The 113,115-nt window shown below is 72.2% G+C and carries 105 protein-coding genes and 2 pseudogenes (2 of these 107 only partly in view); 54 read left to right on the top strand and 53 right to left on the bottom strand.

The features are described from left to right. The 5 genes from ACFZDL_RS18405 to ACFZDL_RS18385 all read left to right on the top strand — a co-directional run. A protein-coding gene (locus ACFZDL_RS18405; RefSeq protein ID WP_353588459.1) for an MMPL family transporter crosses the window boundary here: on the top strand, positions 1–135 show its 3' portion. Its footprint begins 2,076 nt before the window's first position; the window shows 135 of its 2,211 coding nt (coding positions 2,077–2,211); its start codon lies beyond the left edge, outside the window; it ends in the stop codon at positions 133–135. 5 nt (positions 136–140) lie between these two features. Beyond that, positions 141–1,349, top strand: a complete 1,209-nt coding sequence (locus ACFZDL_RS18400) for a sensor histidine kinase (protein WP_353588461.1) — start codon at positions 141–143, stop codon at positions 1,347–1,349. Further along, the gene (locus ACFZDL_RS18395) at positions 1,346–1,984 is read left to right on the top strand and encodes a response regulator transcription factor (RefSeq protein ID WP_353588462.1); all 639 of its coding nucleotides are present in this window, start codon (positions 1,346–1,348) and stop codon (positions 1,982–1,984) included. Before ACFZDL_RS18400 ends, ACFZDL_RS18395 begins: the two co-directional genes overlap by 4 nt. Before the next feature lie 80 nt (positions 1,985–2,064). Continuing rightward, complete coding sequence (locus tag ACFZDL_RS18390) at positions 2,065–4,428, top strand: tetratricopeptide repeat protein (RefSeq protein ID WP_353588464.1); 2,364 nt, start codon at positions 2,065–2,067, stop codon at positions 4,426–4,428. Between the two features lie 115 nt (positions 4,429–4,543). Next, positions 4,544–5,521, top strand: coding sequence for an alpha/beta fold hydrolase (locus tag ACFZDL_RS18385; protein WP_353588466.1), 978 nt, complete (start codon positions 4,544–4,546; stop codon positions 5,519–5,521). Between the two features lie 94 nt (positions 5,522–5,615). Here the strand turns inward: ACFZDL_RS18385 and ACFZDL_RS18380 are convergent, their stop codons facing one another. Beyond that, on the bottom strand, positions 5,616–6,968 hold the full coding sequence (locus tag ACFZDL_RS18380) for a M64 family metallopeptidase (protein ID WP_353588468.1): 1,353 nt from the start codon (positions 6,966–6,968) through the stop codon (positions 5,616–5,618). 407 nt (positions 6,969–7,375) lie between these two features. Between ACFZDL_RS18380 and ACFZDL_RS18375 the strand changes: the two genes are divergently transcribed. The 4 genes from ACFZDL_RS18375 (at position 7,376) to ACFZDL_RS18360 (ending at position 12,420) form a co-directional block, all read left to right on the top strand. Continuing rightward, positions 7,376–8,797: a tetratricopeptide repeat protein gene (locus ACFZDL_RS18375; protein ID WP_353588470.1), complete on the top strand. Its 1,422-nt coding sequence runs from the start codon at positions 7,376–7,378 to the stop codon at positions 8,795–8,797. A gap of 273 nt (positions 8,798–9,070) precedes the next feature. Then, the gene (locus tag ACFZDL_RS18370) at positions 9,071–9,757 is read left to right on the top strand and encodes a response regulator transcription factor (protein ID WP_353588471.1); all 687 of its coding nucleotides are present in this window, start codon (positions 9,071–9,073) and stop codon (positions 9,755–9,757) included. After that, complete coding sequence (locus ACFZDL_RS18365; protein ID WP_353588473.1) at positions 9,754–10,965, top strand: histidine kinase; 1,212 nt, start codon at positions 9,754–9,756, stop codon at positions 10,963–10,965. The genes ACFZDL_RS18370 and ACFZDL_RS18365 overlap by 4 nt, the downstream gene beginning before the upstream one ends. Positions 10,966–11,094: 129 nt before the next feature. Next, positions 11,095–12,420: a hypothetical protein gene (locus ACFZDL_RS18360; protein ID WP_353588475.1), complete on the top strand. Its 1,326-nt coding sequence runs from the start codon at positions 11,095–11,097 to the stop codon at positions 12,418–12,420. A gap of 136 nt (positions 12,421–12,556) precedes the next feature. Here ACFZDL_RS18360 and ACFZDL_RS18355 read toward each other — a convergent pair whose 3' ends face one another. After that, complete coding sequence (locus ACFZDL_RS18355) at positions 12,557–12,916, bottom strand: STAS domain-containing protein (protein WP_353588946.1); 360 nt, start codon at positions 12,914–12,916, stop codon at positions 12,557–12,559. Between the two features lie 326 nt (positions 12,917–13,242). Between ACFZDL_RS18355 and ACFZDL_RS18350 the strand changes: the two genes are divergently transcribed. Beyond that, a complete protein-coding gene (locus tag ACFZDL_RS18350; protein WP_353588476.1) occupies positions 13,243–13,866 on the top strand; it encodes a sigma-70 family RNA polymerase sigma factor in 624 nt (207 codons plus the stop codon). Next, complete coding sequence (locus ACFZDL_RS18345) at positions 13,863–15,263, top strand: maleylpyruvate isomerase N-terminal domain-containing protein (protein WP_353588478.1); 1,401 nt, start codon at positions 13,863–13,865, stop codon at positions 15,261–15,263. The genes ACFZDL_RS18350 and ACFZDL_RS18345 overlap by 4 nt, the downstream gene beginning before the upstream one ends. Positions 15,264–15,282: 19 nt before the next feature. On the opposite strand, the gene purU is transcribed toward ACFZDL_RS18345, so the two are convergent. Beyond that, positions 15,283–16,155 (bottom strand): formyltetrahydrofolate deformylase, encoded by an 873-nt coding sequence (gene purU / locus ACFZDL_RS18340; protein WP_353588480.1) that lies wholly within the window; start codon positions 16,153–16,155, stop codon positions 15,283–15,285. Positions 16,156–16,187: 32 nt separating this feature from the next. Next, positions 16,188–16,634, bottom strand: coding sequence for a hypothetical protein (locus ACFZDL_RS18335; protein ID WP_353588482.1), 447 nt, complete (start codon positions 16,632–16,634; stop codon positions 16,188–16,190). A gap of 171 nt (positions 16,635–16,805) precedes the next feature. Between ACFZDL_RS18335 and ACFZDL_RS18330 the strand changes: the two genes are divergently transcribed. After that, positions 16,806–18,107: an ABC transporter substrate-binding protein gene (locus tag ACFZDL_RS18330; protein WP_353588484.1), complete on the top strand. Its 1,302-nt coding sequence runs from the start codon at positions 16,806–16,808 to the stop codon at positions 18,105–18,107. Between the two features lie 102 nt (positions 18,108–18,209). On the opposite strand, the gene ACFZDL_RS18325 is transcribed toward ACFZDL_RS18330, so the two are convergent. Beyond that, on the bottom strand, positions 18,210–20,096 hold the full coding sequence (locus ACFZDL_RS18325; RefSeq protein WP_353588486.1) for a hypothetical protein: 1,887 nt from the start codon (positions 20,094–20,096) through the stop codon (positions 18,210–18,212). A gap of 109 nt (positions 20,097–20,205) precedes the next feature. Then, positions 20,206–21,597, bottom strand: a complete 1,392-nt coding sequence (locus tag ACFZDL_RS18320) for a transcriptional regulator (RefSeq protein WP_353588488.1) — start codon at positions 21,595–21,597, stop codon at positions 20,206–20,208. A gap of 388 nt (positions 21,598–21,985) precedes the next feature. Here ACFZDL_RS18320 and ACFZDL_RS18315 point away from each other — a divergent pair, with 388 nt between their 5' ends. From ACFZDL_RS18315 to ACFZDL_RS18305, 3 genes are all read left to right on the top strand, one after another. Further along, positions 21,986–22,666: a bifunctional DNA primase/polymerase gene (locus ACFZDL_RS18315; protein ID WP_353588490.1), complete on the top strand. Its 681-nt coding sequence runs from the start codon at positions 21,986–21,988 to the stop codon at positions 22,664–22,666. Between the two features lie 136 nt (positions 22,667–22,802). Next, complete coding sequence (locus tag ACFZDL_RS18310) at positions 22,803–23,600, top strand: ABC transporter ATP-binding protein (RefSeq protein ID WP_353588492.1); 798 nt, start codon at positions 22,803–22,805, stop codon at positions 23,598–23,600. Continuing rightward, complete coding sequence (locus ACFZDL_RS18305) at positions 23,597–25,201, top strand: transporter (RefSeq protein WP_353588494.1); 1,605 nt, start codon at positions 23,597–23,599, stop codon at positions 25,199–25,201. The genes ACFZDL_RS18310 and ACFZDL_RS18305 overlap by 4 nt, the downstream gene beginning before the upstream one ends. A gap of 11 nt (positions 25,202–25,212) precedes the next feature. On the opposite strand, the gene ACFZDL_RS18300 is transcribed toward ACFZDL_RS18305, so the two are convergent. Further along, the gene (locus ACFZDL_RS18300; RefSeq protein ID WP_353588496.1) at positions 25,213–25,641 is read right to left on the bottom strand and encodes an ATP-binding protein; all 429 of its coding nucleotides are present in this window, start codon (positions 25,639–25,641) and stop codon (positions 25,213–25,215) included. A 157-nt stretch (positions 25,642–25,798) separates the two neighbouring features. Here ACFZDL_RS18300 and ACFZDL_RS18295 point away from each other — a divergent pair, with 157 nt between their 5' ends. The 3 genes from ACFZDL_RS18295 to ACFZDL_RS18285 are packed head-to-tail and all read left to right on the top strand — an operon-like array spanning position 25,799 to position 27,084. Then, entirely contained in the window at positions 25,799–26,653 is an 855-nt protein-coding gene (locus ACFZDL_RS18295) for a helix-turn-helix transcriptional regulator (protein WP_353588498.1), read from the top strand. Between the two features lie 11 nt (positions 26,654–26,664). Next, the gene (locus ACFZDL_RS18290) at positions 26,665–26,862 is read left to right on the top strand and encodes a DUF397 domain-containing protein (protein ID WP_353588499.1); all 198 of its coding nucleotides are present in this window, start codon (positions 26,665–26,667) and stop codon (positions 26,860–26,862) included. Positions 26,863–26,886: 24 nt separating this feature from the next. Beyond that, positions 26,887–27,084: a DUF397 domain-containing protein gene (locus ACFZDL_RS18285; protein ID WP_353588501.1), complete on the top strand. Its 198-nt coding sequence runs from the start codon at positions 26,887–26,889 to the stop codon at positions 27,082–27,084. A 7-nt stretch (positions 27,085–27,091) separates the two neighbouring features. On the opposite strand, the gene ACFZDL_RS18280 is transcribed toward ACFZDL_RS18285, so the two are convergent. Beyond that, positions 27,092–27,382, bottom strand: a complete 291-nt coding sequence (locus tag ACFZDL_RS18280) for an SH3 domain-containing protein (protein ID WP_391191631.1) — start codon at positions 27,380–27,382, stop codon at positions 27,092–27,094. 554 nt (positions 27,383–27,936) lie between these two features. Between ACFZDL_RS18280 and ACFZDL_RS18275 the strand changes: the two genes are divergently transcribed. Then, positions 27,937–28,581: a hypothetical protein gene (locus tag ACFZDL_RS18275; RefSeq protein WP_353588505.1), complete on the top strand. Its 645-nt coding sequence runs from the start codon at positions 27,937–27,939 to the stop codon at positions 28,579–28,581. A 129-nt stretch (positions 28,582–28,710) separates the two neighbouring features. Here the strand turns inward: ACFZDL_RS18275 and ACFZDL_RS18270 are convergent, their stop codons facing one another. The 3 genes from ACFZDL_RS18270 to ACFZDL_RS18260 form a co-directional block, all read right to left on the bottom strand. Next, positions 28,711–29,202, bottom strand: coding sequence for a GNAT family N-acetyltransferase (locus ACFZDL_RS18270; RefSeq protein ID WP_353588507.1), 492 nt, complete (start codon positions 29,200–29,202; stop codon positions 28,711–28,713). 85 nt (positions 29,203–29,287) lie between these two features. Then, positions 29,288–29,935 carry a response regulator transcription factor gene (locus ACFZDL_RS18265; protein WP_353588509.1) on the bottom strand — a complete coding sequence of 216 codons (648 nt, stop codon included), beginning with the start codon at positions 29,933–29,935 and terminating at the stop codon, positions 29,288–29,290. Continuing rightward, positions 29,920–31,170 carry a sensor histidine kinase gene (locus ACFZDL_RS18260; RefSeq protein ID WP_353588948.1) on the bottom strand — a complete coding sequence of 417 codons (1,251 nt, stop codon included), beginning with the start codon at positions 31,168–31,170 and terminating at the stop codon, positions 29,920–29,922. The genes ACFZDL_RS18265 and ACFZDL_RS18260 overlap by 16 nt, the downstream gene beginning before the upstream one ends. Positions 31,171–31,406: 236 nt before the next feature. Here ACFZDL_RS18260 and ACFZDL_RS18255 point away from each other — a divergent pair, with 236 nt between their 5' ends. Together ACFZDL_RS18255 and ACFZDL_RS18250 are read left to right on the top strand one after the other, a co-directional pair. Continuing rightward, positions 31,407–31,826, top strand: a complete 420-nt coding sequence (locus ACFZDL_RS18255; protein ID WP_353588511.1) for a hypothetical protein — start codon at positions 31,407–31,409, stop codon at positions 31,824–31,826. Between the two features lie 75 nt (positions 31,827–31,901). Beyond that, entirely contained in the window at positions 31,902–32,198 is a 297-nt protein-coding gene (locus ACFZDL_RS18250; protein WP_353588513.1) for a hypothetical protein, read from the top strand. Between the two features lie 3 nt (positions 32,199–32,201). On the opposite strand, the pseudogene ACFZDL_RS18245 reads toward ACFZDL_RS18250, so the two are convergent. The 3 genes and pseudogenes from ACFZDL_RS18245 to ACFZDL_RS18235 all read right to left on the bottom strand — a co-directional run. Next, positions 32,202–32,551: pseudogene (locus ACFZDL_RS18245) on the bottom strand (TetR-like C-terminal domain-containing protein); the annotation flags it as partial. Positions 32,552–32,773: 222 nt separating this feature from the next. After that, positions 32,774–33,643 (bottom strand): alpha/beta hydrolase, encoded by an 870-nt coding sequence (locus tag ACFZDL_RS18240; RefSeq protein ID WP_353588950.1) that lies wholly within the window; start codon positions 33,641–33,643, stop codon positions 32,774–32,776. A 668-nt stretch (positions 33,644–34,311) separates the two neighbouring features. Next, complete coding sequence (locus tag ACFZDL_RS18235) at positions 34,312–35,004, bottom strand: metal-dependent transcriptional regulator (RefSeq protein WP_353588515.1); 693 nt, start codon at positions 35,002–35,004, stop codon at positions 34,312–34,314. A 224-nt stretch (positions 35,005–35,228) separates the two neighbouring features. Here ACFZDL_RS18235 and ACFZDL_RS18230 point away from each other — a divergent pair, with 224 nt between their 5' ends. Next, positions 35,229–35,984 (top strand): SIS domain-containing protein, encoded by a 756-nt coding sequence (locus ACFZDL_RS18230; protein WP_353588516.1) that lies wholly within the window; start codon positions 35,229–35,231, stop codon positions 35,982–35,984. Between the two features lie 31 nt (positions 35,985–36,015). Here the strand turns inward: ACFZDL_RS18230 and ACFZDL_RS18225 are convergent, their stop codons facing one another. Then, on the bottom strand, positions 36,016–37,530 hold the full coding sequence (locus ACFZDL_RS18225; RefSeq protein ID WP_391191505.1) for a PAS domain-containing protein: 1,515 nt from the start codon (positions 37,528–37,530) through the stop codon (positions 36,016–36,018). 418 nt (positions 37,531–37,948) lie between these two features. Then, positions 37,949–38,647: a pyridoxamine 5'-phosphate oxidase gene (gene pdxH, locus ACFZDL_RS18220; protein ID WP_353588519.1), complete on the bottom strand. Its 699-nt coding sequence runs from the start codon at positions 38,645–38,647 to the stop codon at positions 37,949–37,951. A gap of 286 nt (positions 38,648–38,933) precedes the next feature. Between pdxH and ACFZDL_RS18215 the strand changes: the two genes are divergently transcribed. After that, entirely contained in the window at positions 38,934–40,034 is a 1,101-nt protein-coding gene (locus ACFZDL_RS18215) for a citrate synthase 2 (protein WP_353588521.1), read from the top strand. 13 nt (positions 40,035–40,047) lie between these two features. On the opposite strand, the gene ACFZDL_RS18210 is transcribed toward ACFZDL_RS18215, so the two are convergent. From ACFZDL_RS18210 to ACFZDL_RS18160, 11 genes and pseudogenes are all read right to left on the bottom strand, one after another. Continuing rightward, entirely contained in the window at positions 40,048–40,698 is a 651-nt protein-coding gene (locus tag ACFZDL_RS18210; RefSeq protein ID WP_353588523.1) for a TetR/AcrR family transcriptional regulator, read from the bottom strand. Continuing rightward, positions 40,695–41,513, bottom strand: a complete 819-nt coding sequence (locus ACFZDL_RS18205) for an enoyl-CoA hydratase family protein (protein WP_353588525.1) — start codon at positions 41,511–41,513, stop codon at positions 40,695–40,697. Before ACFZDL_RS18205 ends, ACFZDL_RS18210 begins: the two co-directional genes overlap by 4 nt. After that, positions 41,510–43,096 (bottom strand): 4-coumarate--CoA ligase family protein, encoded by a 1,587-nt coding sequence (locus ACFZDL_RS18200; RefSeq protein WP_353588527.1) that lies wholly within the window; start codon positions 43,094–43,096, stop codon positions 41,510–41,512. The genes ACFZDL_RS18205 and ACFZDL_RS18200 overlap by 4 nt, the downstream gene beginning before the upstream one ends. An 82-nt stretch (positions 43,097–43,178) precedes the next feature. After that, positions 43,179–44,330 (bottom strand): acyl-CoA dehydrogenase family protein, encoded by a 1,152-nt coding sequence (locus ACFZDL_RS18195; RefSeq protein WP_353588529.1) that lies wholly within the window; start codon positions 44,328–44,330, stop codon positions 43,179–43,181. A gap of 59 nt (positions 44,331–44,389) precedes the next feature. Beyond that, a complete protein-coding gene (locus ACFZDL_RS18190; protein ID WP_353588531.1) occupies positions 44,390–46,342 on the bottom strand; it encodes a biotin carboxylase N-terminal domain-containing protein in 1,953 nt (650 codons plus the stop codon). Positions 46,343–46,359: 17 nt separating this feature from the next. Continuing rightward, positions 46,360–47,958 carry a carboxyl transferase domain-containing protein gene (locus tag ACFZDL_RS18185; protein ID WP_353588533.1) on the bottom strand — a complete coding sequence of 533 codons (1,599 nt, stop codon included), beginning with the start codon at positions 47,956–47,958 and terminating at the stop codon, positions 46,360–46,362. Next, the gene (locus ACFZDL_RS18180) at positions 47,955–49,655 is read right to left on the bottom strand and encodes an acyclic terpene utilization AtuA family protein (RefSeq protein WP_353588535.1); all 1,701 of its coding nucleotides are present in this window, start codon (positions 49,653–49,655) and stop codon (positions 47,955–47,957) included. The genes ACFZDL_RS18185 and ACFZDL_RS18180 overlap by 4 nt, the downstream gene beginning before the upstream one ends. 194 nt (positions 49,656–49,849) lie before the next feature. Continuing rightward, positions 49,850–50,650 (bottom strand): annotated as a pseudogene (locus tag ACFZDL_RS18175) (TIGR03084 family metal-binding protein); the annotation flags it as partial. A gap of 159 nt (positions 50,651–50,809) precedes the next feature. Next, positions 50,810–51,100, bottom strand: coding sequence for a hypothetical protein (locus ACFZDL_RS18170; RefSeq protein ID WP_353588539.1), 291 nt, complete (start codon positions 51,098–51,100; stop codon positions 50,810–50,812). A 636-nt stretch (positions 51,101–51,736) separates the two neighbouring features. Then, positions 51,737–51,895, bottom strand: coding sequence for a hypothetical protein (locus ACFZDL_RS18165; protein WP_353588541.1), 159 nt, complete (start codon positions 51,893–51,895; stop codon positions 51,737–51,739). A 12-nt stretch (positions 51,896–51,907) separates the two neighbouring features. Next, positions 51,908–52,165: a hypothetical protein gene (locus ACFZDL_RS18160; protein WP_353588543.1), complete on the bottom strand. Its 258-nt coding sequence runs from the start codon at positions 52,163–52,165 to the stop codon at positions 51,908–51,910. 355 nt (positions 52,166–52,520) lie between these two features. Between ACFZDL_RS18160 and ACFZDL_RS18155 the strand changes: the two genes are divergently transcribed. Together ACFZDL_RS18155 and ACFZDL_RS18150 are read left to right on the top strand one after the other, a co-directional pair. Then, positions 52,521–53,888: a helix-turn-helix transcriptional regulator gene (locus ACFZDL_RS18155; protein ID WP_353588545.1), complete on the top strand. Its 1,368-nt coding sequence runs from the start codon at positions 52,521–52,523 to the stop codon at positions 53,886–53,888. A 3-nt stretch (positions 53,889–53,891) separates the two neighbouring features. Beyond that, positions 53,892–54,593 carry an SDR family oxidoreductase gene (locus ACFZDL_RS18150; RefSeq protein ID WP_353588547.1) on the top strand — a complete coding sequence of 234 codons (702 nt, stop codon included), beginning with the start codon at positions 53,892–53,894 and terminating at the stop codon, positions 54,591–54,593. 49 nt (positions 54,594–54,642) lie between these two features. On the opposite strand, the gene ACFZDL_RS18145 is transcribed toward ACFZDL_RS18150, so the two are convergent. After that, positions 54,643–56,070 (bottom strand): MFS transporter, encoded by a 1,428-nt coding sequence (locus ACFZDL_RS18145; RefSeq protein ID WP_353588952.1) that lies wholly within the window; start codon positions 56,068–56,070, stop codon positions 54,643–54,645. Positions 56,071–56,172: 102 nt separating this feature from the next. Here ACFZDL_RS18145 and ACFZDL_RS18140 point away from each other — a divergent pair, with 102 nt between their 5' ends. Further along, a complete protein-coding gene (locus ACFZDL_RS18140; RefSeq protein ID WP_353588549.1) occupies positions 56,173–56,451 on the top strand; it encodes a glutaredoxin domain-containing protein in 279 nt (92 codons plus the stop codon). Positions 56,452–56,687: 236 nt separating this feature from the next. After that, the gene (locus ACFZDL_RS18135; protein ID WP_353588551.1) at positions 56,688–57,692 is read left to right on the top strand and encodes a 2-hydroxyacid dehydrogenase; all 1,005 of its coding nucleotides are present in this window, start codon (positions 56,688–56,690) and stop codon (positions 57,690–57,692) included. Between the two features lie 80 nt (positions 57,693–57,772). On the opposite strand, the gene ACFZDL_RS18130 is transcribed toward ACFZDL_RS18135, so the two are convergent. Beyond that, positions 57,773–58,207, bottom strand: coding sequence for an Lrp/AsnC family transcriptional regulator (locus ACFZDL_RS18130; protein WP_353588553.1), 435 nt, complete (start codon positions 58,205–58,207; stop codon positions 57,773–57,775). Positions 58,208–58,304: 97 nt separating this feature from the next. Here ACFZDL_RS18130 and ACFZDL_RS18125 point away from each other — a divergent pair, with 97 nt between their 5' ends. Beyond that, the gene (locus tag ACFZDL_RS18125; RefSeq protein WP_353588555.1) at positions 58,305–59,228 is read left to right on the top strand and encodes an SMP-30/gluconolactonase/LRE family protein; all 924 of its coding nucleotides are present in this window, start codon (positions 58,305–58,307) and stop codon (positions 59,226–59,228) included. A 31-nt stretch (positions 59,229–59,259) separates the two neighbouring features. On the opposite strand, the gene ACFZDL_RS18120 is transcribed toward ACFZDL_RS18125, so the two are convergent. Then, on the bottom strand, positions 59,260–62,100 hold the full coding sequence (locus ACFZDL_RS18120; RefSeq protein ID WP_353588557.1) for an FAD-binding and (Fe-S)-binding domain-containing protein: 2,841 nt from the start codon (positions 62,098–62,100) through the stop codon (positions 59,260–59,262). 331 nt (positions 62,101–62,431) lie between these two features. On the opposite strand from ACFZDL_RS18120, the gene serC reads away from it, so the two are divergent. Further along, positions 62,432–63,550 carry a phosphoserine transaminase gene (serC, locus tag ACFZDL_RS18115; protein ID WP_353588561.1) on the top strand — a complete coding sequence of 373 codons (1,119 nt, stop codon included), beginning with the start codon at positions 62,432–62,434 and terminating at the stop codon, positions 63,548–63,550. A gap of 71 nt (positions 63,551–63,621) precedes the next feature. Here the strand turns inward: serC and ACFZDL_RS18110 are convergent, their stop codons facing one another. Beyond that, positions 63,622–64,356, bottom strand: a complete 735-nt coding sequence (locus tag ACFZDL_RS18110; protein WP_353588563.1) for an NIPSNAP family protein — start codon at positions 64,354–64,356, stop codon at positions 63,622–63,624. Between the two features lie 132 nt (positions 64,357–64,488). Here ACFZDL_RS18110 and ACFZDL_RS18105 point away from each other — a divergent pair, with 132 nt between their 5' ends. Beyond that, on the top strand, positions 64,489–65,466 hold the full coding sequence (locus tag ACFZDL_RS18105) for a WYL domain-containing protein (RefSeq protein ID WP_353588565.1): 978 nt from the start codon (positions 64,489–64,491) through the stop codon (positions 65,464–65,466). Positions 65,467–65,481: 15 nt separating this feature from the next. Here the strand turns inward: ACFZDL_RS18105 and ACFZDL_RS18100 are convergent, their stop codons facing one another. Both ACFZDL_RS18100 and ACFZDL_RS18095 read right to left on the bottom strand, forming a co-directional pair. Then, positions 65,482–66,324 carry an ABC transporter permease gene (locus tag ACFZDL_RS18100; protein WP_353588566.1) on the bottom strand — a complete coding sequence of 281 codons (843 nt, stop codon included), beginning with the start codon at positions 66,322–66,324 and terminating at the stop codon, positions 65,482–65,484. Continuing rightward, complete coding sequence (locus ACFZDL_RS18095) at positions 66,321–67,412, bottom strand: ATP-binding cassette domain-containing protein (protein ID WP_353588568.1); 1,092 nt, start codon at positions 67,410–67,412, stop codon at positions 66,321–66,323. Before ACFZDL_RS18095 ends, ACFZDL_RS18100 begins: the two co-directional genes overlap by 4 nt. Positions 67,413–67,534: 122 nt before the next feature. Here ACFZDL_RS18095 and ACFZDL_RS18090 point away from each other — a divergent pair, with 122 nt between their 5' ends. Continuing rightward, entirely contained in the window at positions 67,535–68,314 is a 780-nt protein-coding gene (locus tag ACFZDL_RS18090) for a TetR/AcrR family transcriptional regulator (RefSeq protein WP_353588570.1), read from the top strand. 17 nt (positions 68,315–68,331) lie between these two features. Here the strand turns inward: ACFZDL_RS18090 and ACFZDL_RS18085 are convergent, their stop codons facing one another. After that, a complete protein-coding gene (locus tag ACFZDL_RS18085) occupies positions 68,332–69,336 on the bottom strand; it encodes a hypothetical protein (RefSeq protein WP_353588572.1) in 1,005 nt (334 codons plus the stop codon). A 270-nt stretch (positions 69,337–69,606) separates the two neighbouring features. Here ACFZDL_RS18085 and ACFZDL_RS18080 point away from each other — a divergent pair, with 270 nt between their 5' ends. The 3 genes from ACFZDL_RS18080 (at position 69,607) to ACFZDL_RS18070 (ending at position 71,827) form a co-directional block, all read left to right on the top strand. After that, entirely contained in the window at positions 69,607–70,137 is a 531-nt protein-coding gene (locus ACFZDL_RS18080; protein ID WP_353588574.1) for a hypothetical protein, read from the top strand. A 165-nt stretch (positions 70,138–70,302) separates the two neighbouring features. Continuing rightward, the gene (locus tag ACFZDL_RS18075; protein WP_353588576.1) at positions 70,303–70,776 is read left to right on the top strand and encodes a hypothetical protein; all 474 of its coding nucleotides are present in this window, start codon (positions 70,303–70,305) and stop codon (positions 70,774–70,776) included. Between the two features lie 55 nt (positions 70,777–70,831). Continuing rightward, a complete protein-coding gene (locus tag ACFZDL_RS18070) occupies positions 70,832–71,827 on the top strand; it encodes an aldo/keto reductase (protein ID WP_353588578.1) in 996 nt (331 codons plus the stop codon). A 176-nt stretch (positions 71,828–72,003) separates the two neighbouring features. On the opposite strand, the gene thpR is transcribed toward ACFZDL_RS18070, so the two are convergent. The 4 genes from thpR to ACFZDL_RS18050 form a co-directional block, all read right to left on the bottom strand. Next, complete coding sequence (gene thpR / locus ACFZDL_RS18065) at positions 72,004–72,567, bottom strand: RNA 2',3'-cyclic phosphodiesterase (RefSeq protein WP_353588580.1); 564 nt, start codon at positions 72,565–72,567, stop codon at positions 72,004–72,006. A 61-nt stretch (positions 72,568–72,628) separates the two neighbouring features. After that, positions 72,629–74,023, bottom strand: coding sequence for an MFS transporter (locus tag ACFZDL_RS18060; protein WP_353588581.1), 1,395 nt, complete (start codon positions 74,021–74,023; stop codon positions 72,629–72,631). Positions 74,024–74,054: 31 nt separating this feature from the next. Beyond that, positions 74,055–74,498 (bottom strand): MarR family transcriptional regulator, encoded by a 444-nt coding sequence (locus ACFZDL_RS18055; RefSeq protein ID WP_353588583.1) that lies wholly within the window; start codon positions 74,496–74,498, stop codon positions 74,055–74,057. Between the two features lie 132 nt (positions 74,499–74,630). Next, positions 74,631–76,097: an NCS2 family permease gene (locus ACFZDL_RS18050; RefSeq protein WP_353588585.1), complete on the bottom strand. Its 1,467-nt coding sequence runs from the start codon at positions 76,095–76,097 to the stop codon at positions 74,631–74,633. Between the two features lie 195 nt (positions 76,098–76,292). Between ACFZDL_RS18050 and ACFZDL_RS18045 the strand changes: the two genes are divergently transcribed. Continuing rightward, the gene (locus tag ACFZDL_RS18045; RefSeq protein ID WP_353588587.1) at positions 76,293–76,541 is read left to right on the top strand and encodes a DUF2530 domain-containing protein; all 249 of its coding nucleotides are present in this window, start codon (positions 76,293–76,295) and stop codon (positions 76,539–76,541) included. 78 nt (positions 76,542–76,619) lie between these two features. Here ACFZDL_RS18045 and ACFZDL_RS18040 read toward each other — a convergent pair whose 3' ends face one another. Then, positions 76,620–77,390 (bottom strand): calcium-binding protein, encoded by a 771-nt coding sequence (locus ACFZDL_RS18040; RefSeq protein ID WP_353588954.1) that lies wholly within the window; start codon positions 77,388–77,390, stop codon positions 76,620–76,622. Positions 77,391–77,567: 177 nt separating this feature from the next. Between ACFZDL_RS18040 and ACFZDL_RS18035 the strand changes: the two genes are divergently transcribed. After that, positions 77,568–78,386, top strand: a complete 819-nt coding sequence (locus tag ACFZDL_RS18035) for an SAM-dependent methyltransferase (RefSeq protein WP_353588589.1) — start codon at positions 77,568–77,570, stop codon at positions 78,384–78,386. 55 nt (positions 78,387–78,441) lie between these two features. On the opposite strand, the gene ACFZDL_RS18030 is transcribed toward ACFZDL_RS18035, so the two are convergent. Both ACFZDL_RS18030 and ACFZDL_RS18025 read right to left on the bottom strand, forming a co-directional pair. Then, on the bottom strand, positions 78,442–81,804 hold the full coding sequence (locus tag ACFZDL_RS18030) for a sacsin N-terminal ATP-binding-like domain-containing protein (RefSeq protein WP_353588956.1): 3,363 nt from the start codon (positions 81,802–81,804) through the stop codon (positions 78,442–78,444). Between the two features lie 355 nt (positions 81,805–82,159). After that, complete coding sequence (locus ACFZDL_RS18025; protein ID WP_353588591.1) at positions 82,160–83,071, bottom strand: DUF3027 domain-containing protein; 912 nt, start codon at positions 83,069–83,071, stop codon at positions 82,160–82,162. Between the two features lie 404 nt (positions 83,072–83,475). On the opposite strand from ACFZDL_RS18025, the gene ACFZDL_RS18020 reads away from it, so the two are divergent. The 4 genes from ACFZDL_RS18020 to ACFZDL_RS18005 all read left to right on the top strand — a co-directional run bounded on the left by ACFZDL_RS18020 (position 83,476) and on the right by ACFZDL_RS18005 (position 87,283). Then, the gene (locus ACFZDL_RS18020; protein ID WP_353588593.1) at positions 83,476–84,987 is read left to right on the top strand and encodes an MFS transporter; all 1,512 of its coding nucleotides are present in this window, start codon (positions 83,476–83,478) and stop codon (positions 84,985–84,987) included. 26 nt (positions 84,988–85,013) lie between these two features. Continuing rightward, positions 85,014–85,526 carry a hypothetical protein gene (locus ACFZDL_RS18015; protein WP_353588595.1) on the top strand — a complete coding sequence of 171 codons (513 nt, stop codon included), beginning with the start codon at positions 85,014–85,016 and terminating at the stop codon, positions 85,524–85,526. Positions 85,527–85,622: 96 nt separating this feature from the next. After that, a complete protein-coding gene (locus tag ACFZDL_RS18010) occupies positions 85,623–86,384 on the top strand; it encodes a futalosine hydrolase (protein WP_353588597.1) in 762 nt (253 codons plus the stop codon). Continuing rightward, the gene (locus ACFZDL_RS18005) at positions 86,381–87,283 is read left to right on the top strand and encodes a 1,4-dihydroxy-6-naphthoate synthase (RefSeq protein WP_353588599.1); all 903 of its coding nucleotides are present in this window, start codon (positions 86,381–86,383) and stop codon (positions 87,281–87,283) included. Before ACFZDL_RS18010 ends, ACFZDL_RS18005 begins: the two co-directional genes overlap by 4 nt. Here the strand turns inward: ACFZDL_RS18005 and ACFZDL_RS18000 are convergent. Beyond that, positions 87,280–87,663 (bottom strand): cold-shock protein, encoded by a 384-nt coding sequence (locus ACFZDL_RS18000; RefSeq protein ID WP_030828368.1) that lies wholly within the window; start codon positions 87,661–87,663, stop codon positions 87,280–87,282. The genes ACFZDL_RS18005 and ACFZDL_RS18000 overlap by 4 nt on opposite strands. A 182-nt stretch (positions 87,664–87,845) precedes the next feature. On the opposite strand from ACFZDL_RS18000, the gene ACFZDL_RS17995 reads away from it, so the two are divergent. Continuing rightward, a complete protein-coding gene (locus ACFZDL_RS17995) occupies positions 87,846–88,121 on the top strand; it encodes a hypothetical protein (protein ID WP_353588601.1) in 276 nt (91 codons plus the stop codon). An 18-nt stretch (positions 88,122–88,139) separates the two neighbouring features. Here ACFZDL_RS17995 and ACFZDL_RS17990 read toward each other — a convergent pair whose 3' ends face one another. The 3 genes from ACFZDL_RS17990 to ACFZDL_RS17980 all read right to left on the bottom strand — a co-directional run bounded on the left by ACFZDL_RS17990 (position 88,140) and on the right by ACFZDL_RS17980 (position 91,879). Continuing rightward, positions 88,140–88,802, bottom strand: coding sequence for an HAD family hydrolase (locus ACFZDL_RS17990; RefSeq protein ID WP_353588603.1), 663 nt, complete (start codon positions 88,800–88,802; stop codon positions 88,140–88,142). Between the two features lie 97 nt (positions 88,803–88,899). Then, entirely contained in the window at positions 88,900–90,150 is a 1,251-nt protein-coding gene (locus ACFZDL_RS17985; RefSeq protein WP_353588605.1) for a hypothetical protein, read from the bottom strand. Positions 90,151–90,241: 91 nt separating this feature from the next. Next, positions 90,242–91,879: an IS200/IS605 family accessory protein TnpB-related protein gene (locus ACFZDL_RS17980; protein WP_353588607.1), complete on the bottom strand. Its 1,638-nt coding sequence runs from the start codon at positions 91,877–91,879 to the stop codon at positions 90,242–90,244. Between the two features lie 205 nt (positions 91,880–92,084). Here ACFZDL_RS17980 and ACFZDL_RS17975 point away from each other — a divergent pair, with 205 nt between their 5' ends. Next, positions 92,085–94,910 (top strand): helicase C-terminal domain-containing protein, encoded by a 2,826-nt coding sequence (locus ACFZDL_RS17975; protein ID WP_353588609.1) that lies wholly within the window; start codon positions 92,085–92,087, stop codon positions 94,908–94,910. 23 nt (positions 94,911–94,933) lie between these two features. Here ACFZDL_RS17975 and ACFZDL_RS17970 read toward each other — a convergent pair whose 3' ends face one another. Next, positions 94,934–95,512: a Uma2 family endonuclease gene (locus ACFZDL_RS17970; RefSeq protein WP_353588611.1), complete on the bottom strand. Its 579-nt coding sequence runs from the start codon at positions 95,510–95,512 to the stop codon at positions 94,934–94,936. A 142-nt stretch (positions 95,513–95,654) separates the two neighbouring features. Here ACFZDL_RS17970 and ACFZDL_RS17965 point away from each other — a divergent pair, with 142 nt between their 5' ends. Beyond that, complete coding sequence (locus ACFZDL_RS17965) at positions 95,655–97,304, top strand: DNA repair helicase XPB (RefSeq protein ID WP_353588613.1); 1,650 nt, start codon at positions 95,655–95,657, stop codon at positions 97,302–97,304. Between the two features lie 28 nt (positions 97,305–97,332). On the opposite strand, the gene ACFZDL_RS17960 is transcribed toward ACFZDL_RS17965, so the two are convergent. Further along, positions 97,333–97,911: a WHG domain-containing protein gene (locus ACFZDL_RS17960; protein WP_353588616.1), complete on the bottom strand. Its 579-nt coding sequence runs from the start codon at positions 97,909–97,911 to the stop codon at positions 97,333–97,335. A 255-nt stretch (positions 97,912–98,166) separates the two neighbouring features. On the opposite strand from ACFZDL_RS17960, the gene ACFZDL_RS17955 reads away from it, so the two are divergent. Next, the gene (locus ACFZDL_RS17955; protein ID WP_353588619.1) at positions 98,167–100,224 is read left to right on the top strand and encodes an ATP-binding domain-containing protein; all 2,058 of its coding nucleotides are present in this window, start codon (positions 98,167–98,169) and stop codon (positions 100,222–100,224) included. An 8-nt stretch (positions 100,225–100,232) separates the two neighbouring features. Here the strand turns inward: ACFZDL_RS17955 and ACFZDL_RS17950 are convergent, their stop codons facing one another. Next, positions 100,233–100,601 carry a helix-turn-helix domain-containing protein gene (locus tag ACFZDL_RS17950; RefSeq protein WP_353588958.1) on the bottom strand — a complete coding sequence of 123 codons (369 nt, stop codon included), beginning with the start codon at positions 100,599–100,601 and terminating at the stop codon, positions 100,233–100,235. Between the two features lie 79 nt (positions 100,602–100,680). Between ACFZDL_RS17950 and ACFZDL_RS17945 the strand changes: the two genes are divergently transcribed. Then, complete coding sequence (locus ACFZDL_RS17945; RefSeq protein ID WP_353588621.1) at positions 100,681–101,949, top strand: MFS transporter; 1,269 nt, start codon at positions 100,681–100,683, stop codon at positions 101,947–101,949. Between the two features lie 121 nt (positions 101,950–102,070). Here ACFZDL_RS17945 and ACFZDL_RS17940 read toward each other — a convergent pair whose 3' ends face one another. The 4 genes from ACFZDL_RS17940 to ACFZDL_RS17925 form a co-directional block, all read right to left on the bottom strand. Beyond that, complete coding sequence (locus tag ACFZDL_RS17940) at positions 102,071–102,973, bottom strand: carbon-nitrogen hydrolase family protein (protein WP_353588623.1); 903 nt, start codon at positions 102,971–102,973, stop codon at positions 102,071–102,073. Positions 102,974–103,339: 366 nt separating this feature from the next. Then, positions 103,340–103,747: a hypothetical protein gene (locus tag ACFZDL_RS17935; RefSeq protein ID WP_353588625.1), complete on the bottom strand. Its 408-nt coding sequence runs from the start codon at positions 103,745–103,747 to the stop codon at positions 103,340–103,342. 290 nt (positions 103,748–104,037) lie between these two features. Further along, complete coding sequence (locus ACFZDL_RS17930) at positions 104,038–104,451, bottom strand: hypothetical protein (protein WP_353588627.1); 414 nt, start codon at positions 104,449–104,451, stop codon at positions 104,038–104,040. Positions 104,452–104,783: 332 nt separating this feature from the next. Beyond that, complete coding sequence (locus tag ACFZDL_RS17925; protein ID WP_353588629.1) at positions 104,784–105,503, bottom strand: copper homeostasis protein CutC; 720 nt, start codon at positions 105,501–105,503, stop codon at positions 104,784–104,786. Positions 105,504–105,561: 58 nt separating this feature from the next. Between ACFZDL_RS17925 and ACFZDL_RS17920 the strand changes: the two genes are divergently transcribed. Beyond that, on the top strand, positions 105,562–106,227 hold the full coding sequence (locus ACFZDL_RS17920; RefSeq protein ID WP_353588631.1) for a hypothetical protein: 666 nt from the start codon (positions 105,562–105,564) through the stop codon (positions 106,225–106,227). Between the two features lie 42 nt (positions 106,228–106,269). Here the strand turns inward: ACFZDL_RS17920 and ACFZDL_RS17915 are convergent, their stop codons facing one another. Continuing rightward, on the bottom strand, positions 106,270–106,890 hold the full coding sequence (locus ACFZDL_RS17915) for a TetR/AcrR family transcriptional regulator (RefSeq protein ID WP_353588633.1): 621 nt from the start codon (positions 106,888–106,890) through the stop codon (positions 106,270–106,272). A 258-nt stretch (positions 106,891–107,148) separates the two neighbouring features. On the opposite strand from ACFZDL_RS17915, the gene ACFZDL_RS17910 reads away from it, so the two are divergent. From ACFZDL_RS17910 to murQ, 8 genes are all read left to right on the top strand, one after another. Continuing rightward, the gene (locus ACFZDL_RS17910) at positions 107,149–107,514 is read left to right on the top strand and encodes a DUF998 domain-containing protein (protein ID WP_391191478.1); all 366 of its coding nucleotides are present in this window, start codon (positions 107,149–107,151) and stop codon (positions 107,512–107,514) included. A 54-nt stretch (positions 107,515–107,568) separates the two neighbouring features. Beyond that, positions 107,569–107,781, top strand: coding sequence for a DUF4287 domain-containing protein (locus ACFZDL_RS17905; RefSeq protein ID WP_353588635.1), 213 nt, complete (start codon positions 107,569–107,571; stop codon positions 107,779–107,781). Positions 107,782–107,891: 110 nt separating this feature from the next. Beyond that, positions 107,892–108,626 (top strand): phosphatase PAP2 family protein, encoded by a 735-nt coding sequence (locus ACFZDL_RS17900; RefSeq protein ID WP_353588637.1) that lies wholly within the window; start codon positions 107,892–107,894, stop codon positions 108,624–108,626. A 254-nt stretch (positions 108,627–108,880) separates the two neighbouring features. Further along, complete coding sequence (locus ACFZDL_RS17895; RefSeq protein ID WP_353588639.1) at positions 108,881–109,396, top strand: N-acetyltransferase; 516 nt, start codon at positions 108,881–108,883, stop codon at positions 109,394–109,396. 218 nt (positions 109,397–109,614) lie between these two features. Then, entirely contained in the window at positions 109,615–110,811 is a 1,197-nt protein-coding gene (locus tag ACFZDL_RS17890) for a Cmx/CmrA family chloramphenicol efflux MFS transporter (protein ID WP_353588960.1), read from the top strand. A gap of 63 nt (positions 110,812–110,874) precedes the next feature. After that, complete coding sequence (locus ACFZDL_RS17885; RefSeq protein ID WP_353588641.1) at positions 110,875–111,228, top strand: hypothetical protein; 354 nt, start codon at positions 110,875–110,877, stop codon at positions 111,226–111,228. A 53-nt stretch (positions 111,229–111,281) separates the two neighbouring features. Next, positions 111,282–112,211 carry a MurR/RpiR family transcriptional regulator gene (locus tag ACFZDL_RS17880; protein WP_353588643.1) on the top strand — a complete coding sequence of 310 codons (930 nt, stop codon included), beginning with the start codon at positions 111,282–111,284 and terminating at the stop codon, positions 112,209–112,211. Between the two features lie 94 nt (positions 112,212–112,305). Beyond that, positions 112,306–113,115 carry the 5' portion of an N-acetylmuramic acid 6-phosphate etherase gene (gene murQ / locus ACFZDL_RS17875; RefSeq protein ID WP_353588645.1) on the top strand. It continues 126 nt past the right edge of the window, so the window shows 810 of its 936 coding nt (coding positions 1–810); it begins with the start codon at positions 112,306–112,308; its stop codon lies off the right edge, out of view.

Below are 113,115 nucleotides of genomic sequence, written 5' to 3'. Positions count from 1 at the left end.
GTGCGGATCATGGTCCTGCCCTCGGCCCTGCTCCTGCTCGGCGAGGCGACCTGGTGGCCGTCGCGGCCAAAGGGGAAGGCCGCGCCCGTACCGGGGCCCGCGGCCCAGGGGCAGCCGGTGGTCGACGTACGTTGATCGGTATGACTGCTCTTGCCGGGCCCTCCGCCGACGCCTTCTGGACCGCGTCGCTGCGCCGCTGGAACGCGGTGTGCTGGGTGCTGTTCGCCGCGATGGCCGTCGGGCTCGCCACGATGGACCGGCCCGGCGGGAGCAGGTACGGGGCGCTCGCGCTGCTGGGCTGCGTGGTGCTGTGCTACGCGCTCCTCGACCGCTTCCCCGGCAATCCCGTCGTACGGCCGCACGTCTATCTGTCCGTGCTGGTGCTCGCCCTCGGCGGGCTGGCGTATCTGCGCAGCAGCTACGCGGCGCTGTTCATGGTGACGCTGCCGCACTACTGGATGTTCGGGCGGACCCCCAGGGCCTCCATGGGGTTCCTGGGCCTTGCGACCGCCGCGACGCTGGCGGGGAGCTGGTCCCGGCAGGGCTGGTCGCTGGAGTTCTTCAGCGAGACGGTGGTGTCCACCCTGATCGTCGTGGCCGTGGGGGTGCTGATCGGGCTGTGGGCCCACTCGGTGGTCGCCCAGAGCACCGAACGGGCCCGGCTGATCGTCGAGTTGGAGCGGACCCAGGCGGAGCTGTCCGAGGCGCACCAGCGTCAGGGCGCGGCCGACGAGAGAGAGCGGATGGCACGGGACATCCACGACACCCTCGCGCAGGGGTTCGCGTCGATCGTCGTGCTCGCGGAGGCGGCCCGGGCCGGTCTCGCCGCCGATCCGGCGCGCAGCGCCCAGCAGCTGCGCTCGATCGAGTCGACGGCGCGCGAGAACCTGGCCGAGGCGCGGGAGCTGGTGGGCTCGGCGCAGCGGCAGGACGGTTCGCAGGCCGGCTCCGTGGCGCAGACGCTGCGCCGCATCCTCGACCGCTTCGCGGAGGACACGGGCCTCACGGTGGCCGCCGACCTGGCGGACGTCGGCTGCGACCAGCAGACCCGGATCGCGCTGCTGCGCTGCACCCAGGAGTCCCTGGCCAACGTCCGCAAACACGCGCGGGCGTCCACGGTCGGGGTGATCCTGGCCCGCCGGCCGTACGGGGTGGAGCTGGAGGTCACCGACGACGGCACCGGTTTCGTCCCGGAGGAGTCGGCGGGCTTCGGGCTCGACGGGATGCGGAAACGCCTGGCGGAACTGGGCGGCCGGCTGACGGTCACCAGCTCGGTCGGCGACGGCACGCGGATCCTGGCGATGATTCCGCTGGAGACGCAGAGTGAAGCGCGCGAGGGGATCGGATGACCTGCGAACAAGTCCGGGTGATCGTGGTGGACGACCACACCGTGATGCGGGCGGGCGTGGTCGCCCTGCTCACCGGTGAGGACGGCATCGAGATCGTCGGGGAGGCGGGGGACGGCAGGGCGGCCCTCGAACTCGTCGAGCGGTACGACCCCGATGTCGCGCTCGTCGACCTGCGGATGCCGGTGCTCGACGGGGTGGGGGCGACCGCCGAGATCGTCGCCCGGCACCCGCGCACCCGGGTCCTGATCCTGACGACGTACGACACCGACCAGGACATCGAGCGCGGCGTGGAGGCCGGCGCCATCGGCTATCTCCTCAAGGACACCACCCGCGAACAGCTCGCCGACGCGATCCGTTCGGCGTCGCGCGGCGAGACCGTCCTCGCGCCCCGGGTGGCCGAGAAGCTGATCGCGCGCATGCGCCGCCCGGTCCAGGACCCGCTGACCGCACGCGAGACCGACGTACTCAACGCGGTGGCCGACGGCCTGACCAACGCCGAGATCGGCAGACGCCTCGTCATCACGGAGGCCACGGTCAAGACCCATCTCCTGCGCCTGTTCGCCAAGCTCGACGTGAACGACCGGACGCGCGCGGTGGTGGTCGCCCTGGAGCGGGGGCTGCTGCGGCGGCCCTAGGCCCTGTCCGCCGGGCGGGCTGTCGGACCCTTCTGTGACCATGGACCGGATTCCCCAAGTCCCCTGCTGTGGAAGGCCAGATGTCCACCGATCTGTACGGCATCCGTGTCCTCGACGTCGCGCCCGACGAGTCGCGCGTGCGGTTCCGCGTCTTCGTCGTGTACTACGACACCGGAAGCCGGACCCACGCGCCGCTGCCCGACGATCCGAGCTTCTTCTTCTCGCTGCTGTGGGAGGCGGCGCAGCGCCTGCCGATCGCCTCGCTCCACCCGCTGCGGATGGTCCCCGTCGACGAGATCCTGGACTCCGAGTGGGTCGCCGCCCACACCCACCGGTTCGTCCGGCGGGTCGAGCGGATCGCCACCCGCAACCACCCCGTGGCCGAGGCGGATTGGCAGCGCCTCCACGACTTCTACTACGAGCGTGACGGCCGCTGGAAGGACGAGGACCTGCTCGCGCAGGCCGACTACGACGTCGAGGTCACCGACGCGCGCTGGCTGGGGTCGCTGAGCGCCGGCCACGGCTGGGCGAGCACCTTCTACGCGATCACGGCCGACCAGGTGCTGGAGGAGGACGCCCCCACGGTGCTGGACCTGCGGCGTCCCGCGGTGACACTCGACCCGTTCCCTGACGAGGACAGCGACGAGGGCACCCCCAGCGACCTGGCCTTCTCGGACGACGGACGGTATCTCGCGGTCACCAGCCAGGCGTGCGAACTGGTGGTGTTCCGGACCGACGACTGGAGCGAGCACGTCCGCGTCCCCTTCAGCGCCCTGTGGGGGCAGGACATCCAGTGGGTGCCCGGCACCCACCAGATCACCAAGCGCGTCCGATGGGGCGGCGGCGATATGGACGACGACGCCGCGACCCGCGCCTACGACGTCGACAGCGGCGCCGAGGTGGACGTCCCTCCGCAGCCCCGAGAGGTCCGCTCGCGCACCGGCCGCTACCGGGCCGACGTCGGCTTCGGCCGCTACCGCGCCGACGGCGGCTACGGCGGCTTCACCGGTTACGGCGCCTGGGTCGACGTACTGTGCTCGTCCGGCGCATCGCCCCGTCGACTGCACCTTCCGAGGGGGAAGGCGCGGGCCGGAAGCGTCTCCTTCACCGGCGACGAGACCCGGATGTTCGTCGGCCAGGGGAGCGATGTGCACATCCTGGATCCGGAGACCGGCCGCGTCCTCACCACGCTCACCGGAATCCGGTCCGACGCGATCGTCCGGCCGGACGGGGCCTATCTGGTGGCCGGCGGCGGGAAGGGCCCGTCCGCCGACGAGTTCGAGGCGGACGAGCGGATCGATCTGTGGCGGGTCCGTGACGGCGCGCTGCTCATGCGGTGCCGGACCGGCGGCGAGTCCCTCCCCGCCCTGGCCTGGTCTCCGGACGGCAGCATGCTCGCGGTCTCCGTCATCACCGGCTCCCAGGGGTACGGAGGCGAGTTCCGGATCTACCGCGCCGGGGCGCCCGTCGAGCCCCCGGAAGAGGTGCGTCTCACGGTCGGGGAACTGCGCGAGCTCGCCAAGGACGCCCGGGGCACGGACGACGCCCTCTTCCTGTACGACCAGCTGATCGAGCGCGAAGAGGACCCCGCGGCCGTCGGCATGGCGTACCGGAAGAAGGCCGACCTGCTGCTGGAGCGGCGGCGCGACCCGCGCGGCGCCGCCGAGGCGTACCGGCGGGCGATCGAGACCGGCGGGGCGACGAACGCCATGCGTGCCGCCTACTCCCTCGCCTCGGTGCTGAACGGCCTGCATGACTTCGACGGTGCCGTGGAGGCCGCCCGGACGGCCCACCGCATCGCCGCCGGGCGCGATCTGAGCCAGAAGAAGAACCGGACGTCGCTGGCCGAGATGGTGATGCGCCTCGCCGATGTGCTGCGCACGCGCGGCGGCGACGGCGACTACGAGGAAGCCCGCGCCGCCTATCAGCAGGCCCTGGACCTCGGTGTCAAAGAGCCCGCCCGGGCGATTGTCGGCCTCGGCTGGACGGCACTCAACCAGGGCGACGAGGAGACCGCCGAGTCGTATCTGCTGCGCGCGGTGGAGCCGGCCGGAAGCGAACTCACCACGCGGGGCTACGCCGCCATGCTGCTGGGCCGTATCGCCAAGGAGCGCCGCGATCTGCCCGCCGCCCTGAAGTGGTACCAGAAGGCGTTCAAGGCCGACAGCATCCACCGGCCGCTGGCCACCGGCCATCTCGGCGAGCTGCACTACTGGCTGGGCGACCGCGACGGCGCCCGCACCTGGTACGAGCGGCTGCTGAAGGCCACTCAGGAGCCCGAGCTGGTCGCGGAGGGCGCCTTCAGGCTCGGTGAGATGGCCGCCGAGGACGGCGACGGCGGGCGTGCGCGCGAGTTCCTGGAGCGGGCCGCCGCGACCGGAAGCGCGGAGTTCGCCGAGCGGGCCCGGGAGCTGCTGCGCGGGCTGCCGGCGGACAAGCCCTGACGGGTGGGGGCGTTCCCTACGGTTGTGGGGGTGTCAGGGAGGGACATTGACCGCCTTGTGCCGTCTGCGCACGATAGGAGGTTCCTTCTCACTCGCTCCCCCGCGGAGGTTCCTGATGCGATTACGCCCATGGGCCACCGGCCTCGCGGCGGTTCTGCTGGCGCTGGCCCTGTTCCCCGGGGCCGCGGCGGCGGACGCCGATCCCGGTCCGCCCCTGGAGACCCCGGTGGCCGAGCTCGCCAAGGGCCTGCACTGCCAGACGGGCCAGACGGATGCCGACAAGCCGACCGTGCTGTTCATTCCCGGCACCGGATTCAAGGGCGACGAGCCCTACGCCTGGAACTACATGGCCGAGCTGAAGAAGAGCGGCTATCCGTCCTGTTGGGTGGACTACCCTGGCCGCGGCCTGCGGGACATGCAGGAGTCCGTCGAGTACGTGGTGTACGCGACGCGCGCGGTCCACGAGCGCACCGGCCGCAAGGTCGATCTGGTCGGGCACAGCCAAGGCGGCCTCCTGGCGGCCTGGGCGCTGCGCTTCTGGCCGGACCTCGCGACCGAGGTCGATGACATGGTGACCCTGGGTTCCCCGTTCCAGGGCACGAGCATCGGCAGTTCCTGCTTGCCCCTCACCCAGATCACGGGCTGCCCGGCCGCGTCCCTGCAGTTCGCCCGCGGCTCGAACTGGACGAAGGCGCTCACCGCGCACGGCACGCCCATGCCCGCGGGCCCCTCGTACACCGCGGTCCACTCGCTGGCCGACGAGTCCGTGGTGGTCGACGGAGCGCCCTCGGTCCTGCCGGGCGCCCGGAACATCGGGGTCCAGGACATCTGCCCCGGGCGGCAGTGGCCCAGCCATATGGGCCTGGTCGTCGACCTGGTGTCCTACGAGCTCGCCGCCGACGCGATCGGCCACCCCGGCACCGCCGACCCCGCCAGGATCGACCGCGCGGACTGCGCCACCCTGCTCATGCCCCTCAACACCGCGGAGGCCGTCGAGACCCTGCCGAGCCTGCTGAGCCTGCCGCTCGACGTCCTGGTCCACAGCATGCCGTGGGTGCGCGAGGAGCCCCCGCTGCGGCCCTACGCGCGCTGACCGGGCAGAAGCAGGGCAGAAGCAGGGAGAAAAAGAAGCCGCCCCGCGGCGGGGGTCCACGGGGCGGCAGCTGGGGGGTGGCGGCGGTGTGCGGCTAGGCGGCGACCTTCCAGGTCCGGGAGTCGGTCAGCAGCTTGCGCAGGGCGGGGTCCTTGACCGCCTTGGTGTTGTCCGTGGCCTTGGCCGTGATGGTGTGCGCACGGCCGTCGGCGGTGATGCCGAGGGAGGCCGGGGTGACCGAGCTCTTGCCGCGCGCGGCGGTCACCTCGGCGCCGTCCACGGACCAGGTGACCGACGCGGAGGCCGGGAAGGTGACCTTGATGGTCGCGTCGCGCTTGAGGGCGGTGGCCGTGCCGGTGGTGCTGCCGAGCACACTGGCGTGCTGGTAGAAGCCCGCGATCATCGCCTCCCGGCCGGGGAGGCTGAACTCCCGGCCGAGGGTGCGCATGATCGAGTTCTCGGTGGGGCGGTTGATGCCCTTGGGGTAGTAGCGCCCGCCCTCGTACGCGCCGACCGTGCCCCCGTCGGGCGAGGTCTGGCCGATCCAGCGGTACCACTTCTTCTGCTGAGCGGTCAGCTGGGCGGCGGTCAGCTTGGTGGCGTTGGACTCCGTGGGCTCGGCGCCGGTGTAGGTGCCGTAGTCGTCGTAGAAGTACTCGTCGGCCAGCTTGCCGAGGGAGTGTCCGGTCTCGTGGACGGCCACCTGGTCGGAGTCGGCGTGGTCGGAGGAGGCGGTGGCGATGCCGTCGTAGCCGACCTGGGAGGTGAGGGTGTAGCCCGCGCCGCCGTACTTGGTGGAGTTGGAGAGCACGACGACCAGATCGGCGTCCGGGGCCTTGGCGGCGTACGACTCGACCTTGTCGGTGTCGACGCACAGCAGCCGCTCGATGTCGTCACACCAGAAGTACGACTTCAGCGCGGTGTCCTTGACGACGTCCTTGCCCGGGTCGCCGGAGACACCGGACTGGTTGGAGACCGCGTCCACCGACCAGACGTTGAACAGCTCCTTGTAGGAGGCGTACGGCTCGACGGCCGACATCTGCTCCCACTTGGACCGCAGATCGGTGTGGAAGTCGCCCTGCTGGGCGGCGGTGTAGCCGTCCCCGATGAAGACGACGTCGAGCTTGTCGGCCACCGGTCCGGTCTGGATGACCGCGCTGACGTCGCCGTCGGCCGCCGTCTCGGAGGCGGACAGGGCGCGGTCCGCGCGGGCGATGCGGTCGGGGGTGGCGGCCGGGACCTCGGTGTGGCGGGGATGGCCGCCGGGGCGGGTGAAGTACTCCACCTCGTGGGTGAGCCCGGCGCCCTGGGCCGCCGTGGTGCGGGTGGGGGGCGGCGGCGGGGCCGGGCTGGCCGCGGCCGTGGCGGCCAGGGTTGCCGTCAGAACAAAACCGCCGGCGACGGCTGCGGTGCGTATGGAGAAACGTCTGGGCAGACGTCTGCGCACGGTCGGTACCCCCCGAACTCAACTTCGTAAGCAGCCAGTTAAGCACGATTAAGTCGCCGCTCAACCTAGGGGCTCGAGGCACGATTCGGCAATGGGGATTAGGGAAGTCGCTAGTAATCGTCAGCAGTTGTCAGTAGTCACTGCCGTCCCGCCGACCCCGGTCCACAGTGTGTCAGATGGCGTCTCACCACGTGTTTTCAGGGCGCGCCCGCGTTCCGGTCCGCGCCGGGAGCCGTATCGTCCGACGGTACGTCGAAGGGGTGATCGGGGAAGCGGGGGTCCGGGCCGGCGGACACTCACCGCCTCCCGCTCGGCCGGTCCATGATCCATCATCTCGACATGTTTCAATCCTCGCGTAAATGGACTTAGCTCGGCGATTAATCAGCCGCCGAGGAGAAGAGGGCAGGGTGGGCGAGAGAAGCGCCGAGGACGTACGGACGGCCGACGGAGCCGCGGAGATCGGGCGCCGGGTGCTCCGGCTGCGTACGGAACGCGGGCTCACCCAGCGGCAGCTGGCCGAGCCCGCCTACACCGCCGCGTACGTCTCCACGCTGGAGTCCGGGAAGGTACGCCCCTCCGAAGCCGCGCTGCGCCATCTCGCCGCACGCCTCGGCGTCAGCTACGAGGAGCTGACCACGGGCCGCGACCCGCGCGACGCGGTCCGGCTGCGGGCCGGGCTCACCGACGCCCGCAAGGCGCTGGCCACCGGCGACGCGAAGGACGCGGCCGCGCTGTTCGAGGAGCTGATGGCCGAGGCGGAACGGCTCGGCTTCCGGGACGAGCGGGCCACGGCCCTGGTGGGGCTCGGCGACTGCGCACAGGAGACCGGCGAACTCGCCGCGGCGCGCGCCCACTACGAGGCGGCGGAACAGCTGCTGGCCGACGAGCCGCTGCCCCGGCGGGTCCCGGCGATCCGCGGCCGGGCCGTGGCCCACTTCCTCTCGGGCGAACTGCGCTACTCCTGCTACCTCCTGGAGAGCGCCATCGACGAGCTCAACGCCTCGGGCCTGCACGACCCGGGCGCCCTGCTGCTGCTCTACACCGCCTCGATCGCACCGTACATGGACATGGGGGCGCACGCCCGCGCCGCACGCTCCGCCGAGTTGGCGCTCGCGCTGGCCCCCAGCGTGGACGACCCGGGGCTGATCGCCCGGCTGCACCGCGGCGTGGCCCGCACCCTCATCGCCGAGGGCCGCACCGCCGAGGCGGACGCCTCGCTGGCCAAGGCGCAGGAGCTGTACGAGCAGCTGCGCATCCACACCGACCTGGCCCACTGCCACTGGATGCGCGGCTACGTCCACGCCCAGGACGGCAATCTGGAACGGGCGGAGCGCGAACTGTGCATCGCCCGGGACATGCTGGCGTCCAAGCGGGCCACGCTGTACGTGGTGCAGGTGGAGGTGGAGCTGGCGGATGTGCTGCGGCGGCGCGGGCGGACGGCGGAGGCCGAGGCGCTGCTGCTGCCGCTGCTGAAGCGGTCCACGGGGGATGGTGAAGCCGAAGCCGCGGGGGACGGTGGCGCGGCCTCCGGGCTCACCGCCGAAGCCGGCGCGGTGCACGCGGGCGGGGCGCACCGGCTGCTCGGCCTGATCGCGGAGGAGCGGGGCGACACGGCGACGGCCGAGGAGCACTACCGCGCGGCCCTGTCCCTGCTGGAGCGGACGGGCGCGGCCGGTGACCTGGCCGATCTGTGCCGGCTGCTGGGCGATCTGCTGCGGCGGGCCGGCCGCGCCGAGGCGGCGATGGACGCGTACCGCAGGGGCCTGGGCCACCGCGCGGCCCCCGGCACCACCACCCTGGGCCCCGCCCCGGCGGAGCCACCGGTGTGAGCCCGTCCGGGCCGGCCGGTCTCTCCCAGCGGTAGCCGGGGGAGAACCGAGCCACAAAAAAACCGGCCGCCGCGTGTGGGGGCCGCGGCGGCCTGGGACCACTGTGCCCCGCGACGCGCGGGCGGGGCATCCGCCCCTGGTCTCCCCCCACCCCCTCCGACCGGCGGGGGTGCTCCCCCCAACGGGCGGAGGTAGCCACTCCACTTTGTACCGCGCATGCGGCAGGCTGTCCGGGCAATGAGCATGACAGCCAAGGGGGAGGGAGAGCGGCCAGTGATCCGTGTGGCTGTGGTGGACGACGAGGCGCTCGTACGGTCGGGGCTGCGGCTGATCCTGGGCACCGCCCCGGACATCGAGGTGGTCGCGGAGTGCTCCGGCGCCGAGGCGGTGGCGGCGGTGGAAAGCAGCGCGGCCGACGTGGTCCTCCTGGACATCCGGATGCCCGACGTGGACGGGCTGACCGTGCTCGGACGGCTGCTGGAGGCGGACCGCGCCCCCGCCGTCGCCATGCTGACCACCTTCGACGCGCAGGAGTACGTCACCGCCGCGCTGCGCGCCGGAGCGGCCGGGTTTCTGCTCAAGGACACCGATCCGGAACAGCTGGTCGGGGCCGTACGGACACTCGCACAAGGCGGCAGTGTGCTGGACCCGGGCGTCACCCGGGCCGTGATCGGCGGCTATCTGGCCGCCGAGGCGGAGGCCACCGCCTCGGCGGCGGTCGAGGCGCTGACGCCGCGTGAGCGGGAGGTGCTGGCGCTGCTCGGGGAGGGGCTGGCCAATCCGCAGATCGCGGAGCGGATGGGCCTGGCGCCCAGCACCGTCAAGGACCATGTGCGGGCGGTGCTGGCCAAGTTGGGCAGCGTCAACCGGGTGCAGGCGGCCATCGTGGCCGACCGGGCGGGACTGCTGGCGAGCGGTCCGCCGGCAGGGAGGGCCGGGGCGCCCGGAGGGCCGCGATGACCGCCCGGGTACCGCCCTGGGCGTCGTCGGTCGTCCCCATGGCCCTCGCGGTGGCCGACGCGCTGCTGGTCAACGGCGTGACGCCGGGCCTGGAGCTGGACGTGTCACTGGTCGCCGCCGCCGCGCTGCTGCTGCGCCGGCGGCTGCCGCTGACGGTGTTCCTGGCCACGCTGCCGGGCATCCTCATCGGCTACGTCTGGTTCGCGCCCATGATCGCGCTGTACACCGTGGCCGCGCGCCGCCCCGACCGCCGGCTGCTGGCGGTCTCGGCGCTGCTGCTGGCCGCCGCGCACTTCGTACCGTGGCCGGTCTCGGACTTCGAGCCGACCGCGTACCGGGAGAACACCCTGACCCTGATCGACGCGTCCGTGACCTCCGTCGCCCCCATCGCGCTGGGCCTGCTGGTGCGCACCCGCGGCGAACTGGCCGCCCGTATCGAGGACCTGACACACAGCCGCCGCCACGCCGACGAGCTGCTGGCCCAGCAGGTGCTGAGCACCGAACGGGCCCGCCTCGCCCGGGAGATGCACGACGTCGTCGCCCACCAGGTCAGCCTGATCAGCCTGCAGGCCGGAGCGGTGCAGATCAGCGCGGAGGACACCCAGGCGCGGGAGAGCGCCCGCACGATCCGCGAGCTGTCGGTGCGCACCCTGGACGAGCTGCGTCACATGGTCGGCGTGCTGCGCGCGGCGGGCGGGGACCTGGAAGAGCTCACCCCGCAGCCGTGCCTGGCCGATCTGCCGCGGCTGATCGAGCTGAGCGCGCTGGACGTGGACTACGAGGCCGACTACGGGGAGGGTGTGCTGGAGGACCCGGGGCAGTCGGAGGCGGTCGAGCGGGCGGTGTTCCGCATCGTGCAGGAGGCGCTGACCAACGTGCGCAAGCACGCGCCGGGAGCGCGGGTACGGGTCCGGGTCAGCGAGGTCGGCGGGGTCGGGGAGGCCGGTGCCGCCGGCGCGGAAGGCGACGGGAAGGGCGTACGGGAGCTGAGGGTCGAGGTGCGCAACGGGGCCCCCGACGCGACGGCCACCGCGCCCGGCCTGCCGGGCGGCGGCCACGGCCTGATCGGCCTGCGCGAACGCGCCCAGCTCCTCGGCGGCACCCTGGAGGCACACCCCCTGCCCGACGGCGGCTTCGCCGTCCGCGCCCGCCTCCCCGGAGTCCGGCCCGCGTCCCGCAATCCTGATAACGCACCGCCGTTGCGCTGATGCGCAGGAGGGCCGGAAGGCGGGATGCGTTCCGTGCACATGAACTCGTAGTTGATAGCTTGTCACCGACCGAACAGGTGGCTGCGGGAGCGAGATGGTGGTGCCGCATCCGCCGCAGAAGGGGGACGGTTGAACCTGAGGATCGCGAAGGCCGCGCCTGCGGTGCTGATGGCCTGCGTACTGACAGCCTGCAGCAGCAACTCCAGTGAGGGAAAAGGGACTGACCACCCGAGCCACACGAGCGAGAACCAGTCTTCCAGCAAGGTCACGCGGATCAGCGTTCCCTCCACGTACGACAACTCCCGGGGCTGGCAAGAACGCGTCACGCCCGGCGGCTTGGACGGCGTCGTACCGCTGACCACCGCACCCCGCAGTCACCTTGTGGTGTACCTCGACAGCACCGGCACGGAATACGTCATCAAGGCTCGGGACGAGAAGACAGGGAAACTCCGCTGGCGCAGCAGACCATGGGCACCGCCTGTCCCGGAGGAGGGCCTGACGGAGACAGGGGACGCTCCGCCACCACAGCTGGCGGTCGTCACCGACGGAGATGCCGAGTATGTCGTGGCCTACGCCTACGGGGAGAAACAAAAAGACGAGCTGAGTCCGGTGCGCGAGGTCGTCGAGGTTGTCTCCTATCGCGCTGACTCCTCGGGACAAGCCGTGGCCCCGCTGAGGACCACCGACGTGACCGTTTCCGGCGAGCCAGATCGCATCAATGCTGATGGATTGGGAGTGGTGGTCACGGAGTACGACCGGGTATCCACCGTCGACATCACCACCGGGCAGACCCACGAGTACAAATCCTGCGACATGTGCGGGAAACAGGGCTATGCGTTCGCGATGGTGGACAAGGGTCTGGTCGTCAGCTCACCCGCCACCGGATACGAAGTGCTCGGTGCCTGGGACGGGGATGACACCGTTCCGGATGGCTACCGGGACGGCTACGGAAACGCCATTGCCGTCACCGAGGACTACGTGATCGGCACATGGGACCACCTCGACGGTGACCACCCCGCGCGATGGGTCGTCCACGACGCCCGCTCAGGCGAAGTCGTCGTCGATATGCCGTGCTCTCCCCCTGATGGCACAGGGACGGCCAACCCCACCTTCCACACCCCATCGGTCTCCGCGAACGGGCGTTACCTCGTCGTCGGTACGGGCGCCTTCGACCTCAAGAGCAAGAAGGGGTACTGCTTTGAAGGCACAGACGAGCGCAATCCCATCGAGCTCTCGACGGTCGACGACGACGGCGTCGCCTACGGCGTGTCCGTTCCCACCGACGGCAGCGAGCCGAACCCCCGGGTCCAGGTGCCGCTGAAGACGGCGATACCCAAAATCGCCCCCGACGGTGCGACCATGCCGGCCGCGAACTCCGCGGAGTACGGTTACTTCATCGTCCCCACCGGCAGCGGAAAGCTCACTCTTGGGCTCATCGCATACCCCCACCGCTGAACCGGACAGCCCAGCCTGAACCAGACACCACTCATGCGACAGCCTCGCGCGGGGCACATCCGTACGGCTCGACGGGCCACGTGCTGGACTCCATCGCCCGTGCGATCACATGGGTGAGTGCACTTCTGGGGCCAGGTCAGGCGCTCAGCGGGTCCACGGCCGTTTCGGTCGCGGCGGTCAGGTCGGGGTAGACGTCGAACAGCCGCCGCACGCCCAGGGCCGCGAGCACCCGGTGGACATGGGAGCCGTGGGCCTCGCCCTGCGGGGGCAGGATCAGCCGCAGCCGGCCGGAACAGGACCGCATCAGCCGCCGCGCCGCTATGAGGACGCCGACCCCGCTGGAGTCGCAGAAGCGGACCTCCTCGAGGTCGAGCACCAGCCAGTGGCGGCCCTCGGCCACCGCGTCGTGGACGTGCTGCCGGACCGCGGGGGAGGTCACCAGGTCCATCTCTCCCGAGACCTGGAGAACGACCCACTCCCCCCGCCGGTCCTCCATCACCTTCAACGTCACGCGCCCGAAGCCCTTCGCTCGCCCGCTAACCGGAATTGCCTGTTCCCCAGCGGCTGCCCGCCCGATGCCCCACCAAACTCCCCCCGGCACAAGCCAGAGATGATGACCTTATGCCGTGCGGAAGCGTTTCGTCGCGGGATTCCTGCGCAAAGTGACGGGCCCAATACCATCCGCAGCCTCACCGTGCCGCACTTTGCCGCATGGGGGCGTGTTGTGCCACCCCCCGCACTACATTCGATATGACGGTGGCATCGGACCCGGCGGCCCGGAGCCGACGCCCGGACGACTCGAGCACGAGGAATGGGGGCCGTATGACGAACGACGCACCGCCCCGCTGGGATCGCAGGATGCAGCAGCGCCTGGCGCGCGGCGAGGCCGCCGCGCTGGGCGAGTTGTACGACCGCTTTGCCTCCCTCGTCCACAATCTGGCGCACCGCGTCCTCGACGACGAGGAGGCCGCCGACCGCGTCACCCGCGAAGTGTTCGGCTACGCCTGGGAGAACCCGGACGCGTACGACCCCAAGCAGGGCACACTGCGCTCCTGGATCGCCACGCTCGCCCACCGCCAGGCGGTGCACCGGCTCCGCGAGGCCGAGGCGCGGGCCGCCGCGGACCCGGCCGCGGACGGCTCCCTCGGGGACGACCCCGCCGGAAGCGGGGCGCGGCGCACCCAGGAGGACATCGAGGAGAAGATCCGCGAAGCCTCCGTGGCCGCCCGCGCCGACTACATCGTCACGTCCATGCCCGCCCCGCTGCGCGCCGCGCTCGAACTGGCCTACTTCGACCGCCGCGACTACCGCCAGGCCGCGGCCGAGCTCGGCGTGACGGAGGACGAGGCCAGGCGCCGGCTGCGCCTGGGCCTGCAGCTGCTGTCCACGGCCAACGTCCCACCCCCGGACGCGGTTCCGCCCCCCGGCTACGGACGGGCGCTGTGAACGGCCCCAGTGACGGCATCGGCGGCACCGGCGGGCCGGGGCGCGGCGACGAGCCGCCGCTTGGGCCCGAGCCCGCCGAGTCACCGCGCATACCCCCGCCGCGCCCGGCCGCCGAGGACAGCGGCCACTGGCCCGCCCAGTGGCACCCGGTGCCCGACCCGGTGTCCAGCCCGGTGCCCGACCCGGTGCCCGACCCGGCGCCCGACCCGGTGTCCAGCCCGGTGCCCGACCCGGTGTCCGGCCCGGCGCCCGATACGCCCGACCCGGGGCCCCTTGACCCGCCGGCCCTCTCCCACGCGGTGCTGAAGTCGCTGCTGGGCGCCTGGGCCCTGGCCGCGTGCCCGCCCGAGGAGACCGCCGCCGTGGAGGCGCACCTCAACCACTGCACCCCGTGCGCCGAGGAGGCCCTGCGGCTGCGCGAGGCCGTCGGCCTGCTGCACACCGAGCAGAGCCTGGACCTCGACCCGCTGCTGCGCTCCCGCGTGCTGGCGGGCTGTCTGGGCCGCCGCCCGGCCCGGATACCGGTCCCCGACTGGGCCGGGGTGTACGACGCGGAGGCCGCCCGGCTGGACGCGCTGCTGCGCGACATGGGCGAGGCGGAGTGGCGGGCGCCGGTGCGGCTCAGATGGTTCGACGGTCAGCGGCTGGTGGGGCGGGACACCACCGTCGCCGGGGTGATAGGCCACCTGATGGTGGTCGACGGCATCCTCGCCGCGTCCCTCGGGCTGCCCGATCCGCTCGGCGCCCAAGCGCCGGGCTCCCCGGCGGACCGTACGGAGGCGTACTGGCGCGGCGGGCCCGCGCCCGGGCCCGGGGCCGCGGGGGAGCCGGGGGCGGTGCGTGAGCCGTGGCGGGAGCAGGGCCACGCGCTGGTGCGGACCGTGGCCCTCGCCGGGCGCGGCGCACGCACGCTCTCCGTGCCGTACGGGGAGGACTTCTCGCTGCCCATGCGCGACTCGTTCGTCGACCGGGCCTTCGAGTGCTGGGTGCACGCCGGGGACATCGCCGAGGCGATCGACTACCCGTACGAGCCGCCCGCCTCGGCCCATCTCAGGCGCATGGTCGACCTGTGCGCCCGGCTGCTGCCCGACGCCCTCGCACAGCGCCGCCGGGCCGGGCTCGCGGGGCCGCCGCGGCGGCTGGTCGAGGCGGGTGCGCCGGGCCGTACGCTCCATCTGGAGGTCGAGGGCAGCGGCGACTGGTACATCCCGCTGGACTCCCCCGCCGCACAGCCCTCCCCGGAGGAGGCGGTGGCCCATATCGCGCTCGACCGCGAGGCGTTCTACCAGCTGGCGGCCGGGCATGTGCCGCCCCAGGAGGCGGCCGCGGGGCAGCTCGGCGACCCGGAGGCGATCCGCGACGTCCTCTTCGCGACGGCGTCCCTGTCGCGCCTGTGAGCCCTCCGAAAGGGGAGGCTTAAGCGAACACCACGGTCCGGTGGCCGTTGAGCAGGACCCGCCGCTCGCTGTGCCACTTCACCGCCCGCGCCAGCGCCTGGCACTCCACATCGCGCCCCACCGCCACCAGCTGGTCCGGGGTGAGCTCATGGCCCACCCGCTCGACCTCCTGCTCGATGATCGGGCCCTCGTCCAGGTCCGCCGTCACATAGTGGGCGGTCGCGCCGATCAGCTTCACCCCGCGGGCGTGCGCCTGGTGGTACGGCTTGGCGCCCTTGAAGCTCGGCAGGAAGGAGTGGTGGATGTTGATGATGCGCCCCGCCAGCCGCTTGCACAGGTCGTCCGAGAGCACCTGCATATAGCGGGCCAGGACCACCAGCTCGACCTTCTCGGCCTCCACCAGCTCCAGCAGCTCCGCCTCCGCCTGGGCCTTGGTCTCCTTCGTCACCGGGATGTGCCGGAAGGGGATTCCGTACGAGCCCACCAGCTCCGCGAAGTCGGTGTGGTTGGAGACCACCGCCGCGATCTCCACGGGCAGCGCCCCGATCCGCGAGCGGAAGAGCAGGTCGTTCAGGCAGTGGCCGAACTTGCTGACCAGCAGCACGACGCGCATCTTCTCGCCGGCCGGGTGGATCTGCCAGTCCATCCGGAAGGACTCGCCCACCGCGGCGAAGCTCGCCCGCAGGTCCTCCACCCGCACCGGCGAGACCGCCCGGAAGTGCACCCGCATGAAGAAGAGCCCGGTGTCGCGGTCGCCGAACTGCTGACTGTCCTCGATGTTGCAGCCGGTCATGAAGAGGTAACTGGACACGGCGTGCACGATGCCCTGCTTGTCCGGGCAGGACAGGGTGAGGATGTACTGGTCGGCGGCGGTGGAGTGCGACTGGCTCATGACTCCATAGCGTCGCACACCCGTGAAGATCCCTAGACCGAGCGCGTCATGATCGCCAGCACTTCGAGGGTCTGCGGGGGCAGGTCGGGGTCCTCGCCGTCGTTGGCCGCGAGCCGCACATGCGCCTCGCGCGCCGCCCGGACGGCCTCCGGCCACCCGTGGTGCTCCAGGTAGGCCGAGGGCGGGGCGTCAGCGCCGACCTGGTGCATGATCCTCAGCACTCTGAGGACGGCGACATCGACGAGGGCCGCCTCCTGCGAGTCGCGGAAGATCGTGCCGACGTACTTCTCGGCCGACCAGTTGTCCAGCCAGGTGTCCTCCACCAGCCGGTACACGGCGTCGGTGACGTCCCCGTATCCGTCCAGGCCCGCCAGCCAGCACTCCTGCTGGAAGACGGGGTCAGAGAGCATGTGCAGCGCCGAGCGCACATTGCTGCGCCAGCGCCACCACGGCATGTCATTGACAGGCATACCGCCCATGGTGGTCGAGCGACGGCCGCGACGGGAAGACTTCTCCGAACCTTGCACGGGAATCGATCGTACGTTCTTCACGGACGGTCATGCGCCGGCCCCCGCAATTCACCCTCTCGTCACCTTTCCGTCATTTGCGATAGCCGCCCCGTTACGAGCGGAACGCCACTCTCACATGTCATGACCGGATGGCGACTTTTCTCCCCACGACCGTGGCTGACGGCCACGCTCTGCGCGGCGGTCGCGGCGGGGACGCTGACCGGCTGCGGCGCCCTGTCCACAGCGGGCTCCGAGGACCCCGTCACCGTCATGACCTGGGCGCCCGAGAACACCAAAGCGACCAACATGCCGGAGATGCCCGCGATGGCGCAGGCGTACGCCCGCTGGGTCAACGACAACGGCGGCATCCACGGCCGCAAGCTGAAGGTCCTCACCTGCAACGAGCGCAACGACCCCTCGGAGGCGGCCCGCTGCGCCCGGCGCGCCGCCGACGAGAACGTCGTCGCGGTCGTCGGCTCGTACAGCCAGTTCGGCCGCTACTTCATCTCCGCCCTGGAGGGCTCGGGCATCCCCTACATCGGCGGATACGGGCTGACCCAGGAGGAGTTCGACAGCCCGTACTCCTACCCGGTCAACGGCGGCCAGGCCGCCCTGCTGGCCGGCAACGGACGGCAGCTGGCCTCCGTGTGCCACCGCGTCTCCTTCGTCCGCCCCGACACCATCGCGGGCGACGAGCTGCCCGAACTCCTCGACGCGGGCCTGGCGGCCGGCAAGCGCCGCGCCGCCGGCGACATACGGGCCCCCGAGGACGCCGGCGACTACACCCGGCAGGCCCGCTCCGCCCTGAGCGGCGTGGGCGCCGAGGCCGCCCCGGGGGGCGCCGCGCAGGGCGCCGAGCTGCCCGGGTCCTGTGTGACCGCGGCGCTGGGAGAGCGCACCGGCACCTTCTTCGACTCCTTCCGGCGGCTCCAGGAGGACCACCCGAAGGTACGGATCGCCTCCGTGCTCGGCAGCGTCCGCCAGTCCCTCGTGGACAGCACCGGCGGCCGCGAGAGCCCGCTGGAGGGCGCGTACGCCACCGGCTGGTACCCGGCCGCGGACGATCCGCGCTGGGCGCCCATGAAGAAGGTCATCAAGGAGTACGCCTTCGACGACGCCCGCATCGACGCGGAGGACCCCGGCACCCAGACCACCTGGATCGCCTACACCGTGCTGCGGTCCGTCCTGAACTCCCTGAAGGCCGACGACATCAGCGCCCGCTCCATCCGGCGCACGCTGGACGACGGCCACGCGGTCGGCACCGGCGGCCTCACGCCGGAGCTCCGCTGGGGCTACAAGGACACGCTGTCCGTCCACAACTATCCGCGCATGGTGAACGCGGACGTGACCTACCAGGTGGTGCGGGGCGGGCGGCTGGTCGCGGTCCGCAAGGGGTTCGTGGACGTCTCGACGACGCTCAGGCGGTACGCCAAGGCGGACTAGGCCTGACTTGTGGTGAGTATCGGACAGCGACACGCCAACACCACGGCGTGTCGCTGTCCGATACTCACTACAAAGCCACTGGCCGCCAGGGCTCCGTGCCGGCTACAGCTCCGTCTGCTGGTGCGACGTCAGCCCGTACTTCGTGGCGATCGGGTTCCACAGCTCGGACGCCTTCTTCTTCGCCGTGGTCGCCTCGCCGCTCGCCCGCTCGGCCGCGCCCACCCGCGGCGTCCTGCGGGCCTTGCCCTTGTGGCAGCCCTTCTTGCCGCCGACCTGGTCGGCCCAGGCCGCGTACTGGTTGTCCGCGGTGGCGGAGGACCGCCAGGCCTTGGTCAGCGACGAGGTCAGCTGGGCGTGGTTGGGCAGCTTGTCGACGGAGATCTTGCCGAGCCGGGTCACCAGGTCGGTGCGCTGCCCGGCGGCGGTGCGCAGGTTCGTGGCCGCGGTGGACAGGTTCTTGCAGGACTTGATGTCCTCCACCGCCTTGATCACCGCCGCGCGGCTGTTGTTGCTGTCCGCGAGCAGCGCGTCGAGCGCCTTGGCCTGTGCCTCGGCGGGGTCGACCGCCGCCTTGGTCTTGTCGTCGCCCTTGGGCTCCGGCGACTGGCTCTCCTCGGCCTTGGTGTCCTTCTTGTCGTCGTCGCCGCCGGCGCTGAGCGCCGCCCCGGCGGCGAGGCCGGCGATGGCGCAGACCCCGACGACGATGCCGATGAGGGCGGCGGGTGTCATACGGCGGCGGCCGCCTCCGCGCCTGCCGGACCCACCGTCGTCGGGGGCGACGGGCGGGCCGGGCAACGGGCCCTGGTCGCCGAACTGGGGAAGCTGCTGGGTCGAGTCCGCGCCCTCGGCGGGCCCGCCGTCGGCGCGGAACAGGCCGTCGAACTCCGACGGCGGCGGCCGGTCCCCCGGCATTCCGGGACGGATCGCGTACGGCGCGGAGCCGGGCCGCTGCGGGCCGCCCGCCTGGGCGGCGTGGTGGCCCTGCTGCTGGGGCGGCTGTCCGGCCGCCGGGATCGGCCCTGGCAGGACCTGCGTCTGATCCGCGGCGCCGGGGGCCGGCTGCCCTGGGGCGGGCTGGGGGGCGGCCTGCGGGGCGCCGTGGCGGGCGCGTCCGGGGCGGACCGCCCGCAGAACCGTGGTGGACTCCTTGTCCGACTCGGGCGGGCCGGACCGGTTCTCCGGCGGCAGCGGCGTGCTCGCGGGGGCGGGCTGCGCGGGGGCCGGACCGGGAGCGGCCTGGGCGGGGGGAGCCGCGGGGGCCGGGCCCTCGGGCGGCAGCGGCATCGCGCCGGGCGCCTGACCGGACACGGGGGGTATGTACTGCGTCGCCTCGGAGTCGGCCGCGGGCGGCCCGGGGAAACCGGGCTGCGGCGGCAGCATCTGGGTCTCGGCGGCGTCTTGGGCGAAGGGCTGCGCCTGTCTGTCCGGCGCCGGTGGGCCCCCTTGCGGCTGAGGCGGCATCGGCGGCTGCCCCTGGGGCCGCGGCGGCTGCCCCTGCTGGCCTTGCTGGCCTTGTGCGGGCCAGCCCTGCTGGGCGTACGGCTGCCCCTGGGCGGGCAGCGGCGCACCCTGCGGGCCGCCGTACGGGGCGCCGGGCGGCGCGCTGTGCGGGGCGCCCGGGGGCGGGCCCTGCGGGGCGCCGCCCTGGAAGCCGTTCTGCGGGGCGTTGTGCGGGGCGTTGTGCGGAAGGTTCTGCGCGCCGTTCTGCGGCCAGCCCGGCTGGGCCTGCGCCGCGGCGCCCCCCTGAGGCTGCGGCAGCGGCTCGGGCGGTACCGGCGCGCCGGGCTGCCCGGGGGCCTGCGGAGCGGCCTGGGGTGCGCCCTGCGGACCCCATGGCTGTCCCCAGGCCTGGCCGCCGGCCGGGGCCGCCTGGTGCTGGTCGTGGGCCCGCTGATCGCCCTGAGCGGGCAGCACGACACCCTCGCGCACGGGCTGCGCGGGCGGGACCGCAGGCAGCTGCGGCTCGTTCCCCTGTCCGCTCTGCGTCACCGGGACTCCTTGGCTATGCGACGTACGGAATCGACGGCTCACGCTACCGGGTCACCGGACGGTGCGGCGCCCGGCGGACTCGTGGGAGAACGAGACACTGGTCACCGTCTCAGGCCGCCTGCACCTCCAGCCGCGCCCCGAATTCCCGCACCACCGGCTCGTCCCGATACGGCTCGAGCCGCTGCTGGAAGTCGTCCAGATACTCCATCCCCCGGTTGGAGCGCAGCGATCCGAGCAGCTCGACCGCCTGGGTCCCGGTGTGGCAGGCCTGTTCCACATCGCGCTGCTGCACATGCGCCGTGGCCAGCAGCAACAGCCCGATCGCCCGCCGCCGCACCCGGCCCTCCGGATGGCCCTCCAGGGCCTCCTCCGCGCGGCGCCTGGCCGGCTCGGCCTGGCCGAGGTCGCGATGGCAGTGGGCCAGTTCGTCGGCCAGGTAAGCGTGGTCGAAGTGGCGGATCCAGGCGGGGTCGTCGCCGGTCTCGCCCCCGCTGCCCGCCGCCCGCTCCATGGCGTCGAGCGCGCGGCCCGCCGCGGCCTGGCAGGCTCGCCCGTCGCCGAGCAGGGCGTGGCCGCGGGCCTCGGCGGCCAGGAACAGCGATTCGGCGCGCGGCGGGACCTGTCCGCGCGCGCCTTCCTGAGCGGCCTTCGCCAACTGGGCGATCTCCCGCGGGTTCCCGAGCTGGGCCGCGAGGTGGCTCATGCTCGCGGCGAGCACATACCCGCCGTATCCCCGGTCCCCGGCGGCCTGGGCCAGCCGCAGCGCCTGGATGTAGTAGCGCTGGGCGAGCCCGGACTGGCCGGTGTCGACCGCCATATAGCCGGCCAGCTCGGTCAGCCTGGAGACGGCGGCGAACAGTTCGCGCCCGACCGATTCGCGGTAGGAGCCGGCCAGCAGCCCGGAGACCACGCTGTTGAGGTAGTGGACGACGACGGGGCGCACATGGCCGCTCCCGTAGCGGTGGTCGAGCTCGATGAGCGCGTCGGTGGTCGCCCGCACCGCCGCCACGTCGGACCTGCCGACCTTCGCCCCGGCCGTCCGCGCGACCTGGGAGTCCGCGCCGGTGATCAGCCAGTCGCGGCTGGGCTCCACCAGCGCCGAGGCGGCGACCGTCGAACCGCTCAGGAAGTCACGGCGCCCGACGTCGCTCCGCCACAACTCGCAGACCTGCTCTATCGCGCCGAGGACGGTGGGCGAGAACTGCAGCCCCACGCCCGAGGCGAGGTTCTTGCCGTTGGCCATGCCGATCTCGTCGATCGTGACCGTACGGCCGAGCTTGCGGCCGAGCGCCTCGGCGATGATGCCCGGCGCCCTGCCCCTCGGCTGCTGGCCGCGCAGCCAGCGGGCGACCGAGGTCTTGTCGTAGCGCAGATCGAGACCGTGCTCGGCGCCGCACATGTTGACCCTGCGCGCCAAGCCGGCGTTGGAACACGCGGCTTCCTGGATGAGCGCCTGCAGCCTCTCGTTCGGCTGCCGCGCCACAAGCGGCCTAGCGGCCATGGCTTTACCCCCAGTGACTGCTGTGCGTTTACGGCGGATGCCGTCCCTGTTGATCAGTGCCCCGCAGATATCGCGGATACGCCAGGCATGTGCGGAGAATGCAGGACTTGCCCGAATTGACCGCGATCGTACGCGTACGGCGCCGACAGGAGTCCGGGACCGCACCCCTGGACCACGGCACGGCCTACCGGACACTCGTACGCCCGTCACGCATGGTGGCTACCCGCTCACACAGCCGAGTCCCCGTGCGCGCCCCCAACCGTGCACCCATGCGCCCCGCATGCCCGTTCTCCGCGGCTCGGCTCACTCGCGGCAGAACGGGCGGGCCGCACCACCCCGGGCGTAACCCCCGCAGACCCCGGAAGTTGTGCTGATCGTGGACGAGACCATGGACGTGACAAACGACGTGACGGACGACGTGACAGGAGCACCACAGATCCCCCAGCAGCGCGGGGAGCGGCTGCGGGACGCCGCGGTGCGCTATGCGGAGGAACGGCACTGGGACGTGCTCCCCGGCGCCTGGCTGGAGCCCGTGGCCGGCCCGGGACAGTGGTGGGACCAATGCTGCTGCGGCGCGGCCGACTGCCCCTCCCCCGGCGCCCATCCGACCCGCGCCGACTGGACGGACCAGGCGACCGGCAGCGCCGTCGTGGCGCGCCGCATGTGGGCCAGGACGCCCCGCGCCTCCATCCTGCTGCCGACCGGGCGCACCTTCGACGCGCTCGACGTACCGGAGACGGCGGGCTGTCTGGCGCTGGCGCGCATGGAGCGCAGGGACGTCGAACTCGGCCCGGTCACCTGCACCCCGGGCCGCAGGATGCTCTTCTTCGTCCTGCCGGGCGCCGCCGCCAAGATCCCGGACCTGGTGCGGAACCAGGGCTGGCCGCCCTCGTCGATCGACCTCGTGGCGCGCGGCGAGGGCGACTACGTGGTCGCGCCGCCCACGCGCGTGGGCCGGCACGGCTCGGTCCAGTGGGCGCGCCGGCCGACCGCCGCCAACCGCTGGCTCCCCGACGCCGAGGAGTTGGTCAGCGCCCTCGCCTACGCCTGCGGCCGCGAAGGGCGCTGAGGCGCGCCGGCGGGGCACTGAGGCACGCCGAGGCGCGCCCTGTACCGGCGGTCTGTGCGGGGCATCCCTCTATCGTGGGGGGGTGGACGGGGGCGTTGACCGGGCCTCCGCGTGTTCGGAAGGGGACCGGGCTGCGATGGAGCCGGAGGAGAGCGGTACGTCGGCCATACCGGCGGTGCTCGTACGGGGGCTGTGGAAGCGCTACGGGGAGCAGGTCGCCGTCGCCGGGATCGATCTGGAGCTGCCCGCCGGGCGGTTCATCGGACTGGTCGGGCCCAACGGCGCGGGCAAGACGACCACCTTGTCGATGGTGACCGGGCTGCTGCGACCCGACCGCGGCACGGTCGAGGTCGGCGGGCACGACGTATGGCGGGACCCGGCCGCGGTGAAGGCGCGGATCGGGGTGCTGCCCGAGGGGCTGCGGCTGTTCGAGCGGCTGTCGGGCCGCGAACTCCTCGACTACACCGGGCGGCTGCGCGGACTGTCCGCCGACGAGGTCCACAAGCGCACCACCCAGCTGCTGGACGTCCTCGACCTCGCGGGGGCCCAGCACAAACTGGTCGTCGACTACTCGACCGGCATGCGGAAGAAGATCGGCCTGGCCGCCGCGCTCCTCCACAACCCGGAAGTCCTCTTCCTGGACGAGCCCTTCGAAGGGGTGGACCCGGTCTCCGCGCAGACCATCCGCGGGGTGCTGGAGCGCTACACCCGCTCCGGCGCCACCGTCGTCTTCTCCAGCCATGTCATGGAGCTGGTGGAGTCGCTGTGCGACTGGGTCGCGGTGCTGGCCGCCGGGCGGATCCGGGCCCACGGGCCGCTGGCCGAGGTACGGGGCGCGGCGCCGTCGCTGCAGGACGCCTTCCTGGAGCTGGTCGGCGCGAGCGACCGGGCGGCCGGCCATGACCTCGACTGGCTGGGCGGCGGCGCCCGATGACCGCCACCGGCCCGCTCACCGCGCTGTTCGTCCGGCTCAAGCTGTCCCTGCTGCGCAACGGGCTGCGGCAGTCGGCGGGCCGCCGCGCCGCGTACGTGACCTCCGTCGTGGTCACGCTCCTCATCGCGGCACTCCAGCTGCTGGGCCTGATCGCGCTGCGCGGCAACGACCACGCCGCCGCGCTGGTCACCCTCCTCGCCGCGATCTTCGCCCTCGGCTGGGCCGTGATGCCGCTGTTCTTCCCCGGCGGCGACGAAACCCTCGACCCCACGCGGCTGGTGATGCTGCCGCTGCGGCCCCGGCCGCTGGTCGTCGCCCTGCTGGTGTCCTCGCTGATCGGCATCGGCCCGCTGTTCACCCTCACCCTCATCACCGGCTCGGTGATCGCCGTGGCGCACGGCGCGGCGGCCACGGCGGCGGGCGTGGTGGCCGTGGTGCTGGCGATGCTGCTGTGCGTCGCGCTCTCGCGGGCCGTCGCCACCGCCAACACGCGGCTGCTGACCAGCCGCCGTGGCCGCGATCTGGCGCTCCTCAGCGGCCTGTTCGTGGCGGTCGGCGCACAGCTGGTCAACGTGGGGGTGGGGCAGCTGTCCGGCGAGAACGGGCTGTCCTCCCTGGAACCGGTCGCGGATGTGCTGCGCTGGGTGCCGCCCGCCGCGGCCATCGACGCGGTCCAGGGCGTCGGCGACGGCGCGTACGGGACCGCGGCCGCCCAGTTCGCCCTGTCGGCGGGCGCGTTGGCGCTGCTGCTGTGGTGGTGGCAGCGCGGTCTGACCCACCTGATGACCTCGCCGGACTCCTCGACCATCCAGGCCGCCGGGCCGGGACGGAAGCGTGCTGTGGACGCCCGGCCCGCGCTGCACCGGCTGCTGCCCGACGACCGGACCGGCACGGTCGTGGTGCGCACGCTGCGCTACGCGTGGCGGGACCCGAAGACCAAGTCCGCGTGGGTGACCTCACTGGCCGTCGGCCTGCTGGTGCCGGTCGTCACCACCGTCCAGGGCACCGGCAGCGTGTACGCCTCCTGCTGGGCCGCGGGGCTGCTCGGCATGCAGATGTACAACCAGTTCGGCCAGGACTCCTCGGCCTTCTGGATGGTCGCGCAGACGATCTCCTCCCCGCGCGACGCCTATCTGGAGCTGCGCGGACGCGCGCTGGCCCTCACCCTGGTCGGCGTGCCCTACGTCACGCTGGCGGTGCTGGGCTCGGCCGCGCTCCTCGACGAGTGGGCGGCGGTTTTTGATGCGCTCGGCATCGCCCTGGCGCTGTTCGGCGCGCTGGTGGCGACCGGCGCCATGACCTCGGCCCTGTACCCGTACTCCATTCCGCAGGACAGCGGCTACAAGAACGTGGCGCCGGGGCAGGCGGGCCTGGCGTGGATCGGCATCCTCGGCGGGATGGTCACCGGCGCGCTGCTGTGCGCCCCCGTGCTGGCGGCGACGATCTGGATGCACACCTCCGGGGCGGACGACTGGTTGTGGCTGCTGCTTCCACTGGGCGCGGTGTACGGCGCCGGGGTCGCCCTGGGCGGCCTGAGGCTCGCCGCGCCACGGACGGTGGCGCGGCTGCCGGAAATCCTGGCGGCGGTCACGAAGGGCTGAGCCCGCGCCCCCTATGCGCCTTCCGTCGCGAGGGAGAACCACACGCCTTTCCCCTGCGCCCCGCCGATCCCCAGCGGTGCGCCTGGCGTTGTGCCCCACTTGTCCGCGAGGGCGTCGACGATCCGCAGACCGCGGCCGCCCTCGGCGTCGAGGCTGGGCGGGCGGAGGAGGGGTTCGGTGAGGTTGCCGTCGTAGACGGTGACGCAGACCTCGGCCGGTTCAACGGCGAGCCAGAGGACGGAACCGTTGCCCGCGGCGTGGGCGAAGGCGTTGGCGGCGAGTTCGGCGGTGCACAGTGCCGCGGTGTCGACTGCGTCGTTGAGCTGTAAGCGGCGGAGGACGGACGTGACGAAGTCGCGGGCGATGCGGGGGGATGTTTCGAGGGGTGGGCAGTAGAGCGTGTACGAGTGGGGGCGGTGGTTTGGCCTGGGATTGCCCATGGGGTGGCCTTCTCTCGTGAACGGTGCGTGAGAGGTACACCACAGACGGTAGGGTTCAAGATGACTCCGGGGCAACCTTGAAGTCGAATCTGCCCCCGATCGAGGTAGACCGTGATACGCGGGGGCGCAACACTCGTCAGGAGCCAGGAAGGAAGCCATGCCACCGAGGAGCACCCCAACTGCTCGCCAGGAGCGCCTTGGTATCGAGTTGCGCAAGATGCGCGAGGCTGCGGCCATGACGGCCCGTGATGCCGCGCGGCTGCTCGGGGTCGATCCGGCGAAGGTCAGCCACATCGAGTGTGGTCGCGTTGGCGTGAGCGAGGAGCGCGTGCGCCGCCTCGCGGCGTTCTACTCGTGCGGCGACACCGCGCTTGTCGACGCGTTATCCGCGATGACGTATGAGCAGCGCGGCGAAGGTTGGTGGGAAACATACCGGGGCGTACTCCCCGCACCGATGCTGGACCTGGCCGAGATGGAGCATCACGCCACCTACCTGCGCACCATCCAGATCACGCACGCACCAGGCCTCTTCCAGACCGAGGACTATGCCCGTACGGTCTTCAGCTTCACATTCCCCCGCCTTCCCCAGACAGAAATGGAAGCGCGGCTCGCATTCCGGATGGAGCGACAGAGAATTCTGCTGCGCGACGAACTCCAGCCGTTCGAAGCCATCGTTCACGAGGCCGCGTTGCGGATGCGCTTCGGCGGCCGAAAGGTGGCCCGCGCACAGCTCGAACGCCTTCAAGAACTATGCGAGCGGCCGAAGGTCACCATGCGTGTGATCCCCTTCAAGGCGGAGGAGCCCATCGGATCCGGCCACGCGATGTACTACACGGGTGGCCCTGTTCCACAGCTGGACACTGTGCAGATCGACACCGCACCGGGCGTGAGCCTCCTGCACGCAGAACCCCACCTCAAGAAATACCGCACACTGTTCGAGGCAGTGAAGGAAGCGACCCTCGACTACGGGGAATCGCGGGAACTGCTCGCCTCCATCATCCGAGACCTATGAAAGGCACATCGATGACCGCTCCACTCACGTGGCAAAAATCGTCCTTCTCACACGAGGAGGGCGAATGCGTGGAGCTGGCCGCCAGCGACGGCGCGGTACGACTCCGGGAGAGCGACGACCCCCACGCCGTCATCACCACAACCCCCCGCCCCCTCGGCATCCTCATACGAGGCATCAAGGCAGGCGAGTTCGACCACTTCAGCGCGTAGCCGACACCTAAGAAGGGCGGATCCGTGACCACACCCATCACCTGGCAGAAGTCATCCTTCTCCGAGACACATGGCGCCTGCGTGGAGCTGGCCGTCGTCGAGGGGGCGATACGACTCCGGGAGAGTGACGACCCCCACGTCGTCATAACAACAGCCCCCCAGCCTCTCGGCACCCTCATACGCGGGATCAAGGCCGGCGAGTTCGACCACCTCGGCGCGTAACCGGACGTCAGTCGAGGTACTTGCTGGAGACCCAGCCCCTCGTACCGGCCGGAATTCCCGACCTCGTCCGCTTGGTGATCTTTCCGTACGACCAGCTCTTCTCGAAGTCCTGGAGGCCGCCCGTCCGGCAGAAGTAGCGGAATGAATCCCCCCGGTAAAGCGTCCCGATCACCCGATAACGCTTTCCGGGCCCTGTCCGGTATGTTGCGCCGTTGGTGCGCACCTTGAAATTCACGTCAGGTGAATTGAACCGGCACGCCGACGACCCCACCGCGGAGGCCGTCGGCGCGAGGGCCATCGAGCCTCCCAGCAGCAAGGATGCCGTCAACACGATGGCTGAAGCTCTGCACTTGGCCTGCACGCCAGCACACCCCCCGCTGATCAGAAACGCTTTTGTCATCGCGCAGAAGAGAATAGCACCGGGCATTCGTGATGTGACGATCCCGGGAACGCGTCACAGCAACTCCCCTAGTTGTGAGTCGCGTTGGCGAATCGGATGGAACCAATCCGGCAAGTGGGCGCGTCATTACCCTCTTGGCTGTGCCTACGCGCCGTCTCGCGGCATTCGGCTCAGGCGGGTGCGGCTTTCGTCTCGGACCCTCCGGGTCCAAAGCGCCGACAGAAGGAGGGGAGGCCCCTGACCGGACCAGCGTCCTCCGCTCCGGAGCGACCATCCGCCGTTCCGCCGCCCGACAGCCAGTGAGGGCCCCTCGCGCTGGGGGCCGGCAAGGCCGTGGCGTCAGTGGATATGGCTCGCGGGGGACCGGTCCCGAGACAGTGAACGCATGCTGGGCGGACACCAACTGCCGCGATCAACTCATCCAGCGCTGCGAACACCCCAGGAGTACGCGCGTGACCGCTCCGGAGTCTCTCTCACTGCCAGCGTCGATCAACTGCGTCCTGGCGCGTCGCGCCCCCGCCACACTCGCCCTTGACCTGGCGTCAGCTCATTCGGACCTGTGCGAACTCGTTGACGCTATCGGGGACTCCCGGACCTACAAAAACGACAAGAGGAACGCCGATGCCCGCCGACAGGCGAAGAGACTCGCTCGTCGGCTGCGCCGCATCAGCCATGGCCTCTACACAGGACCGTGTACGCGAATCCGAGCGGATGACCGGCTCGGCAGGTTCGTCAGCGCCCACGATCGGGACACTCTCGGCGACGGCGGTCTCGCCATCGCCGGCAGAACTGTCACCCGCATCGCCCGCACCATTTCAAAGCTGAGCAATCCCGAGCCTTTCGCTGTTCTTGTGCGTGATAGGAGCATGTCGAACACCTCATCCAGGATGCGTGAGGTCGGCCAGTCGCTGCAGATCGCCCTCTCCACGGTCGTCCTCGACTTGTCCGCCGCCGATCTGTCCGGGTTGGAGCCCCACGACGTGCTCCGACTCCACAACGTCATCTGGGCGTCCGGCACGATCTGGCCACCTGCCGTAGCGGAGCAGGTACGCGCCCGATCCCACACCGAGGTCTGCCCTGGCGTCTTCCTGATCTAGAGGTTGTTGTTCGCCGGCCTGCCGCAACCGACTCATGGCCTCCTTGGCCCGATCACCGCTGGTGCGCCGACGCGTCAAGCCAAGTCGAAGCGTGGAGGTCGCTGTGGATGCGGCGGAACAGGCGGAGGGTCAGGTGCCGGCCGGGGCCTGTGCGGCGAGTTCGATGAGGGGGTCGCCGCTCAGCCGGCACACCGTCCACTCCTCCAGCAGTTCCACTCCGAGCGACTTGTAGAAGCCGATCGTCGGCTCGTTCCAGTCCAGGACCCACCACTCGAAGCGCTCGTAGCCGTCGCGCTCGCAGATCGCGGCGAGGGAGGCGAGCAGGGCCTTGCCGTGGCCCCCGCCTCGGGCGGGCGGTCGTACGTAGAGGTCTTCCAGGTGCATGCCGCGCGTGCCGGTCCAGGTCGAAAAGCGCGGGAACCACAGGGCGTAGCCCACGGTCTCGCCCGTCTCGTCGTCCTCGGCGATCAGCGCGAAGGCAGCGGGATGCTCGCCGAACAGCGCCTCGGAGAGCTGCTCCTCGGTCGCTCGAGCCTGCTCAGCAGCGCGTTCGTACTCGGCGAGTTCGCGGATCATCGCGCGGATCTCCGGGACGTCGTTCACAGTGGCAGCGCGGATCATGCCGGAAATCATCGGTCACCGTAGCGAGCCGCGTCCATCCGATTCCGTGCCTTTCCAGCAGCGTGGACCCGCTTCGGGAGGCGGGTCAGGGCTTGTTGAGGTAGGTGAGGACGGCCCGGACGCGGCGATTGTTGTTGTCGTCGTCGGTGATACCGAGTTTGCCGAATATCGAGGTGGTGTATTTGCTGATGGCGCTTTCGCTGAGGAAGAGCCGTTGAGCGATGGCCTGGTTGGACAGCCCCTCGGCCATGAGGGCGAGCACGGAGTGTTCGCGTTCCGTGAGCCGTTCCAGCCGTCGGTTCGAGGAGCCGCTGGAGAGCAGCTTGGTGATGACGGCCGGGTCCATGGCCGTACCGCCGGCGGCGACGCGCTCCAGGGCGTCGATGAACTGATCGGCGTCGAACACGCTCTCCTTGAGGAAATAGCCGATGCCGCCGGCGCCGTCGGCCAGGAGTTCACGGGCGTACAGCTGCTCCACGTACTGAGAGAGGATCAGGACGGGCAGCCCGGGTATCTCGCGGCGGGCGGCGAGCGCCGCCCGCAGGCCCTCGTCCGACTGGGTCGGCGGCATGCGGACGTCGACGACGGCGACGTCCGGACGCCAGGTCACCAGCGCGGCGAGCGTTTCGGGCCCGGTGGCCGCCGTCGCCACCACCTGGTGGCCGCATGCCTCGATGAGGCGGACCATGCCGTCACGCAGGAGATAGAGGTCTTCGGCTACAACGATGCGCACGGCACCATCATCCTCACACGGGTCGGGCCGCCCACCGGGCTGGTGATCTCACACGTGCCGTCGAAGACCGCGATCCGGCGGCGCAGCCCCGCGAGTCCTCCGCCGGCATGCTCATCGGCGCCGCCCCGGCCGTTGTCCTCGACTTCGACGACGATGCCGCCCTCGTCCTGGGCGATGGAGATCCGGCCCCGGGTCGCATGGGCGTGCTTGACCGCGTTGGTCAGCAGTTCGGCTATTCCGAAGTACAGGGCGGACTCGATCGGCGGTTCCAGGCGCGGCTGAACGTCGGCGCTGACGCTGGTCTCCAGCGGGCTGTCCATGGCCAGAGTGCGCACGGCGTCGACAAGGCCCCGGTCGTTCAGTACCGGCGGGTTGATGCCGTGGACCAGTTCGCGGAGCTCGGTCAGGGAGGTGGCGGCGCCGACCCGCGCCTCTCGCATCAGCGCCTTGGCCTGGTCGGGGTCGGTTTCCATCAGTTTCTCGGCGGTCGCGAGAGACAGCCCGAGCATGACCAGGCGTGCCTGCGCCCCGTCGTGCAGGTCCCGTTCGATCCGGCGGATCTCGGCGGCCTGCGCGATCGTGGTGTCGGCCCGCTGGGCCGTCAGCTCGTCCACCCGGTCGGCCAGCGCCATCGCCGACGACGGGCGCAGAAACCGTACGGCCACCGGCTCGACGGACCGCCAGGCGTAGGGGGCGCCCGCGAGGGCCACGACCGCGCCGACCACCCCGACCTGAGCGGACTCCGGTTGGCTGAAGCCGAGGACCGCCGCCACGGCTCCGGCCGGCGGGATGGCCGCGGTCACACCGACGGTGATCGGCACGATCGCCGTGAACCGCAGATCTCGCCAGGTGGCGGGATCGCTCCACCAGAGCCGCAACCGCTGCTCTTGGCGGGCGTCGTTGCTGGTACGCGAGTAGGAGAAACCGTTCCACCAGTACCCGGTCGACATCTGTGTCACCGGGGTGGCCTGCCGGTACCCGGCGGGGATGACGGTGCCCGTCCACTTCGCGACGAGGGAGCGGACCATCCGGCAGACCGGCCGGGACAGGGCGACCGTGCCGATCCCCGCCCATACGAACGGGCCTATCCACGACCACGGGTTTCCGCCCCACCAGATCCACAGCCCCACGGCAGCCGCCCATACGGCCGGGACCAGCATGGCGACGGCCACCACGACGCACGCGCGCGCAAACCCCACGCAGGCGCTCGTCACCCACGACACCAGCGGTTTCATCATTCCCCTTCCCATGGCCCAGTGAGTCCACTGTGCGCCCCGGGAAGTGCGATTCCGGCCAGGTCGGCGCTGAAGTGGGTCCAGGCCCACCCCACTGTGCGTCCAGGCCCATACCGCCCCCGTCGTGCGCTCTCTAGCTTCGAATCCACAGCTTCCTGCTCGCCGGCCCGGTCCGCCGGCTTCCCGGCGTAGGCCGCGCGCTTTGACATCCCACCCAACACATCGAAGGAAGAAACATGGCAGCACCCGGGCACGTCAACCGCCCGAACACCCGGCGAACCTTCGCCACGGTGAAGAAACTCGTCGCGGTCTACGGCGCGTTCAGCGTCGCGGTCCTCGCCGTGGTCGTCGTCCTCTCGGTCATGGGCCGCGAGGTGACGTCGTTCATGTGGGGCCGCACCGGCGGGATGTTCGCGAGCGCCGTCGTGACGTACTGGCTGACCGTCGTCGCCTCACGGGGCGCGCGCTGGGCCTATATACGCGTGCGCATCATCGCCGTCGTCGTGCCGGTCGCGATCATCGCCATCGACTCCATCCCCGGCGCGCTCCCGCTGTGGTTCGTCGGGCTGCAGATCGCGGGCGCCCTCGCCCTCGCCCCCACCGCGTTCCTCGTCAACCGGGCCGAGCTGCGCGCCGCCTTCCCGAAGGCGCGCTGACGCTTCAGCGGCCTCGCCCGGTTCGCCTTGCGGGGTTACGGTTTTCCGGTGTGGTCACACCTCACCAGACGTGTCATGGATGACGAGCTGATCGACTTCCTGCTGGAGCGTCTGGATTCGACAGGCATGGAAGAGCTCGACGGCCACGAACCTCTCGACTTGGCCGTCGAGCTCTTCTCTCACCCACCCAACGGGGCTCCCTACGCATTCGTCAGGGGCTGCCGAGCATGCACGCGCGATCCCGTCCGTCACGCCGACGGAACCCTTGGCCACGACGAAAGCCTCGTCGAGCCATGGCCGTGCCCGCACGTCCGGGCCCTGGCACTGCGCTTCGCCGACGATCCGGATTACCTCGAATCGTGGCGGCCGTAGCGGTCACCGTGCCGGGCCCTCGCCCTTCGGCGGGCCCTGACGATCAGCGGCAGGCAGCCCACCACGCGTGAGCAGGGCGTCCAGTTCGGCCGTGAAGAGCAGGTCGGGCTCGAATCCCATCCCGGTGAAGTGGCCGGCGAGTTCCAGGGACAGGACGCCGTGCAGCCGGGTCCAGAAGACCAGCGCCTGGTGGAGGGCCGCCGGCGGGGCGGGGTGGCCGTCCGCCCACTGGCGGTGGTCTTCGAGGTGTGCGGCGAATGGGGTCGCAGGGCCGGTCGGGGTCAGCGTGGTCCAGGCGTCGAGCAAGGTGGCCATGCTCTCGACGCGATGGTGGTGATGTCGTCGGGCGCGTGTTGACGTCCTCACCCGCATGAGCGTGGGTGATTCCCGCCTGCCCCGCCACGTGCAGCGGCGGGGCTTCGGGTGGGTTCCTGCTTCGACGAGCGCTGCCCCGGCGTGCGGGGTCTGACGTGCTCCGATGTGCCCACCGCGACCGCGGCCCTCGGCGCGGGCCTCGAAGCCTGGCTGCACGACCTGAAGACCACCGCCGAATCCCGCGCTCACGCGCGGAACGGCTAGGCGGGCAGCACCGAGGCCAGGAAGGGCTCCACGGCCCGGCGCCAGCCGTCCGGCTGGTCGTAGTGGACGAGGTGGCCCGCGTCCGCCACCTCCGCGTACTGGCCGCGCGGCAGAACGCGGACCATCTCCTGCGCCTCCGCCCGGCCCAACTCGCCGTCCAGGCCGCGCACCACGAGGGTGGGGCACTCCACGAGCGCCAGCTCTTCCCAATGGGCGTCATGGATCCAGGCCGCGCGGGCCTTGAGCATCTGGCGGCGGGAGAAGACCGGGCGCCAGCCGTCCGAGCGCTCGGCCATGACCTCGGCGAAGAAGTCACCCCGCGCCGGATTGGGCCGCTCCAGCCTCGGGTCGTCCTCGCCGAACCACTTGCGCACATCGGCCAGGGTCGCGAACGGCAGGGGCCAGGACGCGAACCACTGGGCCCACTCCGCCTGCGAGGCGGCGCCCAGCGCGGAGGCCCGCATATCGCAGATCACCAGGGCCCGGACCAGGTCGGGGCGGCGGGCGGCGAGCTGCCAGGCGGTCAGCGCGCCCATGGAGTGGCCGATGAGGGTGACGGGGGCCAGGCCCAACTGCTCGACCGCCGCCGCGGCGTCGGCCACATGGGTGGAGCGGTCGAACGGGCCGTCGGCGGGCTTCTCGCTGCGGCCGTGGCCCCGCTGGTCGAGGGCGACGGCCCGATGGCGGGCGGCCAGCCAGCGCGCGGTCCGCGCCCAGTGGGACCCCCGGCCCATCAGGCCATGGAGCAGAAGAACACCCGGCCCGCGCGAGGCCCGCGCGCCCCCGCCCGTCTTGGGCGGATCGGCGAACTCCCAGGCGGCGAGCCGCACACCGCCGGCTCCCGTCACGTCGATGCGCCGCACCATGTGTTCTGGCACCTCCATTCCCTCCTCGACCAACCCCAGGATATCGAACCCTTATTCGAACACGCCGTTACGACCGGACAACACCCCTCGTTCGAGTGACCGCGCCAAGGGGTTGATCGTCCACACCGAGGGGAGACAGCTAGCGGGAGGCGGACTGCTCGGGGAAGGAAGTCCGCGGGGGCCGACCCTGAGAGCTCGGGGCTCCGGGTCGCCAGGGCCTTTGGCCCTACGGGCCGCGTCACAGCGGACCGTGGGGCCAAAGGCCCAGAGGGGGGACATGGGGAGGCAGGGCCCCGGCGGCTCAAGGCGCCGGGGCCCTCGCTCTTCTCGCTGTCGACCGCCCGCTGGGCAGCACTGCCCGTCAGGCCCATGAAGGCCCCCCTCCCCCGACCCGGGGGAGACAGACGAGCAGACCTCGTACGCCCCAGCCCCAGATCCCCTGCACACCTCGGCGCACGAGCGCGCTCGTGCATATATGCCTCAGCGACAGAGTCGCACGCGGCGGGCGCGACCGCTCGGATTCCACGAACTCCGGTATCCGGAAAACGTCAGGAAAAGCAGGCGCCGCAGGTCACGACAGTCGAATCGGCCGAACCGGCCGATTTGGCCAGCGTGTCGCGGGGGTACGGGGGCACCGGAGGGCGGAAGCGGTGGTACAGGCGCGGGACTCAGCGCTTGGCGACGAAGACGTGTGAGGCGATGTCCGCGTCCAGCTCGGCGGCCTCGCCGCTGCTGCCGACCAGCACCCCGCCGGGCGACTCCGTCACGCTCACCACCGAGCCCGGCTGCACACCGGCGCGGCGCAGCGTGTACATCAGCTGGGCGTCCATCTGGATCGGCTCGCCGATCCGGCGCACGACCACCGTCTTGCCCTCACTCCCCGGCTCCAGCTCGCGCAGGCTCACCATGCTGTCGTCCAGGAACGGGTCGACCTCCGCCTTCTCGCCCAGCTCCTCCAGGCCCGGGATCGGGTTCCCGTACGGCGACTCGGTGGGGTGGCGCAGCAGCTCCAGCACCCGGCGCTCCACCGCCTCGCTCATCACATGCTCCCAGCGGCAGGCCTCGGCGTGCACCTGCTCCCACTCCAGCCCGATCACGTCGACCAGCAGACACTCCGCGAGCCGGTGCTTGCGCATCACGCGGGTCGCCAGGCGGCGGCCCTCCTCCGTGAGCTCCAGGTGACGGTCGCCGGCGACCCTCACCAGCCCGTCCCGCTCCATGCGCGCCACGGTCTGGCTGACCGTCGGGCCGCTCTGGTCGAGCCGCTCCGCGATACGGGCGCGCATCGGGACGACACCCTCCTCCTCCAGCTCGAGGATGGTGCGGAGATACATCTCCGTAGTGTCGATGAGTCCGGACATGCGTGCCCCTCGAATGTGTCGTGCGGTGGCCCTGACCCCAATTCTGACGCATCCCGCCGACAACGGAGCCGAGTCCGGCGTCACCGTGCCCATGGGAGCGGTTCGGAACCGGCCCAGTATTGACAGCGCCCTGACCGACGGCCCAACGTGATCCGCGCCACGCGGCACCGACCGCGGCACCGGATCACACCACGACCCACACCAACGGGAAGGGCCACTCGGGGATGAGCGAGAGCAAGCTGGCCGGGCAGTACTTCGACGCCGCCATCGGCCTGCTGCGGCGAGTACGCGACGAGGAAGCCGAGGCCATCGACGCGGCGGGCGCCCTGGTCGCCGAGACCGCCACGGCGGGCGGCCGCCTCTTCGCCTTCGGCGCCGGCCACTCCTCGCTGCCCGCCCAGGACGTCGTCTACCGCGCGGGCGGCCTGGCCCTGATGAACCTGCTCCCGGTGCCCGGGATGGTCGGCGTGGACGTGATGCCGGCCACGCTCGGCAGCGCCCTGGAGCGCGTCGAGGGGCTGGCCGGCGTCGTCCTGGACAACAGCCCGGCGCGCGCGGGCGACCTGCTGTTCATCATCTCGCTGTCCGGGCGCAACCCGCTGCCCGTGGAGATGGCCGTGCACGCGCGGTCGCTCGGCCTCAAGGTGATCGGCGTGACCTCCGTCGCGTACGCCACCGGCACCGCCTCGCGCCACCACTCCGGGGACTTCCTGAAGGACCACTGCGATCTGGTCCTCGACAGCAAGATCGCGGTCGGCGACGCCGAGCTGACCGCCGACGGCGTCGGGGCGCCCTTCGCCCCCGCCTCCACGGTCGTCACCTCGGCCCTGATGCAGGCCGTGATCGCCACGGCGGCGGGCGAGCTGGCCGCGCGCGGCATCGACCCGCCGATGCTGCGCTCGGGCAATGTGGACGGGGGCCACGACTGGAACACGCGGGTCATGGCCGCGTACAGCGACCGGATCTTCTACCAGCGCTGAGACACCGCCGGGACAACGCCGGGACGCCGGGCTACCCCAGCTGCCGCGCGAGATCGAGGGCGGCCGCGACGCGGGCGGAGACGTCCTCGGCGTACGCGGCGTCCGCCCGGTCGAAGGGGCGGCGGCCCGAGGCGCGCAGAAAGGTGACCACGCCGAGGGTGCGGCCGCGGCTGCGGAGCGCCGTGCACAGGCCGTGGACCGTGCCGTCGGGCCACTTGCGGGCCGCCGCCCACCCGGCGGCGGCCGCCTCCTGCGCGCGGCTCGCGCTGACCCGCACCGACCCGCAGCGCTCGACCGCCTGGAGCGCCGGATGGCTCTCCGTATAGGCCAGCGGAATGCCTCCCGCGACGATCGCCGGGCAGGGGCCCGGGGCGCCGCTCGGGGTCGCCGCCGCCCGCACCAGGCGGACCCGGTCCTGGCCGGGGCCGCCGATCCTGTCAGCCGGCGGGGCGTCCAGGACCAGGTCGATCAGGGCGTGGTCGGCGAAGCCCGCGAGCGCGAAGTCCAGGTGGACGGTGGCCGCCTCGGCCGGGTCCTCGCACTCGGCCGCCGCGCGCGCCGCCCGGTGCAGCTGATTGCCGCGGAAGCGCAGCCGCGAACCGTCCATCTCGTGGCGCTTGGACTCCGTCACGTCCTGGAAGATCCACGCCACGCCGAGCGGCACCGGCTCCTCCGCCAGCGGCGAGGCCAGCCGCAGAAAGCCGCTGCGCCAGCAGCGGCGCGCCGGGGCGCCGCCGTCACCGGCCCCGCCGCCCGCTCCGTCTTTGGCCGCGCCGCCGCGTAAACCTCTGAGGCCTTCGCCGTTCTCCCGCAGGCTCACCCACAGCTCCGTGGGCGCCGGGGGCGCGCCCTCGGCCAGGACGTGCTGCAGCGCGCTCTCCAGCTCCTCCAGGCCCTGGTCGAGCAGTTCCCCCAGCGGGCGCCCCAGCGCCGCCGTACGGCCCGCGCGCAGCGCGCGCGCCGCGTTCTTGTTGACGACCGCGGGGCGCAGATCGGCGTCGACCAGCACCACGCTCCACGAGGCGTCGTCGAGCAGGGCCTCGCTGAGCGCTATCGAACGCTCCAGGTCGATCTGCGTGTGCACCTCGCTGAACGCGCAGTACACCCCGCCCGGCCGACCGTCCGCCCGCGGCACCGCCGAGGACTGGGTGCGCACCAGGACCCGGCCGCCGTCCTTGGTCAGCAGCGCGAACTCGTGCACCTGGCGCCCCGGGGCGTCCATCGCCGCCATCAGCCGCGCCTCCACCTCGCGCGCGTCCGCCGCCCGCACCGCCCAGCCCGCGAGCCCCTTGCGGCCGACGGCCTCCCGCGCGGACCAGCCGAGGATGCGCTCGGCCTCGCGGTTCCAGTGGGTGACGGTGCCCTGGGCGTCGAAGGCGCACAGGGCCGCGTCCATGCCGTCCAGCAGCGCGGCGAGCAGCCCTGAGTCGTCCTCCGGATCGGCCGTGGCCCCCGGCGGCCCGGCCTCACCGGCCTGCGGCGGCGCCGGAGCGGACGGCACGGCACGAGCCGGCTGTGCGGGCTCGGAACGTCGCGAAGCGCTCACCGGACACCCCCTGGTTGACCTGGCAGCCACGGCCGCGTGCACGGTGGTGCACGCCGTGACATTCAACTCGAACGTGACACGCGCCACACCGGATTCCGCTAAATCGTTGCGTCCCGGAAATTCACTTGTGGCGCGGCGGAGCGGTTCTTAGGGTGTGGAGCACACGAGAAGGGAGGTGGTTCGGCAGATGTATCAAATCCGGACGCGTGAGGTGGCTGCGGGCTAGCAGTCCGTCGTCGCGCTCAGCGCATTCGCCGGACAGGCGCACGAAAGATGTGCGCGGCCGGCCAATCCCAAGCAGTCACCCGACCCGTGGGTCGCCGGTACGTCCGACCGGCCCCCTCGCGCCTGACGGCGCAGGGGAAAGACCCACGGGTCGTCTGCGTTTTCTCCCCCGTTTCCGTCCCGCCACCGTCCGCTACGGGCTCAGGCGCTCGATCCGCCAGCCCTCGCCGCCCGGCCCCGGGACGTAGCGCAGCCGGTCGTGCAGCCGGTTCTCCCGCCCCTGCCAGAACTCCACCGCGTCCGGCACCACCCGGAAGCCGCCCCACTCCGGCGGCACCGGCACCTGCTCCCCCGGCGGATAGCGGTCCGCCAGCTCCCCGTAGGCCCGGTCCAGCTCGTCCCGCGAGCCCACCACCGAGGACTGCGCGCTTGCCCACGCCCCCAGCTGCGACCCGTGCGGCCGGGTCCTGAAGTACGCCGCCGTCTCGTCCCGGCCGGTCCGCCGCGCCGTGCCGGTGATCACGACCTGGCGGGCGATCGGGTGCCAGGGGAAGAGCAGCGATACGTACGGGTTCTCGGTGAGCTCACGGCCCTTGCGCGAGGTGTAGTTGGTGTAGAAGACGAACCCGCGCGCATCGAAGCTCTTCATCAGCACCGTGCGGGAGCTGGGCCGCCCGGCGGCGTCCGCCGTCGAGACCACCATCGCGTTGGGCTCGAACAGACCGCTCGCCACGGCCTGCTCGAACCACCGCGTGAACTGCTCGTACGGGTCGGCCGCGAGATCGCGCTCGGCGATCCCCTCGGCGCGGTAGTGCTCGCGCATGGCGGCCGGGTCGTAGGTGCGCGCGGCCGGACGCGCCGAGAACTGCGGGTCAACGTGAGGCACGCGCATATCTTGCAACATCAACGCCGCGCCTCGGGTACTGCCCCGAACGGGCGATCCTGGAGGAGGGTGTGCCGCTTCTCACGCTTCCCCGAGGGTACTTCAGACACCACACTGTGGGGACACCAGAACGTGGCTGACCACGCGCCCGGCGCGGCCGGATCACACCGGCCCGCACGGGGCATCACCGGGGTGACCGGTACGGACCGCAAGCCGCGCGCGCGGCCGTGGAGCCGTCCCGGCACCAGGAGCCCGCCGCTCGTCCACCGTCGACCACATCACGAGGAGCCGCCTGATGTCCGACTTCGTACCCGGACTCGAGGGAGTCATCGCGTTCGAGACGGAGATCGCCGAACCCGACAAGGCGGGCGGCGCGCTCCGCTACCGAGGCGTGGACATCGAGGACCTGGTGGGCCATGTCTCCTTCGGGAACGTGTGGGGTCTGCTGGTCGACGGCGCGTTCAACCCCGGTCTGCCCGCGGCCGAGCCGTTCCCCATCCCGGTCCACTCCGGCGACATCCGCGTCGATGTGCAGTCCGCGCTGGCCATGCTCGCGCCCGTCTGGGGCCTCAAACCGCTCCTGGACATCGACGAGCGCCAAGCCCGCGAGGACCTGGCGCGCGCCGCCGTGATGGCGCTGTCGTACGTCGCCCAGTCGGCCCGCGGCCAGGGTCTGCCGATGGTCCCGCAGCGGGAGATCGACAAGGCGGAGACCGTCGTGGAGCGCTTCATGCGGCGCTGGCGCGGCGAGCCCGACCCCAAGCACATCGCCGCCGTCGACGCGTACTGGACCTCGGCCGCCGAGCACGGCATGAACGCCTCGACCTTCACCGCCCGCGTCATCGCCTCCACCGGCGCCGACGTCGCCGCCGCGCTCTCCGGGGCGGTCGGCGCCATGTCGGGTCCGCTGCACGGCGGCGCGCCCTCGCGCGTGCTCCACATGATCGAAGAGATCGAGCGCACCGGCGACGCCACCGCGTACGTCAAGCAGGCCCTGGACCGCGGTGAGCGGCTGATGGGCTTCGGGCACCGCGTCTACCGCGCCGAGGACCCGCGCGCCCGCGTGCTGCGGCGCACCGCCAGGGAGCTGGGCGCGCCGCGCTTCGAGGTCGCCGAGGCGCTGGAGCGGGCGGCCCTGGACGAGCTGCACAACCGGCGGCCGGACCGGGTGCTGGCCACCAACGTCGAGTTCTGGGCGGCGATCGTCCTGGACTTCGCGGAGGTCCCGGCGCACATGTTCACCTCTATGTTCACCTGCGCCCGCACCGCCGGGTGGAGCGCGCACATCCTGGAGCAGAAGCGCACCGGCCGCCTCGTACGCCCCTCCGCCCGCTACACCGGCCCCGGCCCGCGCAGCCCGCACGACATCGAGGGCTTCGGGAACACCTCCGGCTGAGCGGCCGGCTGTCTCAGCCCGGCGCGCGCAGCACGTCGTCGAGAATCCGCGCCCACTGCGCCACCACCCGGTCGCGGCGGGCGCGGTCGTCGCTGAGGATGTTGGCCAGGCCCAGGCCGCGGGCCATGTCCAGGAAGCCCTGGACGGACTCCCGTACGCCCGGCACGCTCTCGTCGGCGCCCAGCAGCTCCACCGCCATCCGGTGGGTCTCCCGGCCGATCCGCGTCTCCAGGGCGGCCACGCGCGCGCCCAGCTGCTCCTCGTAGGAGGCCACCACCCACAGCTGGAGCGCGGCCCGGAACAGCGGGCCGGTGTACAGGTCGACCAGTACCCCGAGCACGCCGCCCACGTCCGCGACCCGGGTCGGGCCGCCGCCCTCCCCGCCGCGCTCCCGCTCGCGCTCGCGCGCGTGCAGGGCGCGCAGGGCGGCCGAGCGCTCCGTGGCGACGTGCTCCACCGCGGCCGTGAACAGGTCCTCGCGGGTCGGGAAGTGGTGTTGGGCCGCGCCCCGCGACACCCCGGCCCGTTCGGCCACCACCGCCACCGTGGACCGGGTCCAGCCGTGCTCGGCCAGACAGGCCACGGCGGCCTCCAGCAGCCGCCGGCGGGTCGCGCGGCTGCGGTCCTGCTTGGGGTCGCGCAGCGCGGTGCGCGGCGGGGTCACCGCGCCTCCCCGCCCGCCGGCTCCGACACCCACGCCGGCTCCGACACCCACGCCGGATCCCGTCGCTCCAGGAAGGCCGTCATGCCCTCGCGGGCCTCGGCCGAGGCGAACAGCGCCGCGGACCGCTTTGCCAGCCGGTCCGTGTCCCGGGCGAAGGCGGCCAGCACCTCCGCCGTGACCAGCCGCTTGGACTCGGCGAGCCCCTGCGGGGACCCGCGCCGCAGCCCGTCGAGGACCGGCGCCAGCAGCTCGTCCACCTCTCCCGCCGGGGCACCCGCCGGGGCACCCATGGTCACCAGGCCGATCCGCGCCGCCTCGGCCGCGTCGAACCGCTCCCCGGTCAGGTAGTAGCGGGCCGCCGCGCGCGGGTCCAGCCGGGGCAGCAGCGGTATGGAGATCATCGCGGGCGCGAGCCCCAGCCGGGCCTCGGTGAAGGCGAAACTCGCGCCCCCGCCCGCCGCCACGATGTCGCACGCGCCCAGCAGCCCCAGACCGCCCGCCCGGACATGCCCGGTCACCCGGGCCACCACCGGCTTCGGCAGCTCCACGATCGACCGCAACAGCGCGACCAGGCCCAGCGCCCCCGACCGCGTGGGCGGCTCGCTCAGGTCCGCGCCCGCGCAGAACGTGGTGCCGGTGTGGGTCAGCAGCACCGCCCGCGTGGCCGCGTCCCGCCCGGCCGCCGCCAGCGCGTCGCCCAGCTCGGCGACCAGCCGCGCGGAGAGCGCGTTGCGGTTGTGCGGTGAGTCGAGGGTCAGGGTGGTGATGCCGCGCGCGTACGCGCGCCGTACGAGAGGTGGTGGCGCGTCCGTCATGGGGCCGTCGTACTCCCTTCCCTGGCGCGCAGCTCACGCCTGAGGATCTTGCCGGTGGCCGCGCGCGGCACGGCGTCCGTGAACTCCACACGGCGCACCTTCTTGTACGGGGCCACCCGCCCGGCAACGTAATCGATCACTTCGTCCGCCGACAGCTCGGCCCCGGGCCTGAGCACCACATACGCCTTGGGGATCTCGTTGCCGTCCGCGTCGTGGACCCCGACCACCGCCGCGTCCACGATCGCCTCATGGGTGAGCAGCACGGCCTCCAGCTCGGCGGGGGCCACCTGGTACCCCTTGTACTTGATCAGTTCCTTGACCCGGTCCACCACATACAGCCAGCCGTCGGCGTCCACATGCCCGACGTCGCCGGTGCGCAGCCAGCCCTCCGCGTCGACCATCGCCTCCGACTCCGCCGCCCGGCCCAGATACCCCTTCATCACCTGCGGCCCCCGGATCAGGATCTCGCCGTCCTCCCCGACCCCCAGGTCCCGCCGCTCCCCCGCCGTCTCCACGACGCGCATCTCGGTGCTCGGCAGCAGCTTGCCGACCGTGCCCGGCGGTACGTCCCGCGCGGCGCGCGGCACCATGTGGCAGCCCGGCGACAGCTCCGTCATCCCGAACGCCTGCAGCAGCGGCGGGGTCCCCAGCCGCCGCGCGCACGCCCGGGCCAGCTCGGCGTCCAGCGGCGCCGCCGCGCTCATCACATAGCGCAGCGACGACAGGTCGTAGCCGGTGACCGCCGGGTGTTTGGCGAGCGCCAGCACGATCGGCGGCGCCACGTACAGCGCGGTCGCCCGGTGCTCCTCGATCGCCGCGAGGAACCTCTCCACGTCGAAGCGCGGCAGCACGATCACCGTCGCGCCCTCCCGCAGCGGCGCGTTCACCAGCGCCGTCAGACCGTAGATGTGGAAGAACGGCAGCACCGCCAGGACGCGCTCCCCGGGGCCCATCGGCACCACCGGATGCAGCTGCGCCAGATTCGTGGCCAGGTTGCGATGCGTCAGCATCACGCCCTTGGGGGTCCCCGTCGTCCCCGACGAGTACGGCAGCACCGCGATGTCCTCGCCCGGGTCGATCTCCACCACCGGCTCGGGCGCCGTGCACTCCAGCATCTCCCCGACCGATCTGTGCCCCTGTGCCGCGTCGCAGACAAACACCTCGCGCACCCCGCCCGCCCGCTCCCCGGCGCGCCGGGCCACGCCCAGCAGCGCCGAGGTGGTGACGATCCACTCCGCCTTCGCATCGCGCAGCTGCGCCGCGAACTCGTCCGCCGTCGCCAGCGGATGCACCGTGGTCACCGCCGCTCCCGCGCGCGTCACGCCGTAGAGCACGACCGGGTACAGCACCGAGTTGGGGCTGTGCAGCGCCACCACATCCCCCTGGCGCACCCCCGCCTCCGCGAGCGCCGCCGCGAACCGCCGTGTGGCGCGGTCCAGCTCCGCGTAGCTCAGCGCCGTGCCGGCCACCCCGTCGACCAGGGCGGGCAGATCGCCGAACCCGTCGCTCGCCCGGCCCAGTACGGCCTCGTGGATGGGCAGGTCGAGGGGCGGGACATCGGGGTACTCACTGCGCCACGCCATCGCGGGTCCCTCCGTAGGTCCTGGTCCGTCAGCGTCACTACGTCAGTAGGTCAGTAGGTCAGCAGGTCAGCAGGTCAGCAGGTCAGTACGACTTGGGCAGCCCGAGCGTCTGGTGCGAGACGAAGTTGAGGATCATCTCCCGGCTGACCGGCGCGATCCTCGCCACCCGCGCGGCCGTGACCAGCTTCGCCAGCCCGTACTCCGCCGTCAGGCCGTTTCCGCCCAGCGTGTGCACCGCCTGGTCCACCGCCTTCACCGCCGCCTCCGCCGCCGCGTACTTCGCCATGTTCGCCGCCTCCCCCGCGCCCGCGTCATCGCCCGCGTCGTAGAGGTGGGCCGCCTTGGCCATCATCAACCGCGCCAGCTCCAGTTCGATATGGGCCTGCGCGAGCGGATGCGCTATGGCCTGGTGCGCGCCGATCGGCTCCTTCCACACCTGGCGGACGCGCGCGTACTCCACGGCCTTCGCCAGCGCGTGCCGGCCCATCCCCAGCGCGAACGCCGCCGTCATGATCCGCTCCGGGTTGAGCCCCGCGAACAGCTGCAGCAGCCCCGCGTCCTCGTCCCCCACCAGCGCCCCGTCGGGCAGCGGCACCTCGTCGAGCACCACCTCGAACTGCTTCTCCGCCGCCGCGAGCTCCATCGGGATGTGGTGGTACGAGAAGCCGGGCGCCCCGCGCTCCACGATGAACAGACACGGCTTGAGCCTGCCCGTCCGCGCGTCCTCCGTACGGCCGACGATCAGCGTCGCGTCCGCGATGTCCACCCCCGAGATGAACACCTTCCGGCCGGTCAGCACCCAGCCGCCGCCGGGGACGCGGCGGGCCGTGGTCGTGATGCGGTGCGAGTTCGACCCGGCGTCGGGCTCCGTGATGCCGAACGCCATCGTCCTGCTGCCGTCCGCCAGGCCCGGCAGCCAGGCGCGCTTCTGCTCCTCGGTGCCGAAGCGGGCGATCACCGTGCCGCAGATCGCGGGCGAGACGACGAGCATCAGCAGCGGGCAGCCGGCCGCGCCCAGCTCCTCGAGCACGATGGACAGCTCGGCGATGCCGCCGCCTCCGCCGCCGTACTTCTCGGGCAGGTTCACGCCGAGATATCCGAGCTTGCCGGCCTCGGCCCAGAGGGTGTCGGGGGTTGTCTGCTCGCTGCTGTGGCGCTTGGCGAAGGCCGCTACGGCGGAGCGCAGGGCGGCGCGTTCCGGGCCGTCTATGAGCGGGCTGGTGTCGGGTTTCATGTGCGGCTCCTCCCGGGTGCGGGCGTGTGGTTGCGGTGCGCTGTACGGGGCGGGGCCCCTCATGTCCCGTCCGCCTCCTCCGCCACCACCGCCAGGACCGCCCCGACCTCGACCTGGCGGCCCGGGGTGGCGTGCAGCGCGGAGAGCACACCGGCGGCGGGCGCCGTGACCCGGTGTTCCATCTTCATGGCCTCCAGCCACAGGATCGGCTGTCCGGCCTCGACCCGGTCGCCGACCGTCACCTGGGCGACGCGGACGACCGTGCCCGGCATCGGGGCCAGCAGCGAGCCCGGTTCCGTACGGGCGGTGGGGTCGGGGAAGCGGGGCAGGGCGGTGAAGGCGTGGGCGCCCAGCGGCGAGTCGACGTAGACCTCCTGGCCGTGGACGGCGACGTCGAACCGGCGGCGTACGCCGTCGACTTCCAGCACCACCTGCTGGGGGCCGGCGTCGATCAGCCGGGTGTCCGGGTGGGCGTCGGCCATGAGGCCGTCGCGGGTCAGCCGGTAGCGGACCTCGTACTCGGCGCCGTCTGGCTCCGACCGGTAGGTCTTGAGCTGCGGCTGCGACGGTACGTTGCGCCAGCCGCCGAGCCGCCCGGCCACGGTGGTGTGCGTGGTCGCGGGCCGCCGTGCCGCGTCGGCCAGGGCGGCGGCGAGGGCGGCGAGGGGGGCCGTCGTCTCGTCGGTGGCGGTGGTCAGGCTGAGTTCGTCGAGATGCCGTTCGAGGAAGCCCGTGTCCATGCGGGCGTCCTGGAACTCGGGGTGGCGCAGGGCGCGTACGAGCAGGTCGCGGTTGGTGACCGGCCCGTGCAGCCGGGCCCGCTCCAGGGCGTGTGCGAGGCGGCGTACGGCCTCGGCCCGGGTGGGGGCCCAGGCGATGACCTTGGCGAGCATCGGGTCGTAGTGCACGGTGACCTCGTCGCCGTCGGCGAGCCCCGAGTCGACGCGCAGCCCCGGGCCCTGGGCCACGCCCAGCCGGTGCATCGTGCCCGTCCCCGGGCGCCAGCCCCGCGCCGGGTCCTCCGCGTACAGCCGGGCCTCCACCGCGTGGCCGTGGGGCCGGGGCGGCTGGGCGGGCAGGGGTTCGCCTTCGGCGACGCGCAGTTGCAGCGCCACCAGGTCGACCCCGTACACGCACTCCGTCACCGGGTGCTCCACCTGCAGCCGGGTGTTCATCTCCAGGAAGTACGGCCGCCCGTCCCGCCCCACCAGGAACTCGACCGTCCCCGCGCCCCGGTACCCGATCGCGCGCGCCGCGCCGGCCGCCGCCTCGTCGAGGGCGCGGCGCAGCACGTCAGGGAGCCGGGGCGCCGGGGCCTCCTCGATGACCTTCTGGTGGCGGCGCTGGAGGGAGCAGTCGCGGGTGCCCAGCGCCCACACCTCGCCGTGCGCGTCGGCGAGGATCTGCACCTCGACATGGCGGGCGCCCTCGACGTACGGCTCCAGGAAGACCTCCGCGTCGCCGAAGGCGGACAGCGCCTCCGCGCGGGCGGAGGTCAGCTCGGCCGCCAGGCCCGCGAGGTCGCGGACCACGCGCATACCGCGCCCGCCGCCGCCCGCCGCCGCCTTGACCAGGAGGGGGAGGTCCTCGGGCGTGGCGCGGTCGGGGTCGACAGGGGCGAGGAGAGGGACGCCGGCGCTGCGCATGAGGTCCTTGGCGCGGGTCTTGGAGGCCATGGCCTCGATCGCCTCGGGCGGCGGCCCGATCCATGTGAGGCCCGCGCCGGTGACGGCGCGCGCGAAGTCGGCGTTCTCGGAGAGGAAGCCGTAGCCGGGGTGGACGGCGTCGGCGCCGGCCGCGAGGGCCGCTTCGACGATGAGGTCGGCGCGCAGATAGGTGTCGGCGGGCGCGGCGCCGGGGAGCCGTACGGCCGCGTCGGCCTCGCGTACGTGGGGCGCGGCGGCGTCGGGGTCGGAGTGGACGGCGACGGTGGCGATGCCGAGTTCGCGGCAGGTGCGGAAGATCCGGCGGGCGATTTCCGCGCGGTTGGCGACGAGGAGGGATCGGATCACGGGTATCACGGGTTTCCTCACATCCGGAAGACGCCGAAGCCGCCGCGCGCGCCCTCGACGGGGGCGGTGTGGATCGCGGAGAGGCACAGGCCGAGGACGGTGCGGGTGTCGCGGGGGTCGATGACGCCGTCGTCGTACAGCCGCCCGGACAGGAACAGGGGCAGCGATTCGGACTCGATCTGCCGCTCCACCATGGCGCGCAGGGCGGCGTCGCCGTCCTCGTCGTACGGCTGCCCCTTGGCGGCCGCCGACTGGCGGGCGACGATCGACAGGACGCCGGCGAGCTGCTGGGGGCCCATGACGGCCGACTTGGCGCTGGGCCAGGCGAAGAGGAAGCGGGGGTCGTAGGCGCGGCCGCACATGCCGTAGTGACCGGCGCCGTAGGAGGCGCCGATGAGGACGGAGAGGTGGGGGACGCGGGAGTTGGAGACCGCGTTGATCATCATCGCGCCGTGTTTGATGATCCCGCCCTGCTCGTACTCGCGGCCCACCATGTAGCCGGTGGTGTTGTGGAGGAACAGGAGCGGGATGTCGCGCTGGTTGGCGAGCTGGATGAACTGGGCGGCCTTCTGGGACTCGGCGGAGAACAGCACGCCCTGGGCGTTGGCGAGGATGCCGACGGGATAGCCGTGGAGGGTGGCCCAGCCGGTGGCGAGGCTGGGGCCGTAGCGCGGCTTGAACTCGTCGAAGTCCGAGGCGTCGACGATGCGGGCGATGACCTCACGGGGGTCGAAGGGAACCTTGAGGTCGCCGGGGACGATGCCCAGGAGTTCGTCGGGGTCGTGGACCGGGGGCTCGGCGGGGCCCGGGTCGGGGTGCGCCTTGCGCCAGTTGAGGCGGGCGACGACGCGACGGGCCTGGCGGATGGCGTCGGGCTCGTCGAGGGCGAAGTAGTCGGCGAGGCCGGAGGTGCGGGCGTGCATCTCGGCGCCGCCGAGTGATTCGTCGTCGCTCTCCTCGCCGGTGGCCATCTTGACCAGGGGCGGCCCGCCGAGAAAGACCTTGGACCGCTCCTTGACCATGATCACGTGGTCGGACATCCCGGGGATGTACGCGCCTCCGGCCGTGGAGTTGCCGAAGACGACGGCGACGGTGGGGATTCCGGCGGCGGACAGCCGGGTCAGATCGCGGAACATGGCGCCGCCGGGGATGAAGATCTCCTTCTGGCTGGGGAGATCGGCGCCCCCGGACTCGACGAGGCTGATGACCGGCAGGCGGTTGGCGCGGGCTATCTCGTGGGCGCGCAGGGACTTCTTCAGGGTCCAGGGGTTGCTGGCCCCGCCGCGTACGGTCGGGTCGTTGGCGCTGATCAGGCACTCGACGCCCTCGATGACGCCGATGCCGGTGACGACGGAGGCGCCGACGGGGTAGTCGCTGCCCCAGGCGGCCAGCGGGGAGAGTTCGAGGAAGGGCGTGTCGGGGTCGAGCAGCAACTCGATGCGCTCGCGGGCGAGGAGCTTGCCGCGCTTGCGGTGACGGGCGACGTACTTCTCGCCACCCCCGGCGAGGGCTTTCGCGTGCTCGGTCTTGAGCTCGGCGAGCTTGGTGAGCATCGCCTCGCGGTGTGCCGTGTAGTCGGCGCCGTGGGGGTCGAGGGCGGAGGCGAGCCGGGTCACAGAAGATCCTCCGGTATGTCGAGGTGACGCGAGCGCAGCCACTCACCGACCGCCTTGGCCTGCGGATCGAACCGGGCCTGGGCGGCGACGCCCTCGCCGAGCAGGCCGTCGACTTCGAAGTTGAGGGCGCGCAGGGCGGGGAGCGCGTGGCGGGTGACGGGGAGGGCGGCCGTCTCCGGGAGCAGCGCGCGGAAGCGGTCGGCGGTGAGGGCGTGGGCCAGCCAGCGCCAGGCGTCGTCGGTACGGGCCCACACGCCGACGTTCGCGGCCCCGCCCTTGTCCCCGCTGCGGGCCCCGGCGACCAGGCCGAGCGGGGCGCGGCGGGTGGGGCGGCCGGGCGGGAGCGGGGGCGGCAGCGGCGGCTCGGGGACGGGGGCGAGGGGGGCGGTGGTGAGGGGTGGGGCGATGGGGGTGCTGGTGCCGTCGGGGAGCACGGCGGTGTGCGGGACGTCGGCGGCGGGGACGTACGCGGCCTCGAACACGCCGTACGGGGAGCCCTTGCCGGGCGGGGCCGTGACATGGAAGCCGGGGTATCCGGCCAGCGCCAGCTCGACGGCTGCGCCACTGACCGCGCGTCCGGTCTTCTCCGGGTCCGGGTCGCGGACGGTGAGGCGGAGGAGGGCGGATGCGGTCTCTTGGGTGTCGGCGTCGGGGTGGTCGGTGCGGGCGAGGGTCCAGCGCACCTCGGCGGGGCGGCGTTTGGTCATGGCCGCCTCCATCTGGTCGCGTACGAGGGCGGCTTTGGCGGGGATGTCGAGGCCGGTGAGCACGAAGACGACCTCGTTGCGCCAGCCGCCGAGGCGGGTGAGGCCCACCTTGAGCGACGGCGGGGGCGGCTCGCCCTTCACGCCGTGGACCCGCACCCGGTCCGGGCCGTCCTGCGTGAGCCGCACGGTATCCAGCCGGGCGGTGACGTCCGGCCCGGCGTAGCGGGCGCCCGCCGTCTCGTACAGGAGCTGGGCGGTGACGGTGCCGACGGTCACCGCGCCGCCGGTGCCCGGGTGTTTGGTGATCACGCACGAGCCGTCGGGGTGGATCTCGGCCAGCGGGAAGCCGGGGCGGCGTATGTCGTGCTCGGTGAAGAAGGCGTAGTTGCCGCCGGTGGCCTGGGCGCCGCACTCCAGGATGTGCCCGGCCACCACCGCCCCGGCCAGCGCGTCCCAGTCGTCCGCCCGCCACCCGAAGTGCGCGGCGGCGGGCCCGGTGACCAGCGCGGCGTCGGTCACCCGCCCGGTGACGACGACATCGGCGCCGGAGCGGAGGGCCGCGGTGATTCCGGCGCCGCCGAGGTAGGCGTTGGCGGTGAGGGTGTGGCTCGGCCAGTCGTGGGTGGTGCGGAGGTCGTCGCCGGTGACGTGGGCGACGCGGGGGGCCAGGCCCTGCCGGCCGGCGGCGTCGCGTATCGCGTCGGCGAGCCCGGCCGGGTTGAGCCCGCCCGCATTGCTGACGATCCGCACACCGCGCTCCAGGGCGAGGGCGAGGGTGTCGTCGAGCTGGCGGAGGAAGGTGGCGGCGTAGCCGCGCGCCGGGTCCTTCTGGCGCTCCCGGCCGAGGATGAGCATGGTCAGCTCGGCGAGGTAGTCGCCGGTCAGCACGTCGAGGGGGCCGTCGGTCAGCATCTCGCGCATGGCGTCGAAGCGGTCGCCGTAGAAGCCGGAGCAGTTGCCGATGCGGAGGGGTGGGGGCGACGGGGTCATGCGGGGCCCCAGGTGCCGCGCGCCACGGCACCTTCGGGCGCCACCCCGTCGCCGCCGACGGACGGCCGCCCGCCGGGGCCCCCGGCCGCGCCACGCGCGCCACCTTCGGAGGCGACCCCGGCGTCGGCTTCGGTGCCGGTCTCGGGGACGCCCCGGCCGTCGCCGGGGCCCGGGCCCGGGGCGCCGTCGTCCTCGGGCGCCACGCCGGAGCCGCCGCCGGGGGGCCGCCCCTGGCCCGGGGGGCCCGCGAAGGCTTGGGCGATGTCCAGCCACCGGTCCGCGTCCGGCCCCTCGGCCCGCACCGCCACATCCGCACGATGCGCGCGCTGGGTGACCAGCAGGCAGAAGTCCAGCGCGGGCCCGGTGACCCGCTGGGGCGCGTCCTCGGGTCCGTACGTCCACAGCTCCCCGCCCGGGGCGCGCAGTTCGACCCGGAACTCCTCGGCGGGCGGCTCAAGACCCCGCACCGCGTACGCGAAGCCCCGCGCCCGCACGCCGATCCGCGCCACATGCCGCAGCCGGGCGGTGGGCGCGCGGCGCACGCCCAGCGCGTCGGCGACGTCCTGCCCGTGGGCCCAGGTCTCCATCAGCCGGGCGGTGGCCATGGACGCCACGCTCATCGACGGCCCGTACCACGGCAGCCGCGTCCCGGCCGGCTGCCCGGCCAGCACCCGCCGCAGCCGCTCCCGCCCCTCCCGCCAGCGCCGCAGCAGCTCAGCGGGCGGCTGCGCCGCGCCGACCTCGGCGGCCTCGTCCACGAACGTGTCCGGCGAGGCGGCGGCCTTCCGCACCTCGGCCGCGAACCCGGCCGGGTCCGTGGCCGCCTGCGCGGCCCGCTCGTCGGTCCAGGCGAGATGGGCGATCTGATGCGCGATCGTCCAGCCCTCGGCGGGCGTCGGCGTGGCCCACGCCTCCTCCGCGAGCCCGGCCACCAGGCCGTCCAACTCCTCGCCCTCGGCGAGCAGATCGCCGAGCACGACGTCCGTATCGGACACGCTGCGCTCCCGTCGTGTGGGGTCCCTGTCGTGCGTCCCGGGAAGGGAGCGTGGCAGTACGCCAAGAAACAATCAAGCGCGCTTGCATGATTCAGCGGACTAGCCGCGCTGATGCGCGAAAACCCCTTCACTCCCCGCCTTACGCTGCGACAGCGATGGCTACGGCGTGAAACGGACGGTGACGTTCGCCCAGCCGTCCGGGCTCTCGTAGTGCCATGCGCTGGTTTCGTCGGCGGACAGCATCGCTTCGGAGTACAGGGCTCCGACGAGAAGTTTCCAGGGCTCGTCTCGCCCGGCGGCTCCTCCGTGGGACAGATCTCGCAGCGAGTCGTCGGCGGCCCTCAATACGGCTGTGCGGATGTCGAAATAGCGCGCACGGTCGACTGCTCCCGTGCTGACGCCGGACCTACTGATGAACGCCCATTCGGCGTGCCAGGGTCCATCTGCCATGGTTGATCACCGATCTGGCGAAGCGCTCCCGGCGACTTTGCAGTGAGTATGAGACAGAGACACGCCGTGACGTCGGCGTGTCGCCGTCCGATACTCACCGCAAACTCGGGCGCCGGTGGCGCGAGTGGCGGCGTTTATGCGGGGGCGATGCCTCGTTGGCGCTGGGCGTGAAGGCGGGCGATGGCCCGTAGCTGCCGCCGTTCGTATGGGGTAGCCGGGCGCACAGAGGCACAGTGCGACCGCCATTCGAGGCCCGTAGGACGGGTGAGGCACACCAGGGGCCCGTCGAAGTCGGTGATCGTCCCGGGCATTTCGTAACGCCGGTCGTAGACCACCATGCCGACCGCAAGACTGGGCAGGACCTTGGTCCAGTCCCCGCCGCTCACCGCTTCCCCTTGGCACGGCATCGGGCGCACGGGAACGGGCACGGCGGCAGGTCGGCCCCCAGTGGGATGAACACGATGCCGGAGCGCAGGTCCAGCGCCCCGCCGTACCGCGTCCACCACCCTTCGGGGGAACCTTCGTACGGGGTGCCCGCGTACGGGTCAGCGGCGTCCGTATCCATGCCCATCTTGACGGCGAACGTGTCCGTTCCCCAAGGGCTTGGCGCATCGCACCTGCTGTCCGATGCGTGGTTCACGTCGACCCCCGCCCCAGATGCTGGGCGATCTGTTCGCCGAGGGCGGCGGACTGCTGCCACAGTTCCTCAAGGGTCGGGCGGTCGTCGCTGCCCTTCTGCTGCCCGCCCTGTCCCTGCGGTCCGTCGTCCTGTCCCTGCTCCGGCGGGTGCGTCATCGGGGAATCCATCTACGCCGCCACCTTCACGCCGTGGATCAGGCGCGGCCCGACATCGACGCCGTGCACGGCCAGCCGCAGCGCCCGCCGCCGCTGCCGCGCAAGCCGATACTCGGCACGCTCCAGCCGCTGCTGCCACTCGCATGTGGGCGCGTGCTGGTGCCACCCGGTCGGACGGCCGGTGGCAGTGTCAGTGGCGCGGTGGCGGCCGGACGGTGGTAACACCAGCCGTAGCAGCGCTTCGAAGATCCAGGCGATAGCCTTTGCCATGTCGTCAACCTTCCAAGGGGTTGATGGCCACCGCCCCCGGACGCTCCCTCCAAGTCGCGTCGCGGGGGTCTTGCATGTGGCAAGTGGTCTGGTGTCTGACTCGCCCGGGTGAGTACCGGACGTACTTCTACGGAGCCCAGGAACGCGGTCCTGACCCGACCATCGCGTTCTCCGGGAGGTCTCTAGTCGAGCACAGCGTGATGCGCCGAAGCATCTCTGTGCTGTGGGCTCCTTGTGGGCTCCTGGATAGACACATACGTGAACACCCAGCTCACGCGGGCACCAGGCGATTTGAGCCACCAGCCGCGGATCCAGCGTCGTTCTAGAGTCAATACCAGCGAGCGAGGGGATCCGTATGACCCAACCAGCAGTCCCGGAATGCAACTTGATCAAGCATCCGCTGACGTACCTACGGATTCAGCGCGGATGGAGTCAGCAAGACCTCGTCGACGTCATCGCCACATCCGCGCGCAAGCTGGGAGTACCCCTGGCTGACGGCTGCCGGAAAAAGGCATGGCGGTGGGAAAACCGGGGAGTCACCCCCGAGGCGGACGCTCAGCGAGCCCTTGCCCATGTGCTCGATATTCCCTACGAGCGGGTCCAGCTGTTGCCATGGCCTCGATGGCTCCCCGCAGGAGAAGCCATCTCCAGTGATTACCCGTGGACCATAGAAGGATGCCTGCAGGCCCTGTACGCCGTGGAGGACGCTTTGCTTGACCGCCGAGGATTCCTGACCGTCGGTGGCACCGCCCTGACCGCCGCAGCGGCGGGTTGGGCCAATCACGAACCCGAACGAGTCGTCGGCGCCCTGAAAGGCGGACGGCTGGACGAGGAAACCGTGGCGTGGGCCGAGGAACGCATCCCCGGACTACGCAGGATGGACGACCGGCTCAGCGGCCGAAATCTATTGCGCTTGGTCAGCGCGGACCTGAGCATGGTTACCGAGCTGATCGACTGCTCGACCTACTCCGAAAGCCTGGAACGGCGCCTGTACCGTGTGGCGGCCGAGCTCGGACAGCTCGCCGGCTGGGTCGCTTTCGACATCGGCCACCATTCAGCCGCTCAGCGGTATTACCTGGGGGCGCTGCACGCCGCCCACCAGGCCGACGACCGGGCCCAGGGGGCCAACGTTTTGGCTGGGCTGTCCTTCCAGCAGGCGCTGTACGGGGAACCGCGAGATGGGGTCGCCCTCGCCGACACCGCCCAGGAGCATGCCCAGTCCGCACCGCCACGGGTCCGAGCTCTGATCGCCAGCCGTCAGGCACGTGCACACGCACGAGCTGACGACGCTGGGGCATGCAACCGAGCACTGCTCCAGGCCGAACAAATGCTGCAACTGGCGGACGCCAGCAGCGGTGACGACCCGGCATGGGTCTACTACTTCGACCGGGCCGAACTGGAGGCGCAGGCCGGCGCCTGCTTCGTCGACCTGCGACAGCCCCGCACGGCTGAAGAATTGTTGTCCACCGCTCTGGCCGACCAAGATCCATCCTACGTACGAGACCGCACTATCTACCTCGTGCGATCCGCCACCACGCAGCTCCAATTCGGGCAGCTGGACTACGCGTGTGCCCTTGTCGGCCAGGCTGCACAGCTCGCACAGAAGTCCTACTCAGGGCGCAGCATCGCGTCAGTGAAAGCCTTCCGGGCATCACTGAAGCCATACTCCTCAAGCCCTCACGTGGCAGCGTTGGACACCGAGCTGGCCGGATTGGCGGCCTGAACGATGACCGACGCCCGTGTTGCCCTGGTGACCGGCGCCGCACGCGGCCTCGGCACGGAAATCGCCCGTCAACTCGTCCAGCGAGGCTTGCGCGTTCTCGTCGCCGCGCGGGACCTCGAGGCGGCTCGGGAAGTCAGCCGAGCGCTCGGGTCGGCAACTTCGCCCCTGGAACTCGACGTCACCTCGCCCACGAGCATCAACCATGCCGTCCAGCAAGGCATTGAGCGGTCAGGTCGGATCGATGTACTGGTGAACAACGCCGGAGTCGCCCTCGATGGATCCCAGCGCGCCATCGGCGCGGACTACCGGATTGTGCAGGACACCTGGGAGACGAACCTGCTGGGCACATGGCGTGTGGCCGACGCCGTCATCCCCCAAATGGTTACGGCAGGCTATGGCCGAGTGGTCAACTTGAGCAGCAACCTCGCATCGCTCACTGAGATGACCGAAGGCCAGGAGCCCGCCTACCGTGTCTCCAAAGCCGCAGTCAGCGCCCTGACACGTATCCTGGCGGCTGACCTCCGCGGGACCGGGGTCCTGGTCAACGCCGCATCCCCAGGCTGGACCCGCACCGACATGGGCGGGCCCAGAGCACCGCGCAGCGTGGAGCAGGGAGCTGACACGCCGGTCTGGCTCGCCACACTTCCCTCAGGAGACACAACGACCGGCGGCCTGTTTTACGACCGTAAACCGCTGCCCTGGTAAGGGCACCACATGCCCGTAACCGGCCAGCAGGGCGAGCGCTCGGGATCGCTCAGTCGGAGCCGCTGCTGGTCAGGGACGGCTCATCGGCGTGCACGCCGGCCACCACCCTGCCCCCCGTGCTGCGGGCACGCCCCGCCAGCAGGGCGATCAGCAGCGGCGGCAGGAGCAGCAGCCCGAAGGCGGCCCCGTAACCGGCCGTCGCGGAGGCGCCGATGGCCAGGCAGGTGTTGAGCGCGGCGAAGGCCAGGGCCATCACCGTGACCTGGCCGAGGTTCTGGCTGGTCTGCATCGAGCTGCTGGTGTGGCCCAGCCGGCCGGACGGGCTGTGGGAGAGCGACAGCACGGTCAGGGACGGGGCCAGCAGACCCATGCCGGCGGCCGCCACGGGCATGGCGGAAGCGGCGAGGAGAACCGGCCCCCTGGTGAACGTCCCCACCACCGCGAGCCCGACGGCCACCGCCATCACCAACGCCCCGGCGGCGACCAGCACATGCCGCGGCCGGTTCTCCAGCAGCCGCCCCTGCACCCACGAGGCTCCCGCCCACACCACGGCGGCGCCCGTGAACGCCAGCCCGATCAGCACCGCGGGCGCGCCCCGTTCGTCGATCAGCATCAGCGGCACCAGCGCCTCGACCGTGAAGTACGTGCCCGACGACAGGCCACGCAGCAACACCGTCGCCGGCAGCCCCCGGGCGGCACGCCAGGTGCCCACGGGCAGCAGCCGCGGTGCGAAGATCACCAGCAGCCCCAACCCCCCTGCCACGAACAGCAGATGGCGCACGTCCCAGCCCGACACCCCGTACTGCCCCAGCGCCGCGCCCAGGCTCACCGCCGCCGCGATCAGCAGCGGCGGGCGCGAGGCGTGACCGTCCGACGGCGCGGCCCCCGGCAGGGATGCGCCGCGCACCACGACCACCAGCGCCAGGGCCGGCAGCAGCATCAGCGCCGCCAGCCCGAAGAACACCGCCCGCCAGGACCACCACTCCGACACCAGCCCGGCCAGCGGCGGGCCCGCCAGCGACGGGATGATCCAGCACGAACTCATCAGCGCCAGCGCGCGGGGCCGCAGCCGCTCCGGATACGCCTGCCCGATGGCGGCGTCGACCGACACCGCGACCATCCCGGCCGCCAGCCCGTCCAGGAACCGCCCGGCCGCGAGCTGCCACACGGAGACGCTGGCCCCCGACACCACCAGGGTGACCACCGTGAGCACCACCCCCGCCGCCAGCGGCCTGCGCGCCCCCGCACGGTCCGCCCAGTGACCGCCCAGCACCCCACCCAGCAGACTCGCCGTCACAAAGCACCCCGCGACCACGGGGAACAGGCCCACCCCGTTCAGGTCCCGGGCCGCGGTCGGCAGCGTCGGCACCACGGCGAGCGCGGCGAACCCGGTCAGGAACATCACCGCCGCGAAACTGGCGGTGGCGGCTGCGTACGTCCGGGAGAACAGGCCCTGCGCCTTCGAGGCTTCGGTCACGGATGTCACGAGCGCGCAAGCTAATTGGTACGCACCAAGCCGTGCCACTGGTTTTCGTGGGAGGCTCGGCCGCGGATCGTGTACCGGCGGAGAGGGAGATCGGTGGTCGAGGACCAGGAGGGCGTGGTCGTTTACTGGCGCCCCATGTGCACGTACTGCATCAAGTTGCTCCTGCGGCTGCGCTTCACGCGGCTTCGGTACACCAAGGTCAACATCTGGAAGGACCCCGAAGCGGCGGCCTTCGTCCGCTCCGTCGCGGACGGAAACGAGACCGTGCCGACCGTGACGGTGGCGGGCAGGGCGATGGTGAACCCGTCGAAGAAGCAGCTGATGGAAGCGGTCGCGACGTACGCACCGCACCTGCTCTCCAAATCCGGCTGACGCCCCGGACACCGCCCCGCGGCCTCAACCCTGAGGCCGGCCCAGCAGCTCCCGCCCCAGCGCCTCGACCGACGCGGCCGTCCGCGTCCCCGAGGCCGCTCCAGGGCGCCGCCGATCGCAGAAGACCGTCATCGGTTAACCGTTGACACGATCTTCATGGTGGCGAAAACTCATGGCGTCCGCAGGGCCGCTGCCGCAGCGCCCCTCGCCCTGGTTCGACCCTGGAGCCGCATGTCATGCCCGATCACCATCTCGTGACCCTGTATCACCTCAATGACCTGGGCTCCGACGAGCTGCGGCGGCTGCTGCCCGGCCACCCGGACCTGCGCATCACCGAGATCGGCCCGGACGAGGACCCGCACGATCACCGGGAAGCGCTCGCCGACGCGACCGTCGTCCTCGCCCCGCTGGAGAAGGAGCGCCGTATCACCGCGGAGCTGCTGGCGGGGATGGAGCGGTGCCGGCTCGTGCAGTCCGTGGCCGTCGGCTTCGACGGGGTCGACCACCGCGCCGCCGCCGGGCTGGGCATCCCGGTCGCCAACCTCCCCGGGTTCAACACCGACGCCGTCGCCGACTGGACGGTCGGCGCGCTGCTGTACCTGGTGCGGCGCTACGCGGCCGGCCATGCCAAGATCACGGGGGGCGGCTGGGGCCCGGAGGGGCTGCGCGGGCGCGATCTGGCCGCGCTGACCGTGGGCATCGCCGGGTTCGGCAACATCGGCCGGGCCGTGGCGCGCCGCCTCGACGCGTTCGGCAGCCGCGTGCTGGTCCATGACCCCATGCCGTCCGAGCCGGAGCGCGAGTACGTGCCCCTGGACGAACTCGCCTCCCGCTCCGACGTGCTGACCCTGCACATGCCCCTGAACGACGCCACCCGCGGGCTCGTCGGCGACGCCCTGCTGGCCCGTATGGACCGGGGCTCATACGTGATCAACGCCGGGCGCGGCGGGGTCCTCGACGAGGACGCGCTGGTACGGGCCCTGGACGGCCAGCAGTTGGCGGGTGCGGCCCTCGACGTGTTCGCCGAGGAGCCGCTGCCCGCCGACTCCCCGCTGCGCGGCCGGTCCGACGTGCTGCTCAACCCGCACACCGCGGGCGTCACCCACGAGGCGTACCACGCGATCAGGGCGCGGCTGATCGAGTCCCTGGACCGGGTGCTGTCGGGCGAGGCCCCGCGCAACGTCGTCAACGGCGTGATCGTCAACCGCGCCCAGCCCGCCCCGGCGGCGCGGAAGGGGTGACGGTATGACGTGGCGCGCGGGTCCCCGGCAGCTCCGGCGCCGGGTACGGCTCCCGCCCGGCCGGGCGCTCCGGCCGGGCCCTAGGGAGTAACAGGGCGCTCGAAGAAGGTCTCGAGCACCATGGTGGCCTGAGTGCCGCTGACTCCCTCGATCGCGTACAGGCGGCGCAGCACGTCCTGGAGTTGCTCCGTCGTCGAGGTCCTGACCTTGACCAGGACCGAAGCGCTGCCGGCGATGATGTGCGCTTCCTGGATCTCCGGAATGGCGGAGAACTGGTCGGCGGAGTCACCCACCCACTTCGTCGAGTCCACCATGACAAAGGCGAGCACACCCCGTCCGATCGCCGCGGGATCGACTTCGACGGCTGTCCGGCGGATGACGCCTCGCTCGCGCAGCTTGCGCACGCGTTCATGTGTTGCCCCCGCGGACAGCCCAACGGCCTGCCCCAGCGCCGCATACGGCCTTGAGGCGTCCTGCTGCAGGAGGGCGAGCAACTGCCGATCGACGTCGTCCAACGGATCTCCTTCTGAGAACAGCTTGATCTGCCGAATCTCATTCTGCATAGTTTGCATTCGTCAGATCAACATTCGAGGCGATGGTGAGGGCGGCGACATGCCCGGCGATCAACCGCAGTTGTACGAGATCCTCGATGAGCGCTTCCGCACGGGCAGGTGCCATGCGGGCGACTCAAAGCTGGAGACCCTCTTCGAAGGCTCTCGCTGGGCCGAGGGTCCCCTCTACGTCCCGGCCGGGCGGTATCTGGTGTGGAGCGACATCCCCAACGACCGCCTGCTCCGCTGGGACGAGACCACCGGGAAGGTCGGCGTCTTCCGCTCACCCGCCGGTCACCCCAACGGCAACACCCTGGACAACGAGGGTCGCCTCGTCACCTGCGAGCAGGGCAACCGCCGCGTCACCCGCACCGAACACGACGGCTCGATCACCGTGATCGCCGACCGCTTCCAGGGCAAAAGACTCAACAGCCCGAACGACGCCGCCGTGAAGTCCGACGGCTCGATCTGGTTCTCCGACCCCGACTTCGGGATCACCAGCGACTACGAGGGCCATCGCGCCGAGAGCGAGATCGGCGCCTGCAACGTCTACCGCGCGGATCCGGCCAGCGGCGAGGTACGGCTGGTCGCCGACGGCTTCCGCGGCCCCAACGGCCTCGTCTTCTCCCTCGACGAGCGTCGGCTGTACGTCTCGGACAGCCGGGCCAACCACATCCGCGTCTTCGACGTCCACGAGAACGGCACCCTCACCGGCGGCGAGATCTTCACCGAGTGCGGGATCGGCAACTTCGACAACATCCGCTTCGACGACGGCGGCCGGCTCTGGGCCGCCGCCATGAGCGGCGGCGTGCACTGCTACGACCCGGACGGCACACTCCTCGGCCGCCTCCTGGTCCCCGACGTCGTCGCCAACATCCGCTTCGGCGGAGCCAAACGGAACCGCATGTTCATCGCCGCCGACACCGCGCTCTACTCCGTCGTCATGTCTGTCACCGGCACCCCGCCGCTGCCGACCGCCCGCTGAGCCGGTCCCTCACCGCATCACCGGCCCGGACTCAGCGCAGCCGTTCGGCCAGGACCTCCGCGAGGTGGCGGGCGCGGCGGCCGGCCAGCTGCTCCAGCTGCGTACGGCAGGAGAAGCCGTCCGCGAGGACTTCGGCGCCGGGGTCCGCGGCCCGTACGGACGGCAGCAGCTGCTCCTCCGCGCAGGCCAGGGACACCTCGTAATGCCCCCGCTCGAAGCCGAAGTTGCCCGCGAGCCCGCAGCAGCCGCCGCTGAGCTCGCCCGTCAGACCCGCGCGGGCACGCAGGCGGCGCTCGGCCGCGTCGCCGAGGACGGCGTGCTGGTGGCAGTGGGTCTGGCCGACGACGGGGCGGTCGGCCTTGGGGGGCTGCCAGTCGGGGGCGTGGTCCTCCAGGGCCTGGGCGAAGGTGGTGACGGCGTCGGCGAGCCGGGCGGCGCGGGGGTCGGCGGGGCCGAGGAGTTCGGGCAGGTCGGTGCGGAGCGCGGCGGTGCAGCTGGGCTCCAGGCCGACCACGGGGAGCCCGGCGTCCAGGGCCGGGGCCATGACGTCCAGGGTGCGCCGCATGACGGACCGGGCCCGGTCGAGCTGCCCCGTCGACACCCACGTCAGCCCGCAGCACACCGGCTTGGGCGGCACGACCACCCGCAGCCCGGCCGCCTCCAGCACGGCCACGGCCGACCTGCCGACGGACGGGGAGAGGTAGTTGGTGAAGGTGTCGGGCCACAGCACGACCGTGGTGGCCGCCGCACGGCCGCCGCCCCGCGCGGCGGCCCGCGCCCGCTTGCGCCACCAGCGGGTGAAGGGCTCCGGGGCCAGCTCCGGGATGGGGCGCAGCGGCGCGATGCCGCCCGCTCGCTTCGCGAGCAGGGCCAGCGGGCGGATGCCCGCCGCCGCGTTGGCCACCGGCGCCGCCCGGAGGGCGGCGAGGACCCGCAGCGACACCGGCAGCCAGCCCATCGAGTAGTGCGCGGCGGGGCGCACGCGGCCCTCGTAGTGGTGGTGCAGGAACTCCGCCTTGTAGGTGGCCATGTCCACCCCGACCGGGCAGTCGCTGCGGCACCCCTTGCACGACAGGCACAGGTCCAGCGCTTCGCGCACCTCCTGTGAGCGCCAGCCGTCGCGCACCACCTCGCCCGCGAGCATCTCGTGCAGGAGACGGGCGCGGCCGCGCGTGGAGTGCTGTTCCTCGCCGGTGGCGCGGTAGGAGGGGCACATGACGGCCGCGCCGGAGACGGACTCGTCGCGGCATTTGGCGACGCCCACGCACCGGCGCACCGCCGCCGAGAAGTCGCCGTTGTCGTGCGGATAGCCGAACTCCACGTCCACCGGGCGCCTGGGCAGCGGGGTGAAGCGCAGGTTCTCCTCCATGCGCTGCGGGCGGGCGAGGGCGCCGGGGTTGAGGCCGCCGGCCGGGTCCCACAGGTCCTTGAAGCGGGAGAAGAGCCGGACCATCTCGTCGCCGTACATCCTGGGCAGCAGTTCGGCGCGTGCCAGACCGTCGCCGTGTTCGCCCGACAGCGAGCCGCCGTGGGCGACGACGAGGTCGGCGAGGTCGGTGGAGAAGGCGCGGAAGACGCGGATTCCGGCGTCGCTCAGCAGGTCGAAGTCGATGCGTACGTGGATGCAGCCGTCGCCGAAGTGCCCGTAGGGCGTGCCGCGCAGCCCGTGCTGGGTCATCAGGGCGCGGAAGTCGCGCAGGTACGCGCCGAGCCGGGCGGGCGGCACGGCGCAGTCCTCCCAGCCGGGCCAGGCCTCGCTGCCGTCCGGCATGCGCGTGGCGGTGCCGGAGGCGTCCTCGCGGATCCGCCACAGGGCGCGCTGGCCGGCCGGGTCGGCGACGACGGTGTGGTCGGTGGTGGCGTCGGCGGCGGCGCGGGCCAGGGTCTCGGCGCGGGCCAGGGCCTCCTCCCGGGTGGCGCCGCCGACCTCGACGAACAGCCAGGCGCCGCCCCCCGGCAGGCCGGTCGCCCCGGCGACCAGGTCGGCGGCCATGCCCTCGACGGTGAGCGGGCCGTGGGGCAGCAGGGTGTGGGCGGCCTCGGCGGCGGCGCTCTCGTCGGGGTAGCCGAGGACGGCGAGGGCGCGGGCGGCGGGAGCGTCCACGAGGCGTACGGTCGCCTCGGTGAGCACGCCGAGGGTGCCCTCGCTGCCGGTGAGCGCGCGGGCCACGTCGGCGCCCTTCTCGGGCAGCAGCGCGTCCAGCGCGTAGCCGGAGATGCGGCGGGGCAGTTCGGGGAAGCCGGTGCGCAGCGGGGCGAGGTTGGCGTCGACCAGGGCGCGCAAGCCCTCGCGGAGCCTCGGCGGCAGCCCGTCCAGGCCGCGTCCGGCGCGCAGCCGTTCGCCGCCGTACGTCACGACGTCCAGCTCCCGTACGTTGTCGGCGGTGGTGCCCCAGGCGACCGAGTGGGAGCCGCAGGAGTTGTTGCCGATCATGCCGCCGAGGGTGCAGCGGCTGTGGGTGGAGGGGTCGGGGCCGAAGGTCAGGCCGTGCGCGCCGGCGGCCGCCCGCAGGTCGTCGAGGATCACGCCGGGCTGGACGACGGCGGTGCGCGCCTGCGGGTCGAGGGAGACGACGGAGCGCATGTGGCGGGTGAAGTCGAGGACGACGCCGAGCCCGGTGGCCTGTCCGGCGATCGATGTGCCGGCCCCGCGCGCCACCACGGGCACCGCTCTCTCGCGGCATACGGCCAGCGCGGCCGCGACGTCGTCGGCGTCGTAGGGGGCGACGACCCCGGCGGGCACCCGCCGGTAGTTCGACGCGTCCATTGTCATCAGCGCGCGGCTCGCCGTGTCGAAGGAGACCTCGCCGCGGACGGCCCGGCGCAGGGCCCGTTCCAGTTCTTCTCCTTGGCCCGTCTCGTGATCAACCATGGTTCCCATGGTCCATCTCCCGGGCCCGGATGAGAATGTCGAGTTCCGGTTCGGGCCCGCGGACATCGGGGCCGGCGGCGTCAACACGGTCGCGCACGCCGTCGGGGGTGCCGCGGGCGCCCGGATCGCGGTCGCGGTCCTCGACGCGGCGGGCCCGTCCGAGGCCCCCGGTTTCCCGCCGCATCCGGCCGCACCAGCGCTTTCGCCGTCTTCGCGGTCGTCGCCCGCGGCGCGCTCGGCGCCTCGTGGGCCGTCCCGGCCAAGAGACACCGTGTCTCATCGGATGGACACCGGGGCAGGCTGGGCATACCGACGGATTAGGCTTCCGTCCGTGGCTGAGATCCGGATTCCCGCTGACATCAAGCCCGCCGACGGTCGCTTCGGCTCGGGCCCCTCCAAGGTGCGCACCGAAGCGCTCAGTGCGCTGGCCGCCACTGGAAGCTCCCTGCTCGGCACCTCGCACCGCCAGGCCCCGGTCAAGAACCTGGTCGGCAAGGTGCGCGAGGGCGTGCGCGAGCTGTTCCAGCTGCCCGAGGGTTACGAGGTGATCCTGGGCAACGGCGGCTCCACCGCCTTCTGGGACATCGCGACCCACGGCCTGATCGAGACCAGGTCCCAGCACCTGTCCTTCGGTGAGTTCTCGTCCAAGTTCGCCAAGGCCGCGAAGCTCGCGCCCTGGCTCGACGAGCCGACCGTGATCTCCGCCGACCCGGGCACCCATCCGCTGCCGCGGGCCGAGGCGGGCGTGGACGTCTACGCCCTCACCCACAACGAGACCTCCACCGGTGTCGCCATGCCGCTCGAGCGGGTGGCGGGCGCCGACGAGGGCGCGCTGGTGCTGGTGGACGCGACGTCGGGCGCGGGCGGCCTGCCGGTCGACATCGCCCAGACGGACGTGTACTACTTCGCGCCGCAGAAGTCCTTCGCCGCCGACGGCGGGCTGTGGATCGCGGCCTTCTCCCCCGCCGCGCTGGAGCGTGCCGCGCGCGTGCACGCCTCGGGCCGGCACATCCCGGAGTTCTTCTCGCTGCCGACGGCGATCGACAACTCCCTGAAGAACCAGACCTACAACACCCCGGCGCTCGCGACGCTCTTCCTGCTCAACGACCAGCTGGAGTGGATCAACGGGCAGGGCGGCCTGGACTGGGCCGTGCGCCGCACCGCGGCCTCCTCGGGCGCGCTGTACGGCTGGGCGGAGGAGTCGAAGTTCGCCACGCCGTTCGTCACCGACCCGGCCAAGCGGTCGCAGGTCGTCGGGACGATCGACTTCAACGACGAGATCGACGCCGCCGCGGTCGCCAAGACGCTGCGGGCCAACGGCATCGTGGACACCGAGCCGTACCGCAAGCTGGGCCGCAACCAGCTGCGGATCGCCATGTTCCCGGCCGTCGAGCCGTCGGACGTGGAGGCGCTGACCGCCTGCGTCGACTACGTCATCGAGCGCCTGTGATCTGAGCATCCCGTGAGGGGCCCGCGGCCGACGCGACGGCGCGGGCCCCTTCGCGTACGTACGAGGGCCGCTCAGGTGAGCGAGCGGCCCGTGGGTGCCAGCCTCAGTGTCCGGGGGGCCGCTGTCTGTTCTCTCCCGATGCCCGCCAGGATTTCCTGGGTGAGGGGATGGGCCTGCACGTCGGCAAGGTGCCGGCGGTACGCGCTTTCGTCGGGGTAGGACGTGAAGACCGCGACGACGTTCTCTCCGGTGCGGACCGGCAGCCTGGTGAAGGTGTTGTGCGCCGTCTCGGTGGTCAGGACGGCGAGTGGCGCGGGTCCCGTCTTGTGGAGCACGGGGAGGAGGCCGTCCTGGACGAGTGCGATGCCGTCGGGCCGTCCGGGAGGGAAGGACCACACGGTGGCGGACACGAACCGGTCCGGTGCCGGAGCACCGGCCCGGGGCCGCTCGGACGGGCGGACGGCGAATCCGCTCCCGGCTGACAGGGGCCGCAGCAACAGGACATCGTCGGAGTCGACCATGGTGGCGTTGGCCTGGGGCCCGTGCTCGGCCCAGACGGGTCCGCCGTAGAAGGCCGTCAGCGCACGGTGCCGTACCGCCATGTCCCGGAACCCGCGCAACCAGACGAAGCGGTTCGGATCATCAAGGTCCCGAAACTGGCCGAGCACGACCATCCCTGTCTCTTCCTGCGTTTCGACGAACTCCCGGTCGAACAGTTCGATGAGCTCGTCACGCCGACCGGGACGCAGCGTGTACTGGCGAAGCTCGATCACAGCGGGGCGGCCGACGGGGTCGGTGGGGGACACGAGGGAACTCCTGTTCGGTGCTCTTCTCCCGGCAGGGACTTCCGACCGGTTCGGTGGTCGGAGCCGGACGTGGACTGACGCTAGGGGAGCCCTGTGTCACGTGCTGTCAGGGTTTCCGAGGAGAATGCGCCCATGTCCGCAGGCCGATTGCTGTCGCTGCTGTTGTTGCTGCAGTCCCGCGGCCGCATGTCCGCGCGCGGGATCGCCGACGAGCTGGGGATATCCGTGCGGACCGCCTACCGTGACCTGGCACGTCTGCAGGCCGCCGGGGTCCCGGTCTACGCGGAGGCGGGCCGCGGGGGCGGATATCAGCTGCTCGACGGCTACCGCACCCGCCTCACCGGGATGAGCGAGGGCGAGGCACGGGCCCTGTTCTTCGCCGGACTGCCCGGGCCCGCCGCCGATCTGGGCCTCGCGGCGGAGGTGACGGCAGCACGGCTGAAGCTCCTGGCCGCGCTGCCGACGGACCTGCGCAAGGAGGCCGCGCGGACCGCGGCGGTGTTCCACCTGGACGCTCCCGGCTGGTACCGGGAACCCGAACCGACACCGCAACTGCCCTTGTTCGTCGACGCGCTGCTCACCCGGCGCGCGGTGGACGTGCGCTATCGCCGTTGGCGCGCGCCGCACGAGGTGAATCGCCGGCTACGCCCCTATGGCCTGGTGCTCAAATCCGGCATCTGGTACCTCGTGGCCGCCGGGGAGAGCCGGATCGCGACCTACCGGGTCGCCCAAGTCCTCGATGCGGTGGTGAGCGACGAGCGGTTCGACCGGCCGCAAGGATTCGACCTGGGCGCGTACTGGACCTCCTACCTCGACGACTTCCAGGCACGCCGCTACACCGGCACGGCCACCGTCCGCCTGTCCCCGCGGGGACGCCGACGCCTGCCCGACAACGTCCCCCCGGAAGTGGTGCGTGCAGTCGACTCCACCGCGACCGCCGTCGGCGACGACGGATGGGTCGAGGCCGTCATCCCGACCGAGAGCACCGACCACGCGTGCGGCGAGCTGCTGCGGCTCGGTATCGACGTCGAGGTCGTCGCGCCGGCCGACCTGCGCCAGGCCATGGCCGCCATCGTGGGCGTACTCGCCCAGGCCTACGGAGTCCCCTGACGTCAGCCACCTGGTTCAGCCGCTCAGCCGCTGGAAGCGCCGTACGGCCAGCGGCAGGAACACCGCGGTGAGGGCCACCGGCCAGGCCACCGCCATCAGCGTCGCGTGCTCCTCCACCCAGCCGCCCCCGCCGGGGACCGGGTTGCCGAACAGGTCCCGGATCGCGTTCGCGGTCGACGAGACGGGGTTCCACAGCGCGATCGCGCCCAGCCAGTCGGGCATCATCGCGGGCGGGGTGAAGACGCTGGAGATCATCCCGAGGGGGAAGGCGACCGCGAAGAGGTTCCCCGCGGCCTGCTGGTTGGGCACCAGCAGCCCCAGATACACCCCGACCCAGATCAGCGCGGACCGCAGCAGGATCAGCAGCGCGAAGGCGCTCAGCGTCTGCGGCAGGCTGCCGTCGGGCCGCCAGCCGACGGCCAGGGCGATCGCCGCGAGCACCGCCAGGTCCACCGCGGCGCTGATGACATCGGCGACGCCGCGCCCGCTGACCACCGCCGAGGGGGACATGGGCATGGAGCGGTAGCGGTCCATGACGCCCTTCTCCTTCACCACAGCGACCGCGACGGCGGTGCCCATGAAGCCGTTCGCCATCGTCATCGCGAACATCCCGGGCAGCGCGTAGTCCTGGTAGTCCGCTCCGCCGCCCACCTCCATCGCGCTGCCGAAGACATAGACGAACAGCAGCACGAACATCACCGGCGTGCCGAGCTGCCAGGCGATGGCGGCGGGATAGCGGAGGAGGGTGATGAGCTCGGTCCTGACGATGGTCAGACAGTCCGCCACCGCCCAGTACGCCCGCCGCTCCGGCCCCTCCACGACGGCCGGTGCCCCTGCCCCGTGGGCCACGCTGCTCATGCGTCCACCTCCCGCTCGGTCCCGGCGCGCTCCGGCGCGGGCGCCTCGGGCCGCTCGTCCGCGCCCTGGCCCTCGCCCTGTTCGTCGCCCTGTTCGTCCGTACGGTGTCCGGTCAGCCGCAGGAAGACCTCGTCCAGGGTGGGGCGGCGCAGCCCGATGTCCTCGACGGCCACGCCCCGCTCCTGGAGGGTCCGCGCGACCTCGGTCAGCGCCGCGACCCGGTCGCGCACCGGGGCCGTCACCCGCCGGTCCTCCCGGTCGGCCGCCGGCCCGGCCGCGTACGGCCCGGCCGCGTCCGCGCTCCGGTCCATCACCCGCGCCACGGCCTCGACGGCGGCGGGCAGATCGGCGGTCTCCCGCACCACCACCTCGATCCGGTCCCCGCCGATCGCCCGTTTGAGCTCGGCCGGCGTATCGTCGGCGATCTTCCGCCCCCGGTCGATCACGGCGACGCGGTCCGCCAGCTGATCGGCCTCGTCCAGGTACTGCGTGGTCAGCAGCACCGTCGTACCGCCGGCGACCAGCGAGCGGACCGCCTCCCACACCTCGTTGCGGCCGCGCGGATCGAGCCCGGTCGTCGGCTCGTCGAGGAACAGCACCTGAGGGGCGAGGATCATGCTCGCGGCCAGGTCGAGCCGGCGCCGCATGCCGCCGCTGTACTCCTTGGCCACCGTGTCGGCGGCCTCGGTCAGCCCGAACGTGCTCAGCAGTTCGTCGGCCCGGCGTGCCGCGCGCGCCTTGTCCAGGTGGAAGAGACGGCCGAACATCACCAGGTTCTGGCGCCCGCTCAACATCTCGGCCAGCGCCGCGTACTGGCCGGTCAGCCCGATCCGGCGGCGCACCTGACGAGGCTGGGCGGTGACGTCGAACCCGCCGACGAAGGCCCGGCCGCCGCTCGGCCGGGCCAGCGTGGACAGGATCCGTACGGCCGTCGTCTTGCCCGCGCCGTTGGGGCCGAGCAGCCCTTGGACGCTGCCGCGGCCGACGGCCAGGTCGAAGCCGTCGAGCGCGTGTTTGTCTCCGTATCGCTTCCGCAGTCCTTCGGTGAGGACCGCCCATCGCGCCGCGTTCGAAAAAGTCGCAGTCAAAGAAACCCCCACAGGAACCCCATGCCTTCACTGGGTACACCGTACCCAATTGCGAGTACAGCGTACCCAGTTCCGGGTACGGCGTACGCGGTTTCCGGGCGCGGCGTTAGGATGAGCGCGCGATGACGACCACCGAACACAGCGGCAGCGGGGACATCTCCCGCAGCCTGGAGCTCCTGTGGGGCACCGGCGAGCGGCCCAGCCGCGGCCCCAGGCCCGGGCTGACCCTGGAGCGGATCGTGACGGCGGCCATCGGCATCGCCGACGCGGAAGGGCTCGCCGCGGTCTCCATGCGGCGGCTGTCGGCCGAACTGGGCACCGGCACCATGTCGCTGTACCGCTACGTCCCCGGCAAGGCCGAGTTGCTGGATCTGATGCTGGACCAGGTCCAGGCCTTCGACCACGACGCCCACGCCCCGGATCTGGGCTGGCGGGAGACGCTGGAGACGGTGGCGCGCGGCTTCTGGCAGCTGCTCGGACGCCACCCCTGGCTGCTCCAGGTCGACCAGTCGCGCCCCATCCTCGGGCCGAACGCCATGGCGGGACTGGAGTTCGCGCTGCGCGGCCTCGACGGCATCGGCCTCACCGACCGCGAGCGGGTCCATGTCATCGTGACCGTCGAGGGGTTCGCCACCGGCATCGCCCGCACCCATCTGAACTCGGTCACGGCCGAGAAGCGCACGGGCGTCAGCGACGAGGAGTTCTGGAAGGCGCACGCGCCCGCGATGGAGAAGGCGCTCGCCAGCGGCAGGTTTCCGATGCAGGCGGCGCTCGGCGAGGACGCCTTCACGGGGCGGGGCGAGGACATCTTCGAGTTCGGCCTGCGGAGCCTCCTCGACGGCATCGGCGCGTTCATCGCGGCCCGCGCCCGCGCCCGCGCCCGCGACGCCGCCGAGAAGTAGGCCCTCGCCCCCGGGGGTCAGCGGCGGCGGAAGATCGAGCGCAGACCGAAGAACAGGACCGCGGCGGCGGCGAACGTCAGCGCGCCCTTGAGGAGATTGCCGTTCTTCTCCTCCTCCGAGGCCGCACCGGCCCCCGTGGAGTCCCCGCCCCCGTTCTTCTTCTGCTCCTTCGCCGTCGCCCCCGGCAGCAGCTCCCCCTCCAGCTTCACCGCGGTCACCTTGGAGCTCGGGCCCTCCGTGCCGTACATCAGCGTGCCGCCGTCGGGCGTGAAGGTGACCGACTCGCCCTGCCGCTGCAGCGGCAGATCCGGCGCCTCCTCCAGGTCTTCGAGCTTGCCGCCGCGCCACCTGAACTCCGCGACGTCGAAATAGCCGCGGAGCACGAGCCTGCTGGCGTCCGGGGCGAAGGCCCCGTCCGTCACCTCCATGCCGATGTCGTCGACCCGCCGGAAGATATTCGCCCCGGAAGGAGACAGGGTTTTCGGCCCGGCGTACAGCCCGCCGTCCTTCTGGCTCTTGCTCGCGATATAGGCTCGGCCGGTCTTGGGGTCGATCATCATCGCCTCGGCGTTGCGCGGACCGTCCTCGTATTTCACGGTGTACTGGGTTGCCCTGACCGTGGTGTTCTTCAGCGTCTTCGGCTCGGGGAAGCGGTAAATCCACACATGGGACCAGGACCCGCCCAGGTTGTCGCCGATATCGCCGACGTAGATGTCGCCGTCCGGCCCGATCGAGATGGCCTCCACATCGCGCGGGCTGCCGACGCCGCGCATGGTGACCGTCGCGACCGTGCGCCCGGTCTTGCTGTCGACGGCGTAGACGTACGGGCCGTCGTCACTGTCGTTGTGCGTCCAGTAGACGCCCGGGTGGAGGCGGCTGGCCGCCAGGCCGCTGGACTCGGTGATCCTGGAGTCCTCGATCGTGAACGAGGACGGCGACGTGTGGTCGTCGGCGGCGGCCGGGGCGGCGGCGGGCAGAACCACCAGCGCGGCGGCGCCGAGGACGGACGGAAGCGAACGCATGGGCCAAGCCTGCCATCCGGGCCCGGAGCCGAGGGGGCGGCAGTCGGCCAGGGGCGGGTCCGGGGCCGCTACACCTGTCTGATTGACTTCGTCGAGAACGGGCAGATAACGAATGAGCGAGCACTCGACACCGACTCGCCACACAAATTGATAATCTCTGGATCAGTTGTGCTGATCCAGAGATTAATTTTTGGAAATTTATCGGTCAATCGGCGCCAAAGCGGACCACGGCGTTGCGTCGGAGAATAACCCCGCCCTACGGTCTGCCCCATGAGCAATTACGGTGGTTCCTCTTACCCGCAGACCGCGCCGCCCGCCCCCGGGGGCGCTCCGGCGGGCTCCGGACAGGCCAAGAAGTTCGCGATCATCGGGATCGTCGGAGCGGCCCTCGCCCTGGTCGGCTCTTTGGTGAACTGGGTGGTGGGCGGCTCCGGTGATGACACCGGCGGCATCAAGGGCATGGACGGCGACGGCGTGATCACGCTGATCGTCTCCATCGTCGCCGCGCTGGCCCTGGGCGGCGCCCTGGCCACCAAGAAGGCCCAGATCTACCTGGGCGGTGCGGTCCTGTCGCTGGTCACCGCGGTCTTCGCCGTGATCAACATGGTGGACCCGGCGCGCCTGGTCGCCTCGAAGCTGGAGAGCGACGGGGCGTCCGCGGAGGAGGCCGAAAAGTACGCCGACGCTGTCGTGAAGGCTGCTGACATCTCCGCCGGCCCCGGCCTGTACATGGTGCTGATCGGCGCGCTGCTGACCGTGGTCTTCGGCTTCCTCGCTTTCCAGAAGTCCCGCAGCAACTGATCGAAAAGAATGCGGCGATCGAGAAATTCGACGATCGCACCCGAGAGCCCGCTTTTCGGCCGCACCCCGGCCGAGAATGCGGGCATTCGGATTTTCAGGGACCGCCCGGAGTTTTCCTGGGATCATTCGAAATTTTCCCGGACCGCCCGGCGCTATGATCACCGCGTGGCCGATGTCTTTGACCTGATCCTGTCGGTGGACCTCCCCGACACCCTCTCGGACTCCGAGATATCCGAACTCCGCTGGCACCTGGGCCTCGCCCCCCAACCCGCCACCCCCCTGTCCCTCGTGACCGACTACGCCGAACCGCTGATCGGCGACGACGGCGAGCCGGAGGAGGACGAGCAGGGCAACTGGCTGACGCACGACGAGCCGTACCCCGTGCTCGCCGCCAAGGGCGCCGCGACCCGCGCCGGCGGCGTGCTCCTGTCGGCCCTGGAGCCCGGGGCCCGCGGCGGCTGGGCCCTGACGTCCCGCCAGGAGTTCCACCCCGATGAGCTGGACAGGGTGGGCGAGCTGCTGGTCTGGCTGCACGAGCGGGCCGTCGGCCCCCTCGCCTTCCAGTGCCATGTGCGCTTCTACGAAGAGGTCGCGTTCGTACCGGTCCCGGTCGCGGACGGGGAGGTGAACTGGCCCTGACGCGTCCCGGCGGGCCCTTGATTCGAGCGCACTCCAAGGGCTTGGCTAGGTGTTCATGGAGTACACGCAGCTCGGACGTACGGGACTCAAGGTCAGCCGGGTGGTCCTCGGCACCATGAACTTCGGCCCGCAGACCGACGAGGCCGACAGCCACGCGATCATGGATGCCGCGCTCGACGCGGGCATCAACTTCTTCGACACCGCCAACGTCTACGGCTGGGGCGAGAACAAGGGCCGCACCGAGGAGATCATCGGGAGCTGGTTCGCGCAGGGCGGCGGCCGGCGCGAGAAGACCGTGCTGGCGACCAAGGTCTACGGCAACATGGGCGTCGACGGAGAGCCGTGGCCCAACGAGGACAAGCTCTCCGCGCTCAACATCCGCCGCGCGGTCGACGCCAGCCTGAAGCGGCTGGGCACCGACCACATCGACCTGTACCAGTTCCACCACGTCGACCGCTCGACCCCGTGGGACGAGATCTGGCAGGCCATCGACGTCCTGGTGCAGCAGGGCAAGGTCCTCTACGCCGGCTCCTCCAACCACGCCGGCTGGCACATCGCCCAGGCCAACGAGACCGCGCGCAGCCGTGGCTCGCTGGGTCTTGTCAGCGAGCAGTGCCTGTACAACCTGTTCGAGCGGCGCGCCGAGATGGAGGTCATCCCGGCCGCGCAGGAGTACGGCCTCGGGGTGATCCCCTGGTCGCCGCTGCACGGCGGGCTGCTGGGCGGGGCGCTCCGCAAGGAGCGCGACGGCGGCGGAGCCCGCTCCACGTCGGGGCGCAGCGCCGACGTACTGAAGGACAGCGCGGTGCGGGACCAGATCCAGCGTTACGAGGACCTGCTGGACAAGCACGGTCTTGAGCCCGGCGAGGTGGCCCTGGCGTGGCTGCTGACCCGGCCCGGGGTGACCGGCCCGATCGTCGGCCCGCGCACCGCCGAGCAGCTGAGCTCCGCGATCCGCGCGAGCGAGCTGACCCTGAGCGAGGAGCTGCTGACCTCGCTGGACGAGATCTTCCCGGGTACGGGCCCCTCGCCCGAGGCGTTCGCCTGGTAGGGCTCACAGTCTCCATCACGCGCGGTCACGTCACACCATGGCGGCGGCGTACGGCCGAGCCTCGGGCTCAGCCGAACGCCGCCGCCACGGCCACGACGACGAGTATCAGCACGAGCGCACCGCTCATGATCAGGTTCCTGGTCTTGGGATCCACGCCTTGAGGGTAACGGGACCGCTCAGCGCCCCAGCGGCCAGGCGGCCACCACCTCGTAGCGCGGCTGCGCGCCCACGACCCCGGGCGTCGGCGGATGGCTGCGCACCAGGCTGAGCTCGGCCACCGTCCAGGCGCGGCCCTCGAAGTCCTCGAGGGCCGCCACATACGGCCGCAGATCCGCGCCGCCGCGGCAGCGCGCGAGCGTGAGATGCGGGTGGTAGGGGCGGTGCCGGTCCATGGGGAGACCTGCCCGCCGGGCCCCGGCCTCGGTGGAGTCGGCCAGCTGCCCCAGGGTCGCCCGGTCTCCCTCGACGCCCACCCACACCACCTTGTCGGAGAAGCGGCCGCCGCCCGCGAGCCGGACCTCGTGGGGCGGATGGCGGTGGGCCGCCCGGGCCAGCCGCTCGTGCAGCGCGGGCAGCACGCTCTCGTCGACCTGGCCGAAGAAGGCGAGCGTGAAGTGCCAGCCCGCGCGCTCGGTCCAGCGCAGCCCGTCCGCGCCCGGGAGCCCGCGCAGCGCCCCCACCCGGGCGGCGAGCTCGGCGACGGCCGCCTCGGGGGGCAGCACAGCGGCGAAGAGTCTCATCCGCCCAGTCTCCCGCAGCGCCCGCCCGGCCCGCCCGGCTCGGCCGGAGCCGTCCGCCGCGTCAGGCCGCCGCGGGCACCGGCTCGTCCTGCGCGCTCTCCGCGTTCTCAGGGGTTCGCGGTACGAAGGTGAGGTGCGGGCGCCCCGGCCGCAGGTTCACCTTCATCCGCAGGCCGCCCGCCCGTACGAGGATCAGGCCCACCACCACCGCGGCCGCCGCGGAGACCAGCCCGCCCGCGGCGAAGCCGACCCGCGCGCCGTAGGCGTCGGTCAGCCAGCCCACCAGGGGGCCGCCGATCGGGGTGCCGCCCACGAAGACCATCATGAACAGGCTCATCACCCTCCCGCGCATCGCGGGGTCGGTCGCCAGCTGGACGCTGGAGTTCGCCGTCACATTGAAGGTCAGCGAGAAGATCCCGATCGGCACCATGAGCGCGGCGAAGAGCCAGAAGGCCGGGGACAGCGCCGCCGCGATCTCCAGCAGGCCGAACATCAGCGCCGCGCCGACCAGCAGCCGCTGCCTCGTCGCGGACCGCCGGGCGGCCAGCAGCGCGCCGGTCACCGAGCCGACCGCGATCAGCGAGTTGAGCAGGCCGTAGGTGCCCGGTCCCGCGTCGAAGACGTCGTCGGCGAAGGCGCTGAGCCAGATCGGGAAGTTGAAGCCGAAGGTGCCGATGAAGCCGACCAGCACGATGGGCCAGATCAGGTCCGGGCGCCCGGCGACATAGCGCAGCCCCTCACGCAGCTGTCCCTTGCCGCGCGGCGCGCGCTCGACCTTGTGCAGCTCGGAGGGGCGCATCATCAGCAGGCCGATGAGCGGGGCGCCGAACGACAGCCCGTTGAGCAGGAAGGCCCAGCCGCTGCCGACGGCGGTGATCAGCACACCGGCGACCGCCGGGCCCACCAGCCGGGCGGACTGGAAGTTCGCGGAGTTCAGGCTGACCGCGTTGCGCAGGTCCTTGGGTCCGACCATCTCGACGACAAACGCCTGCCGCGTGGGGTTGTCGACGACGGTGACCATGCCGAGGAGGAAGGCGATCAGATAGACGTGCCAGACCTGCACCTGGCCGCTGAGGGTGAGCGCGGCGAGCGCGAGCCCGCACAGCCCGAGCGCGCCCTGGGTGAGCAGCAGCAGCCGGCGCTTGGGGTAGCGGTCGGCGATGACGCCGCCGTACAGCCCGAAGAGCAGCATGGGGAGGAACTGCAGCGCGGTGGTGATGCCGACCGCGGTGGAGGAGCCGGTGAGGCTGAGGACGAGCCAGTCCTGGGCGATACGCGACATCCAGGTGCCGGTGTTGGATATCACCGCACCCGTGGCGAACAGCCGGTAGTTGCGGACCCTCAGGGAGCTGAAGGTCCCGCCCCTGGTGCGCCCGGCTGCGGCGTCACCAGTGGGAACGGTCACGGGGTCGGTATCAGGTGCGGGTGCGGAATCTGCTCCGGGTCCCGTACTCAAAGTGCGTTCGCCTCCTAGGCGGCTCGTTTGCTCACATGTGCGCGAGCTTCTCCAGGACGGGCGCGGCGGCGCGCAGCGCGGCCCACTCCTCCTCGGTCAGCCCGCCGACCAGCTCGGCCAGCCAGGCGTTCCGCCTGCGCCGGCTCTCTTCGAGCATGGCCTCTGCCCGCTCGGTCGGCGAGACGACTTTCTGCCGCCGGTCCTCCGGATGCGGGTCCAGCCTGACCAGTCCCTTGGCTTCGAGCAGCGCCACGATGCGGGTCATCGAGGGCGGCTGGACATGCTCCTTACGGGCGAGTTCACCCGGGGTGGCGGAGCCGCACAGGGCCAGCGTGCCCAGCACGGACATCTCGGTGGGGCTGAGCGATTCGTCGACGCGCTGATGTTTGAGCCGTCGCGACAGGCGCATCACGGCGGATCGCAGTGCGTTCACGGCGGCTGTGTCCTCGTTGCCACCATGGGACAGATCCGGCATGGTCTTTAGCATAACTCATTACCTCGTCTAATGAAACCCGCGTTACAACCCGATGACCTATTCACCCATACGAGTGAGCGCCCGGGACCAGTCGTCCCGGGCGCTCATACGCGAGGTGTCTGTGTGCGGGCGTCAGCCGGAGCCGACCGCCTGCTGGATCGGGTCCAGCAGGAAGTAGACGAGGAAACACAGCCCGACCGCGCTCAGCAGCCAGGGCACCTCCCGCGTCCGCCGGGTCGCGATGCGCAGCAGCAGGTAGGACAGCACGCCGAGGCCGATCCCGTTGGTGATGCTGTACGTGAACGGCATCGAGATCATGGCCAGGAAGGCCGGGACCGCGATCGTGAAGTCGCTCCAGTCGATCTCCTTGACGTTCGCGGCCATGATCAGGAAGCCCACGACCACCAGCGCGGGGGTCGCCGCCTGCGACGGGACGATCTCGGCCAGCGGGGTGAAGACCAGCGCGAGCAGGAAGAGCCCGCCGGTCACCACGTTGGCGAAACCGGTGCGGGCGCCCTCTCCGACGCCCGCCGTGGACTCCACGAAGCAGGTGTTGGCCGAGGCCGAGCCGAAGCCGCCGCCCGCGACCGCGACGCCGTCCATCATCAGGATCCGGCCCATGCCCGGCAGCTGGCCGCGCTCGTCCGTGAGCCCGGCCTCCTCACCGACGCCGATGATCGTGCCCATGGCGTCGAAGAAGCCGGACAGCAGCACGGTGAAGACGAACAGACAGCCGGTGAGGATGCCGACCTCATGGAAGCCGCCGAACAGGCTGATGTGGCCGATCAGCCCGAAGTCCGGGGTGGCGACCACCTTGTCCGGCAGATCGGGGACGGTCAGCCCCCAGTTCCCGTCCGGGATGTCGGCCACGGCGTTGATCACCACCGCGACCACCGTCATGGTCACCATGCCGAGGAGGATCGCGCCGCGCGTCTTGCGGACGACCAGGACGAAGGTGAGCGCGAGCCCGGCCACGAAGACCAGCACCGGCCAGCCCTGAAGCCTGCCGTCGATGCCCAGGCCCATCGGCACGGTGGTCTCGGCCTTGTCCGGGTTACGGGTGACGAAGCCCGAGTCGACCAGGCCGATCAGGGCGATGAACAGTCCGATGCCGATCGCGATCGCGCGGCGCAGCCCGCCCGGGATCGCGTCCATCACCCGCTGCCGCAGCCCGGAGGCCACCAGGAGCATCAGCACCAGGCCCGCCAGGACCACCATGCCCATGGCGTCCGGCCAGCTCATCTTGGGGGCGAGCTGCAGCGAGACCACGGCGTTGATCCCGAGCCCGGCGGCGAGCGCGATCGGGACGTTGCCGATGACCCCCATGAGCACGGTGGTCAGGCCGGCCATCAGGGCGGTGGCGGTGACGAGCTGGGCGTTGTCCAGATGGTGCTGGTACTTGTCCGTACCCGATCCGAGGATGATCGGGTTCAGCACGATGATGTACGCCATCGCAAAGAAGGTCGCCAGACCGCCACGGACCTCCCGAGAGACGGAGGACCCCCGCTCGCTGATCCGGAAGAACCTGTCCAGGCCGTTCCTGGGGGGTGCCGGGGCCTGCTGCTTGGCGTCGGCCGGCGCGGGGGCCGAGGGAGACATGAAGTACCTCAGAGGTGCGTGAACATAACCAACGGGCCATTTTGGATGATCAGACAAGACAATCCCGTCAGGCCCGGATGGTTTCAGTATGAATACATGAAGTGCAAAAACACCAATCCCGGTCCTCACGGACAGCGGGCCGGGTGTGGGGGCGGCGCTCCCGCCGCCCCCACACCCGGCCCGTAAGCTGTGCGCATGACGAAGTGGACCCCCAAGCACGAGGCCCCGGCGCCCCTGGAGGGCAATGTCGTCGCCACGATCACCGGTGGCACGATCGTGTGGTTCGTCCTCTTCCTGGCCCAGCTGCCCTTCTACGGCTGGTACGACGACCACGGCCATCTGTGGTGGCTGTGGACCTGCCTGGCCGGCGGCGGCCTGGGGCTGCTCGGCATCTGGTACGTCCGGGCCCGCGAGGCGGCCATCCGCCGCTCCCGCGAGCCCTGAGCGCCCCGGCCCGGGGCGCCCGGGGCCAGGGACCGTCTACCGCACGCCGCTCACCGCACGCCGCCCACTGCTCACTGCTCACTGCACGTCGATGAAGTCCCCGCCGGCCGTGGCCGGCGGGGTGGTCGAGGTGCCCGCGAAGGTCCAGCGGTACCAGCCGTCCTCCGTGGCCGTGACGGTCGTGTTCAGGGCCCCGCGGCTGCCCGTGGTCACCGTCTTGAGCGTGGTGTACGTATCGCTGTCCCGCTTGCGGAACTGGAGTTGCGCGGGCTGGTTCGTGTAGCCCGCGTAGGCGCCGGTCTCCCAGTTGGCGCGGGTCAGCGCGCCGGTCACGGTCAGGGTCCCGCCCTTCTTCACCGGCTCGGGCGAGGCGTCGACCGTCAGCTTGGACAGCCGCTGCATGGCGAACGAGCCGGCCTGGTCGGAGGTGAAGTAGTCGCGGTCCTTGGCGTCGACCCACGCGCTGACGTACCAGGTGCCCGCCGGGGTGTTGTCGACGAATTCGAGCTCCGGGTCGACGGTGAAGGTCCCCGTACAGGTCGAGGTGGTGGCGTCGGTGGCCGAGGCGACACACTGCACCGTGGCGTCCGGCTGGAGGTAGCCGTACGACGGCCCGTCCAGATAGAGCTCGGCGCGCTTGATGCCCGAGTCGTCCGACGCGGTCACCGCGACCTTGAAGGTTCTGGCGCCCGTCGTCCCGACGGCGATCTTCCCCCCGCCGTCGACCGTGACGTTCGTGATCGTCGTGTCCCCCAATCCGTCCGTCTGGGCCGCCCGGGCCGACGGGGCGGCAAGACCGCCCAGCGCGGTGGCGGCGGTGAACATGGCCAAAGTGGTGCGCTTACGCAGCATCTGTCCCCCCACAGGACTGAGAGGGCCCGGCCGCGGGCATGCGGCACCGGAGCCCGAGAGCAACAACGGTACGATCTTCACTGATCATTCACAACCGTTTCAGTGGTGCCACGATCCTTTCTGGGTACGGAAGTTGCTCACTTCTCACGCCAACTGACCAGTAATGTGTTCTTCATGACCGGCCATGGTTTTCGAGCGGACCAAATCGACACGAGCAAGCCGCACTCGGCTCGCATGTACGACTACTTCCTCGGCGGGAAGACCCACTACTCCGTCGATGCCCGGGCCGCCGAAAAGGTCATGACCGTCTGGCCCGACGTCATCCCGTGGACCCGCGCCAACCGGTCCTTCATGCACCGCGCCACGCACTGGCTGGCCACCGAGGCGGGCATCCGGCAGTTCCTCGACATCGGCACCGGCATCCCCACCGAGCCCAATCTGCACCAGGTCGCCCAGCGGGCGGCCCCCGCCTCCCGGGTCGTCTACGCCGACAACGACCCCATCGTCCTGGCCCACGCGCAGGCGCTGATGCTCTCCACCCCCCAGGGGCGCACCGCCTACCTCCACGCCGACGTCGTGGAACCCGAGGCCATCCTGGCCGCCGACGAGCTGCACGCCACCTTGGACCTCAGCGAGCCGGTCGCGCTGTCCCTGAACGCGCTCATGCACTTCATCGGCGACGACCAGAAGCCGTACGACATCGTCCAGCGGCTGCTGGCCCCCCTGGCGCCGGGCAGCTATCTCGTCCTCTCCCACGGCGCCATCGACCCCCGCCCCGGCCTCTCCGACGCGGTCACCAACCTCTACCGCTCGAGCGGCATCCATGTGCAGGGGCGCACCCACGAGGAGATCACGGCCTTCTTCGACGGGCTGGAGCTCATCGAGCCGGGCGTGGTGATGCCGCACCGGTGGCGGCCGGCGAGCGAGCGGGAGCGGGCGAAGGCGGAGGCGGAGGATCTGTGGATCTACGCGGGGGTGGCACGCAAGGCGTGACGGCGCTCGCTGTCCTCTCCCGGGGCCCCGGGAGAGGACAGCGAGCACGGCCCGGTCAGTCGAACCAGCGGGCGCGGGCCAGTTCGTCGGTGCGGGTCAGGTCCTCCAGCAGGGCCGCCACCTCGAAGCGGCGCGCCCACTGGCCCGCCGCCCAGGCCAGGCCCGCCGCCACGCCCTCCAGCGTCGAGGCGTGCAGCGTGCCGTCCACATAGCGCCAGTCCAGCTCCGTGCGCCCGTCCGGTTCGGGGCCGCCCTCGACCAGCAGCTCCTCGTGCTCGACGTACGACAGCGGGGCGCCCGGCAGCAGTTCGCGCACCGCCGCCGGGACCTCGTGCGGCTCGCCCTGCGAGACGACCGGGGCCGGATACGCCTCGCTCAGCCGCCGCACCTGGAACAGCTCCGCCACCTCCGCCGACCGCCCGGGGGCCACCGGCACCAGCGCCCGGGACTCCGCCTCGGCCAGCGGCATCAGGTCCGGCGCGTCCGCGACCAGCGCGTCCCCCGCGTCGACGACGCGCGGCTCGCCGTCCACCACGGCGCGCAGCTCGTCCGGCAGGGTCACCTGCTCGGGGTCCAGATCGGCCAGGAGCCCGTAGACGGCGTGCAGCTGGGCGGCGGTCACCGGGCGGTCCTCGTCGGCCAGCCGCGCCAGCAGCTCCGCCGCCCCGCCCGGCTCGTCGAGCAGCGCGGCGACCGAGGTGCGCACGCCCAGGGCGCGCAGCACCTGCTCGTCCTCGAACCCGGCCGCGTCCACCGCCTCGTACAGGCCGGCCAGCAGCGGGTCGCCCCCGGCCGCGCGCAGACCGGCCGGCCGGCGCCCGTCGAGCACCGGGTGGCCGCGCAGCCACCAGGCGGTGTACGAGCGCACCGACTCCGTCGTGCCGTCCGGCAGCAGCACCCGCACCGGCGCGGTGAGCGCGTCGCGCAGCGGCGGCTGGGCGAGCATCGCCAGCGCCCTGGGCCAGGCGTCGTCGTCGACCAGGTCCAGGTCCCGTACGGCGACGATCTCGGTGGCCACCGGCGGCACCGGGGCCTCCGGCAGCCGGTCGAGGACGTCCTCGCACCACACGTCGACCGCGTCCAGCAGCCCCACGTCGTCGGGCTCGGCGAAGTCGCCTTCCCGCGGTTCGAGCTCGTCCGGGTCCAGGACCACGTCGGTGGCGCGCACCAGCGTGAAGCCCGCCAGCACGCCGACCGCGGCCAGCGTCTCCTCGCCCCACCGCTCGGCGAGCTCGGCGTCGCACGCGGCCAGCTCGCCCTCCCGCATCACCTGCTCGAAGGCGCTCCCGGGGAAGACCAGCTCGCCCGCGGGGGCCGGCTCCCCCTCCTCGTCGGGCAGCGCCAGCGCGCCCAGCCACGGTTCGTCGCCGGGCGCGAGCCGGGCCTGCTGGACGAGGCCGAGGACCGTCTCGGCGAGCGTGTCGGGGTCGAGCGCGGCGGTGGGCGCGCCCTCGTCCTCCGCGAAGGGGTCGTACTCGTCCTCCGCGTCCAGCGAGTGCGCGACCGCGGCCCGCACCTGCGGTGTGGTCAGTACGGCGCGCGGGGTCGCGGGGGTCGCGCCGAGCTTTTCCAGCAGCGGGTGGGCGGCGTCCGGGTGCGCGACCTTCAGGCCGAGCCGCGCCAGGGTGCGGTGCCGGTCGTCGCCGCCCGCCTCTTCACCCTCGCCCGGCAGCGGCAGCAGCACCTGCCGCGGCCCGATCGTCGTCCGCCCGTCCGCGAGCGGCACCGGCAGCCCGCTGAGCCGGTCCGGGTCGGTGCCGCCCAGCGAGTCGTACAGCCGCCGCCACCACGCCGGGGCGCGCTCGACGCCCGCGAGCCGGTCGATCACCTCGCCGAGCGGCACCCGCGCCACGCCCAGCACCCGCAGCTCCTGCCGCCGCTCCAGACCGGCGGGCAGCAGCGTCGGGAACAGCTCGGCCAGCACCCGGACGGTCTCGGCGCCCGCGCCCTCCAGGATCTCGGCGTCCCGGGGCCGCAGCGCGTACGGCTCGGTGCCCGAGCCGCCCACGAGGACGTCGCCCAGGATGTCGTCGTCCCACCGCTCGGCCGGCGTGCCGCCGCCCGGGTTCCCCGGGCCGCCGCGCGCGGCGTCCGGGCCCAGCGCGTCCGGCGAGGCCGGCCAGCCCGTCTCGGCCCCACCGTCCGTCTCGCCACCCGCTGGAGCGGCGGCGCTGGGCAGGAACGGCACGCGCGGCAGCAGCTCCAGAATCCGCCGCCGCAGCTCACCGTCCAGCTCCCCCTTGCCCAGCGGGCCGGGGACCAGGCCGATCGTCCCGTCCCCCACCGGGTGCCAGTCGCGCAGCAGCGCCGCGTACGCCTCGGCCGCCCGCTCCACCAGGAAGTCCGTCAGCGGCCCCGGGGCGGTGTGGCGGCGGGTCGGCTCCAGCGGGAAGGAGGCGATCAGCAGCGCGGGCACGCCCAGCGGCTCGTCCGTCGGCGTCGGGGCGTGCACCACCGGGGCCGTGTCCGGCCGCGCCGGGGCGCCCTCCGCGTCCACCGGCACCGCCCAGGTCACCGACCACACCGGCCGCAGCCGCTCCTCCACCGGGCGGTCGGCGAGCAGCGCGGCGTCCAGCGGGCCGCCCGCGGTCTCGGTCCGCCACCGGCGGGTCCCCGCACGGCTGTCCTCGACGACCGTGTACGGGCCCGCCCCCTCTGCCCGCGTCTGCGCCAGTGTCCGTACGCCCTCGGGCGTCTCGACCACGACCTCCGCCAGGCCCGGCAGCGTGATCAGCAGCGCGTCGTCGATCCCGGCCAGCAGCCGCTCCACCACGTCCTGCGCGGCGCCGTCGCGCAGCGGCAGCACGACCACCGTGTCGTACCCCTGCGGCGCGGTGCCCTCGGCGGGCAGCGGCAGGCGCAGCAGCGGTACGTGCCCGTCACGGCGGCGCAGCTCGTCCCCGAGGCCGGGGCTCGCCGCCGCCGCGCCGTACGCCAGTTCGCGCGCCTCCGCCAGCGACCAGCGCACCCCGCCCGAGCGGCCCACGACCGCGGGTTCGTCGCTGACCGCGAGCACCGCCGCGAAGCCCACCCCGAACCGGCCGACCGCCGCGCCGGGCTCGTCCCACGCGGCGGTGTCCCGCTTCGCCGACGCGCGCAGCGTCGACAGCGACTCCACGCCGGCCGCGTCCAGCGGAGCCCCGGTGTTGGCCACCGCCAGCACGGCGGGCTCGCCGTCCCGCGCCGGGTGCAGGGTCAGCCGCAGCCGGCCGGGCACCCCGGCGCGGGCGGCGGCGTCCGAGGCGTTCTGCGCCAACTCGACCACGAGGCGGTCCCGGTGGCCGCCCAGCGCCAGGTCCTCCTCGGCGTTGGCGTCCTCCCGGAACCTCGCGGGCGAAGCGGCCCAGGCGTCCAGCACGCCGCGCCGCAGCCGCGCGGTCCCGAACGGATCCACGTCCTCCGTCGCGCCTCGCACCATCGCCGTGCTGCTCACGTGTCGCCTCCGGGGTCCTGGTCGGGGACCGTTTGGGTCCGTCTGGGTCAGTCCGGGGAATGCGTCCCGCGTCACCGAGTTCCCCCGCGGCCCGCCTTCCCCACTGCTGTCGCCGAACGTACCGCCATCTCGCTCTCGATCTCGCGGCGCCCTCCTTCCATCCTGCGCGTGAGCGCGCCGCGGGATCGGAGGACGCCGGCAGACGTCAGGAGCCGCCGGCAGACGTCACGAGACGCAGGCAGACGTCATGAGACGCAGGCCGACGTCACAAGACACGGGCAGACGTCACAAGACGCGGGAGAGGGGAGAGCAGGCGCCGAGAGGCGAGGTCCGGGGGCGATCAGGAGTGGCCGAGCTCTTCCGCCGGAGTATCCGCCTCCACGGACCCCCCGGTCCGCTCCGCGGGCCCCCGCAGCGCCAGCGGCTCGACGACCGTCTCGTCGATCACCGGCGGCGCCGGGCGCGGCGGCTTCGGCATGACGGCGGCCTCGGAGTGCGCCCCGCAGCCGTACGCCAGGGACACCACGCGCCCGTCCGCCGGGCTGAACTCATTGGCGCACACCCCGAACGCCTGCCGCAGCGACCCCGCGAGCGGCATCAGGAAGCCGCAGGTCGAGCAGGACGCGGGGGCGGCCTGCGCCATCGGCGTCTTCGCGCCGAACGCGTCGTCCCAGCGCTCCGCCGCGACATGCAGCCCGTAGCGGGACAGCACGCGGGCGCGGCGCATGCCCAGCTCCTCGGCGAGCGCCGCGATGCTCCCGACCGCGGGCGCCGTCTCCTGCGCGGCGGGCGCGCCCGCCGTCACATCGGCGTCCTCGACCGCCGCGAGCTGCTGCATCTCCTCCGAGACGACGGAGTTCGGCGGCGGGATGTCCTCGCCCGAGTAGCCGGGCTCCAGCCGCAGGTCCTCGGCCTCGCTGGGGAGCAGGTCGCCCGGGCCGAGGTCGCCGGGGCGCAGCCGCTCGCTCCAGGGCACCCACTCCGGCGCCAGCAGCGCGTCCGGGCCGGGCAGCAGCACCGTCTCGTCGACGGTGACGACCTTCGCGCGGGAGGCGCGGGTGACGGTCACCGCCCAGCGCCAGCCCCGGTAGCCCGGCTCCTGGCACTCGAAGAGGTGGGTGACGACGCGGTCCGCGTCGGCGACGGCGCGCACGTGCTCGCCGACCGTGCCTGGATGGGCGGCCTCCGCGGCCGCCTCACGGGCGAGCTCGACCGCCTCGGCGCACAGGCGGTCGGGGGTACGGCTTCGCATCGCAGCACTCACAGGATCGATTCTCTCTTCCACGCCGTCGCAGCCGTTTGACGAGTGCACCAGCCGCACGGCCGGGACGCGGGACCGCGGACGGAGCGGACCATGGGGCCGCGTCGACGTCCGCGCCCGATCCGGCCTCGGGCGCACCTTGTATGTCCCATCCATTCTGCGGGATGGCGACTCGGCGCGTGGCCAAGAACGACCGTCGGTGGCGCGTAACGCACGCTACCCTGTCCGGCCCGCCCGGCCCCACCCCCGTCCGCCCCGAAGCGACGGATGAAGCCATCCGGAAGCCCCTCCCAGGCCAATAAGAAGCCCCCCGCAGGCCCATAAAGGGGAACAGATAGTTCCGGATGGCGGTCGGGGGCCTCACATACCGGCCGTCTTGGCTGCACCATGGTCGGGTGGAAGTCACGAGGTTCATCGGCGACGGCCCGATCCGCCGGCACGGCCGTCGAATCGGCCGGGCCCTGCACCTCCCCTTCACCGCGACCGGCAGAGGCATCCGCCGGGCCACCCATGCGCACGGCGCCGGCGAATCCGGCCTCGGCAAGCTGATCGAGCTGCACGCCGTGAACTCCGCGGGCGACATGCTGATCACCGTCGCCCTCGCCTCCACCGTCTTCTTCTCCGTGCCGACCGCCGAGGCGCGCGGTCGGGTCGCCCTCTACCTGGCCATCACCATGGCCCCCTTCGCCCTCCTCGCCCCCGTCGTCGGCCCGCTGCTCGACCGCCTCCCGCACGGCCGCCGCGCCGCGATGGCGAGCGCCATGCTCGCCCGCGCGGTGCTCGCGCTCACGATGGCGGGCGCGGTGGCGGGCGGCGGGCTCGAGCTGTATCCGGCGGCGCTGGGCGTGCTGGTGGCCTCCAAGTCGTACGGCGTCGTACGGTCCGCCGTCGTGCCACGCCTGCTCCCGCCCCGCTTCTCACTGGTCAAGGCGAACTCGCGGGTCACGCTCGCCGGGCTGCTGGCGACCGGCCTGGCGGCGCCCGTCGGGGCCGGGCTGCACCAGGTAGGGCCGAGCTGGCCGCTGTACGGGGCGTGCGCGGTGTTCATCGGGGGCGGCTTCCTCTCCTTCACGCTGCCGCACAAGGTCGACTCGGCGAAGGGCGAGGGCAAGGTGCAGCTCACCTCCGGCGAGCACCATCTGCATCGGCCGAAGCCCACGCACCCGGCGAGCGGCAAAGACCCAGACCACAAAACGAGCGATGCAAGCGGCACAAGCGACACAAGCGACACAAGCGATACGGCCGACACGGCTGCCGCGGCTGACGCGGCGGGCGGCAAGGCGGGCGGCAAGGCCCCGCCCCCGCGCCGCGTCGGCCTGCGCAACGTCAGCCCCTCCGTGCTGCACGCCCTGGAGGCGTGCTCCTCCCTCAAGTCGCTCTCCGGCTTTCTGACCTTCTTCCTCGCCTTCCTCCTCCGCGAGCACCCCCTGGGCGGGCTGACCCCCGAGGTCTCGCTCGGCGTGGCGGCGGTCGCGGCGGGGGCGGGCAACGCGCTGGGCACGGCGATCGGCGCCTGGCTGCGGGGGCGCGGACCGGAGCGGATCATCGCGGTGGTGCTGACCTCGGCCCTGGGGGTGCTCCTCGTGTCGGCCGCCCTCTACAGCGCCGTCATGGTCGCCGTCGTGGCCGCGACCGCCGGACTCGCGCTGGCGCTGGCCAAGCAGTCGCTGGACGCGCTGATCCAGCGCGATGTGCCCGAGCAGGTCCGTACCTCCGCCTTCTCCCGCTCGGAGACCACGCTGCAGCTGGCCTGGGTCGTCGGCGGGGCCGTGGGCATCGTCCTCCCGCTCAGCGGCGTCCTCGGCATGGCGGCCGCGGGCGCGATGATCGCGCTGGGCGCGGCGGCGAGCGTACGGGGGCTGCTGGCGGCCGCCCGGCAGGGAGCGGCACACCCCCGCGTGGCTTGATCAACCCTGCCCGGTAGCCTGCCCGCATGACCGCTGCGCTGTTTACCAGGGGCAAGGGCCGCCGCGCCGCCACCGCCGCCTGTGTCGTGTCCCTCGGCTTCGTCGCCCTCTCCGCCTGCGACAAGCCGACCCCGCTGGCGACGGTCACGGTCGGTTCGAAGACCGTGACGACCGAGGCCGCCAAGGGCTGCTACAAGGACGGCGACGTCGTCGCCAAGTCCGAGAAGAAGGTCACGGCGTGCCTGACCAAGAAGCCCGAGCAGACGCTGTCGGTCACCCCCGGCGAGAAGGTGCGGGTCGGCGTCGACCCGAAGATCGCCGAGTCGGGATGGCTCGTGATAAGCGAGGCCCACGGGCTCGTCAACGGCCAGTCCAAGAAGACCTACCGCAGCCTCGACAGCGACAAGCTGTTCGAGCAGACGAACCCGCGGACCGGCACCACGACCACCCTCGACACCGTCACGATCGTGGTGGTGGAGACCGGCGACGGCAACGGGATCAAGGGCGCTTGGCCGATCAAGCTCAAGCGCGACATCTGACGCCCGGCGCCTGACCTGACTCAGTCATCGGCCGCCGTCGGCCGCAGTCGGGAGATCCGCGAGATCCGCGAGATCCAGGAGATCCGGGAGCCGCTGATGCGCGTACTCGTCGTCACCGCCGTGCCCGCCGAGCGGGACGCGGTGGTACGTGGCGTCAGCGCGACAGCGGCAGCGGTCGAGGCGGAGGCCGGAGCCGGAGCCGGGGCCGCTGAAGCCGAGGTCTCCATGCCCGGCGGGCGGACGCTGCACCGGGTCGTACGCCCCCCTCTCACCGTGGACGCGCTGGACGCCGGGGTCGGCCCCGCCGCCGCTGCGGCGGCGACCGCCACGGCCCTCACCGCCGCCGAGCTCGGGCACGCGCCGTACGGGCTCGTCGTCTCGGCCGGCATCGGCGGCGGCTTCGCCCCCGCGGCCCTCGGCTCCGTGGTCGTCGGCGAGGCGATCGTCGCCGCCGACCTGGGCGCCGAGACCCCCGACGGCTTCGCCGCCGTCACCGACCTCGGCTTCGGGACCGTCGAGCACCTTCCGCCGCCCGCGCTCGTACGGGCCGTGGCCGAGGCCACGGGGGCGGTGCGCGGCACGGTGCTCACCGTCTCGACCGTGACCGGCACCGCCGGGCGCGCCGCGGAGCTGCGCCGGCGGCACCCGGGCGCCGCCGCCGAGGCGATGGAGGGCTTCGGGGTGGCCGAGGCGGCCGCCGCGCACGGCGTGCCCGTTCTGGAGCTGCGGGCGGTCTCCAACGCCGTCGGCCCGCGCGACCGGGCCGCCTGGCGGATCCGCGAGGCGCTCGACGCCCTGGCGGACGCCTTCCGTCACCTCCCGCCCGCCCTCGCCACCTGGAAGGGACCCCGCAGATGACCGCCCAGCCGCAGCCGCAGTCGCAGTCGCAGTCGCAGTCGCAGTCGCTGAGCATCGCGTACTCGCCCTGCCCGAACGACACGTTCGTCTTCCACGCGTGGGCCCACGGCCGCGTCCCGGACGCGCCCGCGATCGACGTCACCTTCGCCGACATCGACATCACCAACGGCATGGCGGAGCGCGGCGAGCGCGATGTGCTGAAGGTGTCGTACGCCGTCCTGCCGTGGATCCTGCGCGACTACGCGCTGGTGCCCTGCGGCGGCGCGCTGGGGCGCGGCTGCGGCCCGCTGGTGCTCACCAAGGAGCCCGGACGGGCCAAGGACCTGGCGGGCAGGACGGTCGCCGTGCCGAGCGAGCGCTCAACGGCGTATCTGCTCTTCCGGCTGTGGGCGGCCGGCGAGGTGCCGGGCGGGGTGGGCAGGGTCGTCGTGCTGCCGTTCGACCAGATCATGCCCGCCGTACGGGACGGCCGGGTCGACGCCGGGCTGGTCATCCACGAAGCCCGATTCACCTATCAGAACTACGGCCTGCACTGCCTGGCTGACATGGGCGAGCACTGGGAGCTCACCACGGGCCTGCCGATCCCCCTCGGCGCGATCGTCGCGAAGCGGTCGTTGGGCGCCGAGCGGCTGCGGGCCATCGCCGAGGCCACTCGTACGTCCGTACGGGCGGCCTGGGACGACCCGGCGGCCTCGCGCGGATATGTCCTGGAGCACGCGCAGGAGATGGACCCGGCCGTCGCCGATCAGCACATCGGGCTCTACGTGAACGAATTCACCGCCGACCTGGGCGAGGACGGCTACGCCGCGGTGCGCGGGCTGCTCACACGTGCGGCGGCCGAGGGGCTGGTGCCACCCCTCGGCCACGGCGCGCTGGAATTCGTCCGACCGGACTCCTAGACGTCGAGCTGGTCGGCCACCGCCCGCAGCATGCCCGCGATCTTGTGGCCGTGTGCCTTGTCGGGGTAGCGCCCGCGCTCCAACTGCTGCGTCACGTTCTCCAACAGCGTGGTCAGGTCCTGGACGATGGACGCCAGCTCGTCGGGCTTGCGCCGCTGGGCGGCCGCGACAGAGGGGGTCGGCTCCAGCACCGTCACCGAAAGCGCCTGGTCACCACGGTTGCCGGCCACGACGCCGAACTCGACCCGCTGTCCTGGCTTCAGCGAGTCCACGCCTTCCGGGAGCACTGACGAGTGGACGAAGACGTCGCCGCCGTCGTCACGGGAGAGAAAGCCGAAGCCCTTCTCGCTGTTGAACCACTTGACCTTGCCGGTAGGCACGTCTGTCCTCGTCCTCGTCACTCGTCGGAAAAGCACGTAAAAACTGCTCTGGATAGCACTACAGCGGGTCGTAAGACCCGCCAGCACCAAGGCTAATGGTCCGGAGCCTGGTGACAAGACGTACCCGGGTGGTTCCGGGTGGTGGTTCCTACGCGCGCTCTGCTCCGACCTACCCTGTTGCGGTGAGCAATGAAACACCACAGGACGGAACGGCCCCCGGCGACCGATTGGTGCGCGTGGGGGTAATCGTCTTCGGCGTGGGCGCCGTGGCCACTCTGATCACTGTAGCCCCGCTCTTTCTGGGCCTGCATCCGCTGCCGTCGGCCGCGTACTTCGTGTGCATGCTGATGGGCGTCGGCTTCGCGCTCTCCGCGGCGGGCCTGCTGCGCTCGATCACGGCGCAGCGGCGCGCGGCGGACCCGGCGAGCCACTCCGACGGGACGGGCCGCCGCTCGTAGGCCGACCCCAGAGCGGGGTCAGCCCTCCAGGTGGCGGGCCAGCCACTGCGGGAAGGCGGTCAGGTCGTCGAGCACCACGTCGGCCCCCGCCGTACGCAGCTCCTCCGCGCCGCACGGCCCGGTCGCGACCGCCACGGACAGCGCACCCGCCGTGCGCGCGCCGCGCACGTCGCCCGTGTGATCCCCCACGTACACCGATGCGCCGTACTCGCGCAGCGCCTCCGCCTTCGCCTCGGCCCACAGCCAGCCGACGACCGCGTCCGCCTCGATGCCGAGATGGCTCAGGTGCAGCTTGGCGTTCGGCTCGTGCTTGGCCGTCACTACGACCGCGCGCCCACCCGCCTCCCGCACCGCGGCGATGGCCTCCCGGGCACCGGGCATGGCGGGCGTGGGGGCTATCGCGTACTCCGGGTACAGCGTGCGGTACAGCTCCCCCGCCTCGTCGATCCGCTCCTTCGGGAACCAGTTCGCGAGCTCCTGCTCCAGCGGCGGTCCGAGGCGGGTGATGACGAGGTCGGTGTCGATGAAGGTGCCGGTGGCGGCGGAGAGCGCCACGTAGGCGGCCTTGATGCCGGGGCGGGAGTCGACCAGGGTCATGTCGAGGTCGAAACCGACCGTCACGGGGTGCTCGGGTGCGGCGGGGACAGCGGGTGCGGCGGCTGCGGGCGAAGACGAAGACATGCCCGACATTCTCCCCCGCCCGGAACCCCTGACTCCGCACCCGTGCGTGGCGCTCACCACGGGGTCGGTCGGGCGCCGGGCCGGTCGGGCACGGGGGTCAGCGGCGGCGCCTCGCGCGCCATACGAGGAAGACCGCCGACGCGATCGCCGCGGCGCGCACGACGACCGGCCAGGCCGCCCGCACCGCGTCCCCCATGCCGTTCTCGGGGATCGGCTCGCCCCATTTGCCGGAGGCCCGGCCCCACAGCCAGGCCATGGTCACGGCCGCGACCAGGCCGGGCATGCCCAGCACGGCCCACTTCACCTCGGCGCGCGACAGTTTGCGCGTGCTGTAGGCGATCACCCAGCCGAAGGCCATCACGATGAGATTCCCCAGCGCGGCACCGGCCACGAGCAGCACGGCCGCCAGCAGGGGCAGCAGGCCGAGGGGGGCCGCCGGCTGGGCGCCGCCCCCGTCCGCTGCCCCCTTGCCCTTCCCGCCGCGCCGCCGCAGCGCGCGGCGGAGCAGCCCGGGCTTCCGGGCCGCCTTGCCGCCGCCGGTGTCAGGCTCCGCCTCCTCGGCGGCCCCGTCGGCGCCCGCGCCCGCGGCTCCCTCGGCGGCCTCCTCGGTCTCTTTGTCCGGCTCGGTCGACAGGCCCAGCAGTTCGGGGATCTCCACCCCGCCGATGAACCCCTCCACCTGGCCGAGCGGCGAGTCACGCTGCTCGGGCTGTGCGAACGGGCCGGCCTCGACCTGCCACCAGTCGGGGTTGGACTCGCGGGGTCCGAGTTCGTCCTCGCCCGCGAGGTGAGGCGGCGACGCGGCGGCGGACGACCGCCGCCTGGGCGACGGCCTGCCGGGGCCGTCCGTCGGCGCCTCGCCGGGCGGGGACTCGGGCCGGGCCGTGGAGTCGCCGTCGCGCGGGGCGGGCACCTTGCCGATCAGCCCGCTGCGCTCGGCGAACCCGGAGAGCTTGTCGCGGGCCGCGCGCGCCATCCCGGCCGCGCCCGCGCCGCGCGGCGGCTCCGTACCCCCGTACGCCCCGCCCCCGCTGCCCGCGCCCGCCGTGCCCGTCGCGCGCCCCGCGCCCGCCGCGCCCGCCGCGCCCGCGCCGCCGTCCGGCGCGGCGCCCTCGCCCGGGCGGCCACCCGCGGCGGCCACCACATCCGCGGGCGTGCCCAGCTTCGCGAGGATCCGCTTCACCCCCGCCGGGCTGTCCGAACCGGCGGACGACCGCCGCTGGTCGATATCGGCGCGCAACCCGGCGACCAGCCGCATCCGGTCGCCGGACGGCAGCCCCTGCTGCTGTGCCAGGTCGCCGACACGGCTCAGATAGTCATAGACGAGCTGCTCGCTCTCGATCCCCACCAAGACCCCTGAGATTGCGCACCGCTGGCGTATCAGATCGCTCCGACGGTACCGCGCCGGACCGGCGGCCCGCCGCACCTCCGGCTCGTCATCACCGTTCCCAAGGACTGAGCGGGAGTGAGTCCTGTTGCCAGACCCCATGCTCAGCCGCGTGCCCCGAACGGTGTTGGGCACACTGGTCGGCCGCTTTCGTTCCGCACCCAGCGCCATCGGATCGTGTCCGTGGTCCGGGGATGCGGGGGCGGCGTTCCTCACGCCCTCGGGTGCCGTGTCCGGCCTGGGCGGTCCGATGCCCGCACCCATCGCTCTGGTGGGTGCGGGGCGGTGCCGTCCGTCGCCGGATCGGGTGCCCGAGGGCGCGCCTTCCGATGGCCACGCTTGCGGCGTCGTGCCGCGTGGTGGCCCGCTTCGTGCCGGCGAGGGGCTTCTGCCAGTGCTGTGCGCCCCACTTGCTCGTGTAGGCCGGGTCGACGGCGACGATGTTGATGCCGAGTTCAGCCGCCATCGAGACGAGCCGCGCCCGCAGCCTGGAGACGGGCATACCGCTGATGAGCTTGCGGAACCGCTTCCGTCTGCCGTGCTTCTCGCGGGTCTTGTCCGTGTCGAAGTCGAGGTCTTCGATCGCGATGTTCAGCCCGTGCCGGGCAGCCCAGTGCAGCAGACGGATCAGGGCGTGCCGCACCTGGGCGTCCCGGTAGGAGGCAGGGCCGGACAGGTCGAAGAAGAACCTGCGGGGTTCGCCGCACGGGTTGCCGTGTGCGTCGAGGCGCCAGGCGGCCAGGTGGTCGGCGTTGGTGTCCACCCCGATCAGGCCGCCGGTGCGGGCCGCCGCCAGGGGGACGGCCTGGACAGAGGGGATCGTCCAGGACGCGGTCAGATACCAGCGCCCCCGGATTGTGTCTTCGTGGATGCGGTAGGCCACCGCCCGGTTCGCTGCCACGCGATCGGTCCACTGCTCGCCCCGGTGCGCGAACGCCACGCGGCCGGTGAGTACGTACCGGCCGTGCGAAGCGTTCGCCAGGTGCGCCAGGGGCGCGGGGAGTTTGATCGAGACCTCGCCGTCGGGGGTGACGCGGATGGTCTCATTGCCGAACCTTTTACCGGACTCGCCGTCCGCCGCGAGGAACCGGCGCCCGGCCTGCCACCGGGCGCGCCATTGTTCCTCGGTGAGCTGCGCTTCCTGAAGGTGGTGGCGGGTGTTCAGCAGCCGTTTCCCGCCGCGCACCACGCGCACGACTGCGGCCTCACGGTCCGCCCGCACTGCCTGAAGCCGGTCTTCGAGCACACACAAGCGGCGCCTTTTCGCGTGCCACTCCCGTGTGCTGCGGTAGCCGCCCGGCGCCTGCTTGGTGCCCTTCTCGCCCACGGGCCGGGACAGCCGGTGGGTGATCGTCTCGATCCCGGCTTGAAGGCTCTGGATGTGCGCGAGCTGGCCGCGCCTGGCCAGCGACCACTGATCGTGGGTGGCCTTCGTGATCGACCCGGCCCAGCGGGAGGAGGACTCCCCGGTCAGGACGCGTTTGCGCTCGGCCCACTGCTCACTGTCGTGATCCAGCCCGGCCGAACACCGCACCCTCAGATCACGGGAGGCGAGCGAACCGAGCAGGTCGCCGACCAGCCTCAGAACCTTCTCGTCCCCGACGGTCAGACCCTTGAGCCGGGTACGGATCGCGACCCCCGAGGGGCTGGGCACCACGAACGGCGCCGCCATCTCCCGCAGTCCGCCCACCCCCTTCCCCCCAACCCGGTGTCGCAGAAATCCGTCACCACACCCAACGACCACCCCCGGAGAAGGTCACGCATTCGATGCAGGAACTCCCGTGCGCGTCCGGGAGCGTGTGCCTGTCACTGCCCGGGGACTCACCTCATACGTGCCAGAACACGATCAAGTGCCGTCGATCGCCACCTGTTCACCCCCCGGTATCGTGGATCGAATGACCAGCTCGCGGAATCGGGAGGCATACGTGCCTGCAGAGACCGGCCCACGGGACAGCGGCCGCGGAGCGCCGCGCACGCTCGCCGAGGAGCTGCGCACCCGCCCCGACGACGCGCTCGCCACCCTTCTGCGCGCCCGCCCCGACCTGCTGTCCCCCGTGCCGAACGACCTCACCCAGCTCGCCACCCGGGCCGGCACCCGCGCCTCGGTCGTACGGGCCGTGGAGCGGCTGGACCGGTTCGCGCTGCAGACCGCGGAGGCGCTGGCGGTCGCGCCGGACCCGTGTTCGTACGAGACGCTGAGCGCCCTGATGGCCGGCGACGCCCCGGAGCCCGCCGAGGAGACGCCCGGCCCGAAACCCGAGACACCCGGCGAGACACGCGAGACACCCGGCGAGACGCCCCCGGCCTCGGAAACGTCCCCGGCCGCCGAAGGTCCCCCAGCTCTCCCCGAGGCCACCCGCGAGCAGATCCTGGCCGAACTGCCCCGCGCCGTGGCCACCCTGCGCGCCCAGGCCCTCGCCTGGGGCGGCGACGACCGGCTGCGTCTGGTCCGCACCGCCCACGAGCTGCTGGCCCCCTCGCCCACGGCTCCCTCCCCGACCGGGCTGGGCCCCACCGTCCAGGAGGCCACGGCCGGCATGTCGCCCGGCCGGCTGCAGGAGATCCTGGCGGCGGCCGGGCTGCCGCCCACCCACGACCCGGTCACCGCGGTGGGCGCCCTCACCGCGCTCTTCGGCGACCGCCCCCGCATGGCGGAGCTGCTGGCCGGGGCCCCCGACGCCGCGACGGCGGTCCTGTCCAAGCTGACCTGGGGCCCGCCGTACGGGGAGGCGTCCGTCGCCTCGCCCAGCCCGCCCGTCGAATGGCTGCTGGCCCGCGGCCTGCTGCTGCCGTCCGGGCCGCGCAATGTGGTGCTGCCCCGGGAGGTGGCCCTGCATCTGCGCGGCGGCCGCGCGCACCGCGCGCCCGAACCACTGCCACCGCCCCTCGCGCCCGCGGCGCGCCACGATCCACAGGCTGTGGACGCGACCGCGGCGGGCCAGGCCTTCACGGCCCTGTCCACGGTCGAGGAGCTGCTGGGTCAGTGGGAGACCGCCGGACCCGCCGTCCTGCGCGCGGGCGGCCTGAGCGTACGGGACCTCAAGCGGACCGCCGCGGCGCTCGACGTGCCCGAGCCGTTGGCCGCGTTCTGGATCGAGCTGGCGTACGCGGCCGGACTGCTCGCCTCCGACGGCGAGACGGACGAGCGCTACGCGCCCACCCCCGCCTACGACGACTGGCTGGCGCTGCCCGCCGAGCAGCGCTGGACGCGGCTCGCCACCGCCTGGCTGACCGCGACCCGTACGCCGGGCCTGGTCGGAGGCCGCGACGCGAAGGGCCGCACCCTCGCGGCCCTCGGCCCGGAGCTGGACCGCTCCCCCGCCCCCGAGGTGCGCCGCCGCGTCCTCGAACTCCTCGGCGCCCTCCCGCCAGGCGCCCCGCCCACCGCCGAAGCGCTGCAGGCTCGCCTGCGCTGGGAGCGCCCGGCCCACCGCGGCGCGCCCGGCGACGACCTGCGGTCCCGGCTGGCCCGGTGGACGCTGACCGAGGCCGAACTGCTCGGCGTCACCGGCCGCGGCGCCCTCTCCACCCACGGCGCCGCCCTCCTCGGCCCCCGCCCACCCGCGGTCCCCTCCCCGGCGGGGCCCGCGGCCGGGGAAGCAGGCGGTGCCAGGAAGAGCCGCGGCACGGGTGGCGCCGGGGGCGCCGCGCCGCGGACCGCCGAAGGCGAGCCCCCCGGCCGAACGGCCGCCCAGGCCGAAGGCCACACCGAGGGCCAGGCCCATGCCCTCCTCGTGCCCGCTCGGCCGCTGTCCGAGGCCGAGGCCGGCGCCGCCGCCGCGGCGGCCGCGCGCCTCCTCGCACCGCTGCTGCCCCAGCCGCTGGACCACGTCCTCCTCCAGGCCGACCTCACCGCCGTCGCGCCCGGCCCGCTGGAGCGGCCGCTCGCGGCGATGCTCGGGGTGCTGGCCGAGGTGGAGTCCAAGGGCGGCGCCACGGTCTACCGCTTCACGCCCGCCTCCGTACGCCGCGCGCTGGACGCCGGGCAGGCGGCGTCGGACCTGCACTCGTTCCTCGCGCAGCACTCCCGCACCCCCGTGCCCCAGCCGCTCGCCTACCTCATCGACGACGTGGCCCGTAAGCACGGCCGGCTCCGCGTCGGCGCCGCCTCCGCCTATGTGCGCTGCGACGACGACGCCCTGCTGGCCGAGATCCTCGCCGACCGCCGCTCGGCGGGCCTGCGGCTGCGCCGCCTCGCGCCGACCGTGCTGGCCGCGCAGGCGGCGCCGGACGCGCTCCTGGAGGGCCTGCGCGCGATGGGGTACGCACCGGCGGCCGAGTCCGCCGAGGGCGATGTGCTGATCACCCGCACCGAGGCCCACCGCACCCCGCCCCGCTCGGCCCCCGCCCCCGTGCCCGAGGGCCCGCCGGTGCCCGACGACACGCTGCTGGGCGCGGCGGTGCGCGCCATCCGCGCGGGCGACCGCGCCGCGACGGCCCCCCACAAGCCGGTCCCGTCGTCCGCCGCCGAGGGCAGCGGCCGGCTCCCCCGCACCACCTCCGCCGACACCCTCGCCACCATGCAGGCCGCCGCCCTCACCGGCTCCGCCGTCTGGATCGGCTATGTCAACGCGGACGGCGCGGCCAGCCAGCGCGTCATCGCCCCGGTGCGCGTCGAGGGCGGCTTCGTCACGGCGTACGACCACACGGCCGACGAGGTCCGCACGTACCCGCTGCACCGGATCACGGGGGTCGCGGAGCTGGCGGACGACTCGGCGTGAGCGACGCTCGGCCCGTCAGCGCGTCAGCGCTTGCGCTGCACCAGCGCCCCGGGGTCCACCTCGACGGGGAACGGCTTCTCGATCAACGTGGTCTGCCCGGCCTCGGCCGCGACCCGCTCGACGTAACGGCCGTTCTCCAGCTGGGAGACGATCAGCGCGGGCACGGGCTCCAACTCCAGCCGCCACAGGTGCTCGATCCCCCCATCCGCGTAGAACGGCGGCTTGAGCAGGCGATCCATACGACGGCCGGAGGACGACGGCGAGACGATCTCGACGACGAGGAGCACCGCCTCGGCGTCGTAAGTCACCGGATCCTCCTCAGCGGCGGCGGCATCCACGACGGCGAGGTCCGGAATGAACAGCCCCTCGGGCAGCACCACATTGACCGTCTCGAACACCTCCACCGGCGCACCGGCCGCCTCGGCCGCAGCGTCCAGCAAGCGCCACAGACGGGATGAAGCCCGCTGGTGCTTGGTTCCCGGAGCCGGTGACAGGAGAAGCGCATCTCCCACCAGTTCCCGCCGCTGTCCACAGTCTTCCCCCAAGGCCAGAACTTCCTCGACCGTCCAAGGGCCGTAGTGCGGATCATGCACGACGCTCATCACGCCACCTCGTTCTCGAGAGCCATCGTCCTCAGCGTGGTGCCCCGACCCGCACCCGTCTGGCGCTCCATTCCCGTTCACCCTCCCGAGTGCGTAACACTGGATGCTTGCCCCCCACCCCCATCATGAAGGGCCCAGGCGCGTGAACGGACCGCTGATCGTCCAAAGCGACAAGACGCTCCTGCTCGAGGTCGACCACGAGCAGGCAGACGCCTGCCGCCGCGCCATCGCCCCCTTCGCCGAGCTGGAGCGGGCTCCCGAGCACATCCACACCTACCGGGTGACCCCGCTCGGCCTGTGGAACGCCCGCGCGGCCGGGCACGACGCCGAGCAGGTCGTCGACGCGCTCGTGCAGTACTCCCGCTACCCCGTCCCGCACGCCCTCCTCGTCGACGTCGCCGAGACCATGGCCCGCTACGGGCGGCTGCGGCTGCTCAGGCACCCCACCCACGGGCTGGTCCTGGAGACCTCGGACCGCCCGGTCCTCCAGGAGGTGCTGCACTCGAAGAAGATCCAGCCGCTGGTCGGCCAGCGCGTCGACCCGGACACGGTGGTCGTCCACCCCTCCGAGCGCGGGCAGATCAAGCAGGTGCTGCTCAAACTGGGCTGGCCCGCCGAGGACCTGGCCGGGTATGTGGACGGCGAGGCGCACCCGATCGAGCTGCGCGAGGACGGCTGGGCGCTGCGGCCGTACCAGAAGCAGGCCGTCGAGGGGTTCTGGCACGGCGGGTCCGGGGTCGTCGTCCTCCCCTGTGGCGCCGGGAAGACGCTGGTGGGCGCGGGGGCGATGGCCACCGCCAAGTCCACCACCCTGATCCTGGTGACCAACACCGTCTCGGCCCGGCAGTGGAAGCACGAGCTGGTGAAGCGCACCTCGCTCACCGAGGACGAGATCGGCGAGTACAGCGGCACGCGCAAGGAGATCCGCCCGGTCACCATCGCCACGTACCAGGTCCTCACGACCAAGCGGAAGGGCATCTACCCGCACCTGGAGCTCTTCGACTCCCGCGACTGGGGCCTGATCGTCTATGACGAGGTGCACCTGCTGCCCGCGCCGGTCTTCAAGTTCACGGCCGACCTTCAGGCGCGCCGCCGGCTCGGCCTGACCGCGACGCTGGTGCGGGAGGACGGCCGGGAGTCGGATGTCTTCTCCCTCATCGGCCCCAAGCGCTTCGACGCGCCGTGGAAGGAGATCGAGGCGCAGGGCTATATCGCGCCCGCCGACTGCGTCGAGGTCCGGGTCAGTCTGACGGAGACCGAGCGCCTGGCGTACGCGACGGCCGAGGTCGACGAGAAGTACCGCTACTGCGCGACGACCGACTCCAAGCGCAAGGTCACCGAGGCGCTGGTGGCGCGGCACAAGGGGCAGCAGACCCTGGTCATCGGCCAGTACATCGACCAGCTGGACGAGCTGGGCGAGCATCTGGACGCGCCCGTCATCAAGGGCGAGACGACCAACGCGCAGCGCGAGAAGCTGTTCGAGGCCTTCCGGCAGGGCGAGATCTCCGTGCTCGTCGTCTCCAAGGTCGCCAACTTCTCGGTCGACCTTCCGGAGGCCACGGTCGCCATCCAGGTGTCGGGGACGTTCGGGTCCCGCCAGGAGGAGGCCCAGCGCCTCGGCCGCGTCCTGCGGCCGAAGGCGGACGGCCACCCGGCGGTCTTCTACTCGGTCGTCGCGCGCGACACCATCGACCAGGACTTCGCCGCCCACCGCCAGCGGTTCCTCGCCGAGCAGGGGTACGCCTACCGGATCGTGGACGCGAGCGCGCTGCTGGCGGGCGAGGACGTGTGACCACCGACGTGTGACCACCGGCCGGCGGCTAGCCCGCGGCCCTCGACGGCCAGTTCTCCAGCAGCGTGGCCAGGGCCGCGACGCCGTTGTCCCATGACGTCTGGACGGCGCGCGGGTCCCGGAAGGCGCCGATCGCCTCCAGGCTGACATAGCCGTGGAAGGTGCTGCGCAGCAGCCGTACGGCGTCGGTCAGGTCCGGCTCGTCGAGCCCGTACGCGCGGAAGACCGCGTAGGTGGCCTGGATGATGCGGGCGCCGCCCGAGGACTGCGCGGCCACCTCGGGGTCGACCTCGATATGGGTCGCCGCGTACCGGCCGGGGTGCTCCCGGGCGAAGTCCCGGTAGGCGTTGGCGAAGGCGATCAGGGCGTCGCGCCCGGCCCGTCCGGCCACGGCCGCCGTGATGCGGTCGGCGAAGTCGCTCGCGGCGCGCATCGCGACCCGCACACGCAGGTCCCGGAGGTTCTTGACGTGCGAGTACAGGCTCGCGTCCGCCACTCCGAAGCTCCGCGCCAGCGCGGAGATCGTGACGTTCTCCAGGCCGACGGAGTCCGCCAGATCCGCCGCCGCCTCCGCCACCCGCTCAGGCGTCAGACCCGCACGGGGCATGCGCCACCTCCCTCTGCGCTCTCGAACGCGGGCCACCCGGTGCGACCCACGCCATCCAATCAGGCCCGGCGGGGCGGAAACCCAGCGGAAAACCATTCGCGGCCCAGCGGAGCACTGGCTACAATCGCCCGTCTTGCCGCCTCCCGATCATCGGGGAGAGCCGCCGCCCGGACGGAAACCGGCCGGCTTCTGATGTGAGCCATTCACGCCCCGCACTTTGTCTGTCTGCTTCGCGTACACGCCGGAGGCTACGCCGTGCCCTCGCACGCCCCTGACCACCCCGACCCGCTCGCGCGGGAGCGCGCCCACCTCGCCGCGTCCCGTGCCGCCCTGCGCGCCATGCGCGCCGATGTCGAAGCCCTCGACATCAAGGACGTCACCGCCAACTGGGTCAACGCCGAAGTCCTCCAGCGCCAGATCGACGAGCGCATCAAGGCCCTCGCCGACCTGGCCGACACCCCGCTGTTCTTCGGCCGCCTCAACTATCTGCACGCGCCGGGCGCGGAGTCGGCGGAGGGCGCGGAGGGGGAGCAGTTCTATATCGGGCGGCGGCATGTCCACGACGCCGACGGCGACCCGATGGTCATCGACTGGCGTGCCCCCGTCTCGCAGCCCTTCTACCAGGCGTCGAAGAAGGCGCCGATGGACATCGGGCTGCGCCGCCGCTTCGGCTACACCGGCGGCGAGCTGACCGCGTACGAGGACGAGCACCTGACCGACCCGACCGAGGCGGAACACGCGAGCAAGCTGCTCCAGGCGGAGATCGAGCGGCCGCGCGTGGGCCCGATGCGGGACATCGTCGCCACCATCCAGCCCGAACAGGACGAGATCGTCCGCGCCGGAATCGGCGGCACGGTCTGCGTCCAGGGGGCGCCGGGCACCGGGAAGACGGCGGTCGGCCTGCACCGGGTGGCGTATCTGCTGTACGCGCACCGGGAACGGCTCGCCCGCTCCGGCACCCTCGTCATCGGCCCGAACCGCTCCTTCCTCCACTACATCGAGCAGGTCCTGCCCGCGCTCGGCGAGTTGCAGGTCGGCCAGGCCACGGTGGACGACCTCGTCGCGCATGTGGAGGTGCGGGGCACGGACGGCGCCGACGCGGCGGGCCTCAAGGGCGACGCCCGGATGGCCGAGGTGCTGCGCCGCGCCGTACGCTCGCACGTCACCCTGCCGACCGAGCCGTGCGTGGTGGTGCGCGGCTCACGGCGCTGGCGGGTCCCCGCGTACGAACTGGAGGAGATCGTCCGCGAGTTGCTGGACCGCGACATCCGGTACGGCGCGGCCCGCGAGGCGCTGCCGCAGCGGATCGCGCACGCCGTGCTCGTACGGATGGAACAGGCCGGCGAGGCGCCCGACGACCGGGTGCAGAACGCGGTGGCCCGCAACCCCGCCGTGAAGGCGGCCGTCAAGGAGATCTGGCCGCCCGTCGACCCGGCCAAGCTCGTGCTGCGGCTGCTCTCCGACCCCGACTTCCTCGCCGAACAGGCGGACGGGATCCTCGACGCCGACGAGCAGAAGACCATCCTGTGGGCGAAACCGCCGCGCGGTGTGAAGTCCGCGCAGTGGTCCTCGGCGGACGCGGTGCTCATCGACGAGGCCACCGACCTCGTCGAGCGCACGCACTCGCTCGGCCATGTGGTCCTGGACGAGGCGCAGGACCTGTCCCCCATGCAGTACCGGGCGGTGGGCCGCCGCTGCACCACCGGTTCGGCGACCATCCTCGGCGACATCGCGCAGGGCACCACCCCCTGGGCGACGGCGACCTGGGAGGACGCCCTCGTCCACCTCGGCAAGTCCGGGGCGGCGGTGGAGGAGCTGACCCAGGGCTTCCGCGTGCCGCGCGAGGTCATCGCGTACGCCTCGCGGCTGCTGCCCGCCATCGCCCCCGGGCTGTCGGAGGCCACCTCGATCCGCGAGGCGGCGGGCGACTTCTCCGTACGGGCGGTGGACCCCGCCGCGCTCGACTCCGCCGTGATCGCCGCCTGCCAGGAGGCGCTGGGCCATGAGGGCTCGATCGGCCTGATCGCCGCCGACGCCCGGATTCCGGTGCTGGCGGGCGCCCTCGACGCGGCGGGCCTGGCGTATCTCTCCCCCGGCGAGGAGACCAGCGCCGCCGCCCGGCTCACCCTCGTCCCGGCGACGCTGGCCAAGGGTCTGGAGTACGACTACGTGGTGCTGGACGAGCCGGCCGCGGTGGTCGACGGCGAGCCGGACGAGCGCACCGGACTGCGCCGCCTGTATGTGGCGCTGACCCGGGCGGTGTCGGGGCTCACGGTGGTCCACGCGGCGCCGCTCCCGGAGCGGCTGGCCTGACGGCCCGATTACGGCAGGGACTTGAGCAGCGCGTCGAGGAGGCCGGGGAACCTGGCGTCGAGTTCGTCGCGGCGCAGCCGCACATAACGGTTGCGCCCGGCGATTCGCGTGGTGGTGATCCCGGCCTCGCGCATCACCCGCATGTGGTGCGAGACGGTCGACTTGTGGAGATGCCCGAGCCCCACCGCCTCGGGCGCGCAGCTGTGCTCCTCGGCGTCGGCGTAGACGGACAGGAGCCGCATACGCACCGGGTCGCCGAGGGCGTGCATGACCTTCACCAGCTCGATGTCCTCGGCATCGGGCTGGGGCAGCCGTTCGTCCACCACACCCTCCTCGCTGTCGGTTGTGCCGTCCTCCCAGAACAGTTTGACATTCATCAACCCGAAACAGTTTGACATACATCCAACGATCCCTATCGTTGGACACACGTCAAACCATCTCTCGGGGAGGACACCCGTGCGGCTACGCCTGCTCCTGCTCGCCCTCGGCACCTTCGCGGTGGGCACCGACACCATGGTGATGGCCGGAATCCTCGGCCTCATCTCCCGCGACCTGGACGTATCGGTCCCCGCGGCCGGGCAGCTGGTCACCGTCTTCGCGCTCGCCTACGCGCTGCTCGCACCCGTCCTCGCGGCCCTCACCGCCCGCTGGCCGCGCCGCCGGCTGCTGCTCACCGCGCTCACCGTCTTCACCTCGGCCAACGCGCTGAGCGCGCTCGCCCCCACGTACCCCCTGCTGCTCGCCACCCGCGTGCTGGCCGCCGCGGGAGCCGCGCTCTACACCCCGACCGCCAACGCGGTCGCCACCTCGCTCGTCCCGCCCGAGCGCCGCGGCCGGGCGCTGGCCACCGTGCTCGGCGGCATGACGGTGGCCACCGCCCTCGGCGTACCCCTGGGCACCTGGATCGGGAGCACGGACTGGCGGCTGACGATGTGGCTGGTCGTCGCCCTCGGCGCGGCGGCCCTCGCGGGCCAGGCCCTGCTCCTGCGCGAGCTGCCGGGACTGCCGGGGGTACGGGCGGCTGGTGGCGCGCCGGGGGCCGGTGCGGGCACCGGTGGTACGCCCGCGCCGCCCGGGCTGCGCGAGCGGCTGGTGCCGCTGCGTGACCGCAGGGTCGTCGCGGCCACGGCCACCACCTTCCTCTTCTTCCTCGCCTTCAACTCCGTGTACATCTACATCGCCACGGCCGTACGCCCCGCCACGGGCGGCGAGGCCGGGCGGCTGAGCCTGGTGATGCTGGTGATGGGCGTCGCGTCGGTGGCGGGCAGCTGGCTGGGCGGCCGGGCGGTGGACCACTGGGGCGTACGCAGCGTCATGCTGACCGGGAGCGCGGTCACCGCGCTCGCCTTCCTCGCCCTCCCCTGGCTCGGCCGGACCATGCCGGGCGCGCTGCTCTACGCCCTGGTCACCCCGGTCGCCGGCTGGTCCGTCTCGGTCGCCCTCCCCCACCGGCTGGCCTCCATCGACCCGCCGAACGCCCCCCTGCTGATCTCCCTCAACAGCAGCGCGCTCTACCTCGGGATGGCAGCGGGCGGCGGAGCGGGCAGCGCGTCCGTCGCGCTCCTCGGCGACCGGTGGTTCCCGCTGACGGCGACGCTGCTGGCCCTGCTCGCCGCGGCCACGGTGCTCACCACGACGCGCGCACCCGCACCCCGCGCCCCGGAACCCCCGGCCCCGTCGGCCCCGGCCCGCGGGAAGACCACAACAGAGGCGGGCGGCCGGTAACCGTGACGCCTCGCCGAGCCGGGTACAGGTTTCACCAAGGTGAGGGACGGACTGAAACCGAGATGTTCGCGGTTCCGGGAGCCATCCCGTACCCGCGAACACCTCGGATTCCGCTTCTGAACTAGAAGGCCGCTGTCCGGTCTTCGCTGCGCGGGTCGATCACCTGGTGCTCGGTGTAGACGCCCGCACGCGCCTCACGACGCCAGGGACGCCCGTAGGTCAGTGCCCATGTGGCGGCCTCGGAACTGTCGTCGAGGTTCACGACAGCCACCGATGGCGAGTCGTCCGTGGGGCACCGCGCAAGCCAGTGGCCATTGGGAGCGACAATTCCGGACGGTGCGGTGGCGCTCTCCTGTGCCGGCCCTGACAAGCTGACCCAGTAGCTGTTGACCGCGGCGTGGCCTTGGGCTTGGGCGGCGGTGTTACCCGGGGTGCCGCTGGTGGAGAACAGGACGCAGTCGACATCCAGCTTCTCGTATTCTGCCCACAACTCCGGGTAGTGGATCTCCATGCCGAGCAGGCAGCCGAAGCGCACACCGTCGACCTCGAAGGTCACTGGTGAGACGCCCGGCGAGTACATGTACGAGACCTTCGTCTTCGACAGCAGGCGCTCGTCGTAGCGCGTGACGACGGCGCCGCGATCGGAGATGACATAGAGGCTGTTGTGCGGGCGGTTCGGGCCGGTCAGGCGGTGCACCGATGCGATCACCGTCCACAGCCGCAACTCGCGGGCCAGCTCGGCGATCGCGGCCAGCTCCGATTGGAGCACGGGCCACTGGCACCGGTCCCAGTCCGCCGGGCCGACCGCATCCGGGCCGTCGACGGACATGACGAACTTGCTGGGAAAGCAGATCGCGCCTTCCGGAAAGTGCACGATCCTCGCTCCCTGAGCACTGGCCTCACGCATCAGAGCACGGACCTCACGCCCGCTTTCGCGCAGCGCTTCAACGTCTCGGGGGTCTTCGCGTACGAGCGTCTGCGCTACGGCGAGCCGCACGCTCTTGGGAATCCTTGCTTCCGACATGACGTCTCCTGATGGAGTCGGACGGAAGTGCCGGAGAGCGGACGTGTAGGACTCGCCGGTCTTGGCGGCACGGGCACGCACCTGGCGCTTGAAGTTCCTACGGGCTGTCATCGCGGCCTTCCACGCCTTGAGCGACGGCTCCCCAGCAACCTCGCCCGAGGCGATCGGGCTGCGACAACGACCTGAGACGCTGGTCCCTTTGCCTCCGATGGGAGACCGTGCTGGGGACGGTCGCGGGAGGTTCGGCGTAGGCCACGCAGTCGGTCATCATGCCGTCGCTCGCCGGCTCCGTCAACACGAGGGCGGAACGGCCGAGCGGGAACGGCCGCCGCCGTTCCCGCTCGCTGTCACTCAACTGGACTATTTCTAGTGGTCATTGAAGTACACGTAATACTCGGAATCTGAATTGTCCGAGGGCTCCTTCGAGACCGAGAAACCAATGTTGTGGTTTTCCGGAAGGTTGTACACGCCGCCGTACGACGCATCCCGGTAACTGCACTTACCGTCGTTCGTGGTATCGGTGAGACTGTACAAGAACTTGCCGGTCATGTGGTCGAAGACGTTCACCCATGCCTTCTTGCCGTCGGACTTCGTGTCGCAGACCTTCACATGGTCGCCGCTCTCCTCAAAGTAGGCCGCCGCGGCCCTGCCGCCGTCATACAGCGGCCCGTGGTCCCAGTCAATCGCCTGAGCAGAGCCCGGCGCCATGGCCACTGCGAACGCCGCCATGGCCACTGCGGATATCCCGCCCTGAACGATTTTCTTGATGCGCAATTCACTCTCTCCTGGCTTTGCGGTTACAGCCACATGAGGCTAACAGCAGGCGGCGGGGTCTTTGCCGGCCGGATCGCCTGTAAGGCGAACTTAACGAGAAGGTGTGACAATTCGCGGACATCTTCCGCCGTACAGGCTGAACCCGTCGCGTCGCAGCACCCGCTGCGACGGCAGATTCTCCGGACTCGCAGCCAGGGAAGACGAGCATGACCGTTCCCGTGAGAAGGAAGCGGAACGGCCGCGCGGGAACGGCCGCCGCCGTTCCCGCGCGGTGTCACTCAACTGGACGATTAGTAGTGGGTTCCGTTGAGGTACACGAAATACGAGCGATCTGTCGCGGAGTCGGGCACCCTCTGGACCTCGAAGCCGATGTCTTCGTTTTCCGGAAGGTTGTACACGCCTCCGTACGACGCATCCCGGTAACTGCACTTACCGTCGTTCGTGGCATCGGTGAGACTGTACAAGAAACTCTTGGTCCGCTGGTTGTAGACTTTCACCTGCGCCTTCTTGCCGTCGGACTTGGTGTCGCAAATCTTCACATGGTCGCCGTCATACGCGAAGTAGACCGCCGCAGCCTTGGCGCCGTCATACATCGGCCCGTGGTTCCAGTCAATCGCCTGAGCAGAGCCCGGCGCCATGGCCACTGCGAACGCCGCCATGGCCAGTGCGGAAATTCCGCCCTGAACGATTTTCTTGATGCGCAATGCATCCTCCCCTGGTTTTGCGGTTACAGCCGCATGAGGCTAACAGCAGACGGGGGACCCTTACCGGCCGGATCGCCTGCAAGGCGAACTTGACGAGAAGGCGTGACAATTCGCGGATACTTTTCCCGGCACTGAACGCTTTTAGCGCCTAACGGCCATGGAGGGGTGATCGGGACTTGTTGCGCTTCCGGGCCGCTTACCACAGCTCCACCAGTGCCACGCTGCGGGCCACGGGGAGTTGGCCGCCGCGGCGGATCGCATCGCCGCCAACGCCGGCGCCCCGGCCCTTGACCTTGTCCCAGGGCCGGGGCCGGGCGCCGGGCCCGGGCGGGTCAGCCCACCGGCACCACTTCGTCCAGCGCGGCCCGCCACTGATGGACCGAGGCGATGTCCACGGGCCCCTCCCACCCCGAGGGCCGCGCCGCGCCGCCGATGTGGAAGGCGTCGATCCCCGCGGCGCGCAGCGCGGGGAGGTGGTCGAGGCGCAGCCCGCCGCCCACCATGATCCGGGGCCCGCCCGCGCCCCGCGCCGCCTCGTCCACCAGGACCGGAAGCCCCTCGTCGACCCCGGCGGCCGACCCGGCGGTGAGATACGTGTCCAGCCCCGGAAGGCCCGCGAGCTGCCGGCGGAGGACCTCGCGGTCGGCGGCCCGGTCGATGGCCCGGTGGAAGGTCCACCGGCTCTCATCGAGCCCGGGACCCGCGCCGATGACGTCCATGAGCGCGCGGATCGCGGCCAGGTCGGCCTGCCCGTCGGGGGCCAGGAAGCCGAGGACGAACTCGTCCGCCCCCTCGGCCCGCAGCGCCGCCGCCCGCGCGCACAGCGCGTCGAGCGCGGCGGCCCCACCGCACGCGAAGCCGTCGGACGCGCGCAGCATCACCCGCAGCGGGAGGTCCACGGCCGAGCGGATCTCGGCGAAGGTCTCGCGGGAAGGGCTGAGCCCGTCGGCGGCCATATCGGTGACCAGTTCGAGCCGGTCCGCCCCTCCGGCCTGGGCCGCGACCGCGTCCGCCACATCGAGGGCGATCACCTCAAGAATTGGTCTAGACATGCTGAACAGCTTGCCACACCCCACGCACCCCCACACCCTCACCCCACACAATTGGCCCATGGCCGACCCCGCACCCCACCACCCCGCCCACGACGCACTCCTCACCCGCTGGGCGATCCACCTCAACAGCGCCCGCGAGCCCGTACGCACCCCCTCCCCCGAGCCGTACGGCCAGGACCTCCTCACCCGCTGGGCCGAACCCCAGCGCCGCTACCACACCACCGACCACCTCCTCGCCATCCTGGACCGCGTCGACGAGCTGATCACCCACGCCGCCGACCCCGCCGCCGTCCGCCTCGCCGCCTGGTTCCACGACGCCGTCTACCTCCCCGACCGCTCCACCAACGAGGACCGCAGCGCCCGCCTCGCCGAACGCGCCCTCCCCGAGGCAGGCGTCCCCGCCCCCCGCACCGCCGAAGTCGCCCGCCTGGTCCGCCTCACCCGCACCCACGACCCCGCCCCCGGCGACGCGAACGGCGAAGTGCTGTGCGACGCCGACCTGTCGATCCTGGCCAGCGCCCCCGAGCGCTACGCCGCCTACGCCGCCGCCGTCCGCGAGGAGTACGGCTTCGTCCCCGATGACGCCTTCCGCACCGGCCGGGCGGGCGTACTGCGCGACCTGCTGACCATGCCCCGGCTGTTCCGCACCCCGGAGGCCCGCGACCGCTGGGAGGACGCGGCGCGGCGCAATCTCGCGACGGAGCTGGCACTGCTGAACGCGTAAGCGGTCAGCGCGTCAACGGTAGGCGCGTCAACGGTCAGCGCGTCAGCGGTAGGCGGCGAGGAAGGCCCGGACGCCGGCGGTGGCGTAGTGGTCGAGTTCGGCCTCGGTGTGCTGGGGGCCGCCGGTGAACATGGCCTTGTTGACCGGGATCCACAGCAGCAGGCCGGAGAAGTGGTTCGCGGCCAGGAGCGGTTCGTCGATGCGGAGCAGCCCCTCGTCGGCCAGGCGCTGGAACGTGGCGGCCAGGGTGGCCAGCACCCGCTCGAAGCCCTGCTCGTACCAGGCGGTGCCCAGCTCCGGGAACGTGTCGGCGTTGGCGATGATCAGGCGTCGCAGCTGGAGGACCTGGGGCTGGGTGAGGGCGGTCAGGAACTGGCGGGCGAGCCGGTGCAGGTTCTCTTCCAGGGCGTCGGGGTCGGCGGGGATGTCGGCCACCAGGTCGATCATCCCGTCGATCCGGCCGCTGGTGGCCAGGACGATCTCGGCGAACAGCTTCTCCTTGTCGGCGAAGTGCTTGTAGACGGTCTGCTTGGACACCGCGGCGAGCTTCGCGATGTCGTCCATGCTGGTGCCGGAGTAGCCCTTCTCCAGGAACACCGCGGTCGCGGCCTCCATGATCGCCTCGTGTTTACGGGCCGAGCGGCCCTGTTCGTTCGGTGCCACTACCGCCTCCTTCGCCGATTGGGTACTGGACAGTCTAGTTCCTCCGCGAGTACTGTACCGTCCAGTTCCCGAGAGGCGCCGCCCGGCAGCACCACTCGTTCTTGCTCGAGAAGGACCCACGCATGTCCCAGACGCTCACCGCTCCGACCGCCCCGACCGCCCCCGCCATGACACCGGTCCGTCGCGTCGCACCACGGTCCCTGGCGGCCTGCGGCATCGCGGCGGGACGGCGGTACCTGGGCGCCCCGGCTGCTCGGCGTGTTCGGCGCCTCGTTCCTGCTCGCCGGGGTCTTCCGCGCCGACCCGGGCGCCGGTTTCCCCGCCGGTGCCCCCGAGGACCGGGTCACCTCACTGAGCGCGCACGGCACCGTCCACCTGCTCAGCGGCGCGGTCGGGTACCTCGCGCTGTGCGCGGCGTTCCTCGTGCTGGCCCGGCACTTCGCCGACCAACGGCGACGCGGCTGGACCCTCGCCTGCCGGCTCGTGCCGGTGGGGATTCTGGCCGGCTTCGCCGGCTCCTCCGCCAACGTGCTGGCCTTCACGGCCGGAGCGGGACTCGGACTGCTCTGGCTCACCGCGGTCACCGTCCGGCTGGCCACCCCCGCGCCGACGGCACAGCGGTAGCGGCCCCACCCCCAGACCACCATCACCACGCACACACAGACGGGACACCACAACATGACCGCACCGGTAAAGGGCCCTGCCAGCTACTTCCCCTCGATCGAGAAGAAGTACGGCCGTCCGATCGCGGAATGGAAGGACCTCATCCGCTCCTCGCCCCTCGCCAAGCACATGGAGCTCGTCACCTGGCTCAAGACCGAGCACGGACTCGGACACGGCCATGCCAACGCCCTCGTGGCGCACACCCTCGCCGAAAAAGGCAGCGTGTGAAGCAGCACATGAGAGGCGTCTCTGGCCCCTGACGAACTGACGATCGTCAGGGGCCAGAGGTGTCTTTCGGGTCGGGTGTCCGTGGCTCGTCGTCCCTAGCGTCGGGCGGCATGGAATCAAAATCCCCGTACGACATCGGCCACGGGCGCCGGTTGCTCGGTTCGCTGGTGGCGCTGGGCGTGGGACTGGTGGCTCTCCTGCTGCTGTATCCGGGCGGGCTGGGGAAGGCCGGGCCGGTGGAGGTCACCGGCGGGGCGTCGGTGGCCGTGTACCGGACGGTGAACGACATGGTGGCAGACGGGCCGTCGGGGACGGGGGCGCTGCTGGATCTCACCGCCGACGGACTCCTGGTGGTCCTCGGGGGGCTGTTGGCGTGGGTGGGATGGGAGGCCGTGCGGCGCCGTAGTGCCCGGGGTGTCGCCGGGGTGGTGCTGGTCGGCGTCGGGACCGGTGTCGCGTACGCGGTCAGCGAGGCGCTGAAGTTGGTGGTGGACGAGGAGCGGCCGTGCCGGGCGGTGAGCGGTGTGGAGGCGGTGGCTGACTGTCCGGCGGTGGGTGACTGGTCCTTCCCGAGCAACCACGCCACCCTCGCGGCCGGGCTCGCCGTCGGCCTGGCCGTGCTGCGCCCGCGGCTTGCGGCCGTCGCGTTGCCGCTGGGGGCGGCGGTGGCGGTGGCGCGCGTGGCGGCGGGCGTTCATTATCCCCATGACGTGCTGGCCGGCGCGGCGCTCGGGGCCGCCGTCGTCACCGCGGCGGTGTGGTCGGCCGCCCCGCCCGTCACCCGGGCCGTGGCCGTACTGCTCGAGCGGCGGGGACGGTCCGGCGCGGCCTTGGGTGATGGGTAGGCCCGCTGCCGGACGCCGGGGCGGGTCGTCGGTGATCAAAGACGTGGTACCGTGCGGGAGTTCGTGTTGGATCAGATCGAGGACGACAGGGAGGGTGAGTTGATGGCCGCGCCGAAGGCCACTGCGCCGCGCAGCGCCCGGACCGTCCTCACGTCCCGGGCGACGGCCTGATCCAGTCACCCGCCTCGCTGGGAGCGTGAGCTCGCGGGGCAGTCCTACACGAACCTCACCATGAAACGGATCTTCATCCCGTCATGCGTACCCACCACCAGTGGATCACCCGTACCGAGACCGAGGCCGACATCCCGGCCGTCCGCGGCATCGTTCTCGCCGCCTTCGACACCCCCTACGAGGCCGATCTCGTCGATGCCCTGCGCGCCGACGCGTCGTGGATCGAGGGCCTGTCCGTCGTCAGCGCCGATGCGGACGGCAAGCCCGTCGGCCACGCGCTGCTGACGCGCTGCCACATCGGCGACACCCCGGCCCTGTGCCTGGCGCCGGTGTCCGTGCTGCCCGAGTACCAGAGGACGGGCGCCGGCTCCGCGGCCATCCGGGCCGCGCTCAGCGCGGCCAAGGGCCTGGGCGAGCACTACGTCACCGTCCTCGGACACCCGGCGTACTACCCGCGCTTCGGCTTCGACCGCGCCTCCGCGCATGGCATCGGCGTGACCCTCGACGTCCCGGATGAGGCCATGATGGCGCTCACCCTGGACGAGACCCGCCCGCTGCCGAGCGGCACCGTCCGTTACGCGGCGCCCTTCGGGGTCTAGCCGTCCGGCACCCGACTTTGCGGTGAGTTCGGGACGGCGACACGCCGATGCCACGGCGTGTCCATGTCTCAAACCCACCGCAAAGCCACTGCCGGCCCCGAGAAGTCGGGGCCGGCGGAACGGCGGGTCAGGGGGAGGGCGGAATCGGATGCGGAATAGCAAGATCCAGCCGGGAGTTGACTCCTGGCGTGTCCCCCCTTGAACCCGCTCGCGTCCGCATGCCCGTCGCCGTCCACGTCCTCGGCCTGTCCGTCTTCGCCCTCGGGACCTCGGAGTTCATGCTCTCCGGGCTGCTGCAGCCCATCGCCCGCGACATGGATGTCTCGATCCCGACCGCCGGGCTGCTGATCTCCGCCTTCGCGATCGGGATGGTGGTCGGCGCGCCGCTGCTCGCCGCCGCCACGCTGCGGCTGCCGCGCCGGACGACGCTGATCGCGCTGCTGGCCGCGTTCGGGCTCGGGCAGATCGCGGGGGCGGTGGCGCCTTCGTACGGGGTGCTGTTCGCGTCCCGGGTGGTCAGCGCGCTGGCGTGTGCCGGGTTCTGGGCGGTGGGTGCGGCGGTGGCCGTGTCGCTGGTGCCGGTGAACGCGCGGGCGCGGGCGATGGCGGTGATGGTCGGCGGGTTGAGCATCGCGAACGTCGCGGGGGTGCCCGCGGGGGCCTTCCTGGGGCAGCACGCCGGATGGCGGGCGGCCTTCTGGGCGGTGGCGGCGCTGTCGGCGCTCGGGCTCGTCGGGGTGGTCGGCCTCGTACCGCGTACGGAGGTGGCGACCGGAGAGGACCGGCCGAGGCTCCGCACCGAGCTGTCCATCTACCGCGACCGGCAGGTGTGGCTGGCGCTGGCCACCACCGCGCTCAGCGGCGGCGCCGTCTTCTGCCTGTTCTCGTATCTCGCGCCGCTGCTGACGGACGTGGCCGGGCTGGCGGAGAGCTGGGTGCCGACCGTGCTGGCGCTGTTCGGCGTCGGTGCGCTCGTGGGGACGGCGATCGGCGGGCGGATCGCGGACGCCCACCCGTTCGCCACGCTGTACGGCGGCATCACCGCCTCGACCGTCGTACTGGCCGCCCTGGCGCTGACCGCGCACCACGCGGCCGTGGCCGTGAGCCTGGCGCTGCTGCTCGGCGTGACCGCCTTCTTCACCGCTCCCGCGCTCAACGCCCGGATGTTCAACGTCGCGAACGGCGCGCCGACCCTCGCGGGCGCGACCACGACCTCCGCCTTCAACATCGGCAACACGCTCGGCCCTTGGCTCGGCGGGCTCGTCATCGACGCAGGCTGGGGGTACCCGGCCGTGGCCTGGACGGGCGCGGCGCTCGCGGCGACCGCCGTCGGGGCGACGGCGCTCGCCGCGCGGCTGCCGCACGCGCGGGGCGCCTCTGGCGTGATCGTCGCGCCCCAGCGCTCGCATGTCTAGCGGCGCTAGTAAAAGCGGGCGTCCAACGGGCGCCAGTCGTACTCAAAGGTGACAATGGGTCCCATGAAGCTCGAACAGGCACTGCACGCGGCACGGGCACTGGTGCTCGCCGATCTCGCGGCGGGAGAAGTGGCCCAGGCGGACATCGTCTCGCTCGTCGAGGACTCCATCGCGCACCGCAGGTGGTGGGTCGAGCAGTGGCCGGAGGGCGCCACGTACCTGGCCGGGCTGGTGGCCCAGGACGTACAGGACGCCCTGCTCGAGCGGTACGGGCGCTGGCCGCTGTGCCCGGTGTGCACGGAGGGCGGCGATCCGCACGCGCTGGACGTCGAGCCGGAGTTGGGGCCCGATCCGCACTGGGTGTGCGGCAAGACGGCGGTGTCGGTGGCGCGGGTGGGGGCGCTCGGGACCGTGTGACGGACGCGGCGGGGCCTCTTGACGACCCCCGGCCCTGAAAATACCTTTCACTGGTGAGCAGCAAGCTGAAGGAAACTTTCACCGCGCCCGAAGCCACTCCGCCCGCCCCCGCCGCCCTCGCGGCCAAGGTCCGTACCCTCGCGCCCTCCATGACCCGCTCGATGCAGCGCGTGGCCGAGGCCGTGGCGGGGGATCCGGCCGGCTGTGCCGCGCTCACCGTCACCGGGCTCGCCGAGCGCACCGGCACCAGCGAGGCCACCGTCGTGCGCACCTCGCGCCTGCTCGGCTACCCCGGCTACCGCGATCTGCGCCTGGCGCTCGCCGCGCTCGCCGCGCAGCAGGCGGCCGGCCGCGCCCCGGCCGTCACGGCCGACATCGCCGTCGACGATCCCATCGCCGACGTCGTCACCAAGCTCGCCCAGGAAGAGCAGCAGTGCCTGGCCGACACCGCCGCCGGGCTTGACACCAGCCAGCTCGAAGCGGCCGTCGCCGCCCTGGCCACGGCCCGCCGGATCGATGTGTACGGCGTCGGCGCCTCCAGCCTGGTCGGCCAGGACCTGGTCCAGAAGCTGCTGCGCATCGGTCTGATAGCGCATGCCCACGCCGACCCGCACCTCGCGGTCACCAACGCCGTGCAGCTCCACTCCGGCGACGTCGCCCTCGCGATCACCCATTCGGGCCGTACCACCGACGTCATCGAGCCGCTGCGCGTCGCCTTCGAGCACGGAGCCACCACCGTCGCGATCACCGGCCGCCCCGACGGCGAGGTCGCGCAGTACGCGGATTTCGTGCTCACCACGTCCACCGCCCGCGAGAGCGAGCTGCGCCCGGCCGCGATGTCCAGCCGCACCAGTCAACTTCTCGTCGTGGACTGCCTCTTCATAGGTGTGGCACAGCGTACGTACGAGGCGGCCGCGCCCGCGCTGGCGGCCTCGTACGAAGCGCTCGCCCACCGGCATGACCCCCGGCCCGGCCCCCGCTGACCGAGCGTCGACCGAGTCGGGACACCCCCGTATCGGCGGGACCCCGTTTCGGCGGGACCCGTCACCACCCCGTACCGGAAAGAGCCGCTTCGCCATGACTTCCGCCGCTGAACAGGAACAGCTGCGCGCCCAGCTGGACACGCTCACCACCGAGGCGTTCCGCCCCGAGCTCGCCGAGATCGACCGGCTGGAGACCGTCGAGATCGCCCGCATCATGAACGGTGAGGACGCGGCCGTGCCCGCGGCCGTCGCCGCCCAGCTCCCGCGGATCGCCGCCGCCATCGACGCCATCGCCGAGCGCATGGCCCGCGGCGGCCGGCTGATCTACGCGGGCGCGGGCACCGCCGGGCGGCTCGGCGTGCTCGACGCCAGTGAGTGCCCTCCCACCTTCAACACCGCCCCGGGCCAGGTGGTCGGGCTGATCGCGGGCGGGCCCGCCGCCATGGTGACCTCCTCCGAGGGCGCCGAGGACAGCAAGGACCTGGCCGCCGCCGACCTCGACGCGCTGGCCATCGGCCCGGACGACACCGTCGTCGGGGTCTCCGCCTCCGGCCGCACCCCGTACGCGGTCGGCGCGGTCGAGCACGCCCGCCGGCTCGGGGCGCTCACCGTCGGGCTGTCCTGCAACGCGGGCTCGGCGCTCGCGGCGGCCGCCGAGCACGGCATCGAGGTCGTGGTCGGACCGGAGCTGCTCACCGGCTCCACCCGGCTGAAGGCGGGCACGGCCCAGAAGCTCGTGCTCAACATGGTCTCGACCATCACCATGATCCGGCTGGGCAAGACCTACGGAAACCTGATGGTCGATCTGCGCGCCTCGAACGAGAAGCTGCGCGCGCGCTCGCGCCGTATCGTCTCCCTCGCCACGGGCGCCCCCGACCCGCAGATCGAGGCCGCGCTGGCCGCC

The organism is Streptomyces sp. NPDC007917 (assembly GCF_042959105.1).
Taxonomy (GTDB): domain Bacteria; phylum Actinomycetota; class Actinomycetes; order Streptomycetales; family Streptomycetaceae; genus Streptomyces.
Note: the sequence above shows the minus strand (reverse complement) of the source record. Positions and strands in the feature narration are given on the sequence as shown.

Bases quoted from the DNA above. Each gene is read 5' to 3' on its own strand.
- ACFZDL_RS17900 (WP_353588637.1), top strand. From the start codon at position 107,892: ATGGAATCAAAATCCCCGTACGACATCGGCCACGGGCGCCGGTTGCTC.
- ACFZDL_RS18170 (WP_353588539.1), bottom strand. From the start codon at position 51,100: ATGGCAGATGGACCCTGGCACGCCGAATGGGCGTTCATCAGTAGGTCC.
- ACFZDL_RS18280 (WP_391191631.1), bottom strand. From the start codon at position 27,382: ATGGCCCTCGCGCCGACGGCCTCCGCGGTGGGGTCGTCGGCGTGCCGG.
- ACFZDL_RS17975 (WP_353588609.1), top strand. From the start codon at position 92,085: ATGACCAGCTCGCGGAATCGGGAGGCATACGTGCCTGCAGAGACCGGC.
- ACFZDL_RS18330 (WP_353588484.1), top strand. From the start codon at position 16,806: ATGACCGGATGGCGACTTTTCTCCCCACGACCGTGGCTGACGGCCACG.
- ACFZDL_RS18085 (WP_353588572.1), bottom strand. From the start codon at position 69,336: ATGCGTTCGCTTCCGTCCGTCCTCGGCGCCGCCGCGCTGGTGGTTCTG.
- ACFZDL_RS18005 (WP_353588599.1), top strand. From the start codon at position 86,381: ATGACCGCCCAGCCGCAGCCGCAGTCGCAGTCGCAGTCGCAGTCGCAG.
- ACFZDL_RS18195 (WP_353588529.1), bottom strand. From the start codon at position 44,330: ATGAAACCCGACACCAGCCCGCTCATAGACGGCCCGGAACGCGCCGCC.
- ACFZDL_RS18015 (WP_353588595.1), top strand. From the start codon at position 85,014: ATGACCGCTGCGCTGTTTACCAGGGGCAAGGGCCGCCGCGCCGCCACC.
- ACFZDL_RS18305 (WP_353588494.1), top strand. From the start codon at position 23,597: ATGACCGCCACCGGCCCGCTCACCGCGCTGTTCGTCCGGCTCAAGCTG.
- ACFZDL_RS18010 (WP_353588597.1), top strand. From the start codon at position 85,623: ATGCGCGTACTCGTCGTCACCGCCGTGCCCGCCGAGCGGGACGCGGTG.
- purU (WP_353588480.1), bottom strand. From the start codon at position 16,155: ATGAGCCAGTCGCACTCCACCGCCGCCGACCAGTACATCCTCACCCTG.
- ACFZDL_RS18030 (WP_353588956.1), bottom strand. From the start codon at position 81,804: ATGGTGCGAGGCGCGACGGAGGACGTGGATCCGTTCGGGACCGCGCGG.
- ACFZDL_RS18235 (WP_353588515.1), bottom strand. From the start codon at position 35,004: ATGTCCGGACTCATCGACACTACGGAGATGTATCTCCGCACCATCCTC.
- ACFZDL_RS18290 (WP_353588499.1), top strand. From the start codon at position 26,665: ATGACCGCTCCACTCACGTGGCAAAAATCGTCCTTCTCACACGAGGAG.
- ACFZDL_RS18105 (WP_353588565.1), top strand. From the start codon at position 64,489: ATGTCCGCAGGCCGATTGCTGTCGCTGCTGTTGTTGCTGCAGTCCCGC.
- ACFZDL_RS18320 (WP_353588488.1), bottom strand. From the start codon at position 21,597: ATGGCCGCTAGGCCGCTTGTGGCGCGGCAGCCGAACGAGAGGCTGCAG.
- ACFZDL_RS18400 (WP_353588461.1), top strand. From the start codon at position 141: ATGACTGCTCTTGCCGGGCCCTCCGCCGACGCCTTCTGGACCGCGTCG.
- ACFZDL_RS18050 (WP_353588585.1), bottom strand. From the start codon at position 76,097: ATGTCTCCCTCGGCCCCCGCGCCGGCCGACGCCAAGCAGCAGGCCCCG.
- ACFZDL_RS18315 (WP_353588490.1), top strand. From the start codon at position 21,986: ATGGACGTGACAAACGACGTGACGGACGACGTGACAGGAGCACCACAG.
- ACFZDL_RS18080 (WP_353588574.1), top strand. From the start codon at position 69,607: ATGAGCAATTACGGTGGTTCCTCTTACCCGCAGACCGCGCCGCCCGCC.
- ACFZDL_RS17920 (WP_353588631.1), top strand. From the start codon at position 105,562: ATGGCCGACCCCGCACCCCACCACCCCGCCCACGACGCACTCCTCACC.
- ACFZDL_RS18070 (WP_353588578.1), top strand. From the start codon at position 70,832: ATGGAGTACACGCAGCTCGGACGTACGGGACTCAAGGTCAGCCGGGTG.
- ACFZDL_RS18385 (WP_353588466.1), top strand. From the start codon at position 4,544: ATGCGATTACGCCCATGGGCCACCGGCCTCGCGGCGGTTCTGCTGGCG.
- ACFZDL_RS18090 (WP_353588570.1), top strand. From the start codon at position 67,535: ATGACGACCACCGAACACAGCGGCAGCGGGGACATCTCCCGCAGCCTG.
- ACFZDL_RS18395 (WP_353588462.1), top strand. From the start codon at position 1,346: ATGACCTGCGAACAAGTCCGGGTGATCGTGGTGGACGACCACACCGTG.
- ACFZDL_RS18310 (WP_353588492.1), top strand. From the start codon at position 22,803: ATGGAGCCGGAGGAGAGCGGTACGTCGGCCATACCGGCGGTGCTCGTA.
- ACFZDL_RS18125 (WP_353588555.1), top strand. From the start codon at position 58,305: ATGCCCGGCGATCAACCGCAGTTGTACGAGATCCTCGATGAGCGCTTC.
- thpR (WP_353588580.1), bottom strand. From the start codon at position 72,567: ATGAGACTCTTCGCCGCTGTGCTGCCCCCCGAGGCGGCCGTCGCCGAG.
- ACFZDL_RS18270 (WP_353588507.1), bottom strand. From the start codon at position 29,202: ATGATCCGCGCTGCCACTGTGAACGACGTCCCGGAGATCCGCGCGATG.
- ACFZDL_RS17890 (WP_353588960.1), top strand. From the start codon at position 109,615: ATGCCCGTCGCCGTCCACGTCCTCGGCCTGTCCGTCTTCGCCCTCGGG.
- ACFZDL_RS18120 (WP_353588557.1), bottom strand. From the start codon at position 62,100: ATGGTTGATCACGAGACGGGCCAAGGAGAAGAACTGGAACGGGCCCTG.
- ACFZDL_RS17940 (WP_353588623.1), bottom strand. From the start codon at position 102,973: ATGTCGGAAGCAAGGATTCCCAAGAGCGTGCGGCTCGCCGTAGCGCAG.
- ACFZDL_RS18255 (WP_353588511.1), top strand. From the start codon at position 31,407: ATGGCAGCACCCGGGCACGTCAACCGCCCGAACACCCGGCGAACCTTC.
- ACFZDL_RS17885 (WP_353588641.1), top strand. From the start codon at position 110,875: ATGAAGCTCGAACAGGCACTGCACGCGGCACGGGCACTGGTGCTCGCC.
- ACFZDL_RS18350 (WP_353588476.1), top strand. From the start codon at position 13,243: ATGACGAACGACGCACCGCCCCGCTGGGATCGCAGGATGCAGCAGCGC.
- ACFZDL_RS18200 (WP_353588527.1), bottom strand. From the start codon at position 43,096: ATGGCGTGGCGCAGTGAGTACCCCGATGTCCCGCCCCTCGACCTGCCC.
- ACFZDL_RS17895 (WP_353588639.1), top strand. From the start codon at position 108,881: ATGCGTACCCACCACCAGTGGATCACCCGTACCGAGACCGAGGCCGAC.
- ACFZDL_RS18250 (WP_353588513.1), top strand. From the start codon at position 31,902: ATGGATGACGAGCTGATCGACTTCCTGCTGGAGCGTCTGGATTCGACA.
- ACFZDL_RS18260 (WP_353588948.1), bottom strand. From the start codon at position 31,170: ATGAAACCGCTGGTGTCGTGGGTGACGAGCGCCTGCGTGGGGTTTGCG.
- ACFZDL_RS18100 (WP_353588566.1), bottom strand. From the start codon at position 66,324: ATGAGCAGCGTGGCCCACGGGGCAGGGGCACCGGCCGTCGTGGAGGGG.
- ACFZDL_RS18055 (WP_353588583.1), bottom strand. From the start codon at position 74,498: ATGCCGGATCTGTCCCATGGTGGCAACGAGGACACAGCCGCCGTGAAC.
- ACFZDL_RS18240 (WP_353588950.1), bottom strand. From the start codon at position 33,643: ATGGTGCGGCGCATCGACGTGACGGGAGCCGGCGGTGTGCGGCTCGCC.
- ACFZDL_RS17970 (WP_353588611.1), bottom strand. From the start codon at position 95,512: ATGAGCGTCGTGCATGATCCGCACTACGGCCCTTGGACGGTCGAGGAA.
- ACFZDL_RS17905 (WP_353588635.1), top strand. From the start codon at position 107,569: ATGACCGCACCGGTAAAGGGCCCTGCCAGCTACTTCCCCTCGATCGAG.
- ACFZDL_RS18355 (WP_353588946.1), bottom strand. From the start codon at position 12,916: ATGGAGGACCGGCGGGGGGAGTGGGTCGTTCTCCAGGTCTCGGGAGAG.
- ACFZDL_RS18045 (WP_353588587.1), top strand. From the start codon at position 76,293: ATGACGAAGTGGACCCCCAAGCACGAGGCCCCGGCGCCCCTGGAGGGC.
- ACFZDL_RS18295 (WP_353588498.1), top strand. From the start codon at position 25,799: ATGCCACCGAGGAGCACCCCAACTGCTCGCCAGGAGCGCCTTGGTATC.
- ACFZDL_RS18300 (WP_353588496.1), bottom strand. From the start codon at position 25,641: ATGGGCAATCCCAGGCCAAACCACCGCCCCCACTCGTACACGCTCTAC.
- ACFZDL_RS18215 (WP_353588521.1), top strand. From the start codon at position 38,934: ATGTCCGACTTCGTACCCGGACTCGAGGGAGTCATCGCGTTCGAGACG.
- ACFZDL_RS18160 (WP_353588543.1), bottom strand. From the start codon at position 52,165: ATGGCAAAGGCTATCGCCTGGATCTTCGAAGCGCTGCTACGGCTGGTG.
- ACFZDL_RS18230 (WP_353588516.1), top strand. From the start codon at position 35,229: ATGAGCGAGAGCAAGCTGGCCGGGCAGTACTTCGACGCCGCCATCGGC.
- ACFZDL_RS18165 (WP_353588541.1), bottom strand. From the start codon at position 51,895: ATGACGCACCCGCCGGAGCAGGGACAGGACGACGGACCGCAGGGACAG.
- ACFZDL_RS17950 (WP_353588958.1), bottom strand. From the start codon at position 100,601: ATGAATGTCAAACTGTTCTGGGAGGACGGCACAACCGACAGCGAGGAG.
- ACFZDL_RS17960 (WP_353588616.1), bottom strand. From the start codon at position 97,911: ATGCCCCGTGCGGGTCTGACGCCTGAGCGGGTGGCGGAGGCGGCGGCG.
- ACFZDL_RS17925 (WP_353588629.1), bottom strand. From the start codon at position 105,503: ATGTCTAGACCAATTCTTGAGGTGATCGCCCTCGATGTGGCGGACGCG.
- ACFZDL_RS18365 (WP_353588473.1), top strand. From the start codon at position 9,754: ATGACCGCCCGGGTACCGCCCTGGGCGTCGTCGGTCGTCCCCATGGCC.
- ACFZDL_RS18180 (WP_353588535.1), bottom strand. From the start codon at position 49,655: ATGACCCCGTCGCCCCCACCCCTCCGCATCGGCAACTGCTCCGGCTTC.
- ACFZDL_RS18205 (WP_353588525.1), bottom strand. From the start codon at position 41,513: ATGACGGACGCGCCACCACCTCTCGTACGGCGCGCGTACGCGCGCGGC.
- ACFZDL_RS18035 (WP_353588589.1), top strand. From the start codon at position 77,568: ATGACCGGCCATGGTTTTCGAGCGGACCAAATCGACACGAGCAAGCCG.
- ACFZDL_RS18150 (WP_353588547.1), top strand. From the start codon at position 53,892: ATGACCGACGCCCGTGTTGCCCTGGTGACCGGCGCCGCACGCGGCCTC.
- ACFZDL_RS18335 (WP_353588482.1), bottom strand. From the start codon at position 16,634: ATGGGCGGTATGCCTGTCAATGACATGCCGTGGTGGCGCTGGCGCAGC.
- ACFZDL_RS18155 (WP_353588545.1), top strand. From the start codon at position 52,521: ATGACCCAACCAGCAGTCCCGGAATGCAACTTGATCAAGCATCCGCTG.
- ACFZDL_RS18390 (WP_353588464.1), top strand. From the start codon at position 2,065: ATGTCCACCGATCTGTACGGCATCCGTGTCCTCGACGTCGCGCCCGAC.
- ACFZDL_RS18025 (WP_353588591.1), bottom strand. From the start codon at position 83,071: ATGCGAAGCCGTACCCCCGACCGCCTGTGCGCCGAGGCGGTCGAGCTC.
- ACFZDL_RS18135 (WP_353588551.1), top strand. From the start codon at position 56,688: ATGCCCGATCACCATCTCGTGACCCTGTATCACCTCAATGACCTGGGC.
- pdxH (WP_353588519.1), bottom strand. From the start codon at position 38,647: ATGCGCGTGCCTCACGTTGACCCGCAGTTCTCGGCGCGTCCGGCCGCG.
- ACFZDL_RS17990 (WP_353588603.1), bottom strand. From the start codon at position 88,802: ATGTCTTCGTCTTCGCCCGCAGCCGCCGCACCCGCTGTCCCCGCCGCA.